The organism is Fenollaria sp., assembly GCF_057222035.1.
Genome location: NZ_JBXXYC010000001.1, coordinates 288,358 through 403,700, shown reverse-complemented (window position 1 = coordinate 403,700; position 115,343 = coordinate 288,358). Strand labels below are relative to the sequence as shown.

Annotated in this window: 108 protein-coding genes, 1 pseudogene and 1 riboswitch (2 of these 110 only partly in view); of the genes and pseudogenes, 63 read left to right on the top strand and 46 right to left on the bottom strand. The window is 32.0% G+C overall.

The annotated features are described in order from the left end of the window. The 40 genes from mfd to AC2UOP_RS01865 all read left to right on the top strand — a co-directional run. A protein-coding gene (mfd, locus tag AC2UOP_RS02060) for a transcription-repair coupling factor (protein WP_484832453.1) crosses the window boundary here: on the top strand, positions 1 to 2,151 show its 3' portion. It extends 1,326 nt beyond the left edge of the window; the window shows 2,151 of its 3,477 coding nt (coding positions 1,327-3,477); its start codon lies off the left edge, out of view; its stop codon occupies positions 2,149 to 2,151. A 72-nt stretch (positions 2,152 to 2,223) separates the two neighbouring features. After that, a complete protein-coding gene (locus tag AC2UOP_RS02055) occupies positions 2,224 to 3,285 on the top strand; it encodes a peptidylprolyl isomerase (RefSeq protein ID WP_070599943.1) in 1,062 nt (353 codons plus the stop codon). Positions 3,286 to 3,308: 23 nt separating this feature from the next. Next, positions 3,309 to 3,950, top strand: coding sequence for a 50S ribosomal protein L25 (locus AC2UOP_RS02050; protein WP_085840124.1), 642 nt, complete (start codon positions 3,309 to 3,311; stop codon positions 3,948 to 3,950). Between the two features lie 152 nt (positions 3,951 to 4,102). Further along, positions 4,103 to 5,233 (top strand): rod shape-determining protein RodA, encoded by a 1,131-nt coding sequence (gene rodA / locus AC2UOP_RS02045; RefSeq protein ID WP_484832452.1) that lies wholly within the window; start codon positions 4,103 to 4,105, stop codon positions 5,231 to 5,233. Beyond that, complete coding sequence (gene queG / locus AC2UOP_RS02040; protein ID WP_484832451.1) at positions 5,230 to 6,126, top strand: tRNA epoxyqueuosine(34) reductase QueG; 897 nt, start codon at positions 5,230 to 5,232, stop codon at positions 6,124 to 6,126. The genes rodA and queG overlap by 4 nt, the downstream gene beginning before the upstream one ends. Before the next feature lie 13 nt (positions 6,127 to 6,139). After that, positions 6,140 to 7,330 (top strand): glycine C-acetyltransferase, encoded by a 1,191-nt coding sequence (locus AC2UOP_RS02035; protein WP_085840127.1) that lies wholly within the window; start codon positions 6,140 to 6,142, stop codon positions 7,328 to 7,330. Beyond that, positions 7,330 to 7,632, top strand: coding sequence for a DUF503 domain-containing protein (locus tag AC2UOP_RS02030; protein WP_019213635.1), 303 nt, complete (start codon positions 7,330 to 7,332; stop codon positions 7,630 to 7,632). Before AC2UOP_RS02035 ends, AC2UOP_RS02030 begins: the two co-directional genes overlap by 1 nt. Then, on the top strand, positions 7,613 to 8,260 hold the full coding sequence (nth, locus tag AC2UOP_RS02025; RefSeq protein WP_480019661.1) for an endonuclease III: 648 nt from the start codon (positions 7,613 to 7,615) through the stop codon (positions 8,258 to 8,260). The genes AC2UOP_RS02030 and nth overlap by 20 nt, the downstream gene beginning before the upstream one ends. Continuing rightward, positions 8,257 to 9,675 (top strand): VanW family protein, encoded by a 1,419-nt coding sequence (locus AC2UOP_RS02020; protein WP_484832450.1) that lies wholly within the window; start codon positions 8,257 to 8,259, stop codon positions 9,673 to 9,675. The genes nth and AC2UOP_RS02020 overlap by 4 nt, the downstream gene beginning before the upstream one ends. Continuing rightward, entirely contained in the window at positions 9,672 to 10,490 is an 819-nt protein-coding gene (locus AC2UOP_RS02015; RefSeq protein WP_484832449.1) for a Cof-type HAD-IIB family hydrolase, read from the top strand. The genes AC2UOP_RS02020 and AC2UOP_RS02015 overlap by 4 nt, the downstream gene beginning before the upstream one ends. A 9-nt stretch (positions 10,491 to 10,499) precedes the next feature. Then, on the top strand, positions 10,500 to 10,967 hold the full coding sequence (locus AC2UOP_RS02010; RefSeq protein ID WP_484832448.1) for a tRNA (cytidine(34)-2'-O)-methyltransferase: 468 nt from the start codon (positions 10,500 to 10,502) through the stop codon (positions 10,965 to 10,967). A 9-nt stretch (positions 10,968 to 10,976) separates the two neighbouring features. Beyond that, complete coding sequence (locus AC2UOP_RS02005; protein ID WP_484832447.1) at positions 10,977 to 12,578, top strand: Na/Pi cotransporter family protein; 1,602 nt, start codon at positions 10,977 to 10,979, stop codon at positions 12,576 to 12,578. A gap of 117 nt (positions 12,579 to 12,695) precedes the next feature. Then, positions 12,696 to 12,794: riboswitch (glycine riboswitch) on the top strand. A gap of 152 nt (positions 12,795 to 12,946) precedes the next feature. Further along, complete coding sequence (gene trxB / locus AC2UOP_RS02000) at positions 12,947 to 13,888, top strand: thioredoxin-disulfide reductase (RefSeq protein ID WP_484832446.1); 942 nt, start codon at positions 12,947 to 12,949, stop codon at positions 13,886 to 13,888. 52 nt (positions 13,889 to 13,940) lie between these two features. Further along, positions 13,941 to 14,255: a thioredoxin TrxA gene (gene trxA, locus AC2UOP_RS01995; RefSeq protein WP_019213627.1), complete on the top strand. Its 315-nt coding sequence runs from the start codon at positions 13,941 to 13,943 to the stop codon at positions 14,253 to 14,255. 56 nt (positions 14,256 to 14,311) lie between these two features. Continuing rightward, entirely contained in the window at positions 14,312 to 15,598 is a 1,287-nt protein-coding gene (locus AC2UOP_RS01990; protein ID WP_484832445.1) for a glycine/sarcosine/betaine reductase component B subunit, read from the top strand. A 47-nt stretch (positions 15,599 to 15,645) separates the two neighbouring features. Then, positions 15,646 to 16,122 (top strand): glycine/sarcosine/betaine reductase complex selenoprotein A, encoded by a 477-nt coding sequence (gene grdA / locus AC2UOP_RS01985; protein WP_083304710.1) that lies wholly within the window; start codon positions 15,646 to 15,648, stop codon positions 16,120 to 16,122. Between the two features lie 34 nt (positions 16,123 to 16,156). Beyond that, on the top strand, positions 16,157 to 17,467 hold the full coding sequence (grdB, locus tag AC2UOP_RS01980; RefSeq protein WP_484832572.1) for a glycine reductase complex selenoprotein B: 1,311 nt from the start codon (positions 16,157 to 16,159) through the stop codon (positions 17,465 to 17,467). 120 nt (positions 17,468 to 17,587) lie between these two features. Then, entirely contained in the window at positions 17,588 to 19,129 is a 1,542-nt protein-coding gene (gene grdC, locus AC2UOP_RS01975) for a glycine/sarcosine/betaine reductase complex component C subunit beta (protein ID WP_085840133.1), read from the top strand. A gap of 10 nt (positions 19,130 to 19,139) precedes the next feature. Further along, the gene (gene grdD, locus AC2UOP_RS01970) at positions 19,140 to 20,321 is read left to right on the top strand and encodes a glycine/sarcosine/betaine reductase complex component C subunit alpha (RefSeq protein WP_484832444.1); all 1,182 of its coding nucleotides are present in this window, start codon (positions 19,140 to 19,142) and stop codon (positions 20,319 to 20,321) included. A gap of 167 nt (positions 20,322 to 20,488) precedes the next feature. After that, the gene (locus AC2UOP_RS01965) at positions 20,489 to 21,157 is read left to right on the top strand and encodes a hypothetical protein (protein WP_484832443.1); all 669 of its coding nucleotides are present in this window, start codon (positions 20,489 to 20,491) and stop codon (positions 21,155 to 21,157) included. Positions 21,158 to 21,226: 69 nt separating this feature from the next. Then, entirely contained in the window at positions 21,227 to 22,150 is a 924-nt protein-coding gene (gene pyrB, locus AC2UOP_RS01960) for an aspartate carbamoyltransferase (RefSeq protein ID WP_484832442.1), read from the top strand. Continuing rightward, positions 22,150 to 22,572 (top strand): aspartate carbamoyltransferase regulatory subunit, encoded by a 423-nt coding sequence (locus AC2UOP_RS01955; RefSeq protein ID WP_070599912.1) that lies wholly within the window; start codon positions 22,150 to 22,152, stop codon positions 22,570 to 22,572. The genes pyrB and AC2UOP_RS01955 overlap by 1 nt, the downstream gene beginning before the upstream one ends. After that, positions 22,556 to 23,440: an orotidine-5'-phosphate decarboxylase gene (gene pyrF, locus AC2UOP_RS01950; RefSeq protein ID WP_484832441.1), complete on the top strand. Its 885-nt coding sequence runs from the start codon at positions 22,556 to 22,558 to the stop codon at positions 23,438 to 23,440. Before AC2UOP_RS01955 ends, pyrF begins: the two co-directional genes overlap by 17 nt. Next, complete coding sequence (locus AC2UOP_RS01945) at positions 23,433 to 24,182, top strand: dihydroorotate dehydrogenase electron transfer subunit (protein ID WP_019213615.1); 750 nt, start codon at positions 23,433 to 23,435, stop codon at positions 24,180 to 24,182. Before pyrF ends, AC2UOP_RS01945 begins: the two co-directional genes overlap by 8 nt. Then, positions 24,175 to 25,077 (top strand): dihydroorotate dehydrogenase, encoded by a 903-nt coding sequence (locus AC2UOP_RS01940; RefSeq protein WP_484832440.1) that lies wholly within the window; start codon positions 24,175 to 24,177, stop codon positions 25,075 to 25,077. Before AC2UOP_RS01945 ends, AC2UOP_RS01940 begins: the two co-directional genes overlap by 8 nt. Further along, on the top strand, positions 25,077 to 26,219 hold the full coding sequence (locus tag AC2UOP_RS01935) for an NAD(P)H-hydrate dehydratase (RefSeq protein ID WP_484832439.1): 1,143 nt from the start codon (positions 25,077 to 25,079) through the stop codon (positions 26,217 to 26,219). The genes AC2UOP_RS01940 and AC2UOP_RS01935 overlap by 1 nt, the downstream gene beginning before the upstream one ends. Next, positions 26,220 to 27,395 (top strand): alanine racemase, encoded by a 1,176-nt coding sequence (gene alr / locus AC2UOP_RS01930; protein WP_484832438.1) that lies wholly within the window; start codon positions 26,220 to 26,222, stop codon positions 27,393 to 27,395. Between the two features lie 82 nt (positions 27,396 to 27,477). Then, on the top strand, positions 27,478 to 27,822 hold the full coding sequence (locus AC2UOP_RS01925; RefSeq protein ID WP_019213611.1) for a type II toxin-antitoxin system PemK/MazF family toxin: 345 nt from the start codon (positions 27,478 to 27,480) through the stop codon (positions 27,820 to 27,822). Positions 27,823 to 27,855: 33 nt separating this feature from the next. Then, positions 27,856 to 29,124, top strand: coding sequence for a nucleotide sugar dehydrogenase (locus tag AC2UOP_RS01920; protein ID WP_484832437.1), 1,269 nt, complete (start codon positions 27,856 to 27,858; stop codon positions 29,122 to 29,124). 46 nt (positions 29,125 to 29,170) lie between these two features. After that, positions 29,171 to 30,355, top strand: a complete 1,185-nt coding sequence (locus AC2UOP_RS01915) for a glycosyltransferase (RefSeq protein ID WP_484832436.1) — start codon at positions 29,171 to 29,173, stop codon at positions 30,353 to 30,355. Beyond that, a complete protein-coding gene (locus AC2UOP_RS01910) occupies positions 30,356 to 30,838 on the top strand; it encodes a DUF4330 family protein (RefSeq protein ID WP_070599893.1) in 483 nt (160 codons plus the stop codon). Further along, the gene (locus tag AC2UOP_RS01905; protein WP_019213606.1) at positions 30,822 to 31,316 is read left to right on the top strand and encodes a DUF4330 domain-containing protein; all 495 of its coding nucleotides are present in this window, start codon (positions 30,822 to 30,824) and stop codon (positions 31,314 to 31,316) included. The genes AC2UOP_RS01910 and AC2UOP_RS01905 overlap by 17 nt, the downstream gene beginning before the upstream one ends. Before the next feature lies 1 nt (position 31,317). After that, entirely contained in the window at positions 31,318 to 32,853 is a 1,536-nt protein-coding gene (locus AC2UOP_RS01900; RefSeq protein ID WP_484832435.1) for an O-antigen ligase family protein, read from the top strand. After that, entirely contained in the window at positions 32,831 to 35,020 is a 2,190-nt protein-coding gene (gene csaB / locus AC2UOP_RS01895) for a polysaccharide pyruvyl transferase CsaB (RefSeq protein WP_484832434.1), read from the top strand. Before AC2UOP_RS01900 ends, csaB begins: the two co-directional genes overlap by 23 nt. Next, complete coding sequence (locus tag AC2UOP_RS01890; RefSeq protein WP_484832433.1) at positions 35,010 to 35,771, top strand: WecB/TagA/CpsF family glycosyltransferase; 762 nt, start codon at positions 35,010 to 35,012, stop codon at positions 35,769 to 35,771. The genes csaB and AC2UOP_RS01890 overlap by 11 nt, the downstream gene beginning before the upstream one ends. Before the next feature lie 14 nt (positions 35,772 to 35,785). Then, entirely contained in the window at positions 35,786 to 37,765 is a 1,980-nt protein-coding gene (gene tkt / locus AC2UOP_RS01885) for a transketolase (protein ID WP_484832432.1), read from the top strand. Positions 37,766 to 37,926: 161 nt separating this feature from the next. Continuing rightward, positions 37,927 to 38,331 (top strand): BlaI/MecI/CopY family transcriptional regulator, encoded by a 405-nt coding sequence (locus tag AC2UOP_RS01880; protein ID WP_070599884.1) that lies wholly within the window; start codon positions 37,927 to 37,929, stop codon positions 38,329 to 38,331. Beyond that, a complete protein-coding gene (locus AC2UOP_RS01875; protein ID WP_484832431.1) occupies positions 38,312 to 39,478 on the top strand; it encodes a M56 family metallopeptidase in 1,167 nt (388 codons plus the stop codon). Before AC2UOP_RS01880 ends, AC2UOP_RS01875 begins: the two co-directional genes overlap by 20 nt. Then, entirely contained in the window at positions 39,448 to 39,684 is a 237-nt protein-coding gene (locus AC2UOP_RS01870; RefSeq protein WP_484832430.1) for a hypothetical protein, read from the top strand. Before AC2UOP_RS01875 ends, AC2UOP_RS01870 begins: the two co-directional genes overlap by 31 nt. A gap of 166 nt (positions 39,685 to 39,850) precedes the next feature. After that, on the top strand, positions 39,851 to 40,345 hold the full coding sequence (locus AC2UOP_RS01865; RefSeq protein WP_484832429.1) for a hypothetical protein: 495 nt from the start codon (positions 39,851 to 39,853) through the stop codon (positions 40,343 to 40,345). Between the two features lie 70 nt (positions 40,346 to 40,415). On the opposite strand, the gene AC2UOP_RS01860 is transcribed toward AC2UOP_RS01865, so the two are convergent. Together AC2UOP_RS01860 and AC2UOP_RS01855 are read right to left on the bottom strand one after the other, a co-directional pair. Then, positions 40,416 to 41,609 (bottom strand): coenzyme F420-0:L-glutamate ligase, encoded by a 1,194-nt coding sequence (locus tag AC2UOP_RS01860; protein WP_484832428.1) that lies wholly within the window; start codon positions 41,607 to 41,609, stop codon positions 40,416 to 40,418. After that, the gene (locus AC2UOP_RS01855; RefSeq protein ID WP_164993638.1) at positions 41,606 to 42,181 is read right to left on the bottom strand and encodes a 5-formyltetrahydrofolate cyclo-ligase; all 576 of its coding nucleotides are present in this window, start codon (positions 42,179 to 42,181) and stop codon (positions 41,606 to 41,608) included. Before AC2UOP_RS01855 ends, AC2UOP_RS01860 begins: the two co-directional genes overlap by 4 nt. 94 nt (positions 42,182 to 42,275) lie before the next feature. Here AC2UOP_RS01855 and ftsE point away from each other — a divergent pair, with 94 nt between their 5' ends. The 15 genes from ftsE to yihA all read left to right on the top strand — a co-directional run bounded on the left by ftsE (position 42,276) and on the right by yihA (position 60,662). Then, complete coding sequence (gene ftsE / locus AC2UOP_RS01850; protein WP_070599874.1) at positions 42,276 to 42,959, top strand: cell division ATP-binding protein FtsE; 684 nt, start codon at positions 42,276 to 42,278, stop codon at positions 42,957 to 42,959. Then, on the top strand, positions 42,949 to 43,848 hold the full coding sequence (gene ftsX / locus AC2UOP_RS01845) for a permease-like cell division protein FtsX (RefSeq protein WP_484832427.1): 900 nt from the start codon (positions 42,949 to 42,951) through the stop codon (positions 43,846 to 43,848). The genes ftsE and ftsX overlap by 11 nt, the downstream gene beginning before the upstream one ends. An 8-nt stretch (positions 43,849 to 43,856) precedes the next feature. After that, on the top strand, positions 43,857 to 44,975 hold the full coding sequence (locus tag AC2UOP_RS01840) for a murein hydrolase activator EnvC family protein (RefSeq protein ID WP_480020442.1): 1,119 nt from the start codon (positions 43,857 to 43,859) through the stop codon (positions 44,973 to 44,975). Positions 44,976 to 44,986: 11 nt separating this feature from the next. Further along, positions 44,987 to 46,219, top strand: coding sequence for a S41 family peptidase (locus tag AC2UOP_RS01835; RefSeq protein ID WP_480020441.1), 1,233 nt, complete (start codon positions 44,987 to 44,989; stop codon positions 46,217 to 46,219). 10 nt (positions 46,220 to 46,229) lie between these two features. Then, positions 46,230 to 46,490, top strand: a complete 261-nt coding sequence (locus AC2UOP_RS01830; RefSeq protein WP_019213594.1) for a YdbC family protein — start codon at positions 46,230 to 46,232, stop codon at positions 46,488 to 46,490. A 9-nt stretch (positions 46,491 to 46,499) separates the two neighbouring features. Next, positions 46,500 to 48,101, top strand: a complete 1,602-nt coding sequence (locus tag AC2UOP_RS01825) for a hypothetical protein (protein ID WP_484832426.1) — start codon at positions 46,500 to 46,502, stop codon at positions 48,099 to 48,101. Beyond that, positions 48,101 to 50,068, top strand: a complete 1,968-nt coding sequence (gene uvrB / locus AC2UOP_RS01820) for an excinuclease ABC subunit UvrB (RefSeq protein WP_484832425.1) — start codon at positions 48,101 to 48,103, stop codon at positions 50,066 to 50,068. The genes AC2UOP_RS01825 and uvrB overlap by 1 nt, the downstream gene beginning before the upstream one ends. After that, the gene (gene uvrA, locus AC2UOP_RS01815; protein ID WP_484832424.1) at positions 50,058 to 52,895 is read left to right on the top strand and encodes an excinuclease ABC subunit UvrA; all 2,838 of its coding nucleotides are present in this window, start codon (positions 50,058 to 50,060) and stop codon (positions 52,893 to 52,895) included. The genes uvrB and uvrA overlap by 11 nt, the downstream gene beginning before the upstream one ends. Before the next feature lie 50 nt (positions 52,896 to 52,945). Then, on the top strand, positions 52,946 to 53,758 hold the full coding sequence (locus tag AC2UOP_RS01810; RefSeq protein ID WP_019213590.1) for a TPM domain-containing protein: 813 nt from the start codon (positions 52,946 to 52,948) through the stop codon (positions 53,756 to 53,758). A gap of 23 nt (positions 53,759 to 53,781) precedes the next feature. Next, on the top strand, positions 53,782 to 54,360 hold the full coding sequence (locus AC2UOP_RS01805; protein WP_019213589.1) for a LemA family protein: 579 nt from the start codon (positions 53,782 to 53,784) through the stop codon (positions 54,358 to 54,360). Between the two features lie 124 nt (positions 54,361 to 54,484). Continuing rightward, positions 54,485 to 55,774 (top strand): trigger factor, encoded by a 1,290-nt coding sequence (tig, locus tag AC2UOP_RS01800; protein ID WP_484832423.1) that lies wholly within the window; start codon positions 54,485 to 54,487, stop codon positions 55,772 to 55,774. A gap of 12 nt (positions 55,775 to 55,786) precedes the next feature. After that, the gene (clpP, locus tag AC2UOP_RS01795; RefSeq protein WP_019213587.1) at positions 55,787 to 56,368 is read left to right on the top strand and encodes an ATP-dependent Clp endopeptidase proteolytic subunit ClpP; all 582 of its coding nucleotides are present in this window, start codon (positions 55,787 to 55,789) and stop codon (positions 56,366 to 56,368) included. Positions 56,369 to 56,371: 3 nt separating this feature from the next. Further along, the gene (gene clpX, locus AC2UOP_RS01790) at positions 56,372 to 57,625 is read left to right on the top strand and encodes an ATP-dependent Clp protease ATP-binding subunit ClpX (protein WP_085840156.1); all 1,254 of its coding nucleotides are present in this window, start codon (positions 56,372 to 56,374) and stop codon (positions 57,623 to 57,625) included. 75 nt (positions 57,626 to 57,700) lie between these two features. Continuing rightward, positions 57,701 to 60,085, top strand: coding sequence for an endopeptidase La (lon, locus tag AC2UOP_RS01785; protein WP_085840157.1), 2,385 nt, complete (start codon positions 57,701 to 57,703; stop codon positions 60,083 to 60,085). Then, positions 60,078 to 60,662 (top strand): ribosome biogenesis GTP-binding protein YihA/YsxC, encoded by a 585-nt coding sequence (yihA, locus tag AC2UOP_RS01780; RefSeq protein WP_019213584.1) that lies wholly within the window; start codon positions 60,078 to 60,080, stop codon positions 60,660 to 60,662. The genes lon and yihA overlap by 8 nt, the downstream gene beginning before the upstream one ends. Positions 60,663 to 60,788: 126 nt before the next feature. On the opposite strand, the gene rd is transcribed toward yihA, so the two are convergent. After that, positions 60,789 to 60,947 (bottom strand): rubredoxin, encoded by a 159-nt coding sequence (rd, locus tag AC2UOP_RS01775; protein ID WP_249242100.1) that lies wholly within the window; start codon positions 60,945 to 60,947, stop codon positions 60,789 to 60,791. A gap of 110 nt (positions 60,948 to 61,057) precedes the next feature. Between rd and AC2UOP_RS01770 the strand changes: the two genes are divergently transcribed. From AC2UOP_RS01770 to AC2UOP_RS01750, 5 genes are all read left to right on the top strand, one after another. Beyond that, positions 61,058 to 61,453 (top strand): ATP-binding protein, encoded by a 396-nt coding sequence (locus AC2UOP_RS01770; RefSeq protein WP_085840159.1) that lies wholly within the window; start codon positions 61,058 to 61,060, stop codon positions 61,451 to 61,453. A gap of 60 nt (positions 61,454 to 61,513) precedes the next feature. Continuing rightward, positions 61,514 to 63,340, top strand: a complete 1,827-nt coding sequence (gene typA, locus AC2UOP_RS01765; protein ID WP_484832422.1) for a translational GTPase TypA — start codon at positions 61,514 to 61,516, stop codon at positions 63,338 to 63,340. Between the two features lie 11 nt (positions 63,341 to 63,351). Beyond that, positions 63,352 to 64,779 (top strand): cardiolipin synthase, encoded by a 1,428-nt coding sequence (gene cls, locus AC2UOP_RS01760; protein WP_106017794.1) that lies wholly within the window; start codon positions 63,352 to 63,354, stop codon positions 64,777 to 64,779. Positions 64,780 to 64,933: 154 nt separating this feature from the next. Continuing rightward, a complete protein-coding gene (gene rny / locus AC2UOP_RS01755) occupies positions 64,934 to 66,484 on the top strand; it encodes a ribonuclease Y (RefSeq protein ID WP_484832421.1) in 1,551 nt (516 codons plus the stop codon). A 243-nt stretch (positions 66,485 to 66,727) separates the two neighbouring features. After that, entirely contained in the window at positions 66,728 to 67,702 is a 975-nt protein-coding gene (locus AC2UOP_RS01750) for a tyrosine recombinase XerC (RefSeq protein WP_484832420.1), read from the top strand. A gap of 35 nt (positions 67,703 to 67,737) precedes the next feature. Here the strand turns inward: AC2UOP_RS01750 and AC2UOP_RS01745 are convergent, their stop codons facing one another. The 41 genes and pseudogenes from AC2UOP_RS01745 to AC2UOP_RS01545 form a co-directional block, all read right to left on the bottom strand. Next, positions 67,738 to 69,012 (bottom strand): methionine gamma-lyase family protein, encoded by a 1,275-nt coding sequence (locus AC2UOP_RS01745; protein WP_484832419.1) that lies wholly within the window; start codon positions 69,010 to 69,012, stop codon positions 67,738 to 67,740. Then, a complete protein-coding gene (miaA, locus tag AC2UOP_RS01740; RefSeq protein WP_484832418.1) occupies positions 69,005 to 69,958 on the bottom strand; it encodes a tRNA (adenosine(37)-N6)-dimethylallyltransferase MiaA in 954 nt (317 codons plus the stop codon). Before miaA ends, AC2UOP_RS01745 begins: the two co-directional genes overlap by 8 nt. Next, a complete protein-coding gene (gene mutL / locus AC2UOP_RS01735; protein WP_484832417.1) occupies positions 69,955 to 71,907 on the bottom strand; it encodes a DNA mismatch repair endonuclease MutL in 1,953 nt (650 codons plus the stop codon). Before mutL ends, miaA begins: the two co-directional genes overlap by 4 nt. Continuing rightward, complete coding sequence (mutS, locus tag AC2UOP_RS01730; protein WP_484832416.1) at positions 71,908 to 74,448, bottom strand: DNA mismatch repair protein MutS; 2,541 nt, start codon at positions 74,446 to 74,448, stop codon at positions 71,908 to 71,910. Then, a complete protein-coding gene (gene miaB / locus AC2UOP_RS01725) occupies positions 74,435 to 75,793 on the bottom strand; it encodes a tRNA (N6-isopentenyl adenosine(37)-C2)-methylthiotransferase MiaB (protein ID WP_484832571.1) in 1,359 nt (452 codons plus the stop codon). The genes mutS and miaB overlap by 14 nt, the downstream gene beginning before the upstream one ends. Before the next feature lie 81 nt (positions 75,794 to 75,874). After that, positions 75,875 to 77,989, bottom strand: a complete 2,115-nt coding sequence (locus AC2UOP_RS01720; protein ID WP_484832415.1) for a bifunctional 4-hydroxy-3-methylbut-2-enyl diphosphate reductase/30S ribosomal protein S1 — start codon at positions 77,987 to 77,989, stop codon at positions 75,875 to 75,877. Beyond that, the gene (locus AC2UOP_RS01715) at positions 77,989 to 78,537 is read right to left on the bottom strand and encodes a lysophospholipid acyltransferase family protein (RefSeq protein WP_484832414.1); all 549 of its coding nucleotides are present in this window, start codon (positions 78,535 to 78,537) and stop codon (positions 77,989 to 77,991) included. The genes AC2UOP_RS01720 and AC2UOP_RS01715 overlap by 1 nt, the downstream gene beginning before the upstream one ends. Next, positions 78,537 to 79,196 (bottom strand): (d)CMP kinase, encoded by a 660-nt coding sequence (cmk, locus tag AC2UOP_RS01710; RefSeq protein ID WP_480021301.1) that lies wholly within the window; start codon positions 79,194 to 79,196, stop codon positions 78,537 to 78,539. Before cmk ends, AC2UOP_RS01715 begins: the two co-directional genes overlap by 1 nt. An 18-nt stretch (positions 79,197 to 79,214) precedes the next feature. Then, positions 79,215 to 79,535: pseudogene (locus AC2UOP_RS01705) on the bottom strand (chorismate mutase); the annotation flags it as partial. Between the two features lie 8 nt (positions 79,536 to 79,543). Next, a complete protein-coding gene (locus AC2UOP_RS01700; protein WP_484832413.1) occupies positions 79,544 to 80,776 on the bottom strand; it encodes a BaiN/RdsA family NAD(P)/FAD-dependent oxidoreductase in 1,233 nt (410 codons plus the stop codon). Further along, positions 80,777 to 81,643: a MurR/RpiR family transcriptional regulator gene (locus AC2UOP_RS01695; protein ID WP_164993642.1), complete on the bottom strand. Its 867-nt coding sequence runs from the start codon at positions 81,641 to 81,643 to the stop codon at positions 80,777 to 80,779. It lies immediately after the preceding gene. Further along, entirely contained in the window at positions 81,621 to 82,214 is a 594-nt protein-coding gene (gene mnmM / locus AC2UOP_RS01690; RefSeq protein ID WP_484832412.1) for a tRNA 5-(aminomethyl)-2-thiouridylate-methyltransferase MnmM, read from the bottom strand. Before mnmM ends, AC2UOP_RS01695 begins: the two co-directional genes overlap by 23 nt. Next, positions 82,211 to 82,918 (bottom strand): pseudouridine synthase, encoded by a 708-nt coding sequence (locus AC2UOP_RS01685; protein WP_484832411.1) that lies wholly within the window; start codon positions 82,916 to 82,918, stop codon positions 82,211 to 82,213. The genes mnmM and AC2UOP_RS01685 overlap by 4 nt, the downstream gene beginning before the upstream one ends. After that, complete coding sequence (gene scpB / locus AC2UOP_RS01680; protein WP_484832410.1) at positions 82,905 to 83,453, bottom strand: SMC-Scp complex subunit ScpB; 549 nt, start codon at positions 83,451 to 83,453, stop codon at positions 82,905 to 82,907. Before scpB ends, AC2UOP_RS01685 begins: the two co-directional genes overlap by 14 nt. Beyond that, on the bottom strand, positions 83,446 to 84,159 hold the full coding sequence (locus AC2UOP_RS01675; protein WP_484832409.1) for a segregation and condensation protein A: 714 nt from the start codon (positions 84,157 to 84,159) through the stop codon (positions 83,446 to 83,448). The genes scpB and AC2UOP_RS01675 overlap by 8 nt, the downstream gene beginning before the upstream one ends. Beyond that, positions 84,159 to 84,761 (bottom strand): site-2 protease family protein, encoded by a 603-nt coding sequence (locus AC2UOP_RS01670; RefSeq protein WP_070599814.1) that lies wholly within the window; start codon positions 84,759 to 84,761, stop codon positions 84,159 to 84,161. Before AC2UOP_RS01670 ends, AC2UOP_RS01675 begins: the two co-directional genes overlap by 1 nt. Next, positions 84,761 to 86,062, bottom strand: coding sequence for a thymidine phosphorylase (locus tag AC2UOP_RS01665; RefSeq protein WP_484832408.1), 1,302 nt, complete (start codon positions 86,060 to 86,062; stop codon positions 84,761 to 84,763). The genes AC2UOP_RS01670 and AC2UOP_RS01665 overlap by 1 nt, the downstream gene beginning before the upstream one ends. After that, positions 86,049 to 86,603 carry an NUDIX hydrolase gene (locus AC2UOP_RS01660; protein ID WP_484832407.1) on the bottom strand — a complete coding sequence of 185 codons (555 nt, stop codon included), beginning with the start codon at positions 86,601 to 86,603 and terminating at the stop codon, positions 86,049 to 86,051. Before AC2UOP_RS01660 ends, AC2UOP_RS01665 begins: the two co-directional genes overlap by 14 nt. A 1-nt stretch (position 86,604) precedes the next feature. Further along, positions 86,605 to 88,272 carry a DNA repair protein RecN gene (recN, locus tag AC2UOP_RS01655; protein ID WP_484832406.1) on the bottom strand — a complete coding sequence of 556 codons (1,668 nt, stop codon included), beginning with the start codon at positions 88,270 to 88,272 and terminating at the stop codon, positions 86,605 to 86,607. Between the two features lie 4 nt (positions 88,273 to 88,276). Beyond that, entirely contained in the window at positions 88,277 to 89,059 is a 783-nt protein-coding gene (locus tag AC2UOP_RS01650) for a TlyA family RNA methyltransferase (RefSeq protein ID WP_484832405.1), read from the bottom strand. A gap of 1 nt (position 89,060) precedes the next feature. Beyond that, positions 89,061 to 89,669, bottom strand: coding sequence for a hypothetical protein (locus AC2UOP_RS01645; RefSeq protein WP_085840176.1), 609 nt, complete (start codon positions 89,667 to 89,669; stop codon positions 89,061 to 89,063). A 680-nt stretch (positions 89,670 to 90,349) separates the two neighbouring features. Further along, positions 90,350 to 94,603 carry a PolC-type DNA polymerase III gene (locus AC2UOP_RS01640; protein WP_484832404.1) on the bottom strand — a complete coding sequence of 1,418 codons (4,254 nt, stop codon included), beginning with the start codon at positions 94,601 to 94,603 and terminating at the stop codon, positions 90,350 to 90,352. 4 nt (positions 94,604 to 94,607) lie between these two features. Continuing rightward, positions 94,608 to 95,657 (bottom strand): flavodoxin-dependent (E)-4-hydroxy-3-methylbut-2-enyl-diphosphate synthase, encoded by a 1,050-nt coding sequence (gene ispG / locus AC2UOP_RS01635; protein WP_484832570.1) that lies wholly within the window; start codon positions 95,655 to 95,657, stop codon positions 94,608 to 94,610. Further along, positions 95,657 to 96,676 carry a M50 family metallopeptidase gene (locus tag AC2UOP_RS01630; protein ID WP_484832403.1) on the bottom strand — a complete coding sequence of 340 codons (1,020 nt, stop codon included), beginning with the start codon at positions 96,674 to 96,676 and terminating at the stop codon, positions 95,657 to 95,659. Before AC2UOP_RS01630 ends, ispG begins: the two co-directional genes overlap by 1 nt. A gap of 13 nt (positions 96,677 to 96,689) precedes the next feature. After that, the gene (locus tag AC2UOP_RS01625) at positions 96,690 to 97,454 is read right to left on the bottom strand and encodes a phosphatidate cytidylyltransferase (protein ID WP_480019415.1); all 765 of its coding nucleotides are present in this window, start codon (positions 97,452 to 97,454) and stop codon (positions 96,690 to 96,692) included. After that, a complete protein-coding gene (gene uppS, locus AC2UOP_RS01620) occupies positions 97,454 to 98,131 on the bottom strand; it encodes an undecaprenyl pyrophosphate synthase (protein WP_484832402.1) in 678 nt (225 codons plus the stop codon). Before uppS ends, AC2UOP_RS01625 begins: the two co-directional genes overlap by 1 nt. Before the next feature lie 48 nt (positions 98,132 to 98,179). Then, positions 98,180 to 98,737, bottom strand: coding sequence for a ribosome recycling factor (gene frr, locus AC2UOP_RS01615; protein ID WP_019213551.1), 558 nt, complete (start codon positions 98,735 to 98,737; stop codon positions 98,180 to 98,182). Position 98,738: 1 nt separating this feature from the next. Then, positions 98,739 to 99,446: a UMP kinase gene (pyrH, locus tag AC2UOP_RS01610; RefSeq protein WP_484832401.1), complete on the bottom strand. Its 708-nt coding sequence runs from the start codon at positions 99,444 to 99,446 to the stop codon at positions 98,739 to 98,741. Between the two features lie 3 nt (positions 99,447 to 99,449). Further along, complete coding sequence (gene tsf, locus AC2UOP_RS01605; RefSeq protein ID WP_019213549.1) at positions 99,450 to 100,097, bottom strand: translation elongation factor Ts; 648 nt, start codon at positions 100,095 to 100,097, stop codon at positions 99,450 to 99,452. A gap of 9 nt (positions 100,098 to 100,106) precedes the next feature. Then, entirely contained in the window at positions 100,107 to 100,850 is a 744-nt protein-coding gene (gene rpsB / locus AC2UOP_RS01600; RefSeq protein WP_019213548.1) for a 30S ribosomal protein S2, read from the bottom strand. A 260-nt stretch (positions 100,851 to 101,110) separates the two neighbouring features. Then, positions 101,111 to 101,587 carry a PTS sugar transporter subunit IIA gene (locus AC2UOP_RS01595; RefSeq protein ID WP_484832400.1) on the bottom strand — a complete coding sequence of 159 codons (477 nt, stop codon included), beginning with the start codon at positions 101,585 to 101,587 and terminating at the stop codon, positions 101,111 to 101,113. A 1-nt stretch (position 101,588) separates the two neighbouring features. Then, positions 101,589 to 103,052 (bottom strand): citrate lyase subunit alpha, encoded by a 1,464-nt coding sequence (citF, locus tag AC2UOP_RS01590; protein ID WP_484832399.1) that lies wholly within the window; start codon positions 103,050 to 103,052, stop codon positions 101,589 to 101,591. Beyond that, entirely contained in the window at positions 103,039 to 103,908 is an 870-nt protein-coding gene (locus tag AC2UOP_RS01585) for an HpcH/HpaI aldolase/citrate lyase family protein (RefSeq protein ID WP_484832398.1), read from the bottom strand. The genes citF and AC2UOP_RS01585 overlap by 14 nt, the downstream gene beginning before the upstream one ends. Then, entirely contained in the window at positions 103,898 to 104,179 is a 282-nt protein-coding gene (gene citD / locus AC2UOP_RS01580; protein ID WP_484832397.1) for a citrate lyase acyl carrier protein, read from the bottom strand. Before citD ends, AC2UOP_RS01585 begins: the two co-directional genes overlap by 11 nt. Beyond that, a complete protein-coding gene (locus tag AC2UOP_RS01575; protein ID WP_019213543.1) occupies positions 104,158 to 104,724 on the bottom strand; it encodes a Fe-S-containing hydro-lyase in 567 nt (188 codons plus the stop codon). Before AC2UOP_RS01575 ends, citD begins: the two co-directional genes overlap by 22 nt. 13 nt (positions 104,725 to 104,737) lie before the next feature. Further along, the gene (locus AC2UOP_RS01570; protein WP_019213542.1) at positions 104,738 to 105,577 is read right to left on the bottom strand and encodes a fumarate hydratase; all 840 of its coding nucleotides are present in this window, start codon (positions 105,575 to 105,577) and stop codon (positions 104,738 to 104,740) included. Between the two features lie 66 nt (positions 105,578 to 105,643). Next, positions 105,644 to 106,882: a methylaspartate ammonia-lyase gene (locus tag AC2UOP_RS01565; RefSeq protein WP_085840186.1), complete on the bottom strand. Its 1,239-nt coding sequence runs from the start codon at positions 106,880 to 106,882 to the stop codon at positions 105,644 to 105,646. 25 nt (positions 106,883 to 106,907) lie between these two features. Further along, the gene (locus AC2UOP_RS01560; protein WP_019213540.1) at positions 106,908 to 108,362 is read right to left on the bottom strand and encodes a methylaspartate mutase subunit E; all 1,455 of its coding nucleotides are present in this window, start codon (positions 108,360 to 108,362) and stop codon (positions 106,908 to 106,910) included. 9 nt (positions 108,363 to 108,371) lie between these two features. Continuing rightward, positions 108,372 to 109,751: a methylaspartate mutase accessory protein GlmL gene (gene glmL, locus AC2UOP_RS01555; RefSeq protein WP_019213539.1), complete on the bottom strand. Its 1,380-nt coding sequence runs from the start codon at positions 109,749 to 109,751 to the stop codon at positions 108,372 to 108,374. Continuing rightward, a complete protein-coding gene (glmS, locus tag AC2UOP_RS01550) occupies positions 109,752 to 110,174 on the bottom strand; it encodes a methylaspartate mutase subunit S (protein WP_019213538.1) in 423 nt (140 codons plus the stop codon). It lies immediately after the preceding gene. Between the two features lie 218 nt (positions 110,175 to 110,392). Beyond that, positions 110,393 to 111,130 carry a copper homeostasis protein CutC gene (locus AC2UOP_RS01545; RefSeq protein WP_484832396.1) on the bottom strand — a complete coding sequence of 246 codons (738 nt, stop codon included), beginning with the start codon at positions 111,128 to 111,130 and terminating at the stop codon, positions 110,393 to 110,395. Between the two features lie 134 nt (positions 111,131 to 111,264). On the opposite strand from AC2UOP_RS01545, the gene AC2UOP_RS01540 reads away from it, so the two are divergent. Further along, positions 111,265 to 112,164: an alpha/beta fold hydrolase gene (locus tag AC2UOP_RS01540; RefSeq protein WP_484832395.1), complete on the top strand. Its 900-nt coding sequence runs from the start codon at positions 111,265 to 111,267 to the stop codon at positions 112,162 to 112,164. A 17-nt stretch (positions 112,165 to 112,181) separates the two neighbouring features. Here the strand turns inward: AC2UOP_RS01540 and AC2UOP_RS01535 are convergent, their stop codons facing one another. Both AC2UOP_RS01535 and AC2UOP_RS01530 read right to left on the bottom strand, forming a co-directional pair. Beyond that, positions 112,182 to 113,291, bottom strand: coding sequence for a SpoIIE family protein phosphatase (locus AC2UOP_RS01535; RefSeq protein ID WP_484832394.1), 1,110 nt, complete (start codon positions 113,289 to 113,291; stop codon positions 112,182 to 112,184). Between the two features lie 11 nt (positions 113,292 to 113,302). After that, a complete protein-coding gene (locus AC2UOP_RS01530; RefSeq protein ID WP_484832393.1) occupies positions 113,303 to 114,427 on the bottom strand; it encodes a THUMP domain-containing class I SAM-dependent RNA methyltransferase in 1,125 nt (374 codons plus the stop codon). A 129-nt stretch (positions 114,428 to 114,556) separates the two neighbouring features. On the opposite strand from AC2UOP_RS01530, the gene AC2UOP_RS01525 reads away from it, so the two are divergent. Both AC2UOP_RS01525 and tyrS read left to right on the top strand, forming a co-directional pair. After that, complete coding sequence (locus tag AC2UOP_RS01525) at positions 114,557 to 114,910, top strand: class II SORL domain-containing protein (protein ID WP_070599769.1); 354 nt, start codon at positions 114,557 to 114,559, stop codon at positions 114,908 to 114,910. Between the two features lie 118 nt (positions 114,911 to 115,028). After that, a protein-coding gene (gene tyrS, locus AC2UOP_RS01520; protein WP_085840193.1) for a tyrosine--tRNA ligase crosses the window boundary here: on the top strand, positions 115,029 to 115,343 show its 5' portion. Its footprint extends 906 nt past the window's final position; the window shows 315 of its 1,221 coding nt (coding positions 1-315); it begins with the start codon at positions 115,029 to 115,031; its stop codon lies off the right edge, out of view.

Here is a 115,343-nt window from a genome sequence, read left to right as displayed (position 1 = left end):
TTATCAAATCAACTCTTATTAAGAAATGATTCATCTACTAGAGGTTTTGTATTTAGTGAAAATAAATTTATAGTTTTATCTGAAAATGATATTTATGGCTCGCAAAAAGAAAAACTTAGAAAGAAAAAATCTTCAAAGAAGCTTGATATTTCAGATATATCCGAAGGAACATATATAGTTCATGAAGACCATGGTGTAGGTATATATAAGGGCATAGTTAAGCTAGAAGTTCTTGGCGTAAAAAAAGACTTCTTATATATACAGTATAAGGGCGAGGACAAACTTTATGTACCAATCGCTCAGATGGATAGGATACAGAAGTTTTCTGATAAAGATAGCAAAGACGTTAAGATAAATAAATTATCTACAAATGACTGGATCAAGCAAAAATCAAAATCAAAGAAGGCTATTGAAAAGATGGCTGAAGATTTAGTTGAGCTATACGCAATAAGAAAAGAAAAAGAGGGCTATGCCTTTTCAAAAGATACTGCTTGGCAAAGAGACTTTGAAGAGTCTTTCCCATATGAAGAGACGAAGGGACAGCTCGAAGCAATTATCGATATAAAAAGAGATATGGAGTCAAATAAGCCCATGGATAGGCTTTTATGCGGGGACGTTGGTTTTGGCAAGACTGAAGTAGCCCTTAGAGCAGCGTTTAAAGCTATTATGGACGGTAAGCAAGTTGCATTCTTATGTCCAACAACTATACTTTGTCAGCAGCATTATGAGACAATTATTGAGAGATTTAATAAATATCCAATCCGTTCGGCCATGATGTCTCGCTTTAGAACAAGTAAAGAGCAAAAGCAAACAGCTGAAGAACTTAAAACACATAGCATAGACATAGTCGTTGGAACACATAGATTATTATCAGATGATGTTAGATTTAAAGATTTAGGCTTATTAATCATAGACGAAGAACAAAGATTTGGTGTTAGAGATAAAGAAAAAATTAAAAAACTTAAGGAAAATGTTGATGTTTTATCACTTTCAGCTACACCAATACCTAGAACCATGCACATGGCTTTGTCAGGCATAAGAAGTATGTCTGTTATAGAGGAAGCGCCTCAAGATAGATATCCTATACAAACCTATGTATTGGAGTATAATAAGAGTCTAGTTAGAGACGCGATACTTAAAGAGATGGATAGAGACGGTCAAGTGTTTTTTGTCTTTAATAATGTTGAGAACATTGAAAAAATGTATAATGAATTACAAAATTTAGTTCCTGAAGCAAGAATTGCCATCGGTCACGGACAAATGACTGAGTCAAAACTTGAAAAAGTTATGATGGATTTTATGTATCATAAATATGACGTTTTGCTATCGACAACCATAATCGAGACAGGTTTAGACATACCAAACGCAAATACAATTATTGTTTATAACTCAGAAAATATGGGTCTAAGCCAGCTTTACCAGTTAAGAGGAAGAGTAGGCAGAATGAATAGAATTGCTTACGGCTATTTCACTTATAAAGAAAATAAAGTTCTTACTGAAACACAAGAAGAGAGATTAAAGGCAATAAAAGAGTTTACTGAGCTTGGCAGTGGATATAAAATTGCTATGCGTGATTTGCAAATTAGAGGCGCAGGTAATTTATTGGGAACGTCTCAACACGGCCACATTGCTGCGATCGGTTATGATTTATATATCAAATATTTAAATCTTGCTATAAAGAAGCTTAGAGGCTATGAGGTTAAAGAAGATATTGATACAAGAGTTGACATCACCGTTGATGCTTATATACCAGATGATTTTGCTCCTGACGAATACATTAAGATGGATCTATATAAAAAGATAGCTGCAGTTGAAAACGAAGAGATGAAGAGCGAGCTTATAGATGAAATCGTTGACAGATTTGCCGATATACCTAAATCAATAGTTAATCTAATCGATATAAGCGAGATTAGATCCATGGCAAAAGAATTTTCGATAACATCAATTAATGAGGTCGGTGGCGATTTTAGGATAGAATTTTTAAACGATAAAGTTATCAATCCTCAATGGATAGCTGATATATATAAGAAATATAAGAACAGACTTTATATAAACAAGAGATATATGAATGTTATAAGAATATCTATAGAGGGCGAAAACAAGATAAAACTCATAAAAGATATATTAATTTTATTTAAAATGAGTAAATAGATAAAAAAAGCTTGAAAATTTATTTAAAAAGATATATAATAATCCTATGAGTAAAAATTAAGGGGAGATATGATGAAGAAAAACATTAAAATTATTTTGCTTGTTTTAACTGTGATGTCAATCTTATTTGCTACATCTTGTAAAAAAGCAGATGAAGATGCAGTAGCAACAGTTAACGGAAAAGCAATAAGTGAAAAAGATTTCACAGAAAACTATAAAGTATATGAACGTATGTATAAGCAACAACTTGGAGAAGAAGCGCTAAAGAAAACTGATAAAGACGGTGTTTCTTTTAAGAATAAGCTTAAAGATAATATACTTGAAAAACTTATAGTTGATGAACTTATTAATCAAGAAATCGATAAGAAGAAGATTGCTATCGAAGATGAAGAAGTAAACAAGTTATATGAACAAACAATCAAGGATATGGGCGGTAAAGAACAATACGAACAATTCTTGAAACAACAAAATATAACAGATGATTTCATTAAAGATAGTATCAAAAAAGATTATAAGCAACAAAAACTAGAAGAATCTTTTTATAAGGACAATAAGATTACTGATGAAGAAATCAAAGAATTCTATGATTCTAACAAGGATAAGCTTATAAAGTATAGCTTAAGCCAAATCATGGCGGACAATGAAGATGACGCTAAAAAGCTTTACGATAGACTTCAAGCTGGTGAAGATTTTGCTGAACTAGCTAAGAAAGAATCAAGCGATACTTACTCAGCATCAAATGGTGGTAAGATGGGCGAAGTTCAAGCATCATCAATGCCAGAAGAGTTCTTAAATGCAGTTAGCTCAACTGAAATCGGTTCTTACTCAAAAGTATTTAAGAGTGATATGGGATATCACATAGTAAAAGTTGAAGATAAAAAAGATCAACTTGAAGATTTAAAAGCTGAGATAGAACAAACATTAAAAACTCAAAAATTTGTTGAATACATGAAAGAACTTAGAGCAAATGCAGACGTTAAGAAGATGGATTTACCAGAAATTAAAGATGACGATGTAAAGACAGACGATGAAGCAAAAGATGCTGATAACAAAGACGCTGATACTAAAGACGACAGCAAAGACACTGAAACAAAAGATGACAGTGAAGCTGAAGACAAATCAGATAATAAATAAGTAATAAATTTAAGGAGGATATTATGGCTGAATACAAATTAAAAGCACAAAAGCGTGAAGCTGTAGGAAAAAATAAAGTTGATAAAATTAGACAAAATGAACAATTACCAGCAGCAATTTTCCAAAAAGGAAAAGAATCAGAACACATTACTATCAATGATCTAGAATTCAAAATGTTATACCAAAAAGCAGGTATGACAAGTATCATAGATCTTGACATCGATGGAGCTGTTAGACCAGCTATTATTAAGGAAATTCAAAGACACCCATTCAAAAATCAAATTCTACATGTTGGTTTCCAAGGAATTAACATGGACGAAAAGATTAAGATCGAAGTTCCAGTTGAATTACTTAACAGAGATGAAATCAGAAAACAACCATCTGTATTAAATCAACAACTTGATACTATCGAAGTTCTTGTATTACCAAGCAACATTCCAGATAGCTTCTCAATTGATGTTCAAAACATGGAATATGATGACTCATTTACAGTTAAGGATATAGTTGGTGACAACAAAGATGTTGAAGTACTTATAGATCTAGATGAAGTTGTATGTTCATTATCAGCACCAAGAGAAGAAAAAGAAGAAGAAGCAGTTGAAACTTCAGCAGCTGATGTACCTGTAGTAGGTAAAGAAGAAAAAGAAGAAGCAGACAACGAATAATATTGTTTATATGGCCTTGCCGCTCGTTAAGAGTAGCGAGGCTTTTTATTTTGTGTAAAATTATTTAATTAAAAATTAAATTATAATCAGTATACTTCTTGACTTAGAGAAATATTTATTTTATAATAAATATGTATGCAAAGGAGAAAAATATGATTAAAAAACCTAAGTTAAGAATAGATATAATTTTAGTAATGTCAATACTGGCGCTACTTGCTTTTGGCACCATCATGGTATATTCAACTACACTATCATTTGCAAAGCCAGTACAAAACGGCTTAATGAAAACACATTTTTTGTCTTTAGCATTAGGACTAGTTGTGATGTTTACTTTGATGATAATCGATTACAATATATGGGGCAAGCTATACCTTTTTATATATGCTGGATGCATCTTATTATTAGTGGCAACACTTATATTTGGAAAAACTGTTCACGATGCGAAAAGCTGGATACAAATAGGATCTAGATTTTCATTTCAGCCATCAGAGTTTGTAAAGGTAGGTTTAATAATATCACTTGCAAAGTACATAGATAAAAATATAGAAAATTTAAATAATCCATTTGTTTTGCTTAAAATACTTGCATTTGCATTCTTACCAGTATTTTTGATTCTTTTACAACCAGATTTTGGTACAGCAATTGTATATGTATTTTTCATTTTCATAATGATATTTTCACAAGGAATTTCTTTAAAATATGTTATGTACGCTATAGGTTTAGGAATTTTATCGATACCAGCATTATGGTTTTCAATGAACCAATATCAAAAGAACAGAATATATGACTTTCTTGATCCAACAAGAGATGCTATGGGCTCAGGTAGACAAGTTATTCAAGGCAAAATCGCACTAGGCTCAGGCAAACTTTTTGGCAGAGGTTTATTTAAGGGTACACAAAATTTATATAAATACGTTCCAGAAAAACATACTGACTCAATCTTTGCTATAGTAGGTGAGGAAACTGGCTTTTTAGGTGGAGCGATAATGATACTTTTATATTACACCATGTTAAGAAGAATGCTTATTATAGCTAAGAGTTCTGACAATGTTTTTGGTTCCGCAATGGTATCAGGATTTTTAGGTATGTTTTTATTTCATATAGTGCAAAATATAGGTATGATACTAGGAATTTTACCAGTTACAGGAATTCCTCTACCATTTATAAGCTATGCAGGAACTTTCCAATTAACAGGCCTTGCGTGTATAGGTCTAGTTCTTTCTGTTAATTATAATAGAGGGGCAAAAAGATTTACTGACGATAGTTTTGAATTATTAAAATGATTATAAAACACAGTGAACTTGATAAATTAATAAAAAAATACAGCGTTGATGCATTTAGGATTACCGATGCATCAAGATTAGATTTGCTTGGAGATGCATCAAATGAATTTACTAAGTACAATAAGGAAGAAAGATTAAATCCAAAAACTCTTTTTCCGAATGCTAAAAGTATAATTGTTTTTGGTTTAAGTTATAATTATAAAAAAGCTAAGAGAAAAGAAGGATCTTATTTATTATCAAGGTCATCTTATGGATATGACTATCATAAAATTTTCAAGGAAAAGCTTGATAAAATTGATAAAGAATTATTTTTAGATGAGAAAAGTGAAAGTCATGTCTTTGTTGACACGGGTCCTTTGATTGAAAGACTTCTTGCAAAAAAATCAGGCTTAGGATTTTTAGGTAAAAACACCTGCATTATTAATCCAAATTTGGGCTCTTTTATCTTTATTGGGTATATAATAAGTAATGAGCCTAGTGATTTTTATGATGAAAGTCTAAAAATTGATTGCGGCACATGTGATATATGTGAGAGAGCTTGTCCAAATAGAGCACTTTGCGGCTATAAGATGCAGATGACAAAGTGTTTATCGTATATCACTCAAAAAAAGGGCGACTTAAGTGAATTTGAAAAGAAAAATATAAAGACTTACATATATGGCTGTGACATTTGCCAGGAAGTTTGCCCTTACAATAAAAATGCCAAAAAAGTTTATCATGAAGAGTTTCATGAATCAGATAACTATGGACTTGTATATAAAGATGACTTTAACTTAAGCAATAGAGAATTTAAAGAAAAATATAAAGCTATGGCAGCCTTATGGAGAGGCAAAAAAATTCTCGAAAGAAATGCAAATATTATAGATAATAATAAAAATGATATAGTCAAATGAAAGGAAGGGTATTATGTCAAATGTACACGAATTAGGATTTTTAAAAGACAAAATCCAAGAGTTAAAAGATCAAGGAGTTTATAGAAAATTACCTATATTAAGCTCACCTGATGACGCTGAAATTATTTTAAATGGTAAGAAGGTAATAAACTTATCATCAAACAACTACTTAGGTTTTGCTAATAACCCTAGAATTAAAAAAGCTTCTATCGCAATGGTAGAAAAATACGGAGCAGGCTCAGGAGCTGTTAGAACCATAGTTGGTAACATGGATATCCATGAAGAACTTGAAAAAGTTTTAGCAGAGTTCAAAAGAGAAGAAAGAGCATTCATCTATCAATCAGGATTCAACTGTAACGCAGGTACAATCCAAGCGGTAACTGAAAAAGGCGACTTAATCATCTCTGATGAATTAAACCACGCTTCAATCATCGACGGCTCAAGACTTTCTAAAGCAGATAGAGCAATATTTAAACACTCTGATATGGATAGCTTGGAAGATGTTTTAAAAGAAAAGAGAAAAGATTATAGAAACGTTCTTATTATAACTGACGGTGTTTTCTCAATGGATGGAGATATAGCTAAGCTTCCTGACATCGTTGATTTAGCTGAAAAATACGAATGTATGACTTACGTTGACGACGCTCACGGATCAGGAGTTCTTGGAGAAAATGGTAGAGGTACAGTTGACCACTTCCATTTACACGGAAGAGTTGATTTCTCAATCGGTACTTTATCAAAAGCTATTGGCTGTATCGGTGGTTATGTAGCTGGCTCAGAAACTATGTATGAATGGCTTATCCATAGAGCAAGACCAGTATTATTCTCAACAAGCTTAACACCAGCATCAGTTGGAGCTATAACTGAAGCTATCAAGATGCTAATGGAAAGCAGTGAATATACTGATAAACTTTGGGATAACGCTAGATATTTCAAGGAAAAACTAGGCAAGCTTGGCTTTAATACTGGTCACAGCGAAACACCTATCACTCCAGTTATTATTGGCGAAGAAGCAAAAGCTATGGAATTCTCAAGAAAATTACTTGAAAACGGAGTATTCGTTTCAGCTATAGTATTCCCAACAGTACCAAGAGGAACTGGTAGAGTAAGATGCATGGTTACAGCAGCTCATACAAAAGAACAACTTGATGAAGCATGCAGAATATTTGAAAAAGTAGGAAAGGAAATGAACATTTTACAATAATGTTCGTTACGAATATGCTTATCAGCATAACTATATATGATGCTTTGAGCTTAAAAGATAAACGCATGGTTGTTAAATCCATCGTAGAAAGAATAAGGTCAAGGTTTAACGTCTCTGTTTGTGAAGCTGCAGACAATGATAAGTGGCAGGTAAGTGATTTAGGATTTTCCTTCGTTTCAAATGAAAGTAAATATAACGAGAAAACTATCGAGAAAATTATAAACTTTATCGATAATGACGATAGGGTTGAAATTACAAACATAGATAAAGAGATGTATAGTTATGAAAAAAGTATTAAATAAAAAAGAAGTAAATACAGTTTTGGACATACTGCGTCAGGATTATCCCGACGCAGGTCCTGAGCTGCATTTTAGAAATGAATTTGAGCTTTTGATAGCAACGATATTATCAGCTCAAACAACAGATAAGCAAGTCAATAAGGTTACTGATGTGATGTTTCAAATCATGCCAGAACCAGTTGATTACATAGAAAGACCTCTTTCTGAAATTGAAGATATGGTCAAGTCCATAGGCTTTTTCAGAAATAAGGCAAAAAACATACAAAAGACTTGCGATATATTAGTACATAAATACGATAGCCAGGTGCCAAAAACGTTTGAAGAGCTAGTAGAATTACCAGGAGTAGGAAGAAAAACTGCCAATGTAGTATTATCAAATGCTTTTGGCGAACAAAGGATAGCTGTTGACACTCATGTATTTAGAGTTTCAAACAGAATTGGTTTAGTTCATGAAGATAATGTATTGGATACTGAAAAAGCACTTATGAAAAAGCTTCCAAAGGACACTTGGTCACTTGCTCATCATCTTTTGATATTTCATGGAAGAAGAGTATGCAAGGCACAAAGACCATTGTGCTTGGAATGCGATTTGAGCGAGATTTGTTTATATAGAAGGGGAATGGATAAATGAAAAAAGGATTAGCAATATTTATAGTCCTAATATTAATTTTAGGCGGAGGATATTTTGGATACACAAAATATAAAGAGCTTAAAAGGATAGAAGCTATGGAAGAAGCACTACAAGGAGATAATATTTACTCAGGCATCACCATTGATGGAATTGATGTTGGAGGACTTTCAAAAGAAGATGCAAAAGAAAAAATTCTTACAGCAAAAGCGAGTGAATTAGAAGGAAAAAATATCAACGTAACTGTTGAAGACAAAAATTATAACTTTGAGTTAAAAAATCTAGATCATAAGATGGACGTTGATAAAGCAATTAACGAAGCATACGATTATGCAAGAGAAGGAGAGCTAGAAGAAAGATATAATAAATTTGAAGCACTTAAAGAAAATCCACTAAATATTAATATCGATAAAGAAATTGATTACTCACATGTTGATGAATTTGTATCTAAAATTGCTAGCGAAACTAATTCAGACGCAGTAAACGCAGAATTTAGCGTGAGTAATGGCAAAATAACTTCTACTGAGAGTAAAGAAGGAAAAAAATTAAATTCAGAAAAATTAAAAAATGATATAATTGATGCTATAAACAATAGTAAAGAAACAGTTACTGCAAGTGTTGAGACTATTGAACCAGAGAAAAAACATTCTGAGTTAGAGAAAATCAATGGACTTATAGGCTCATTTACAACAGATATCAGTACTAGCTCAAATGAGAGAAAGACAAATATAAGAGTATCATCAGATACTGTTTCAAAGAAATTATTGCTTCCTGGAGAATCTTTCAATTTTAATAATGCTATAGGAGACGTAACTGCAGCAAAAGGTTATAAAAATGCGCATGTATTAAAGGGCGGAGAATATGAGGATGGCCTAGGAGGAGGTATGTGTCAAACTTCAACAACACTATATAACGCTCTTATAAGAGCTGGAGTTAAAATCATTGAAAGACACCCTCATTCAAGAGCAGCTGCTTATGTACCAAAGGGACAAGATTGTGCAGTTTGGAGAGGAACAAAGAATTTAAGATTTAAAAATGATTTTGATTTTCCTATATATATAGACTCAAGTGTGACAAAAAACAAAGTAACATTTTATGTATATGGAGACAAAACTAAAAAAGATTACGATATAAGCTTCAAATCAGAGATAGTTGAAGTAATTAAATCTGAAACCATTGAAAAAGTTGATACTAGCCTTAAACCAGGAGAGAGAGTAGTTGATTTCAAGGGTTATGATGGATATAGAGTAGTAACTAATAAAATTATTACTAAAGATGGAAAAGTTATTTCAAATAAACAATTTACGAAAAACTATTATCCAAAGAGAGATACAATAGTTAGAGTTTCTGAAAAATCTGCAGATATTGATAGCTCTGGCCAAGATAGTGGGAATAACGATGCGGTGATTTTGCCATGATAGATATAAAAATACTTGCCTTCGACATGGATGGCACCTTATTAAATAGTGAAAAAATGGTGAGTAGAGGCACATCACTGGAGCTTGAAAGATTAAGTAATAATGGAGTTGAAATAGTTCTCTCAAGCGGTAGACTTTATAAATCAATCGAAGCTTATGCACACATATTGCCATTTAAAACTTCAATAGTAGCCACAAATGGAAGTGTGGTCACAGACTATGAAGGCAGAAGGGTTTATGAAAAACCAATCGATACAGATGCTTTTATAAAAGTTGTTGACTTATTATATGATTATAAGATGAACTTTCATTTTTACGGAGTGAATGAGTTTTATAGGCTTAAGGGAACTACATCACTAAACACATACTCAAGAGTACCTAAAAATATAAAAGATACTATAGATATAATTGAATATAATAACATAAAAGAAATTAAAGAGTCATGCGAGAACAATTCTTATTTTAAAGTATTACTAGTAGAAGAAGATAAAAAATATATTGAAGAAGTAAGACAAGAGCTAAGCAAAATTGACAAGATTAAAATATCAAGTTCTTGGACTAATAATATTGAAATTGTTCCAGAAGGTGTAAATAAAGCTAGATCATTAAAATATCTGTGTAAAAACTTAGGACTAGATCTAGATAATTTAATGTCCTTTGGAGACAACAATAATGACATAGAAATGATAGAAGAATCGAAAGTTGGTGTTGCTATGAGTAATGCTACTAACGAGTTAAAACAAAAAGCAGATTTCATAACTGATTATGACAATGATCATGACGGCATAATGAAATTCTTAAAACAATATTTCTAGGAGGAACTCATGGCGATCAATATAGTTTTACATGAACCAGAGATACCGCATAACACGGGAGCGATAGCGAGAACTTGCGTTTTAACAAACTCAAGATTGCATCTGATTAAGCCGTTTGGCTTTGATTTAGACGACAAACATTTAAAAAGAGCTGGTCTTGATTATTGGAAGTATCTAGATCTTACAATATATGAAGATTTAGACGATTTTTTCGAAAAGAATAAAGATATAAATTTTTATTTGGCAACCACAAAGACCAATAATATTTATTCTGATATTAAATTTAAAGATGGCGACTTTATTTTCTTTGGTAAAGAAACAGCTGGTTTACCAGAGGATTTGATTAAAAAATATAGCGAAAGAGCAATAAGAATACCAATGATTAAAGATTTAAAAAGATCGTTAAACCTGGCAAACTCTTGTACGGTTATATTGTATGAAGCATTAAGACAGCTTGATTTTATGAATCTAATATAGGTGATGAAGATGGATTATTTATTAGGACTTATGGGCGGTCTTGGTTTATTCCTATACGGAATGAGCCTTATGGGAGACGGACTTCAAAAGGCAGCAGGAAACAAATTAAAAAATATTATTGGCGCTTTAACTAAAAATACCTTCATGGGTATATTAGTTGGTACTGTAGTAACAATGATTATACAAAGCTCATCAGCTACTACAGTTATGGTTGTCGGCTTTGTAAACGCAGGACTTATGAACCTATATCAAGCAGTTGGAATCATCTTTGGAGCAAATATTGGTACAACAATCACAGGCCAAATGCTAGCTCTAAATATTTCTAGATACGCACCAATAGCGATATTTATCGGTGTTTTATTATTTATGCTTGGTAAAAAGAAAAGAATAAAAAGTTATGCAGAAATTGTTTTAGGACTTGGCATACTATTCTTTGGTATGGCAGCTATGGGCGATGCGATGAGGCCATTAGGAGAAAGCGCAGTTTATGCTAATTTAATGGCAAAATTAACTAATCCGTGGTTAGGACTTTTAGTCGGTCTTGTAATGACGACAATACTTCAATCATCATCAGCTGCGCAAGCAATAATACTTGCACTTGCATCACAAAACATTATTAATATGCACATAGCTTTCCCAATATTATTTGGACAAAACATAGGAACGACAACAACAGCACTTATTTCAAGTATTGGCGCAAGTAGAACAGCAAAGCAAGCGGCATTTATTCACTTTATTTTTAATGTGTTTGGCTCCATAGTATTTTTACTTTTCTTAAAGAATCCAATAGAAGCTTATGTAGTCAATACTTTTAGTTCAGCTACAACACAAATCGCTATGGCACATACATTCTTTAACGTGATAAATGTACTTTGGATGATGCCATTTGCTAAAGTTTTGGTTAAGATTGCGCAAAAACTTATACCAGAAAGTGACAATAAAGAAGACAAGCACGCTATACACCTAGACTATCGTATATTAACTACACCAGGTTTAGCCATAGGAACAGTTGTGGACGAACTAACAAGAATGAATGATTTAGTTTTACAAAATATAGAAGATTCAAGAAATTTGTTAATTAACAAAAAGATTGAACTTATGGAAGTTATTTATGATAGGGAAGATCTGATAAATAGCTTACAAAAAGAAATTATAGATTATTTAGTAAAAGTATCAACATCAGGACTATCTAAAGAGCAACATGAAACAGTTGACGATTTGTTCTTTATAGTAAATGATATTGAAAGAGCGGGAGATCATGTTAAAAATATAACTCAACTAAGTGAAGAAAGAATAAATATGGATATACATTTTACAGGCGAGGGCAAAAAAGAACTTAACGAAATGTATGATTTAACTGTAAAAGTATTTACACTTACAATGGAAGCCTATAGGTCTATGTCTGAAGATATGGCGTATGATATAGTTGAAGTAGAAAAGAATATAGACGTATGCGAAAAAGAATTTAGAGAGAAACACTTTAGAAGACTTATGTCAAACGAATGCGAAGAAGAGCAAGGCATTATATTCTTAGATACAATATCGAACCTTGAAAGAATAGGTGACCATGCAGACAATATCGCAGGATATGTATTAAAACATTTTGAATAAATTATAAAACTATAGAATAATAGCAAAGATTTTTTAATTCAGATATAAAAAAATAAAATACAGAAAAGCTTGCAATTTTATACTATTTGTAGTATAATATAGTTAGTAAAGAACTGGACGACAGATGCGGGAGAGAACGTATGTCACCGAAGGGTAAAGAATTTGAGCTCACTACTCTAATTCAAAAGTCTCAGGTAAAAGAACCGTATTTTGACAGTACTCTGGAAAGCTTTTAGCACCGATGGAGCAATCTTGTTTAAGAGAATCTCACAGGTTATAGACAGAGAACAAGAGTGGCTTGTTTTCTGTTTTTTAATTTACGGACAATTTGTTAATAAACAATATGTAGTATAAGGAGGAATATCATAATGTATGATGTAATTATTATTGGAGGAGGCCCTGCAGGACTTGCAGCTGGCTTATACGCTTCAAGAGCAAGACTTAAAACTCTTATCCTAGAAAAGGAAAAAGCAGGCGGACAAATAGTTATAACTGATGAAGTTGCTAACTATCCTGGTTCAGTTGAAGAAGCTTCAGGCCCAAGCCTAATTAAGAGAATGAAAGATCAAGTAGACAGCTTTGGCGCAGAATTCGTTATAGACACAGTTGAAAAACTAGAACTTAACGATAAAGTTAAAAAAGTTGTTTGCAAAGACAAAACTTATGAAGGCAAAACTGTTATAGTTGCTACAGGCGCTACACCAAGAAAGATTGGTTGCCCAGGCGAACAAGAATTCACAGGCAGAGGCGTAAGCTACTGTGCAACTTGCGACGCTAACTTCTTTGAAGACATGGAAGTTTATGTTGTTGGTGGTGGAGACTCAGCTTTCGAAGAAGCAATGTATCTATCTAAATTTGCTAGAAAAGTTACACTTGTTTACAGAAAAGGTAAAGATGAAGCACGTGCAGCTGAAAGTATTAAGGAAAAAGCATACAAGAATCCAAAACTTGACTATATCTGGAACGCAACAGTTGTAGAAGTAAAAGGTGATGGTATTCTAACAAGCATAGTACTTGAAGATACTAAGACAAAAGAAAGAAGAGAAATATTTGCTGACGAAAACGACGGAACATTTGGTTTATTCGTATTCGTAGGATATACTCCAAAGAACGATATTGTTGAAGGCATCCTTGATATGGAAGGCGGATACATTGTAACAGATGAAAATATGCACACAAATATACCTGGAGTATTTGCAGCTGGAGATAATAGGAAAAAACAATTAAGACAAGTTGTAACTGCAACAGCTGATGGTGCTATAGCAGCTACACAAGCTGAAAAGTATATTAACGAGCACTTTGCAGACTAATAGTCTGAAGTATAAATTAAAGAATTTAAAGAAATTTTAAGGAGGAATCGTAATGTTAGAAGTAACAAAGGACAATTTCGAACAAGAAGTTAAACAAGCTGAAGGATATGTATTAGTGGATTTCTGGGGACCTACATGTGAACCATGCAAGGCTTTAATGCCACACATCCACGCTATGGAAGATGAATTCAAAAACGTTAAGTTCACTTCATTCGATATTTCAAAAGGAAGAAGATTAGCAATTGGCGAAAAAGTTATGGGTTTACCAGTAATTGCTATCTATAAAGATGGTTCTCAAGTTGATTCAAGAGTTAAAGAAGACGCTACTAAAGAATCAGTTAGAGAAATGTTAGAAAAATATAACTAAAGTTTATTTACTATTATATAGTTAAATATATTTAAAATTTTAAGGGAGGTGAGATTATGCGTCTAGAAATAGGCAACGTGCTTATTAAAGATGTTCAATTCGGCCAAGAGACAAAGGTAGAAAATGGAGTTCTATATGTAAATAAAGAAGACATCATCAACCTTTGCAAGGAAGATGAACACATTAAATCTGTAGACGTAGAAATCGCTAGACCGGGAGAAAGTGTTAGAATCACACCGGTTAAAGATGTTGTTGAACCAAGAGTTAAAGTTGAAGGACCTGGCGGAGTATTCCCTGGAATTCTTTCAAAAGTTGATGTAGTTGGTTCAGGTAAAACAAACGTTCTTAAAGGTTGTGCAGTAATGACAACAGGTAAAATTGTTGGTTTCCAAGAAGGTATTGTCGACATGACAGGCCCAGGTGCTCAATATACACCATTCTCAAAAACTAACAACATCGTTGTTATTGCTGAACCAATTGATGGTTTAAAGCAACACGAACATGAAAAAGCTCTAAGATATTGTGGATTCAAGACTGCAGCTTACTTAGCAGAAGCAGCAAGAAACTTGACTCCAGATGAAACAGAAGTTTATGAAACATTACCTTTAATGGAAGGTGCTGAAAAGTTCAAAGGACTTCCAAGAGTTGCATATGTTCAAATGCTACAATCTCAAGGACTTCTACATGACACATACGTTTATGGTGTCGATGCAAAACAAATAGTTCCTACAATTTTATACCCAACTGAAGTTTTTGACGGAGCTATAATCAGTGGTAACTGCGTATCATCATGCGATAAGAACCCATCTTATGTACACATGAACAACCCAGTTGTTAAAGAATTGTACAAAGAACACGGTAAAACTATCAACTTTGTTGGTATGATTATCACTAACGAAAACGTTTATCTTGCAGATAAGGAAAGAAGCTCAAACTGGACTGCTAAATTAACTAGATATCTAGATCTTGATGGAGCTGTTGTTTCACAAGAAGGTTTTGGTAACCCAGATACAGACTTAATCATGAACTGCAAGAAGATCGAAGGTCAAGGCGTTAAGACTGTAATCATTACAGACGAATACGCTGGTAGAGACGGTGCTTCTCAATCATTAGCGGACGCTGATAAGGCTGCAGATGCAGTTATTACTGGCGGTAACGCAAATGAATTAATTGAACTACCTAAGATGGACAAAGTTATAGGTCGCCCTGAATTTATCGATACAATCGCAGGTGGATTTGACGGTTCATTAAAGGCTGATGGTTCAGTAACAGTTGAAATCCAAGCTATAACAGGAGCTACTTCTGAAGTAGGTTTCGGATATTTAACAGCAAGAGGCAAATAATTAATTAAAAATTTTAAAATTACAAATTAGGAAAGGAGAGTTTTTGAATGTCAATATTTAATGAAAATTCAAAAGTTGTTATAATTGGCGACAGAGACGGTATTCCTGGTCCTGCTATGGAAGAGTGTGTAAAGACAACTCCAGCAGAAGTTGTATTCTCAGCTACTGAGTGTTTTGTCTGAACAGCTGCAGGCGCTATGGACCTAGAAAACCAAAACAGAGTAAAAGAAGCCGTAGATAAATACGGTGCAGAAAACATCATAGTTTTACTTGGTGGAGGAGAAGCTGAAACAGCAGGCTTAGCAGCTGAAACTGTTACAGCAGGTGACCCTACATGGGCTGGTCCTTTAGCCGGAGTCTCGTTGGGACTTAAGGTATACCATGCATTAGAACCTGAATTTAAGGAAAGTGTAGATGCAGGTGTTTATGACGAACAAATAGGCATGATGGAAATGGTATTAGACGTTGACGCTATTACTAGTGAAATCAAAAATATCAGAGATGAGTACACTCAATATAAATAGTGCCCAAAAATTTTAGTAAAAGGGGGGAAATATGATGAGTAAATTAAAAGTAGTTCATTATATTAACCAATTCTTTGCCGGTGTTGGTGGAGAAGAAAAAGCTGATATAAAACCTTACGTTGAAGAAAAGGTTATGGGTCCTGGTATGGCTTTAAATGGCCAATTCAAAGGAGAAGCTGAAATTGTTGCAACTATAGTATGTGGTGACTCATATTTCGGAGAAAACATAGAAGAAGCAAAAGCAGCTATACTAGAAATGGTTAAAAAATATGAACCGGATCTATTCATCGCAGGACCTGCATTTAACGCAGGAAGATACGGTGTAGCTTGCGCTACAATTACTGACGCAGTACAAAATGAACTTGGAATTCCAGCAGTAACTGGTATGTACGTTGAAAACCCAGGTGCTGATATGTTCAAGAAATCAGTATATATAGTAAGCACAAAGAACAGTGCAGCTGGTATGGTTGACGCTGTTCAACACATGGCTCCATTAGCTCTTAAATTAGCTAAGAAAGAAAAGATCGGTACTCCAGCAGAAGAAGGATACATCGAAAGAGGAGTAAGATACAATCTATTCGTAGAAGAAATAGGAGCAAAAAGAGCTGTTGACATGATGCTTAAGAAGTTAAAAGGCGAAGAATATGTTACAGAATATCCAATGCCTAACTTCGACAGAGTTGATCCAAATCCAGCTATAAAAGATATGGCTCACGCAACTATCGCTTTAGTTACATCTGGCGGTATTTGTGCAAAAGGAAACCCAGATCACATCGAAGCATCATCAGCTTCTAAATACGGAAGATATGACATTACAGGTGTAGACGCATTCACAAGTGAAAATGCTCAAACAGCACACGGTGGATATGACCCTGTATATGCAAACGAAGATCCAAACAGAGTTTTACCTCTTGATATCATGAGAGAATTTGAAAAAGAAGGTAAAATTGGTAAGTTATACAATGCATATTTCACAACAGTTGGTAACGGTACTGCCGTTGCAAATGCTAAGAAATTTGCATCAGAATTCTCAAAAGAATTAGTTGAAAACCATGTTGATGGAGTTATATTAACTAGTACATGAGGTACTTGTACACGTTGCGGTGCAACAATGGTAAAAGAAATTGAACGTGCAGGAATCCCTGTAGTTCACATGTGTACAGTAGTTCCAATTTCATTAACAGTAGGTGCTAACAGAATAGTTCCTACAATAGCTATTCCACATCCTCTTGGAGATCCAAAACTTGATCATGATGAAGAAGTTTCTCTAAGAAGAAAATTAGTTGAAAAAGCATTACATGCTTTAGAAACTGAAGTTGATGGACAAACTGTTTTCGATAAATAATTATTTTAGATAATTATAATTCGCCCTTTCAATTAAGGGCGAAGTACATAATTAGTTTATGTCATAGTATTGCTATGTTATAGATAATTCATAATAAAAAAATATTACGGAGGTGTATGGATGAATTATTCAGTATTAAAGGGTGCAGCTTATGTATTGTTACAAGCACCTGATATGGTAATCCACAATGGAACTACACAAACAACAGAAAGAACTCTACATCCAGATTCAGAGTATCTAAAGGCAGTTCCAAAACATTTAAGAAGTTTCGAAGACTGTGTTAACTATTTACCTAACCAAATTTATATAGGTAATGAAGTTCCTGAAAAATTAAGAGAAGTACCTGAGCCATGGCATGAACACTTACTATCTGGCGCAGACAGACACGGTGTTAAAGGTGAAATTCTTCCACAATCTGAACTTATAGGTATGATGAAAGTTGCAGATGTTTTTGAGTTAGTTTTCTTAACTTCAGAATTTACTGATCAAGTTAGAAAAGAATTCGAAGAACATCCGCTAATCAATGATGAATTAATTGCTAGATTAGGAAAAGGTACTGAATTAGCAGAAATTGAAGGCTTAATCAATGATCACGGTGCTGAAGCAATCATGAACGAAGACAAAATTGTTGGTTGCGTAAAGAGAGCGCATGATGTTGACCAAAACTTATCTGCTCACGTAATGTTTGAAAACTTAGTAGTTAAAGCATCAGGTATATTTGCTGCTTTAAACTGTATAGAAAAGAACCACATAGACCCTGCATCAATTGAATATGTGATTGAATGTTCAGAAGAAGCATGTGGCGATATGAATCAAAGAGGTGGCGGTAACTTTGCTAAATCTATAGCAGAATTAACTGGTTTAGTTAACGCATCAGGTTCAGACGTAAGAGGTTTCTGTGCTGCACCAACTCACTCTTTAATTTCTGCTGCTTCTTTAGTACAAGCTGGAACATTTAAGAATGTAATGGTAGTAGCTGGTGGTTCTAGTGCTAAACTTGGCATGAACGGAAGAGACCATGTTAAGAAGGAAATGCCAATAATCGAAGACTGTGTTGCAGGATTTGCATTTGTTGTTTCTCAAAATGATGGAGAACATCCAATAATAAGAACTGATATTGTCGGCAGACATACAGTTGGTACTGGTTCATCACCACAAGCAGTTATCACTTCTTTAGTTACAAATCCACTAACAAAAGCTGGATTAAAAATCATAGATGTAGATAAATATTCAGTAGAAATGCAAAATCCAGATATAACAAGACCAGCTGGAGCAGGTGACGTTCCTGAAGCTAACTTTAAGATGATAGGAGCTTTAGCTGTAAAGAATGGCGAAATCGAAAGAACTGCACTTCCTGATTTTATCGTTGAACATGGTATGAAAGGTTGGGCTCCAACTCAAGGCCATATACCTTCAGGAGCACCTTATCTTGGATTTGTTATAGATGATATCAAGAGCGGAGCAGTAAAAAGAGCTATGATTGTTGGTAAGGGAAGCTTATTCTTAGGTAGAATGACAAACCTATTCGACGGTGTATCTATAGTAATCGAAAAGAACCCAGGAAAGGTTAGCGAAGAAGGTGCAGCATCTGAAGAAACTATTAAGAAATATGTTGCAGATGCAATGAGAGATTTCGCTAAATCATTCACTGAAGAAAATTAGAGGTGACGATATGTCAGACAACATTAAGAAAATGATTGGACAAGTTTTTAATGACATCGCAGATGGATTAGAAACTGGTTCATTCGGTAAAAAAGTACGTGTTGGCTTAACAAGTTTTGGTAGCGAACATGGTACTGAAAACTTAGTTAAAGCTGCAGAACTTGCTCAATCTAGAGATTCTTCAATAGAAGTTGTTCTTATCGGTCCTAAAGCAGAAACAAATTTAACTCAATATGAAGTTTCTGATGAAGATCAAGGATATAAGAAGATGGAAGAACTACTAGATGCTGGAGAGATAGATGCATGCGTTACTATGCATTACAATTTCCCAATCGGAGTATCAACTGTTGGTAGAGCAGTAACTCCTGGATTTGGTAAAGAAATGCTTATAGCAACAACTACAGGAACATCTTCTGCACACAGAGTAGAAGCAATGGTTCTTAATGGTATCTATGGCTTAATAGTAGCTAAAGCATTAGGTAATCAAGATCCAAGTCTTGGTATACTAAATGTTGACGGAGCTAGACAAGTTGAAAGAGCTTTTAAACAATTAAACGATAACGGATTTAATATAAAATTTGCTGAGTCACACAGAGCTGATGGCGGAGATGTAATGAGAGGAAACGACTTATTACAAGCTTCATGCGACGTTGTAGTTAATGACTCACTAACAGGTAACATCCTTATGAAGATGTTCTCATCATTCACAACAGGTGGATCATATGAAGCTAATGGTTTTGGATATGGACCTGGTATTGGCGAAGGATTTGATAGAACTATCCTTATAGTTTCTAGAGCATCAGGAGTTCCTGTTGTAGCTAACGCTTTAACATATGCTGCAGGCCTTGTTAAAGGTAATTTACACAAGGTAGCTAAGAAGACTTTTGAAGCAGCTAATGCAGCTGGCTTAAAAGATGTTTTAGCATCATTAAATAAAGCAAATGAAAAGAAAGATGACGGACCAAAGGAAGCTGTTGCAGCCCCACCAAAGGAAGTTGTTGAAGAAGCTATTGCTGGTATCGATATACTAGAACTAGAAGATTCAGTACAAGCACTTTGGAAAGAAGGCATCTATGCTGAAAGCGGTATGGGTTGTACAGGACCAGTTATCATGGTAAGTGCGAAGAACCTTGATAAAGCTAAAGAAGTTTTAACAAAAGCTGGATATATAACAAGTGATGCAAATTGCTAATAAAATGAGGCGCAAGCCTCATTTTTTTATGCAAAAATTTTATGATAATTATGTGATTAATTTAGTTTATTGAAAATATTGCAAAAAATATATATGTTTTAGCATAAATATATTATAAAAGGTATGAAAAACTTATGATTTAATGGTATAATATACTTGGTGATACTATGGAAAAAAATAAACAATACTTTAATGAATATATTATGGACCTAAGATCTATTATAGAATTATCAAGTTTTTCTTTAATGATACTTAATTTTATTTTGCTACCTGTATCTAAGGTACATAGGCTTGATATAGCTTTAAGCGTATCATTAATTTTTTATTACTTAATCATAAGACCAAGAGTTAAGGACACACAAACATTTTATGTCTTTAGAATTATAGCTAGCAACGCAACTAGAAGAGCTTTTTTGCACTTTATCATAATTCGCTTACTAGTTAAAAGAAGTCTTGATGTTTATACTAATCATTATTTTATTAAATATACTATAATTATGACGATTATATTTATAATGTATATAATTATTCTTGCATATATCAGCAATGCTAAATTAGCTAAGAAAGAAAAGTTTTTTAAGAATTTCAAATACAATGATAAATTATTAATTGAAAATTATACGCTTGAAAATTTCGAGAGCTTTAAATATTATAATAATTTAAGTGCTCTTTATTCTGATGATAATACTAATAGTGAACTTATTGATATGAGGTATAATTATCTTATGTCAATACTTTCCAAGCAAGAAGATGATGAAGAACTAGAGAAAATTAGACTTGATATCATTAAAAAGATTGACGAAGCATACAAGTTTATAAAATTTGAAAAAAAGTAAAAAAAGTTCTTGACTTTTAATTTTATTAGTAGTATGATTATAAAGATAAAAAAATATAGGGAGGATATTATGCTTAAGGGAAGAAATTATATTGATCCGGAAGATCTAAGCCTAGAGGAGCTAGATGAGCTATTTGATCTAGGTAAAGAAATTGTAAAAAATGAAAAGGATTTTATTCACGTTTGTGACGGTAAAATCCTAGCTACTCTATTCTATGAGCCCAGCACGAGAACCAGATTTTCATTTGAAGCCGCTATGTTAAGATTAGGCGGAGGTGTTATTGGTTTTTCGGAGCCGGGCTCTAGTTCTGTAGCAAAGGGCGAAACACTAGCAGATACATTAAGAACTGTTAGCTGCTACTCAGACATCATTGCTATGAGACATCCAAAGGAAGGTGCTCCTCAATATGGACACAGCGCATCTACAGTACCACTAATTAATGCAGGCGATGGCGGACATCAACATCCAACTCAAACACTTACAGACCTATTTACAATACTAAGCGCTAAAGGCAAATTTGATGGTATGACTATAGGTTTATGCGGTGACTTAAAGTTTGGTAGAACAGTTCACTCACTAATCAAGGCAATGTCTAGATATAGTAATAACAAGTTTGTACTTATATCACCAGATGAATTAAAAGTTCCAAACTACATCAAAGAACAAGTTCTTGATAAAAAATCTATACCATATACAGAAGTAGAAAGACTTGAAGATGTAATTGATGACCTAGACGTACTATACATGACTCGTGTGCAAAAGGAAAGATTCTTCAATGAAGCTGACTATGTAAGATTAAAAGACAGCTACGTACTTGATCTTGAAAAACTTAAAAATGCTAAGAAAGATTTAGCAATTCTTCATCCACTACCAAGAGTTAATGAGATAGCAGTTGAAGTTGACGACGATCCAAGAGCTTGGTATTTTAGACAAGTAAAGAACGGTATGTATATAAGAATGGCACTTATAGCAAAGTTATTGGGGGTTAAATAATGTTAAGTATTAATAGTATTTCAAAGGGAATAGTTATAGACCACATACAAGCTGGACATGGCATACAAATATTTGAATATCTTAATCTTAGAGAAGCTGATTATACTGTAGCTTTAATCATGAACGCTCACAGCGAAAAGATGGGCAGAAAAGATATGATTAAGATAGAAAATGAAATAGACCTAGATTTATCTGCACTAGGCTTTATAGATCCAAACATCACAGTAAATGTTATCAAAGATGAAAAGATTGAAAGAAAGATTAATCTAACTCTTCCAGAACTTGTTGAAGGCGTTATAAAATGCAAGAATCCTCGTTGTATAACATCTGTTGAAAGAAATATACCACATAAGTTTGTCTTAGTTGATAAAGAAAAAGGCAAATACAAATGTGCATACTGTGATCATGTTTATGGCGAATAATATGATTATAGATAGATTATTTGAAGAAGTTCAAAAATTGGGCCCAATCTGTGTCGGTTTAGACACAGATTTGTCCTATATTCCAGAACATTTAAATAGTATAGAAAGTATTGCAGATAGAGTATTTAAGTTTAATAAAGATATAATCGACTCAACAGAGGATTTAGTCGCTGTTTATAAACTTCAAATTGCATACTATGAAGCACTAGGTGTTGAAGGACTTATGGCATACAAAAAAACTCTTGAGTATCTAAGAGGAAAAAATAAATTAAGCATAGGTGACATCAAAAGATCTGACATTGCTAAGACTGCTGAAATGTATGCAAAAGCACACTTTGAAGGAGATTTTGAAGCAGATTTTATCACTCTTTCACCATTTATGGGATATGACAGTATAAAACCATATCTAAGTTATTTGGAAAGTGGAGAAAAAGGAATATTTGTTTTACTAAGAACTTCAAATCCTGGCGCTTTAGATATAGAATACCTTGAAAGTAAAGGCGAAACATTGTATAATATAATAGGAGACAATCTTGATAAGATTGCTGAAAAATACATTGGTGACTACGGATACTCATCTCTAGGTTTCGTTGTTGGTGATAATATCATGGACAGCGGCGAGCAAGATGATATAAGAAAGAGATTCCCAAGAACATTTTTCTTAATTCCAGGTTATGGCGCTCAAGGCGGAAAGGCTTCAACTGTTAGAAAATTACTAAATGAGCTTAACGGCGGAGTTGTAAACTCATCTAGAGGAATAATAACAAGTCATATTAAGCACAAAGATGAAGCTGATTATGATGATAAAAATTATACAAAATATATTAGAGAAGCTGTTTTAAAGATGAAGGAGGATATTTGTGGCTAGAAATGCATACAAAGAGGGTACGATATTAGAAAATAATCACATTATTGATAATATCTACGTTTTAAAAGTTAGTGGACCGTTTGAAGGTGCACCTGGACAATTTTATATGATTAAATCTTGGCAAGGAACAGACCCTCTTCTAGCTAGACCTATAAGCATCTATGATATAGATGAGGATGGCAATATCTATCTACTTATAGCAAATGTTGGCAGAGGAACAGATATTATGATGAAGCTTAAAAAAGGCGATAAATTATATCTTCTTGGACCACTTGGAAATAAGTTTCCTCTACCTAATAAAGATGAAAAAATAGCTTTAGTTGGTGGCTCTGTTGGCATAGCGCCTCTAAAGTACCTTGCTAGATCTATACAAAATATTACTAAAAATATAGATTATTATGCTGGTTTTAGAGATAATCCATATCTTATTGAAGATTTCGAAGAATATGTTGAAAACACATACATATCTACTGAAAGCGGAAAAGTTGGCTATAAAGGCTACATCATAGACATAATTGAGAGTGAAAAATATGATAAGATTTATACATGCGGACCATTCCCAATGATGAAGGCTTTATTATTAAAGGCTCACAATAGAAATAAAGTCTTAGTTAGCATGGAATCAAGAATGGCGTGTGGTGTTGGTACATGTAGAGGATGCAGTATAAAGACTAAGGTTGGTATGAGACGCGTTTGTAAGGACGGTCCAATATTTGGAGGAGGTGTGTTTTTAATTGACTGATTTAAGAGTTAAAATAGCTGATATTGAATTTAAAAACCCACTTATAGCTGCGAGCGGTACCTTTGGTTTTGGTAAAGAGTATGAAGAATACTACGATATCTCAAAACTAGGTGGCGTCTCAACTAAAGGACTTACACTTAACCCAAAAGACGGAAATGAAGGCGTTAGACTTTTTGAAACACCAAGTGGCCTTATGAATAGCATCGGCTTAGAAAATCCAGGCATACAAGCTTTTATAGATAAGGAACTAGATTTTTTACTATCAAAAGATCTTATCACACTTGTAAACATTGGCGGCAATAACATAGAAGATTATCTAGAAGCAGTTAGTTTAATATCTGAAACAGAGGCTCAAATGATAGAGCTTAATATTTCATGCCCAAATGTTAAAAGCGGTGGAATGGCTTTTGGTATAAAAACATGCGTTGCAAAAGATGTGGTTAAAAAAGTTAGAGACATAACAGATAAACCACTTATAGTAAAACTTTCACCAAATGCTAACGATATAGTCGAGATGGCTAAAGCTTGCGAAGAAGTCGGCGCAGATGCACTAAGCCTTGTTAACACATTTAACGCTATGGCTATAGATATAGACAGACGCAAAACTGTTTTTAATAACAAAACTGCAGGTTTATCGGGTCCAGCAATCAAGCCTATAGCTTTAAGAATGACATATGAAGTGGCAAAAGCCGTTAATATACCAGTTATTGGCATGGGAGGCATCAGAAATTACACAGATGTCATCGAATTCATCATGGCTGGCGCAAGTGCAGTTCAAGTAGGAACTATGAACTTTACTGAGCCTATGATTATGGCAAATATGGTAGAAGATTTAGAAAAATACATGAACGATAATAAGATAGAAAGTTTTGAAGAGATTAGAGGAATAATTTAATGAGTATAGGCGTAGATATACTTGAAATATCTAAAATTAGAAAATTAATGAAAAATGAAAAGTTTTTGAATCGCTTCTTTAGTGATGCAGAGATAAGCTATATAGAATCATCAGCTAAGGCTGATGAAACTTGTGCTGGAATTTTTGCGGCTAAAGAAGCTATTATTAAGGCTTTGAACGGTAATTTAGCTGGCTTACAATATAAAGATATCTCTATAGAGAGAAAAAACGATGTACCATTTGCTTATGTGAATGGTATAAATTTTTTTGTCTCAATATCACACGACGGTGGCTATGCCATAAGCGTTGCAGGTACTGACGAAAATACTTATAAAATAAATATTGATGATGAATTTAAAATATTTAAAAAGAGGAATGATTTTACACATAAAGGCGATTACGGGAAGCTTGCCATATTTGCTGGTTCTTTGTCTATGACTGGAGCGCCTTATTTTGCGTCGCTCGCTGCGATGAGGACTGGCTGCGGTCTATCTTATTTATACATTGATAAGGATATACAAGATATACTTAGCGTGAAGCTTTCTGAAACAATAATTAGAACTAATGATAATTATGATTTAGCTGATATGGACGCTGTGCTTTTTGGACCAGCGTGGTCATTCTTTGATGATAGAGATAAAATTTATAAAGATATAATTGCTTCAAATAAAAAACTTGTGATCGATGCAGATGGTCTTCATTATTTAAAGAAGTATGCAGATAAATTAGCTTATAGAGCTGTTATCACACCGCATTTTGCTGAGCTAGCAAGACTATTAGACGTTGACATAGAAAAAATTATAAAAGATCCTAAAAAATATGCGCGAATCGCTAGTGATAAATACGAAGTGGTGGTAGTTTTAAAAGGTCACAATACTATTGTCATGGATAAAGATATTGAATACATAAATAATACAGGAAATCCTGGAATGGCGACAGCAGGTTCTGGTGATGTACTATCTGGAATTATAGCATCGCTTATTGCTCAAGGCTTTAAAGTCTTTGACGCAGCAAAGTTCGGAGTATATCTACATGGCTTAGCAGGGGATCTTGCAAAAGAAAAATACACAGAATATTCTTTAATAGCAAGTGATATAATCGAGTTTATACCCAAGGCTATTAAGTTGATGGAGGTAAAATAAATGAATGGCAATAGAGCCGCTTGGCTTGAAATTAATTTAAACAATCTTGAGTACAATATCAATTCTATTAAAAAAGCTATCAAACCTGAAACGAAGATTATGCCAGTTATTAAGGCTGATGCTTATGGTCATGGAGCTGTAGCTCTTGCAAAATTTATGGAAGGCTTAGGTATTGACAGATTTGTTGTATCCGTTGCAAGCGAGGCTATGGAACTTAGAAAAGCAGGCATTGAAGAGGATATACTTATGCTTAACTACTTAGAGGATAATTATTTAGAAGAAGTAGTTAAATATAATTTAACGAGCGCCATATTTAGCTATGAAAAGGCAAAAAAACTTAGTGATGAAGCTATAAGACAAAACAAAGTGGCTAAGATACATATCGCTTTAGATACTGGTATGTCAAGGATTGGCTTTCAAGCAGATGAAGTCCACAGAGCAAAGTCTGTAGAAGATATTTTAAAGATTTCAAAACTTGAAAATATCGATATAGAAGGTATATTTACACATTTTGCTAATGCTGACATAAAAGACAAGACTTTAACAGAAAAGCAATATGATAACTATAAAAAAACTGTATCCATGCTCGAAGATTCTGGACTTAAAATAAGGATAAAACACGTTTCTAACTCAGCATCCATCATGGATTTAAAAGAATTAAACCTTGATTATGTTAGAGCAGGCATAATTCTTTATGGTTACTACCCATCGGATGAAGTTATAAAAGAAAATTTACCTTTAAAAAAATTAATGCAATTAAAAGCATGCATATCAAACGTTAAAGAGATAAAAGCAGGAGAAGGTGTTAGCTACACTTTTTCTTTCATTGCTGATAAAAAGACTAAAGTTGCTACTATTCCAGTAGGTTACGCAGATGGAGTAAGAAGACTTTTACAAAACAAGCTAAAGGTTTTATACAAAGATAAACTTTTAAACAGCATTGGAAACATTTGTATGGATCAATTTATGGTTGATGCTACAGGAACAGATGCTAAAATTGCTGATATAGTAACCATCATAGGTGACGGTACTAACAAGGCTATGACTTATGATGATATTGCTAAAATTGAGGGCACTATTAATTATGAAGTGCTAACAGATATGAAAGATAGAATTTCTAGAAAATATTATTATAATGATAAAGAAATAAGCTCACATAATTATAAAGATATATAGCTTAAACTGGTAAAGTTATTGACTTATAAGCGATTTTAAATTATAATATAATTGTCTTACTTATCAGAAAGGATGTGAGAATATGATAAAAAGAGGTGATATTATATATGCAGATTTATCACCTGTCATAGGCTCTGAACAAGGTGGTGTGAGGCCAGTCATTGTTATTCAAAACGATGTAGGTAACAAGTATTCACCAACCATCATAGTAGCTGCAATTACAAGTCAACTTAACAAATCTAAATTACCGACCCATATAGAAATAGATGGACCGGAATTTGGCTTGCCTAAAGATAGTGTTATTTTACTTGAGCAGATCAGAACTATTGATAAGAAAAGATTGAGAGAAAAAATTGGAACCGTAACCGACAAGCTGATGGCTAAGGTTGATGCCGGTTTAAAGATAAGTTTAGCGTTAAATAAATAATTTTATTTTACATATAAATTATAGGAGGATAAAATGAGTATTAAAACCATTTCCGTATTAGGATTAGGATATATTGGCTTACCAACAGCCACAATATTAAGTGATCATTTCAAAGTATTTGGATATGATTCAATAAAAGAAAAAATCGAAAAGATTAAGAATGGAACTTTAGAGATTGATGAACCAGGTCTTAAAGAAATTTTAGACAAAGCTCTAGAAGAGGGTAAGATAGAGGTTTCAGATAGAATTCATGAAGCTGATATGTATATCATCTGTGTTGGAACACCTTTTAATGAAGACAAGAGCTGCGATTTAAAATATATTAAGGATGCATGTCACGATGTTTTAAAAGTTCTTAAGAAAGGCGATACAGTTGTCTTAGAATCAACATCTCCACCACGTACTACAGAAGATGTTGTTAAGCCTATACTTGAAAAGTCTGGCTTAAAAGTGTCTGAAGACATATATTTAGCTCACAGCCCTGAAAGAGTTATTCCAGGAAATATTTTATATGAGCTTAAAAATAACCATAGAGTAGTGGGTGGCGTTGACAAAAAATCTGCTGAAATCGTTAGAGATGTATATAAGACATTTGTTGACGCAGAAGTATTTACAACAGATGCAACTACAGCTGAAGTATGTAAATTACTTGAAAACACATTTAGAGATGTAAATATTGCTCTTGCAAATGAAATGCTTAAGATATGTGATACACTAGGTGTAAATGTATGGGAACTAATTGAATTAGCTAATAAACATCCAAGAGTAAATGTTCATACACCTGGACCAGGAGTTGGTGGACATTGTATTTCAGTAGATCCATGGTTCTTGGTAACAGCGGATAAAGAAAATTCGAAACTAATTCATCAAGCAAGAGATATAAATGACTCTATGCCTAAATTTACAGCCGATAAGATAAAGAAGATAGTTGAAAAAGGCTCTAAGATAGCTATACTTGGCTCATCATTTAAGCCAAATATTGATGACTTTAGAGAAAGTCCAATAACTCATCTTATTGCTTTACTAAATGATGATTATAATGTAGCTGTTTATGATCCATTCAAAAACGATCAAATACTTGAATTTAATGAACTTTATGGTGATATTAGAGAAGTAATTACAGGTGCAGATTTATTGGTTTTAGGAGTAAATCATAGTCAATTCCAACTTCTTGACTATAAAGAAATAAAGAAAGTTATGAATAAAAAGAATATTTTTGACACAAGAAACTTTATTGATAGAGAAAAAGTTGAAGAACTAGGATTTAATTATTATTTATTGGGTAGTGGAGAACTTGAGTAAGATATTATTTATTGCAAATCAATTCCCGCCAATAGGTGGAAGTGGTGTGCAAAGAAGTTTAAAATTTGTAAAGTATCTATCAAGGCTTGGCAATGAAGTCTTAGTCGTATCAAAAGACGCTAGCAAAGACTTAAAAGATGACAGCTTATTAAATGATGTTCCTGAAAATGTGAGAGTCATCAGACTTAAGGCACATGACATTAACAATAGCGGTCTTATTAAAAAAGTCTATGCTAAGTTTTTTGCGCTTCCAGATGCTGAAGTTTTTTGGTATAAATTTAATAAAAAAGAGATTGAAAAGATAGCTCTAGAATTTAATCCAGATGTTATATACACCACTAGCTACCCTTATTCAGCACATTTATTTGGATTATATCTAAAAGAGAAATTTCCTAAGATGAAGTGGATAGTCGACTATAGAGATGAGTGGACGAATAATCCATTTCATCTAGATAGCTTTTCATCAAGAATAAAGATGAAATTATCAAAAAAGACTGAGCTTGAAATAAATTCTAAATGCGATTATTTTATTACAAATACTAGATTTATGCTTGATAACTTTGTAGCTGATTTGCCTGAGCTTAAGGGCAAGTCCACATATATACCCAATGGTTACGATGAAGAAGACTTTTTAGGCATATATCCAAAAGAAAAGAGCGATAAATTTACCTTTATTCACACAGGTGCTTTATATGGAAGAAGGAATTTGCATGAATTTTTATCAGCATTGAAAGAGCTTATTGATGAAGGAAAAATTGATAAGAGCGATATTAGGATAAATATAGCTGGCAATGTAAAAGACTCTCAGATAGAAGAGTATAAAAAGACTTATAATTTAGAAAAAGAAATTAATTATTTATCTTATCTAGCTCATGAAGAATCAATAAGAAAACTTCTTGAGGCAGACGTACTTTTGCTTTTAATAGGTAAGGGCAAAGGTTCTGAGAATTTTTATACAGGAAAAGTTTTTGAATATCTAAGAGCTTATAAAAATATTTTAGCCATAGTTCCAAAGCACGGAGCAGCAGGAGAGCTTATAGAAGAGACAAAGACGGGTATAGTCGCTGAGCCGGGTGAGACTAGAGAGATTAAAAACGCTATAATGAAGCTATATGAAAACTATAAGAGTGAGAATAATTATTATGGCTATAAAGAGCTTATCAAAAAATATTCAAGAGAGGCACAAGCAGAAGAGCTTAATAACATTATAAACAAAATTTTGGAGGAATAAATGAAGAAGAAATTCAAGATAAATATATTTGATATATTTATTATATTAATCTTGTTATTACTTGCATTTTTACTTATAAACAGAAAAAACATTAAGTCTAGCATAGGTAAAGAAGCAAAAAGAACAGTTATAATCACAGCAGAAGCTAAAGATAATATTACCAGAGATTCAATCAAAGATTTAAAGCCAGGAGACAAATTATTCGCTCAAGAAACATTTCAAGACGGAGAAATTATTAGCGTTGATATTCAAGCTAAAAAGAACGAATTGGTAAAGACTAATGGCGATATAATCGTTGTTGATGACGCAGAATTTGTTAACCCTATAGTTAAGATTAAGGCAAATGTTAACTATACAGGACCATACATGTCTTTAGGCGGACAAGAGATAAAAGCAGGCGTTGATATGTACGTTAAAACAAAAGACCATGCATATCTTGGCTATATAACAAATGTGGAGGAAGTAGATGAAAATAATAGATAATAAATTAAGATTATTTGGCAAAATAAGTTTATTAGATATACTAGCAGTATTGATTGTAATAGGCTTAGTTTTCTTTGCTTCACTTAAACTAATGAGAAAAGATGTAGCTGATATAACTTTAGGTAAAACTACTGAAAAGTATGAGGCAACACTTTATTTATATGAAAATAAAGGCAATACTGATTGCATAAGAATTGGCGATCAACTAGGAGAGATGAAAAATCACTTTGACATCTTTGTTAAAGATGTCAAGAGAGAAGACTACTACGTAAACACAGTTGATAACAATGGTGAGATTAAAAAAGTGATTGATCCACTTAAGGAAAAAACTGTAGTTACTATAGAAGGTAATTTTTCTAATGTAAGCAATTCACTTAAATTTGGCAAGCAAGAGCTAAGACTTGGCTCAACAATATTCTTAGAGTCTGACAACTACAGACTTAGCGCTCTTATAGCTGATAGAAAGAAAGTTGATTAAGATGGAAAAACTATTCAAAGAGAGTTTTTTATATAGATTATATGTCTATATACTTTCTCTACTTAGATCAAGCTTTCTATTTGACTATACTAAGCCTCAATACAAACAAAGGACTTATAGTGACAGTCTAAAGGGAAGCTTTTTATATAAGTTGTTAAATAAGATTGATGCAAGGATGTCTGTATTTTATAAAAAACTTAACAAGGTTTATAGAGATAGCTTTATTCATGTTTTAGTAGATAAATTTAATAATTCATTTCATGAGTCAATCATTTACAAGGGCTTTATTAAGCTAACAGGTGTAAAATACTTTGGCTTTATTTTTGTCTTAGTAATAGTTTTTTATATATTCACTGACTACATTATCAGAAAAATTCCTGGACTTAGCTCATTTGCAAACTATTGGGATGAATTCTATTTCTTATTTATGATTTTTTATCTAGCAATGAGAAGGATGAACTCAAATGGCAGCATTAAGTATAATTTCACTCCATTTGGTTTTGTTCTAGCTATATATTTTATTCTAGGAATAATACATGTACTTGTAGTTCAACCAAACACTAAGATAGCTATAGAAGGCTTTAGAGCAATGTTTCAACATGTTTTGTGGTACTACATTTTTGCGCAATTCTTCACAAGCGAAGATATTGTCAAGACTGTGTCAAAATTTATATCACATGGCGGATTTTTACTTGGTCTTCATGCCATATATCAATTTATATTTAAAGTGAAAATGCCAGGCAATTGGATAGACTCAAGCGAATCGATAAAGGTAAGAGCCTTTTCTATAGTTGGTTCGCCTAATATACTTGGTGTTATATTTGTATTAATTTTACCATTGGTAATATCATTATTTTTAATTGAAAAGAATAAAAAGCTTAAAGCAGTATATTTTATCGAGACTATGGTAATGCTTTTAGGTTTGTTATTAACATACTCAAGAGGAGCATGGATAGCTTTTGCACTAGCTATGCTTGTATTCATTTTATTTACAAACGTTAGAGTATTAACTCCATTTGTGATACTTGGATCTTTATTTATAGTCTCAGGAAATTCATTATCAACAAGACTTTTATATATGCTTACACCCGAATATATGTTTAAATCAGCTAGTGGAGGCAGAATCTATAGATGGACTATAGGTTTAAAAGTTTGGTCAAAGCATAAATTTTGGGGCGTTGGCCTTGGTAGATATGGCGGAGCAGTTGCTATAAACAATGATTTATCACCATTCTACTTAGATAATTATTATTTGAAGACCTTGGTTGAAACAGGTTACTACGGCGTATGCGCAATTGGCTTTATGATACTTGGATTTTTAATATCTACATTAAAAGTTGTATTTACTCAAAAGAATTTAGATAACAAAATATTAGCATGCGGACTATTTTGCGGTGCATTAGGTGTTTTAATACAAAATTCAGTAGAAAATATTTTTGAGTTCCCAGCTATGATTATATATTTTGTTATGTATGCAGCACTAATCATGGGATTAAGAAACAAAGGAATTGATTATGAAAGTACTTCATCTAATTAGTGGCGGAGATACTGGCGGAGCCAAGACTCACATCATAAATTTACTTTGCGGTTTAAAAGATAAAGTTGATGTAAAATTAGTTTGCTTTATCAAAGGACCTTTTGCTGACGATTTAAAAAAGCATGGCATAGATGTCGAAGTAATCGAGCAAAGAAGCAGATTTGATTTTTCTGTTGTAAATAAACTTAAGGACCTCATCGAGAGTGAAAATTTTGAGATAGTTCACTCACATGGAGCCAGAGCTAATCTTATAAGCTACTTTTTAAAGAAAAAAGTAGATGCTAAGTTCATAACTACTGTTCACAGCGATTATTTATTAGATTTTAAAGATAATTTTTATAAAAATATAGTTTTTACCGATCTTAATAAATTTGCCTTAAAAAGATTTGACAATTACATAGCAGTTTCCGATAGTTTTAAGGACATGCTAGTAAGTAGAGGATTTGATAAGGATAAGATATTTACTATATACAATGGTATATTTTTAGAAGATAAAATAATAAAAGATAAAGAAAGCTATTTAATAGAGAAAAATATTGATTACAAGAATAAGTTTATAGTTGGTATACTAGCTAGACTTGACAAAGTTAAAGACCATGAAACATTTCTAAGAGCGGCAAAAGAAGTGATTGATATAGATAAATCTGTCATATTTTTACTTGCAGGCGATGGTCAAGATAAAGAGCATTTATTAAGCTTAAGAAAAGATTTAGGCTTAGAGCAAAATGTTTATTTCTTAGGCAACGAGACTCATCCATATGATTTTCTGAATGCGATTGATATAAACGTTTTATGCAGCTTAAGTGAATCATTTCCTTATGTCATAATGGAGAGTGGCTCACTTAAAAAAGCTACTATAGCGTCAAGAGTTGGCGGCATACCTAAGATAATTTTAGATGGCGAAACAGGAAAGCTATTTGAAAAGCAAGATTATAAGGCGCTTGCTGCAGATATACTTGAGCTAAAAAATAAAGCTGATGAGCGTAAAAAACTTGGTGAAAATTTATATACTAGAATCATTGATAATTTCACTCATATAAAGATGGCTGAGAAGCACGTAGAAATTTATAAGAAGATTTTAGCAAAGCATGTCATTATGTCAGGCTACTTTGGTTTTTCAAACTCAGGCGATGACGCTATATTAAAGTCAATACTTGAGTCTTTTAAAGCCTTGGATCCAAGTCTAAATATAAAAGTACTGTCAAAGGATCCAAGTCTAACTGAGAAGGAATATGGTGTTCCAGCTGTTGATAGATTTAAGCTCTTTGATGTAATTAAGAGCATTAAAGCGTCTGACATGCTTATAAGCGGCGGCGGAAGCCTCTTACAAGACAAGACAAGTTCCAGATCAATTTGGTACTATTTATTAATAATGAAGCTTGCTAAGCACTATAAGAAAAAAGTTTTTGTTTATTCGAATGGTGTTGGACCGATAAATAAAAAATTCAACAGAAATTTCACAAGAAGAGTACTTAACAAAGTTGATTATATCACGCTCAGAGATATTGATTCATATAATTTCATTAAATCAATTGGTGTCAACAATCAAAATGTAAAAGTTTTATCAGATCCAGTCTTTAATCTAAAAGAGGCAAGTGATGAAAGCATTCGTGAGAAATTTGATATAAATAAAGATACAGTTTTAGTCTCTGTTAGGTCATGGATGAATGACGAAAAACTTATAGATGAGCTAGTTAAATTTTTAAATTATCTTATTGATCAAGGAAAAAATATTGTTTTCATGCCAATGCAGATGCCAAGAGATACGACTATCTCAGAAAAAATTGCAGCAAATTTAAAATCAAGCAAGATAATCGATGAAAAATATCCAGTTGAAATACTTATGAATCTTATGAAAAACGCTGATTTTATCGTTGCTATGAGACTACACGCTATGATATATGCAATTCATCAAAACTTGCCATTTATAGGCCTTTCTTATGATCCAAAGACTGAGACGCTTCTAAAAGATTTTGATGAGAGCATAAATATTGACGTAGATGGTATTAATTATGATGATTTAACTAAAGCTTATGAATACATTAGTAATAATAGAAAAGATTTTATAAATATATTAAGTTCTATTAATGAAGAAAATAAGAAAAAGGCAATAGAAGCAAGCAAGCTTGCACTAGAACTTTTAAAGGATGATGCTTATGGACATTAAAATTTTAGGTGTAAGAATAAATAATATTGATATGTCAGAAACCATTGCGAAGATTAATGAATTTTTTGATAATGATAAACTTAATTATATTTACACACCAAATCCAGAGATAGTTATGAGAGCTGGAAGAGATGATGAATTTAAAGAAATAATTAACTCAGCATCACTAAATTTATGTGATGGAATTGGTCTAATGATAGCATCAAAATTAAAGAAAAAGCCGCTCAAATCAAGAGTTACAGGCTATGACACGTCTATCAAGATATTGGAGTTAATGAATGAAAAATGCCTCTCGCTGTTTTTGTTAGGCGCTAAGCCTGGCATAGCTGAGAAAGCTATAGAGAAGATTAATCATGATTATCCAAACATAGTCGTAGCAGGCTATAATAACGGATATTTCAAAGGCAGTCACAATGGCAATGCATCTTGCGATGAAGAAGAAGCTTTGATAAAAAAGATAAATGATTCAAAGGCGGACGCCATCTTTGTAGGCATGGGAGCGGGCTATCAAGAAAAATTTATCTATTATAATAAAGATAAAATTAAATCAAGGCTTGCAATTGCTAATGGCGGGGTAATAGACGTATTAGCTGGCAATGTCAAGATAGCGCCAGCTTTTATAAGAAAGATAGGTATGGAATGGCTGTATAGACTCATAAAGGAACCAAAACGATTTAAAAGACAACTGGACATACCAAGATTTTTAATGAAGATAATTTTTACAAAAAATGCAGTAGAGTATATAAATTGAAATAGGAGGTTAATATGGACATTAAACAAAAGGCAATAAATACTATTAGGGTATTATCGGCGGAAGCTATTGAAAAAGCTAATTCAGGCCATCCTGGTTTGCCACTAGGAGCAGCGCCAATGGCATTTACATTATTTAATGAGCACTTAAAGCACAATCCAAAGAATCCTGATTGGATAAACAGAGACAGATTCATCTTATCTGCAGGACATGGATCAATGCTTCTATACTCATTACTTAATTTATATGGATATGGACTAAAGATTGAAGATTTAGAAAATTTCAGACAATTTGACTCACTTACACCAGGTCACCCTGAGTATATGCATACAAAGGGCGTTGAAGCAAGTACTGGACCACTAGGACAAGGTATTGCTATGGGTGTCGGTATGGCTATAGCTGAAAAACATTTAGCAGCTTTATTCAATAAAGATGACAATAAACTTATTGACCACATGACTTATATACTTTGCGGCGATGGCTGCTTACAAGAAGGTATTTCAAATGAAGCATCATCTTTAGCTGGAACACTTAAGCTAAATAAATTAGTTGTTTTATATGACTCAAACAACATTACTATTGAAGGCGATACAAAATTTGCTTTCACTGAAAATGTTAGAGCAAGATATGAAGCACTTGGCTGGAACACTCTATACGTTGAAGATGGTAATGATATCGAGGCTATATCCAAGGCTATAGCTGAAGCAAAAAAAAGCACTGATAAACCAACATTAATTGAAATTAAGACTAAGATTGGTTATGGCGCTACTGGCAAAGAAGGAAGCGCTGACGCTCACGGAGCACCTTTAGGAGCTGAATCACTAGCTGCACTTAGAAAAAATCTTTCATATGAAGAAGAAGGCTTCAATGTGAGCAAAGACGTTCTTGACTATATGAAAGAAAAGAGCGTAGAGCTAGAAAAATATGAAGAAGATTGGTACAAAAAATTAGAAGCATACAAAGCTAAATACAAAGCAGATTATGACAAGCTTATGAGCTTCTACGATAAAGAAGTAAGTGAAGAAGTATTAAAGGCTTGCACTGATATAGAACTAAAAGATGATGCATCAAGAAGCTCATCAGGCAAGGTTCTTAACAAGGTAAGTAACGTCTTAGAAAATCTTATGGGCGGATCAGCTGACCTAGGTCCATCAAATAAATCAGTTATGAATGATGAAAAATTCTTCTCAAGCGAATGTCCAGAAGGAAGAAACATACACTTCGGTATCAGAGAGCACGCAATGGGAGCCATTGTTAACGGAATTTTACTTCATGGCGGATTAAGATCTTATGCAGCAACATTCTTAGTTTTCTCAGATTATATGAAGCCATCAATAAGACTTGCATCACTAATGAATTTACCTGCAATATATATATTAACTCATGACAGCATAGGTGTTGGCGAAGACGGACCAACTCATCAACCTATAGAGCACTTAGCAATGCTTAGAAGCATACCAAACATCAATGTAATTAGACCTGCTGACTCAAGAGAAGTTTGCTACGCTTGGCAAGCAGCTTTAATGAGCAAAAAAACACCAACATGCTTGATACTTTCAAGACAAGGACTAAAACTTCTTGATAATTCATCAGAAGAAGCATTGAAGGGCGCTTATATAGTTCATAAAGAAGCAAAGGATGCAATTGACGCTATAATCATAGCTACAGGATCAGAAGTAGCTTTGTCAATAGAGGCTGCAAAAGATTTAGAAGCAAAAGGTAAGTCAATAAGAGTTGTTAGTATGCCATCACAAGAAATATTCTTAAATCAAGACAAAGAATATATCGAAAAGATACTTCCATCAAATGTTAAAGCTAGAGTATCAGTAGAAGCACTTTCAACAATGCCTTGGGGCAGATTTGTTGGCCTAGAAGGTACTGCAATTGGTATCGATAGATTTGGTTCATCAGCACCAGGAAAAGTCTTATTTGAAAAATACGGAATTACTAAAGAACATGTTAAAGAAGAAGTTATTAAGCTTATAGAAAAATAATCAAAATTATAAAACCCTCTTTACTCATTACGAGTAGAGAGGGTATTTTTATGCGTAAAAACAATTAATAATTAATAGAAAGTACTTGACTTTTCTTATGAAATATGATATATTCAATGTGAAAATATTAAAATAAATGAAAATGAAATAGGAGGTACAATATGGATTTATCAAATGGTGAATTACAAGTTATGGAGCTTCTATGGCAAGGAGATGTTTTAGATGAGAACGGAGAAATACAAGCTTTAGAATTGTCCAAAATTTTAAAAGAGAAATATGGAATTAGTAAAACTTCTGCCTATACATTTATAGGTAGGCTCATTGAAAAGGGGGTCTTAGATAGGCGTTATCCAAAATATACGATTAGTGTTATTATGTCACGCGAAGAAGCTTTACTTAGCAAGCAAAAAGAAGCGTTTCAAAAATTATTTAAAGGATCTCTTGTAAATATGTGTAAAACATTCTTGAGCACAGAAAAAGTTTCAGAAGAAGAACTTACAGAAATGAAAAACTTATTAGATAATTTTGAAGTAGAGGACAGTAAAGGTGATAGTAGACATATATAATGAATATGCTTTGCTTAAAAGTTTTAAAAGTTTACTGCTTATAATATTAATATTACTTGTGAGAAAATATTTAAACAAAAATGCTTTTAAATCAGCAAGTATTATTTTATGGGCGCTCTTATTTGCATACTTGATATGCCCATATCAAATTTTAATTAAAATTGAAGAATTTAACGCCAATTGCATATTTAATTTTATATTATACATCTTAAGTTATATAGACTCAATTTTAAGGCTAGTATCAAAAAAAGTAAGTTATGTTTTATATCCGAGAAACCGCTATATAGTAACACTGATTATTTTGTGCTATGTGCTATATAAATATATAAAATTTGATAAAATTATGAAGGACTCAAAAATAATACATGACAATAAGAGCATAGATTATATAAAGTCTTTTAAATTAAGAAGGACAGTCAGTATTTATATAAATAATAATTTAAAAACTCCAGTGACGTATGGCTTATTGAAGCCTAAAATAATTCTCCAGTCATATATATTAGAAGATGAAGGATTATTAAAGTATGTAATGATGCATGAGCTAACACATATAAAAAGATTTCATATTTTATTTAATCATATAGTAAATCTTGTAGCTTGTGTATTCTGGTGTAATCCACTACTTATTATTAGTTTGAAATATCTTGAGCAAGATATTGAAATCTATACAGACAAAGAGGTAATTTCAAGATTGGGAGATACTATAGAATCAAGAAAAGAGTACTGTAAGTCAATGTTTCAGCTTATGAGCAATTCTGTTAAAAGAGATGAGGTATCTTTAAAATTAAATCCAAATTTAGAAAGGATGATAATAATGAAAAATTATAAAAAAACAATACTAGGCACATTTATTTTCGCTTTAACATTTCTTTTTAGCATACCAGTTTTTGCTAGTGTAGTTAAATTAGAGAAAGATAGAATAGAAGTTATTGGAACAGAAGTAGAGTTTCAAAGTGTTGACAATTCTGATGGAAGAATTCAAATCATAAGTGAAGAAGAATTTAATAAACTAAAACTAAAAGATATATATGCACCTCAACTAAGATTTATAGATATGAGTGAGATCAAGACAATTAATGAATATGATAAATTAACCTATAAATTCGATACAGGTTTATGGACTGGAAGCAAAATGATGGATTTATAATAAAATTATTAGATTTAAAGCCTATTTCTAAAATTGAATATTTTATAGTTATAGAAGAAGATAGTCATAAAATCTATGATAACAAATTTTCTTCAGATAAGATACTAAAGATAAAAGCAAATTCAGGTAGTAAATATAGAATTTATATATTTAATCTTAATAATTGGAAATTAACTGGGGATATAAACATAAATGCTTATAAATAATAGTTTTATATATTGTTAATATTAAAACAATTATAATTTTATAATGCTAGCTATAATTATAATTGTTTAAATAATATAAAACTATAGTGATATGGGGGTGCATGACTGATAATTAATTATATTATATAAAATTTATGATTGGATTGTTAACAAAAGGAGGATTATTATGAACAAGAAAAAAATATTATTATTAACAACAATACTAATTTTTACACTTTCATTATTTGCTTGCAATAGGGATGTATCAAATAATGATAATGGGGACTCTAAGGAAAGTGTAGTTAAAACTTATAAATTCCTTAAAGTAAATGAAACAGAGATAGAAGCACAAGAAGTTATACTTTTAAATTACTTCTTAGAAGAAGATAAGAAAGAACTAGAAAGGTTAGAAATACCTGAAGATGAATATCCAGGTGGTTTTTATTATAAGGAATTAGACAATAAGGAGACTCTTAAAGCTGATGAAAATACAAAAGTAACGATTATTGATGTTGAGGAAAAGTACTCCAAAGATACAAAGGGCGATAGAAAATATACTTTTGAAAGCTTTAAAGATTTTGCTTCCTTGTTTAAAACAAACGAGGATTTAGCAAATAGAATTTATATTGTTGAAACAAAAGATGGTAAAGTAATAAAAGCAGAGGAGAAACTTACAAATTAGTTTTCACTCAATACGATTGGAAAACATTATTAAGGCGATTAGAATTATCTCTAATCGCCTTTAAAATTTATTATTCTTCTGAGAAATTATCAAAGTAACCCTTTATATATACAATAGGCGTGCCTTTATCACCACTACCGCTTGTTAAATCACATAGTGAGCCAATAAGGTCTGTTAATTGTCTTGGTGTTGTTCCTTGTGATTCCATTGAACCAACTAAGTTATTTCCTTTATTATGAATTTTTTCTTTTATAGCTTCTTCTAGCTTTTCGCCTTTAAGTCCAGCAAAACTATTGTCAGCGATATATTTTAGTTTTATTTCGTTTGGCGTACCTTTTAAGCCATCAGTAAAGGCAGGGGATACAACTGGGTCAGCTAGTTCCCATATCTTACCAACTGGATCTTTGAAAGCACCATCACCATAAACAAGAACTTCAATCTTTTTGCCAGTTTTTTCTAGAATTTTATCTTGAATAGCGTAAACGATTTTTTCGCAATCCCTTGGGAATAGTTTTATCTTGTTTTCAGTAGATTTGTTTGAACCAAGTATACCATATTTTTCATTATATCCAGATCCATTGACAGGTGCATTTAAAATTTCTGATAAACAGAAAATCTTTTCAGCACCAGCATTTTTAAGTTTTTCTTTAGTTCTAATGCGAGTGTGTATGCTACATACTAAGATATTTTTAGTGTATTTTAGTATGTTTCTTTCATTATTGCCAAATAACATAACAGCTTCTGCGCCTGTTTCTTCAATTATTTCCTTGTAGTATTCTATATAGTCAACATTAGTAAATATGTGCTTTGTATCAGGAAAGCATTTTTTGAATTCTTTTTCTTCAACTATCTCGCCGTAAGGGTTGATGTCAAAGTTATCAAGCTCATCTGGGTCGCAAAGGTGATTACCAACCTCATCATGAGGGTAGCTTAATAAAACATATACTTTTTTAAAAGCTCTAGCAATACCTTTTAAGCAAATTGCAAATCTGTTTCTACTCATAATAGGGTGTATTAGAGCAACTTCGTCACAGTTAAATTTATTTTTAAGATCATTAGTTATATCATCAATTGTAGCATAGTTATTCATTGACTTAGCAACTATTGACTCAGTTAAACCAACAACATCCCTGTCATCGATTTTAAAGTTACCAGCTTCACTAGCTTTTAATATAGTATCAACAGCGATGTCTACAATATTATCTTCTGCTGTAATTATAGGGCATCTCAAACCCATTACATTTGTACCAATATATCTTTTCATAATACTCTCCTTTGGAAATTTCTAATTTTTCTATCTGTTATAAGAACAGGAACCTTCATATCGAATCTACTAATAACAACTCTATATACATAAAGCTCTTCAAAATTTATAGCAACGATCTTAGTTCTTTTATCAAGAGAAGCTAGGAATCTGTCGTAGTAACCGCCGCCATAGCCCATCCTAAAGCCTCTGTGATCAAAGGCAACACCAGGAACTATAACTAAGTCGAGTTTTTTTCTATCGAAATTTTCTTTCTTCTCTGGTTCTAGTATACCATAAGTCGATGGTTTTAATTCATCAAAATTTGTAATTTCTTGTAAAAAAAGGCTTCTATCTTCTTTTATTGAAATAGGTAAGATAATTCTCTTGCCGCTTCTAAGCGCTGTCTTTATAAAGTCATGAGTATTAACTTCAGTGCCAAAGCTTGCGAAAGCCATGATATTAGTAGCGTTTTTATATTCATGAGTCGCCATCAATTTATCAATAATTATCTTTGATTTATTAATTCTATCTGTTTCGGAGATATTGTTTCTTATCTCTAAGAGCTGAGATCTTAGTGTTTTCTTATTCAAAGAAATTCCCCCTTTATTTTTTATCTGTTTTGTATTATAATATATATGTATATTTTACCACAAAATGAATATAAATGACAAGAGGTGTTATTTTTTGATTAGATTAGAAAACGTTAGTAAAAAGTATGGCGAAGTCCTTGCTCTAAACGATATAAACTTACATATAAAACCGGGTGAGTTTGTATTTTTAATAGGACCATCTGGAGCAGGTAAGTCAACTTTAACTAAATTAATATTAAAAGAGATTAGGCCCACAAGCGGCAAGATATATTTAAATAACGAAGATATTACAGATGTTAGCAATAGAAAGATACCTTATATCAGAAGATATATAGGCGTTGTTTTTCAAGATTTTAGACTTTTGCCTAATAAAACTGTTTATGAGAACGTAGCCTTTGCTATGGAAATCATTGGCAAGAAGCCTAGAGAGATTAGAAGAAGTGTGCCAATTATACTAAGCATGGTTGGTTTAAGTGACAAAGCAAAATCTTATCCTCATCAGTTATCTGGAGGAGAGTGTCAAAGAACAGCCATTGCCAGAGCCTTGGTTAATAAACCTGATGTCATCATCGCAGATGAACCAACAGGTAACCTTGACTCAGATACTGCATGGGAGATAATGAATCTATTGCAAGACATTAACAATAGAGGCACAACCATAGTCATGGCAACACATGCTAAAAACATAGTTGACGAGATGAAGAAAAGAGTAATCACTTTAAACCACGGAAGCGTTGTTAGTGATATGTATGAAGGTGGGTATTACTGTGAAATCTAGAGAATTGATAAATATTATAAAAGATGGTTTTAAAGGGATAGCAAGACACTTTAGCATGGCTTTTGCATCGATAATATCAATATTGTCGGTTTTATTAATACTTTCAACTGTATTAATAATAGTTTTAAGTGTAAATAAAGTTGTTGGCGATACTAAAGAAAAGATAAATGAAGTTAAGGTATTCTTACTAGATGGCGTTGACGATGCGGGAATTAAGGAACTTGAAGGCAAGATTAAGGATATAGACGGGGTAAAAAACGTAAAATTTATATCAAAAGATGAAGGCCTTGAAAGTATGTTTGAACAATGGGAGAACAAAAGCTATTTATTGGAGGAATACAAAGAAGATAATCCACTTCCAAATGCTTTTAAAGTTAATGTTGAAGATATAGAAAAGACAAACGATGTTGCAGCTAATATAAAGCTCATACCAGGTGTTGAGGATGTAAGATTCTTATCTGAGGAAGTAGTTCATCTACTTAAAATATCTAAGTATATGCAAATAGGTGGCTTTGGTTTGATTGTAGCTTTGATATTTATATCAATATTTTTAATATCAAATACTATAAAATTATCAATTAGTTCAAGAAAGAAAGAAATCGAGATAATGAAATATGTTGGGGCTACAAATAGCTACATTACAGGCCCTTATGTTTTTGAAGGTATATTGATTGGCCTTATTGCAGCTGTACTAGCTATAATGGTAGTGAAATTTGGCTACTCATACATCTACGAATACATTGTAGTTTCAAATAGCAGCCTACTAAACGAGGCAATTGTAAGCCCGGATAGTATATTAGATGACTTCAGCATAATATTTATTACATTAGCTGTAGGTATTGGTATGCTTGGCAGCATTGGTTCATTGAAGAAGTTATTGAAAGTATAGGTGATTTTTTGTTTAATAGAAAGAGATTTATTATTGTTTTATTGATTATAGTTCTAAGCTTTCAAAGTGTTTTTGCAGCAGGAAAGCTAAAGAACAAAAAGAAAAATATTGACAAGAAGATAAAAGATACTAAAACTGAGATTAATATAAAACAAAAAGAGTCTACAAGCGTATATAACACCATATTAAAATTTGGCAACAATATATCAATACTTAATACTAGCATTGTTAATCTTAATACTGCCATAATTGATACCGACAAAAAGATAGCTCAAAAAAGTTCTGAGCTTGAAGATGCTAAAGAAAGATTAAAAGAAAATGATTCTTTATTCAGAAAAAGACTTAGAAGCATGTATATGAACAGTGACGATAACTATGTTACAGTACTTCTTTCATCAAAATCTTTAGATGATTATTTGTCCAAGAAAAACATGGTTCAAAAGATGGCTAAGAGGGATAAGAAGCTTATAGAGAGCATAGAAGGCGAAGTTGACAACATTGTCAAGATAAAAACTACATTAGAAAATCTAAAAACGACTCAAGTTCAAAATAAAAATAAATTATCAAGTCAAAAAGATGAAGTTTCAAAATTAAAGATAGAACAAGAAAAACAATTTACTATATTAAAAAATGATATAGAAAAAGCCAAGAAGAGTCTTGCAAAATTAGAAAGAGATTCTAGAAATCTTAGTGCACAAATACTTAAACTTCAATCAAGTACTAAGAAATTTGTAGGAGGTAAACTTGGATGGCCACTACCAGGTTATACAAGAATCAGTTCTGGCTATGGCTATAGAACACATCCTATACTTAATATAAGAAGATTACACTCGGGTATAGATATACCTGCACCTACTGGAACAAATATTGTTGCTGCAGCAAGCGGTACAGTTATCTTTGCAGGTAAGTATGGCGGATATGGCAACTTAATCTTAGTTGACCACGGCGGAAAGATAGTTACAGGTTATGCGCATTGCTCAAGACTTTTAAAAAGCAAAGGAGCAAAAGTTACTAAGGGTCAAGCGATAGCAAAAGTTGGATCAACTGGATTTTCAACAGGAGCGCACTTGCACTTTGAAGTAAGAAAGAACGGTAATTTCACAAACCCTATTAATTGGGTTAGATAATGGAGGATACAATGAAATTAAAAAAGATACTAATAACGATATTGGTCTTAGCATTATTTTTAACTAGCAATGTTATTTCATATAACCTTGGTAATTCTAGCCAAAAACTTGCTGATAAGAAGATTATTGCAAAAAAAGATGATAATGAGAAGTCAAGTAAAAAAATTAATGATGAATACGTATTAGAAAGAATAAATGAAGTAAAGCGTATGATAGATAAAAACTACTATAAGAAAGCTGATGATTACGACGTTCTTATAGGTATGCTAAAAGGAGCTGTAAACAGCTTAAAAGATCCATACTCATACTATATGACTGAAGATGAATACAAAAAATTCAACGAAGAGACTGATGGCGAGTTTGCTGGACTTGGCATATACGTAAGTGGATCCATAGATGACAACTTAATCACAGTTGTTGCTCCAATGAAAGGCACTCCAGCAGATAGAGCAGGATTAAAAACTGATGATAAGATTATAAAGATTAATGGAAAAGATTTTACTGCTGATAAGATGGATGATGCTGTTAAGATTATGAGAGGTAAACCTGGTGAAAAGGTTAAAATAACAGTACTTAGAAGAGATGAGAATGGCAAAGCTAAATTTATTGATTTTGAAATAGTTAGAGAAATAATAAAAGTACAAACTGTCTCATCAAAGCTTTTAAAAGATAATATTGGCTATATAAGTATATCTGGTTTTGATACACCAACATATAATGATTTTGACAAGCAATACAAAGAGCTTAAAAAACAAGGCATGAAAAAACTTATACTTGATTTAAGAAACAATCCAGGAGGACTATTAACAACATCAACACAAGTAGTTAACACTTTTCTTGATGGCGGACTAATAATGTACACACTTGATAAGCAAAACAACAAGGAAACAATAAACGCAACTAAGGGCGCAGATGATATCAAGATAGTTGTTCTTGTCAACAAAGGCTCTGCATCAGCTTCAGAAATAGTTGCTGGGGCACTTAAAGACAGAAAGAGAGCTACTATAATCGGTACACAAACTTTTGGTAAAGGCATAGTTCAAACAGTTTTCAACATGCCGGATGGAGAAGGCTTAAAGCTAACAACAAGTGCATATTACACACCTAGTGGAGTTAATATACATGGCAAGGGTATAGCTCCAGATATTAAAGTAGAATTAAATAAAGAAGTAAAAACTATATCTATAGATAATCTTGCAAAAGATAATCAAATACAAAAAGCTATAGAAATATTAAATAAATAGGAGAGTTAAAATGGCAAAAGATTTTGAATACGAAATACTAGAACAATTAGGAGAATTTTCTAACAATGGTAGAGGCATGGTTAAAGAAGTGAATGTTATTTCATGGAACGGTGCTGACGGCAAGGTTGACATAAGAAACTGGAAAGAAGATCACAGCAGGATGGGAAAGGGCATATCCCTAACACACGCTGAAGCAAGAAAATTAAGAGACTTATTAAATGATATAGACTTAGGCTCAGATGATGAGTCTAGCGAAGACGAAGAAATATAAATTAATTAGATGAGAAAAAATATATCTTTATTAATTATATTTATCTCAATAATTTTATTAAGCGCTTGTTCAAACGGTCCACTATTTATCAAGGACAACGACAAGCGCTATGGCTTTGATGACATTGATTCTCCTATAGAAGAAGGAGAAGAGATTGAATTAAGTGAAAATAAAGAGCTTGCTTTTGTACTTAGAAAAATCAATTATTTAAAAGAAATTGATGTGCAAAATGACAGGGTGGAAATTGATAAAAACGATACTTCATTATTAAGCATGGTAATTAAGCCATGCTTAACTGATGATATAGAGGTTTCTTCTGTGGTTTATAAAAGTGGTAAGTTTCATATTACGCTTTCTTCCAAGAAAAGCTCTAAGAATGTTTGTGCACCATATATAAGCATTAAACTTCTTAAAAAGCTTCCACAAGACATTGAAGCGGATGACTTTGTTATTGACAAAGAAAATATTAAAACTATAGATATAAAATACACTAAGGATAATGCAATAAATTTTGTTAAGCAAAAGTATAATTTAATTACGAACCTACCAGATTCAGCGGAATTAGTTTATATGGATAAACCTATTTGGCAAATAAAGTATAAGTTTGTCTATGATAAGAGTGATTATGAGCATCCAATAAAAAATATTAGAATAGATTTTGATGCCAATGAAGGTAAAGTATTAGCTATAAATGAAGACGACATATCAAAATTTATTGACAATGGCAATATTTTCGCGCTTAACACAGAAAAGGTGATTTATTACAACAAAAAATCTAACGAAACAAATAATATATATATCTATAGCACTAAAAAACAAAAATCTAAGAAAATTTTATCTTTTGATGGTTCAATCAAATCTATTTACAAAAATAATAAGAGCGACGACATAATTATAAATTATAAAGATACTTCATCAGATTTACGTAGTGTGGTTTATTTTGCTAGCAAAGATGAATATAAGTTTATTGAATATAAAAACGATGTAAATGTCATTGATGCAAGCTTTAAGAGCGAGAGCTCTTTATTACTTATTAGCAAAGCTGAAGCAAATATAACAAAGCTATATGACTTTGATATTAATGACGATAATTATCTAGAATTGTTTAGTGCTGAAGATAATATCATAAAAGCTTCGTACATCAACGGTTATTATGTATATTTATCAAAGTATGATGTAAATCAAATGCTATACATCACTAAAGATTTTGAGGATTATGACTTTATTGACGAGGTAGAAAATTATTATTACGCTGATGATAATTCTTTTGTTTATAGAAGTGACAATAAAGTTGAAGGCATAAGCCTATATACTTATAATTTAAGCGAAAGATTTTACAAGATGATAATTAACGGTGATTATTCATACATTAAAAAAATTAATGATGACTATATTTTAGCAAAAAAAGATATAAATCACGAGTCTTATGATTTAATATTGCACAAATTGGATAATAATCTTAAAGAGGAAGTCATTTTTGAAAACGTGGACAATTTAAATTTATATTTAACAAATGATTTAAAGAAATTATTTAAGAGCACTAAGGTTATAGATAAGAACTATACAAAGAGGATAATTTATGAGATAGATATTAGCAAGGGTGATATATAGTGAAATTCAATCTAAAATCAGAATATATTCCTACTGGTGATCAGCCAAAAGCGATAGAGTCACTAGCTGATGGAATAAAAAAAGGATATAAGGATCAAGTTTTGCTGGGCGTAACAGGCTCCGGCAAAACTTTTACTATGGCAAATATAATTAAAGAAACACAAAGACCAGCTTTAGTCATTGCACATAATAAGACTCTTGCATATCAGTTATACAGTGAGTTTAAAGAGTTTTTTCCTGATAACTCAGTTGAATTTTTTATAAGTTATTATGATTATTATCAACCAGAGGCTTATGTGGCGGCAACTGATACCTATATCGCTAAGGATAGTCAGATCAATGATGATATAGATGAGTTAAGACACTCTGCAACAGCTGCTTTATTTGAAAGAAAAGATGTAATCATTGTTGCGTCCGTTTCATGTATATATGGTCTTGGTGACCCTATTGATTACGAAAAACTAATGGTATCACTCAGACCTGAGATGCAAATTTCCAGAGACGATGTAATTAAAAAATTAATTAGTATACAATACGTTAGAAATGACATAAATTTTATCAGAGGTACATTTAGAGTTAGGGGAGATATACTTGATATATTCCCAGCATCAGAAAAGACTAATGCATTTAGAATTGAGTTTTTTGGCGATGAGATTGACAAAATTCTTGAAATAGATTCATTAACTGGAGAGGTTATAGGTACTAGAGTGCATGTATCAATATTCCCAGCGTCTCACTATGCGACAACAGATGATAAAGTTAAAAAAGCTATTGAAAGCATTAAGTTTGAGCTTGATGATAGACTTAAGTGGCTTCATGAGCATGGCAAGCTTGTTGAGGAACAAAGGCTAAAAGAGAGAACTAATTATGATTTGGAAATGCTTAATGAAATTGGGTTTTGTTCAGGTATAGAAAATTATTCAAGACACTTATCACAAAGACAGCCTGGATCAAGGCCATATACCTTGATAGACTATTTTCCAAAAGATTTTATAACTTTTATAGATGAGTCACATGTAAGTGTGCCACAAATCAGAGCGATGTACGAGGGAGACAGATCAAGAAAAACTTCTCTAGTTGATTATGGTTTTAGACTACCGAGCGCACTTGACAATAGACCTCTTAAATTCACTGAGTTTGAATCTATGATGAATCAGGTTATATATGTTAGTGCAACGCCTGCTCAATATGAGCTAGAGAGGTCGAAAAATACAGTAGAACAAGTTATTAGGCCAACTGGATTACTTGATCCACTTATAGAAGTAAGGCCAACTAAGGGTCAAATTGATGATTTAATAAAAGAAATTAGAATTAGAGCTAAAAAAGATGAAAGAGTTTTAATCACAACACTTACTAAGAAGATGGCTGAGGACTTAACTAAGTATCTTGATCAATTAGGAATCAATGTTACTTATATGCACTCAGACGTCACAGCAATTGACAGAATGCAGATTATAAAGGATCTTAGAGAAAAGAAATTTGACTGCCTAGTCGGAATAAACCTTCTTAGAGAAGGACTGGATTTGCCAGAAGTATCTTTAGTAGCTATACTTGACGCGGACAAAGAAGGCTTCCTACGTAGTGAAACGTCTTTAGTTCAAACTGCAGGAAGAACTGCGAGAAACTCAAACGGATTAGTTATTATGTACGCTGATACTATAACTAAGTCTATGGAGAATGCTATTAATGAAACATCTAGAAGAAGAAAGATACAGATGAAATACAATGAAGATAATAATATAACGCCTATGACTATTAAAAAATCCATTAGAGATGTTATTGAAGTAACTAAGGCAATGGATGAGGGCGAAAAATATACTTACAGCGCTAAAGGAGTTCAAGATAAGATAAAGAAACTTAGGACAAAGATGAATAAGGCGGCTAAGGATTTAAATTTTGAAGAAGCTGCTAAATATAGAGATATGATTGAAGAATTGAAGAAGGAGGAGCTATTCATTGGAGAATAAAATAGTTATTAGAGGTGCCAATGAAAACAATTTAAAAAACTTAGATATTGATATACCAAGAAATAAATTTGTGGTTATAACTGGACTTTCTGGCTCAGGTAAGTCGTCACTTGCTTTTGATACAATATACGCTGAAGGTCAAAGAAGATATGTAGAGAGCCTTTCTAGTTATGCTAGAATGTTTTTAGGTAATACTACAAAACCAAATGTTGAGTTTATAAGCGGACTTAGCCCATCTATATCAATAGACCAAAAAACTACTAGTAACAATCCAAGATCAACTGTAGGAACAGTTACAGAAGTTTATGATTACCTAAGACTTTTATATGCTAGAATTGGCCAAATATATTGCCCAAGCTGTGGCAAAAAAATTACATCACAAACAATTGATCAAATTGCTGATATTATCATGAGCCATAAAGAAGGACAAAAGATTTATGTTTTAGCGCCAATCGTTAGAGGACAAAAGGGTCAGCACAAAAAAGTTCTTGAGCAAATTCAAAAAGATGGTTTTGTTAGATATATCTTAGATGGTGAAATGCATGATATTACAGATAAAGTTGAGATTGACAAGAATAAGAAACATGATATAGACATAGTTATAGACAGACTTGTAATTAAAGATGGTATTTTATCGAGACTTACAGGCTCGCTTGAGACTGCAGTACATTATTCTAATGGACTTGTTAAGATAAATTATTTAGATTTATATGAAAAATCTTATTCAACAAAGTATGCTTGTATTGACTGCGGCTTATCATTCGATGAGCTATCTACAAGATTATTTTCATTCAACAGTCCCTTTGGTATGTGCGAGAGATGTAACGGTCTAGGATATTTTAGAAGTATTGACAAGGACTTAGTTATACCAGACTATTCACTTTCACTTGAAGAAGGGGTTATAGAACCATTTAAAAATTCAAAGAAGGGCACTTATTATTATAAAATATTTAAATTTATTTTAGATAAATATGATTTTAAAGAGGACGAGCCATTTACTAAGGCACCTAAGAAGATGATAGATGATATACTAAATGGTACTGATTATAATGTAAGATTTAAGTATGACTCGTTATTTACCAAGACTTCTAAGGAATTTAACAAAAAATGGCCAGGAGTTTTATCCGTGATGATGGATAGACTTACAAATTCTATGTCTCAAGCAATTAGAGATAATACTGAAGAGTACGTAGAAGAGATTGAATGCCCTGAATGTCACGGTGCAAGACTTAAAAAGGAAGCGCTTGCTGTTAGAGTGGGCGATTTAAATATTTATGAATTTACTCAATTAAGTATAAAAGATGAGCTTGATTATATAAATAATTTAAAACTAAATAAAACAGAAGAAAAAATTGCTGAACAAATATTAATCGAGATAAAAAAGAGATTATCTTTTTTAATAACTGTAGGACTTGATTATTTAAATTTATCAAGAATGGCAAAAACGTTATCAGGTGGTGAGGCACAGAGAATTAGACTGGCTACACAGATAGGCTCAGCGCTAGTTGGCGTTATATACGTTTTAGATGAGCCATCCATAGGTTTACATCAAAGAGACAATTTAAAGCTGATACAAGCTCTTAGAGAGCTAACTGATGCAGGCAATACTTTACTTGTAGTAGAGCATGACGAAGAAATAATGCACCATTGTGACGAAATCATAGATATTGGTCCAGGAGCAGGTATACATGGTGGTCATCTTGTTGTTCAAGGCAATATCAATAAGGTAATGAAATGTAAAAAGTCTATCACAGGTGATTACTTATCCGGAAGAAAGAAAATTCCTCTAAAGGATGAGTATAGAAAGACTGATAAAGATAATGTTTTGAAAGTAATAGGTGCAAGTGAGAATAATCTTAAAAACATAGATGTAGAAGTGCCTTTGAGCGAGTTTGTAACAGTAACAGGTGTTTCTGGCTCGGGCAAATCAACACTTGTTAATGAAATTATTTATAAATCACTAGCACAAAAGATTAATAAATCAAAATACAAACCTGGCAAGAGAAAAGCTGTTGAAGGCATTGAAAATATTGATAAGGTCGTAGTTATTGACCAAAGCCCAATAGGCAGAACGCCAAGATCAAATCCGGCGACATATACTGGCACTTTTGATCTTATCAGAGATGTCTTTGCCATGACACAAGAAGCAAAGATGAGAGGCTACCAAAAGGGAAGATTTTCTTTTAACGTAAAGGGCGGTCGCTGCGAGGCATGCAAAGGCGATGGTATACTTAAGGTTGAAATGCACTTTTTGCCCGATGTTTATGTGCCATGCGAGGTATGTAAAGGTAAAAGATATAATAGAGAGACGCTTGAAGTTAAGTTTAAAGATAAAACTATAGCCGATGTACTTGATATGACTGTTGAGGAAGGACTAAAGTTTTTTGAAAATCAACCGCGTATAGCAAAAAAATTGCAAACGCTTTACGATGTAGGCCTTGGATATATAAAGATAGGTCAAAGCTCAACAGAATTATCAGGCGGTGAAGCACAAAGAGTTAAACTTGCGACAGAACTTTCTAAAAAATCAACTGGTAGAACTATATATATACTTGACGAACCAACTACAGGACTTCACTCACATGACGTTTCTAAACTTATAAAGGTATTAAATACACTTGTTGATCAAAATAATTCGGTTTTAGTAATTGAACATAATCTTGATGTTATAAAGCAATCAGACTACATCATAGACCTTGGTCCTGAAGGTGGAGACATGGGTGGAACTATCGTTGCCACTGGAACACCAATTGAAGTAGCTAAAAATAAAAATTCTTACACAGGAAAATTTTTGAAAGAAATATTTGAAAAAGAAGGAAAGCTTTAATTAGATTAAAAGCAAGACGTTTCGGGTATATTTTATATACGGAGGTATTTATGAAAAAGAGCTTTCTTAAAAAATTTATAATAATATTTATAGTTCAAATACTTTTCTTAGGAGTTTTCAATGCGAAAGCTATGTCTAAACCTGACAATGGCTTTGTCTTAGACGAAGCGAATGTTATTTCACAGGAAACTATTAGCTATATAAATGAAACTAATAGAAAGATGAAAGATTATGGCAGCCAGGTCGCTGTACTAACTGTTAAGGACTTAGGTGGCAAAGACATAGAATCATTTTCTAATAAAGTTTTTAGAGAATGGGGTGTAGGTGATAAGAAAAAGAACAACGGAGTACTTCTTGTAATTAGTTTAAATGATAGAAAAATAAGGATAGAAGTTGGTTATGGACTAGAAGGCGCGATTAATGATGCTAAAGCAGGAAGAATTATAAGAAATGTAATTAGACCAAATTTTCAAGCTAAAGAATATGACAAGGGCATCAGAGATGCTTTTGATAGCATTATTTATTACATTGGCGAAGAATATAACGTAAAGATTCAGGATATAGATCCTAATGAATTAGGACTTGAAGATGATTTTTCAATAAGCCTACCTATGATAATACTAATAATTTTTATTTTTTTAATACTCTCATCTAGACTTAATAGATATAGATACTTACATGGCAGAAGAGGAAGAATGTATAGACGAGGACGCAGAAATATATTTTTCGATGATGATGATCCATTCGGCGGCTTCTTCGGAGGCTCTGGTGGTTCAGGCGGATTTGGTGGCTTCGGCGGATCAGGTGGTGGCAGCTTTGGCGGCGGATCATCTGGCGGTGGCGGAGCATCTGGATCTTGGTAAAATTTAGATAAAGGAGAATAATTATGGAAGAAAAAAGACAAAGAAGAGGTAGATTTTCACCACTTTTAATTATACTAGGAATAGTAATTGCATTAGGTGGTTTGGTAGCATCTAAGTACAATGGCTTAGTTAGAAAACAAGAAGATGTTAACAAAACTTGGGCAGAAGTTCAAACACAATATCAAAGAAGAGCAGACCTTATACCAAACTTAGTTGAAACAGTAAAGGGTTATGCAAAGCATGAAGAAGAAACACTTGAAAATATTGCTAAACTTAGAAGTGGATACACAGATGCAAAAACACCTGAAGATTATGAAAAACTTGATACAGAACTTGCAAAAAACATTAACATAGTTGTAGAAAATTATCCAGATTTAAAAGCTAATGAAAATTTCTTAAGCTTACAAGATGAATTAGCAGGAACTGAAAATAGGATAGCAGTTGCAAGACGTGACTTTAATAATGAAGCAACTGAGTTTAATAAATCAGTTAGGACTTTCCCTAACAATATCTTTGCATCGATGCTAGGCTTTGATAAATTTAAAACATTTGAAGCTCAAGCAGGAGCAGAGAACGCACCAAGCGTTGATTTTGGTAAATAATTTAATTAAAAGTCAAACTTTAATCGCGTTTGGCTTTTTCTTGTGTATTATGTAAAATATTTATTTACTTATAGTGATTTTAGTGATATAATAACAACATAAGTAATTTTAAGGAGTGAATTAAGTGAAAGTTAATTTTGACAAAAAAGAAAAAAATAAAGTTTACTTCAATGTAGACGTAGATTGGAAAGAATTTGAGCCTAAGATAGACGAGGCTTATAAGAAGATGAGATCTAAATTCAATATTCCTGGATTTAGAAAAGGCAAAGTGCCTAAGATGATTATTGAACAAAACTATGGTGTTCAAGTATTTTATGATGAAGCTATAAACATAATGCTTCAAGACATCTATCCAAAGGCATTAGAAGAATTAGATTTAAAAGTTGTTGATCAACCAGATGTTGATGTAAAAGACTTTAAAGAAAATGAAAAAATCAATTTAACTTTTGAAGTAGAAGTAGTTCCTGAGTTTGAATTACCAAACTTTGAAGAAATGGAAGTTGAAGACGTTAAAGAAGAATTCGATAAAGAAGTAGTAACAAATGAAATCGAAAGATTAAGAAATGAAAATGCTAGATACACTATTGTTGAAGATAGAAAAACTAAAAAAGACGATATTGTTAAGCTTGATTTCAAAGGATATGTTAATAATGAAGCATTCCAAGGCGGAGAAGCTAAGGATTACGAACTAGAAATTGGTTCTAACTCATTTATTCCAGGATTTGAAGATCAATTAATTGATAGAGCTATAGGCGAAGAATTTGATGTAAATGTTAAATTCCCTGAAGAATATCATGCTGAAGATTTAAAAGGCAAAGACGCTAAGTTTATTTGCAAGATAAATGAAATCAAGGTTAAAGAATTACCTGAACTTGATGATAACTTTGCTTCAGACGTTTCTGAATTTGATACATTAAAAGAATTCAAAGCTGACCTTAGAAAGAAATTAAAAGCTCAATTCAATGAAATGGTTGATACTCAAAGAGAAAACAAGGTTCTAGATAAAGTTATCGAAGAAACAAAATTTGACGTTCCAAACAGAATGATTGAAGATGAAGTTGAAAATGAGCTTAGAAATTTCCAATACAGATTACAAGCTCAAGGACTTAACTACGATGATTACAAGAAATATACTGGCAAAACAGATGACGAGATTAAAGATACATTCAAAGAGCCAGCTGAAAAGAGAGTTAAACTTGGTTTAATACTTGAAAAATACGCAAAAGACAATAAGATAAAAGCCACTAAGAGAGATTATGACAAAGAATTGGATAAATTAGCAGAAATGTACAAAGCTGAAGATAAAGAAGAATTTAAAAAATCAATGAGCGAAGGCTCTTTAGAATTTTTAGATAGAGGCATATTAAACTCAAAATCAATAGACGATATAAAGAAAAAAGTAAAATTTATTTAATGAGGTGATAAAATGGCATTAATTCCTATGGTTGTAGAACAAAGTTCCAGAGGAGAAAGGTCATATGATATCTACTCAAGGCTTTTAAAAGAAAGAATTATTTTCTTGTCAGGCGAAATACACAATGAGATGGCTGACCTTATAGTTGCTCAGCTATTATTCCTTGAAGCAGAAGACCCTGATAAAGATATACAAATCTATATAAATTCACCAGGAGGCTCAGTATCAGCTGGATTTGCCATATATGATACAATGCAATATATAAAACCCGATGTATCAACTATATGCGTTGGCTTAGCAGCATCTATGGGTGCATTCTTATTAGCAGCAGGCGCTAAAGGCAAGAGATATGCCTTACCAAACGCAGATATTATGATTCATCAGCCACTTGGTGGAACACAAGGACAAGCTGAAGATATTCGTATTCAAGCTGAAAAGATTCTTGAAATAAGAAAGAGAATTAATAAGATTTTGTCAGAAAAAACTGGTCAAGATATTGATATTATCAACAGAGATACTGACAGAGACTATTACTTAAATGCTGAAGAAGCAGTTAAATACGGTCTAATAGATAAAGTTATGGAGAAACATTAATAGATGTCTAAATATGATGAAATAAGATGTTCCTTTTGTGGTAAGACTCAAAATGAAGTCAAAAGATTAATTTCTGGACCAAATGTATATATCTGTGATGAATGTATAAACGTTTGCATGGATATTTTGGAAGAAGATCACTTATTAAATGAAGATACTTTTGATTTTGAAGATATGGTTTTACCAACACCAATGGAGATAAAAAAGTCTTTGGATGATTATGTTATCGGACAAGATGACGCTAAGAAGACTTTATCCGTTGCTGTTTATAACCATTACAAGAGAATTACAAAGGATACTGTAGATAAAGATGTAGAGATAAAGAAAAGTAATATATTACTACTTGGTCCAACAGGAAGCGGTAAAACACTTCTTGCTGAGACATTAGCAAGAATACTTAACGTTCCATTCGCTATATGCGATGCAACTACTCTTACTGAAGCAGGATACGTTGGAGAAGATGTCGAAAACATCATACTTAAGCTTATTCAAAACGCAAATTATGATATAGATAGAGCTGAAAGAGGCATTATCTATGTTGATGAGATTGATAAGATTGCTAAGAAGAGTGAAAACGTTTCCATTACAAGAGATGTTAGTGGTGAAGGCGTTCAACAAGCACTTCTAAAAATTTTAGAAGGAACTATTGCCAATGTTCCACCACAAGGCGGAAGAAAGCATCCTCAAGAAGAGTTTATTCAAGTTGATACAAGCAATATACTTTTTATAGTTGGAGGAGCCTTCCAAGGTCTTGACGATATCATTGCCAAGAGAACCAATAAAAAATCTTACGGTTTTGGATCAGAAATTTTTGACAAATCAAAACAAAAATCTGAAGCTTTAAAACATGTTGAAAGCGAAGATTTAATGAAATTTGGTCTAATTCCAGAGCTTATTGGTAGACTTCCTGTAACTGTCTCACTTAATGAGCTCAAAGAAGATGATTTGGTTAAGATACTTAGGGAGCCAAAGAACGCTCTTATCAAGCAATATCAAGAGCTTATAAGGATGGACGGCGCTGAACTTGAATTCACTGACGATGCAGTTAGAAGGATAGCTCAAAAAGCTATTGAAATGAAGACTGGTGCAAGAGGACTAAGGAGCATTATCGAAAAAGTAATGCTTGATATAATGTATGAACTTCCATCTAAAAAGTACAATGGAACTTTAAAAATTGATGCTTCTATTATAGATGGAAAGAAAAAATTAACTTATCCAAACGAGGATAAAGGAAAAGAAGAAAAAATTGTTTCATAGATAAAGCAGACTGCTTATTTGAAGCTTAATAAGGCCGGACATAATTGTTTCGGCCTTTTATTAAAGGAGAAAGATATGGATAATTATGAAGAAATAATCGATAATTTTTCATTTGATGATGACTATGGAGAAGATGGAATCAAGGCTCCCATAGTCTCTATAGAGAACTTAAATCTAGTTAGTAATAACTTTTACAGTGTAAATTTAGATAATGAAGACTTGGTAAATTCTATTGCTAAAGCGTCTAAGACTAATGGCATCTTTGCTGTTTATCAACTAAAAGCAAACAGAAAGACTATATCTAGTACTAAGTCTGTCTACGAAATTGGCGTACTTGCTGAGATTGAATCCATAGTTCCAAATAATAAATATATGAAGATGAACTTCAGAACTCTTTCTAAGGTTTATTTAAGTGATGTTTTTAAGAGCGATGGCATTGTTTATGGTCATCTTATTAAATTAAATGATGAGAATGACTATTCATTTGACAATCCTGAAAATATTACATATTCTGGAGTTGTTAAAAGTGCTCTTGACAAGTTAAATGCCTTGATTATGGAGAATCAATCAAGTAAAGACAGGATAGAGCCAAATACTGTAGATTATAATGTATTTTTGGATAGTATATTCTCAAGACTTGATATTGACAAAAAAATTACTCAAGAATATATCAATGCTAACGATAAAAAAGAAAGAACTAAGATAGTTATTGATACTATAAATAAATCCATAGTTACTATAGAAGTATTAAAAACACTGCAAGATAAAACTAAAGATGCTATGGACAAAAATCAAAAAGATTACATCCTTCATGAACAATTAAAAATTATTAAAAATGAACTAAATGCTGATAAATCAGGAGCTAAAAATATTTTCGATGTTTATAGAAACGATATCAAAAAGCTAAAAGCTCCAAAAGAAGTTGAGGAAAAGGCTTTCAAGGAGATAGAAAAGCTCGAGCAAACACCACTTACATCGCCCGATTATCCTTCAACACTTCAATATATTGAGCTAATTAAGGATCTTCCTTGGAACACTAGAACTAAGGATACAAAAGATTTAAAACTAGCTAAGGAAATCCTTGACAGAGATCACTATGGCTTAAAAGATGTTAAGGACAGGATACTTGAGTATCTTGCAATACTTAATAATAAGAAGGCTATAAAGGGATCAATTATATGTTTTGTTGGTCCTCCAGGAGTAGGAAAGACTTCTATTGCTAATTCAATTGCAAATGCTACGAATAGAAATTTTGTAAGAATGTCACTTGGCGGTATTAAAGATGAAGCGGATATAAGAGGACATATGAGAACTTATGTTGGATCTATGCCAGGAAGAATAATTTCTTTAATGAAGAAGGCTAAGTCAAAGAACCCAGTATTTTTATTTGATGAAATTGATAAGATTGGCCAAGACTTTAGAGGAGATCCATCAAGCGCCTTACTAGAAGTGCTTGACAGCTCGCAAAATAGTGATTTTACTGATAGATACTTAGAGCTTCCTTATGACTTATCAGAAGTTTTATTCATTACAACAGCAAATTCATTAGATACTATACCAGAAGCCTTACTAGATAGACTTGAAATTATAAGGATAGAAGGCTATACTGACGAAGAAAAACTTAATATAGCTAAAAAATATCTAGTACCAAAATCTTTAGAAAATGCTGGACTAAATAAAGATGCAATAAAATTTGAAGATGAAGCACTTTATAGACTTATCGATAATTACACAAGAGAGTCTGGTGTGAGAGAGCTTGAAAGAAAAGTTCAATCTATAATAAGAAAATTAGTTTATAAAAAATATATGGAAGATGATTTAATCAAAAAAGTTGATGTAAAAACTGTTGATAAATTATTAGAAGGACCAATATTTGAATATAACTTAGTTGATAAAAAGGATAGTGTTGGTAAAGCTGTGGGTCTTGCTTGGACTAGAGTAGGCGGAGATACAATAAATGTAGAGGCGCAATTAATGCCAGGCGATGGCAAATTAAATATAACTGGTAATCTAGGAAAAGTTATGCAAGAATCTTGTCAATTAGCTATTAGCTACTTAAAGGCGAATTACGAATATTATAATATTGATAAGAAAAAGTTTAAAGACTTTGATATACATGTCCACGTACCAGAAGGAGCCATACCAAAGGATGGACCAAGCGCTGGTATAACAATAACTACAGCGATATTATCTGCACTTACAGATCAAAAGATAAACAGATATTTTGCCATGACAGGCGAAATTACACTTTTAGGAAACGTTCTTGCAATTGGCGGTTTAAAAGAAAAAGCTCTTGCAGCAAAGAGAATGAAGATCAAAGATCTTATACTTCCAATGGAAAATAAAAAGGACTTTGAAAAACTTCCAAAAAATATTAAAGAAAGCCTAAATGTACACTACGTTAATAATTTTAAAGAGCTTAGTAAAATTATATTTATAGATGGTGATAAAGATGCTTAAGATTAATGAACCATTCCTAGAGAGGATGGCTGTTGATGAGAAAAGTTATCCAAAAGATGGACTTAAAGAAATCGTTTTAGTTGGCAGAAGTAATGTTGGAAAGAGCTCATTTATAAATGCACTTACGAACAGAAAAAAACTTGCATATACATCATCTTCACCAGGAAAGACTAGAACAATAAACTTTTATAATATTGATAATATGTTTAGAATTGTTGACCTTCCCGGATATGGTTATGCTAAGATATCGATGAGCGAAAGAGAAAAGTGGAAGAAAATTATCGAAGAGTACCTTGTTAAGTCACAAAATATTGCTTTAATCTGTCAAATAATTGATGTTAGGCATGAGCCAACAAAATTAGATTTGATGATGTATGATTATATTCAATCAACAGGTACTGACTATCTCATCATTGCTAATAAGCTTGATAAACTAAAATCATCACAGATATTAAAACAAATTAGCATTATTAAGAAATCTTTAATTAATCTTGAAAAGGATAGCTTAATACCATTCTCCTCACAAGATAAAAGGGGAGTAAAAGAAGTTTTAAATAAATTTGAGGAAATAATCTAATAATTAAGGCGATCGTATTGATCGTCTTTATTTATTACGCAAAAAGGTCAAGCAATAATGCCTGACCTTTTTATGTACTAGGTACATATTGATAAAAACCGAATCGTTTCAGCTTTTAAATTTTAGTTACATTTTAGTAAACATGTCTTTACCAACACCGCAAACTGGGCATACCCAATCATCAGGGATGTCTTCGAAAGCTGTTCCTGGAGCTATACCTCCGTCTGGATCACCAACTTCAGGATCATAAACGTAACCGCATGCATCGCATTCGTATTTGTCCATAATGCTACCTCCTTCCTTTCGAGATATTTATACCCAAAAGATATTATTTCTAACAATATGTTATTAATTTATTTTAGCGGGTATAAATAGACTAGTAGAGGAATGATATAATGTATAAATTTTATGGAACGGTATCTTCAAACATTGAGAGTGTTGAAGTATTTGTTGATAGGATAGTAGAAAATCTATATGAATATCTGCCTAATGAAATGATTTTTAACATTAGGCTTGTTCTTAATGAACTTTTGTTAAATTCTGCCTCACATGGCAATCAATACAGCAAGGACAAGAAGGTTAAACTATACATATCAATAGATAATGAGACTATCAAATTAAGAGTAGAGGATGAGGGCGCTGGCACTTTAAGTATTTGTTCAAACAAAGAAGTTTGTAATCTTGGAGGAAGAGGTCTTAAGATAGTTGAGGCTTTGACGGATAAAGTGGCTAGACTCGACCATGGAATAAAGTGCACTATTTTTTCAAGCTTTCTTGATCATAGGAGCTAAAATACTTGTAATTATTATAAAAAAGTATTATAATAAAAGGTAGTGTTTAGGAGGAATAATATGTTAAGAGAAGATTTAAGAAATATAGCAATCATAGCTCACGTTGACCATGGCAAAACAACCCTAGTCGACCAAATGCTTAGACAATCAGGTACATTTAGAGAAAATCAAGTTGTACAAGACAGAGTTATGGACTCTGGCGACCTTGAAAAAGAGCGTGGAATTACTATACTTTCAAAAAATACAGCCGTTATACATAACGGTAAAAAGATAAATATCATAGATACACCAGGCCATGCTGACTTCGGAGGAGAAGTAGAGAGAGTTTTAAAGATGGTTAATGGTGTTGTTTTAGTTGTTGATGCTTTTGAAGGACCTATGCCACAAACAAAATTTGTATTAAAGAAGGCATTCGAACTTAATTTACCTGTTATAGTTTGTATAAACAAAATAGATAGACCAGAAGCTAGACCAGTTGAAGTTGTTGATGAGGTTTTAGATTTATTTATAGAATTAGGCGCTGAAGACGAAGCACTTGAAGCACCATTTATCTTTGCATCAGCTAAAAAAGGGTATGCTACAAATCAAGTTACTATAGAAAAAGATAATATGGATGATTTATTCGATGCAATTATTGAGCATATACCAGCTCCTGAATCCAATGAAGAAGAGCCACTACAATTACTTATATCTACTATCGATTACAATGACTATGTAGGTAGAATCGGTATAGGTAAAATTGAAAGAGGTACTATTAAAAACGGTGCTGAGGCTGTCTTAGTTAATAAGCTTCATCCAGAAATGAAAAGAAAAGTTAAGATAGGTAAATTATATGAGTTCATTGGTCTTGATAAGGTTGAAACAAATGAGCAAAAGGGCGGGGCAATAGTTGCCGTTACTGGTATTGAAGACATATCTATAGGCGACACTATAGCTGATCCTGAATGTCCAGAAGCTCTTGACTTTGTTAAAATCTCTGAGCCAACCATCTCTATGAACTTCATAGTAAATGATTCACCATTTGCAGGAAGAGAAGGTAAATACGTAACATCAAGACAAATAAAAGCAAGACTTGAAAAAGAATTACAATCAAATGTATCTTTAAGAGTTGAAGAAACTGATTCGACTGATGCATTTAAGGTATCAGGAAGAGGGGAGCTTCACTTATCAGTTTTAGTTGAAACAATGAGAAGAGAAGAATATGAGCTTCAATTATCAAAACCACAAGTATTATTTAAAACTGATGAGAACGGCAAAAAACTTGAGCCAATGGAAAAAGTTACTGTAGACGTATCTGAAGAATTTGTTGGAGCAGTTATAGATAAATTATCAAGAAGAAAAGCTGAATTACAAGAGATGAAAGAAAACTCAGCTGGTTACTCAAGACTTATATTTAAAATGCCTGCAAGAGGCTTAATTGGATATAGAAGCGAGTTTATGACTGATACACACGGTGAAGGCATTATTAACTCAATCTTTTTGGGATATGAGCCATACAAGGGAGAGATACCTACAAGAACAACTGGCTCACTTATTGCTTTTGAAACTGGTGTAGCATCAAGCTATGGACTAAATATAGCTCAAGGAAGAGGCATACTATTCATTGGACCACAAACTGAAGTTTATGAAGGCATGGTAGTTGGAGAAAATCCAAAGGGCCTTGATATAGAAGTTAACGTTACTAAGAAAAAACAAATGACAAATACAAGAGCTGCAGGCTCAGATGATGCAATCAGACTTAGCCCTCCAAGAATACTATCACTTGAAGAAGCACTTGAATTTATTGAAGATGACGAACTTATTGAAGTAACACCAAAGTCTATAAGAATAAGAAAGAAAATTTTGGATACAAATAAGAGATATAAATCAAAGAATAACAAGAAATAGGAGAAATTACATTGGATATATCAAAACATGTTTTAATAGGTTATATATTAAACTTGCTTTTAGGCTTGTTCATAGTTTTTAAGGAAAGAAAGAATATAAAGTCAACTTGGTTGTGGTTAATGATACTACTATACTTGCAATTTGTTGGCTTTATACTTTATATGTTCTTTGGACTTAATTATAGAAAGAGAAAAACTTTTGACGAAAAGATGATGCTTGATCAGAAAGAGAAAAGAATTGTTGAAAATCAAAAGAAATTTTTTGCGCTTACAAAGTCTGAGGATTTAAATTCAGATCAAAAAGAGCTTATAAATTTGTGCCTATCAACATGCGATGCTACTTTTACTGATTATAATGATGTAAAATTTTATTTCGATGGAAAAGATAAATTTAAAGATTTATTCGAAGACGTAATTAAGGCTCAAGAGTATATTTATATAGAATATTACATTTTTAAGACAGATAAATTAGGAAGAAAGTTTATCAATCTTCTAAATCAAAAGCTTAAAGAAGGGGTAGAAGTTAGAATCTTAGTTGATGCTGTTGGATCAAGAAGCATTAGAAAGAAGTATTTTAGAGAATTTAAGAAGCTTGGAGGACAGATTGACTCATTCTTTCCATTGTTCTTCTCTAAATTTACAACAAGATTTAACTATAGAAATCATAGAAAGATAGTTATAATAGATGGTAAAATCGCATATAGTGGCGGTTTTAACGTTGGCAATGAATATATAAGCAAAAGTAAAAAATTTGGTTTCTGGAGAGATACTCATTTTAGGCTAACAGGGGATATAGTTGAAGAGTATTTAAGAAGGTTTAACTTTGATTATAGATTTGCAACTGGAATTAAAGCTGACGGAGAATATTATAAAGACCATGATGAGAAGACTTTAAACAGTATGCAGCTTGTAACGTCAGGACCAGACTCAATGTTTGAAAACATAAAGAACGTTTATCTAAAAATGATAAGTACTGCAAAAACTAGACTTTGGATACAAAGTCCATACTTTATACCAGATGATTCTATATTTGAGGCGATAAGGATAGCTGCTTTATCAGGTGTTGATGTTAGAATAATGATACCAAATAAACCTGATCACATCTTTGTTTATTGGGCAACACTCAGTCATGTAGGACAGCTATTAGAAGATAACATCAAGGTATATCAATATGAAAACGGTTTTTTACATTCTAAGCAAGTTATAAAAGATGATGATATATGTACAGTTGGAACAGCTAATTTTGATATTAGAAGTTTTTCACTAAATTTTGAAGCTAATCTAGTATTCTATGATCAAAATACAAATAAACTACTTAGCGAACAGTTTTTGAAAGATATTGAAAAATCATCTGTATTAACACTTGAAAAGTATAATAAGAGAAGTAGAATCGTTAGAATAAAGGAATCAATATCAAGATTATTATCACCAGGACTATAATTTATAGTCCTTTTTTATTGTATAAATACTAATTAAACTATAAAAAATATCTATGTTTATCATATAAAACCTTGCTTAAATAAAGAATATGTGGTATAATAACTTTAAGCGTGATGCTTAAAACCAATAAAATTTAATAGGAGGTGTTTTAAGTTTGGATAAGTTTTTATCAGGCGAAGTATTGATTGCAGCTCTTCTTGCAATAGTAGTCGGAGCTATCATAGGATATATACTTAGAAAGATTATAGGCGAAAAGAAGATTAAAAGCGCTGAAATTGAATCAAGTAGAATTATCGAAGAAGCAAAGACAAAGGCAAGTCAAGATGCAAAAGAAAAGATACTATCCGCTAAAGAAGAAATTCACAAACTAAGAAATGACCTCGACAAAGAAGCAAAAGAAAAAGAAATCGAACTGAAAAAATCGGAAAAAAGATTGATCAACAAAGAAGAAAATCTTGATAAGAGAACACAATCTTATGAAAAGAAAGAAGAACAACTAAAAAACAAGATGAACTCATTAAGCAAGAAGGAAGAAGAAGTTGAACAATTAATTGAAGAAAGAAGAAAAGAAGTTGAGCGCGTTTCTAAAATGACTACTCAAGAGGCTAAAGACATAATCTTGGATGAAGTTAAGAAAGAAATGACTCACGAGTGTGCTGCTTATATTAGGCAAGCAACTTACGATGCAAAAGAAGAAGCACAAAAGAATGCTAGAGAAATCATAGCAGATGCTATTCAAAAGAACGCTTCAGACTATGTAACTGAAGTTAGTGTCAATGTTGTTAATCTACCAAATGATGAGATGAAGGGAAGAATCATCGGTAGAGAAGGTAGAAATATAAGAACACTAGAAACTTTAACCGGAGTAGATCTAATTATAGACGATACACCGGAAGCAGTAGTATTATCAAGTTTTGACCCAATTAGAAGAGAGATTTGCAAAATTGCTTTGGAAAAACTTATAGCTGACGGAAGAATTCATCCAGCTAGGATTGAAGAGATGGTCAACAAAGCTAAGGTCGAGGTAGAGACAGTTATAAAAGAAGAAGGAGAAAGAGCCGTTATCGAAGCTGGTGTACGTAACTTACATCCTGAACTAGTAAAACTATTAGGTAGACTTAAATTTAGAACAAGTTATGGTCAAAATGTTCTAGAACATTCTATAGAAGTTGCTAAAATATCAGCAACTATTGCAGAAGAGCTAGGAGCAGATATAAGACTTGCTAGAAGAGGAGGTTTACTTCATGACATCGGTAAATCCATTGACCAACAAATGGAAGGAAGTCATGTTGAAATAGGTGTAAATGCTTGCAAGAGATATAAGGAAAACAAAGAAGTTCTAAACATTATCGGTTCACACCATGGCGATGAAGAACCAACAACAGTCGAAGCTGTTATAGTTCAAGCCGCAGATGCAATATCCGCTGCAAGACCAGGTGCTAGAAGAGAAACCTTAGAATCATACATCAAGAGACTAGAAACACTAGAAGGTATAGCAAACTCATTCGAAGGTATCGAAAAATCTTATGCTATACAAGCTGGTAGAGAAATTAGGATAATGGTTAAACCTGAAGTTATAGATGAAGATAAAATGCTTTTAATGAGCCGCGATATTGCTAAACAAATTGAAGAAAATTTGGAATATCCAGGTCAAATAAAAGTTACTGTCATTAGAGAAACAAGAAGTACTGATTACGCTAAATAGTATTTAAATAAAATGTGTAGATGAAATGTCTACACATTTTTTGTTTGTATATAAAAATTGTTTGTGTATATAGTAAATGATAAATTATAAAATTTGTATTAAAAGTAAATATCTATAATTATAAAATTTGATAAAAAAGCTTTGACATTTATAAGAAAGGGTGGTATAATAGAAATAAATAAAATGTCGCTAAATATAAATTTAGTGACATAAATACACAATATCGAAAGGGGCTCCAAATATATGGCAATTACAAAAAAAAATGATCCTAACTATATAAAAGACTTTTTAGGATATTTAAAATCAGTCAAAGGTTTATCCGTTAATACTATCCAAAGTTATTATTACGACTTAAAATCTTTTCTTCACTTTGTCGCTATTCGTCTAGAAATTTTAGATCAAAACGATGAATATTATTATACATCTGTCACTATTGATGATATTAAAAGGCTTCAAATTAATGACCTATATGCTTTTATATCCTATGTTGATGAAGATCTTGATAATACTAATTATGGTAAATATAGAAAAGCTGCTGTAGTTCATGCTCTATACGCTTACCTAATGAAGGTTAATCTAATTGATAATAACGTTGCTAATGAGTTAGAAATGCCTAAGATTGATCAGCGTCTACCTATATATTTAACACTAAATCAATGCGAAACGCTACTAAATACCATTATGAAGAATGAAAATAATGAAATGCGTAATCGTGATTATGCTATAATTATGTTATTTTTAAACTGCGGCTTGCGTATATCTGAGCTTACTAGCCTAAATTTAGACTCTATTAATGAGAATAGATACATCAATGTCGTTGGTAAAGGCAATAAAGAAAGACAATTATACTTAAATGATGCTACCTTTAGTGCAATAAAGGATTACATTGAATTGAGACCAAAAGATGTGAAAGAAAGCGATAAACACGCCCTTTTCATCTCTCAAAAGAAGGTTCGTATGTCAAATCGTGCTGTTCAGTACATGTTTGATAAGTATTTACTAGAGACTGGTCTTGATAAAAATAAGTTTACTGTGCACAAATTAAGACATACTGCCGCTACCCTTATGTACAAGTACGGCTCGGTTGATATAAGGTCTCTCCAAGAGATTCTTGGCCACACATCAGTTGCCACAACACAGATATATACACATCTTGACAATAGCACTCTTAAAAAATCAATTGAAAACAATCCACTAGCTAATAGAAAAAAGTATTAGATTTGCTCTAATACTTTTATTTTTCACATATTATATTATAATGATATCTTCCCTGCGTCTACTAGGTCTTGTAAGGCTATCATAAGACCTAATTTACCTTGTTCTAAGGACATTGATCCTTGGAAATATGCTATATATGGCTCTCTTATAGGACCATCAGCAGATATCTCTATGGATGAGCCATCTATAAAGCTACCTGATGCCATAATTATTTTGTTCTCATAGCCTGGCATATCCCAAGGCTCTGGTGTTAAGAATGAGTCAACGCAAGCTGCTTTTTGTATTGATTTACAGAACTTTATAAGTATATCTGGGTCTTTGAATTTTATTGCGCAAACTATATCTGATTTGTGCTCGTTATATTCTGGTGTGCATTCAAAGCCAAGTTTTGTAAATACATATGAGAATAAGCTTTGTGTTTTAAGAGCCTCGCATACTACTCTTGGCGACATATATAAGCCTTGAAGCGTTGTTCTAAGCGTGCCGTAAGATAAGCCAAGCTCTTTACCAAGTCCTGGTGCATATAAGCGGTCTGCAGCTAGCTCAATAAGGTCCTTTCTTCCAACCAGATATCCGCCACCTAAACTTATGCCGGCACCAAGATTTTTAAGAAGTGATCCTGCTATGATGTCCGCACCAATATCTGTTGGTTCAATACTATCTGTAAATTCACCGTAACAATTATCATACATGATGACAATGTCTGGATGCTTATCTTTAAACTTAAGCATATCATTCTTTATTGCGTGAAGATTGATCGCCTTTCTAAATTCATATCCAATTGACCTTTGCACAACAATTGCTTTGGTGTTTTTTGTAATTTTCGATTCTAAGGCCTCAAAATCGATCGTAGCGCCTTTTAGTTCCACTTGGCTATACATTATACCTTTTTTTATTAAAGAGTCCCTTAAATCTCCAACTAAGCCTATACTTTTTTGTATAGTGTCATAAGGAGCTCCAGTAACGTATATAAATTCATCTCCGTGGTTAAGAACCGACGAAAGCATTATATATATAGCGTGAGTACCAGAAACTATAGAAGTTCTTACTAAAGCATCCTCAGCATTAAAGATGTCTTTGAATATTTCTTCAATTTTATCTCTACCGATGTCACCATAACCGTAGCCAGTAGCAAAATAAAAGTCTGATGCAGCCAAATTATTTTTTTGCATAGCATGTATAACTTTTATTTGATTGATCTCTTTATTCTTTTCATATTCTTTATATGTTTCATTTAAATTATCAGAAGCATCATTAACTAAATTTATGACAGCATCAGATAAATCGTATTTTTTGTAAATATTATTCATTCTTCCACCTTTTTTTAATGTCATTGTATATTGTTTGGACTGTTTGGTCTACATCGTCAAAGTTCATATCAATAAAATTGGCTTCACTTTCACGTCTAAACCATGTCAATTGTCTTTTTGCGTAATTTCTTGATTTTTGTTTAATCAGTTCAACAGCTCTTTCATAAGTAATTTCTCCTTGCAAATAGCTTATAAGTTCTTTATATCCAATAGCTAAAAGAGCTCTATTTGAAGCGATTTCATCCGGGTTCATGTCTTTTATAATGCTTTTGACTTCATTTAAAAGTCCAGCTTCAAGCATTCTGTTGACTCTTTTATTTATTCTATCGTATAAAAGCTCTCTATCTGTTTGAAGTATATAGATAAGCTTATCGTACTCATCATTGTGCTCTCTGAAATTTTTATTTTCTTCACTGTATTTATTGCCGCTCTTATATATAACTTCCAAAGCTCTAATTATTCTAAAAGTATCGTTTATACTAAGCTTTTCAGCGCATTCTGGATCTAGCTCTTTTAATTTATTATATAAATATTCCTTGCCATATTTATTTGCATCATTATTTAATTTTTCTCTAAGTTCTTTATCTTCAGCTTCACTGCTAAAATCAAGCTTATATAATAAAGAATTAATATATAGACCAGTTCCACCTATAATTATAGGGATTGTGCCTCGTTTATTCATATCACTAATAAGCTTTTTTGCCTTTTTTTGATAGTCGTAGACTGAGAAATCATCATGAATGCTGACTTCATCTATCATGTGATGTTTTACACCAGACATCTCATCATCAGTTACTTTTGCAGTACCTATGCTCATTTCTTTATATATCTGCATAGAGTCAGATGAAATTATCTCAGCATTTTCAAGTTTTTTAGCAAGCTCAACAGCGACCTTTGATTTACCAATACCAGTTGGTCCTGAAATAACTATAATTTTTTCTTTCATCCTTGTATCCTAAAAAACATCTTTTCAATCATATTCTTCTTTAGTATAACCATACTTGGTCTACCATGCGGACAAGTTGTTGGATATTTACACTTTTTAAGGTCTTCAATAAGCTTGTCTATCTCAATATTTGATATCTTATCTCCAGCCTTGATTGCGTTTTTACAAGCATATTTCATAATTTTTTCAACTTTATAGTCATAGATGTTAGTTTTTTCGTTATCAAGTATACCAATTATATCCTTAATTAAGTCTAAGCTATAATTACCACCAAATATTATAGGCATGCTTCTAACAACAACGTTATGATCAGGATATATATCTATAGTAAAACCAAACTTATTAAGTAGAGCCATATTTTCTTTTATTGTTTCTTCTTCATTAACAGTTAGCTTTACAGGAGATACGCCTTCTATGAACTGTGAATTTACTTTGGAATTCTTAAATTTTTCAGTGAATTCTTCGTATAGTATTCTCTCATGAGCAGCATGTTGATCAATCATAACAACGAAGTCGTTATTGTAGTCATAAAGCAGTATAAAAGTATTGAACAAAACGCCTTCTATCTTATACGCGTCAAGTATATTGATATCGTCCATAAGTATTTTATTATTATCTTCTTTAGCTTCATCATCAAATATTAAAAACTCTTCATAATTTTGTTTAGATTCTTTAATATTATTATTTCTATCTTGCAATAAATTTATGTCATTTATGAACTCTTCATCATCAAAAACTGGTATATCTGCATTATTTTCATTTAAATTATTTATTTCACTCTCAGTAAATTCATCATCATATATTTTATCATTAGATTTAGCATAATTTGTATTATCTATATCATTAATATCCTCTTCATAAGTAATTTTTACTGTATCATCACTTTTTTCTTCATCTTTTTCCACTATATTTAGCTTAGTCTCCTCTTCCCTTTCATCTTTTTTATCTGAAAAGGCAATTTTAAGCTCAACATCATTATTTATTATGCGTTTTAGATTTGAGTTTAATAAGACTAGTAGCTCATCCATATCTTGTATCTTAACTTCAGTCTTAGCTGGATGTATGTTAACATCAAGCATACTTGGGTCTATATCTATAAATAAGAAAAAGACTGGAAATCTATTAAGTGGTATAGTAGATTTATACGCTTCGTTTATTACTTTATTAATAGTTTCATTCCTAACAGTTCTATTGTTTATATATAAAAGCTGATTCTTTTTATTGCTTCTATATAGAAGATTATTTGAAATATATCCTCTAATTTTAAATTTATCGCTACTAATATTAACTTCTTTCATATTAATAGCTGTATCATATCCATAAAGACTGTTAATCCTTTCGTATAAGCTTTGATTACTAAATAAATCAAAGATGACCTTATCATTATTCATATATTTAAAGCCAATAGCTGGATTTGCTATAGCAAGCTTATAAAGAAGATCATTTATAAGGTTTGATTCATAAGTATCTTTCTTCAAAAACTTCTTTCTTGCAGGAATATTATAGAAAATATCTTCGACAATGATCGATGTGCCTTTATTGGTGGATATATTTTCTATCCTTTTATTGCCATTAAAAAAGCTTATTTTAGAGCCAATCTCTTCTTCTTCAGTCTTACTTATCAAGCTAACATTGCTTATAGCCTTGATGCTCGCCAAAGCTTCGCCTCTAAAGCCCATAGTGTGTATCCTATACAAATCATCAACATTTTCGATTTTGCTTGTAGAGTGCTTAATAAAGGCAAGATTAACATCTTCTCTGTTTATACCGCTGCCATTGTCAGATATTGATATTTTTCTTTTTCCGCCATCATATATCTTGATAATTATATTTGTAGCGCCAGCATCTATTGAATTTTCAACAAGTTCTTTGACAACTGAGACTGGTCTTTCTATAACCTCGCCAGCAGCTATCTTATCAACAGTTTCTTTTGATAATACTTTTATCATCTAATCACCTATTTTTTTTGCTTTTTCAATTATCTTATTTAACTCGTTTAGAGCATCCATTGGAGTCATTGAATTTATGTTTATAGCCTTGATTGAATCTACATAAGATCTGTATTTGTATTCATCTAAGCTAATATTTGTACTTTCTTTCTCTTTTTTTCTAACACTTAGGTCTTGGTATTCAAGTCTATCCATCATCTCTTGAGCGCTTGAAATAACGTCATCATTGATACCGCTAAGCTTTGCTACATATATACCGTAGCTTTTATCTTGCGCTTCATTCTTTATCTTTCTTAAGAATATTAAATCTTCACCATCTTCTAATATATCCATAGATATTTGCTCTACATTTTTAAAGCCTTCAGTTAAATGAGGTATTTCGTGGTAATGAGTACTGAAAATTGTTTTAGCCTTGATTTTCTTAGATATATACTCAAGTATTGCAAAGGCTATGGATAAGCCATCGTTAGTACTTGTTCCTCTACCAACTTCATCTAAAACGATGAAACTATCTTTTGTAGCAAATTTTAATATTTCATTTACTTCTTTCATCTCAACCATAAATGTCGAATTGCCTCTTGATATATCATCTGAAGCGCCTATCCTAGTAAATATCCTATCTACAATAGGTAGTTTTGCTTCACTCGCTGGAACGAAGCTTCCTATTTGATTTAGATATAAAGATATTGCAATCTGCCTCATATAAGTCGATTTACCGCTCATATTTGGCCCTGTGATGACTTTTATATACTTATTGGTATCAAAGTATGCATCGTTCTCTATAAAGGCTGTATCTTTGAGATTCTTCTCAATTACAGGATGTCTTGAATTTTTTAGTACAAGATTGTCATCAGATATACTTGCTCTTACATATTTATTTTTTCTTGCAATATATGCAAGATTAACTATAAAATCAAGATAAGCAATTTTTTCACTTAAATTTTTTATTCTAGATAAGCTATCTAATAATTTATTCTTTATATCATTAAATAACTCTTTTTCAAGCGATTCAAATTTATCTTTCGCTGTAAGTATCTCTGTTTCAAGCGCCTTAAGCTCTTCGGTAATAAATCTTTCACTATTAACAAGAGTAGCTCTCTTAATAAAGTAGTCTGGAACCATATTTAAATTTGATTTAGTTACTTCGTAGAAATATCCAAGAATTTTATTGTATTTTATCTTAAGATTTTTAATTTTAGTATTTTTTCTATCTTTATCCTCAAGTAAAAGTATTTCCTTTAAAGAATCATTTTGAAGGCTTCTGTATTTATCAAGCTCTGAGTTGTAATTAAGCTTAATTATATAGTCACTATCCATAGAATCTATAGCGATATCTATAAGCTTAACTATGTCATCTAAGGCAATAAATTTAAAATTATTTCGAATATTTTCATCTTTTATAAGCGCTACAGCATTTTCAGAATATATAATGTAGTCTTTAAGCCTTAGCATATCCTGTTTTGTAACAGTCATCTCATTGATTCTGTTAGAAATTCTGTCTACGTCACGAATATTTTTAAGATAATTTCTAATACCAGTCATTTCTATTTCATTTTTATAAAAATACTCTACTAAATCAAGTCTTTCGTTTATGTCACTAGCGTTAATAAGTGGCTTAAGCATAGCATTTTTGAGATATCTAAGACCCATAGCCGTTTTGGTATCATTAAGTATATCAAATAAAGTTTTTGACTTAGTATTGTATGATGAATCTATCTCAAGATTTAGTCTAGTTTGATCATCTAGAATCATGGTTTTAACATCATCATTGATATTTTCAAATTTAAAATGCTTCAAATCATTTTTTTGAGTATATTCAAGATAAGATATAAGATAATATATAGCTATTACCTTTCTATAATCATTTTTCTTAAGATTTATATTGTGATTTTCTTTTAAGATAGATATGATATCATCAAGATTATTATCAATCTTATAAGTCTTTACATATTCTAGTGACTTTTTGCCGAAATACTTAATAAGGTTTTCAAGTTCTGGATAATCATCATTAATAAAAACTTCGGCAACATTATACTTGAATATACTGTCAACTATGTCATAAACGCTGCTCTTGATCTTATAATCATTAGCATCGATATCACCTGTTAAATAATCACATTTAACTATGGATGCTCCCATATCGTCAATATAAAGGAAAATTATATATTTATTAAGTTCTTCTCCGCTTGAAGAAGTACCTGGCGTAACTATCTTAACAATATCTCTTTTGACAAGGCCTTGAGCTAGTCTTGGGTCCTCAACTTGATCAACTATAACAACTTTTTTACTCATTTGACCAAGTTTATTGATATAAAAATCAACTGCCTTAGCTGGCACACCGCACATAGGAGCTCTCTCATCTAGTCCGCAGTCGCGTCCTGTTAAGACTAAATCAAGCATTTCACTCGCTTCAATTGCGTCGTCAAAAAACATTTCAAAGAAATCTCCAATCCTATACATAACTATAGCATCTTGATTCTTTTCCTTAAGTTCTACATACTCCCTCATCATAGGAGATAATTTGTCTTTATCTATCTTCAACTTTCTCACCATTCAAAGAAAATGATTTTACATCATTTATTTTTACTTTAACAATATTGCCAATGTCTTCCTCATTAGCTTTAAAGTTAACTAATTTAAACTCTTCAGATCTACCTGAGTAGAAATTGTCATCTTTTGAAGAAGTTCCTTCTACTAACACATTTAGTGTTTTGCCTAAATATTTTTTATTTTTTTCTAAGCTAATATCGTTTTGCACTTCAATAAGTCTTTGTAGTCTTGCATTTTTAATATCATCAGGAACTTGATTTTTCATCTTAGCAGCAATAGTACCAGGTCTAGTTGAGTATATAAAAGTAAATGCTTGATCATAGCCTACCCTTTTAATTAAATCAATAGTATCTTCAAAATCAGCATCACTTTCATCAGGAAATCCAACGATGATGTCTGTCGATAAAGCTATATCTCTTTTTAGAGACTTTATCATATCAATTTTTTCTAAATAATCTTCTCTAGTATACTTCCTATTCATAAGCTTAAGTATTCTATCAGAGCCTGATTGCACAGGTATATGCAAAAATGGCATTAACTTATCTATCTCATCAAAAGCATATATAAGTTCTTTAGATATATCCTTAGGATGTGATGTCATGAATCTGATTCTTTCAAGCCCATCTATATCAGCAATTTTATATATAAGTTCAGCAAAAGAAATTTGAGGGTCTAAAGTTTTTCCATAAGAGTTAACATTTTGTCCAAGTAGAGTCACTTCTTTAACACCACTATTAACAAGATGCTTGACTTCAGCGATTATATCTTTTGCGTCTCTTGATACCTCCCTGCCTCTTGTGTATGGTACAATGCAATATGTACAAAAATTATCGCAACCATACATAATATTGACATAAGATTTGAAATTATATTTTCTATTTTGGCCAATTGTTTCTCTTGTCTTTAGATTAATGGAATCAATGTTAACAACTTGTTTTTTAGTAGATAGATGCTCTTCAAGCAAATCTTCTAATATGGCAATGGAATTAGTTCCAAATATAATATCTACATGCTTGAACTTATCTTCTAAAAACTGTCTCGATGAGTCGATTTCCATAACACAGCCGCAAACCATGATAATCTTTTCTAAACTTTTAGCTTCCATTGTATGCTTTAAATCGCCAAGATTACCTATAAGTTTATTTTCAGCGTTTTGTCTGACAGCACAGGTATTGAATATGACTATATCAGCATCCTCCATATTGTTAGTCTCTACAAAACCTTCTTTAGATAAAATCCAGCTTATGGATTCGCTGTCGCGTTCATTCATTTGGCAGCCATAAGTTCTAATCATAAAACTTGGTGATTTATTGTATTTATTTTGATAATCATTTATATATTTTGATATACTTTTCAATATTTGTCTAACTCCTAACTAATTAAAGGCACGCCTAGGCGTGCCTTTAAAAATCAATTATTATTGTTCTTCAGATTCAGAATTTTCTATTGCATTTTTAAATAATGCACCCATATCTTCAGATAGATCATCTTCTTGTACAGGTAATTCTTTTGCTTCAGCTTCCTTTACTTCGTGTTTTTCTTCAACTTCGTGTTTTTCTTCTTCATGAACTTCTTCAGCTACTGGAGCTTCTTCTTCATGTTCTTCTTGAACTGGTTCTTCAAGTCTTCTCTTAGATACACTTACCTTTTTGTCGTCATGAATTTCTGTAATCATAACATCGAAGCGATCGCCAACTTTTAATACGTCCTTTGGATCATTAACTCTCTTATGAGAAATTTGTGAAACGTGTAGTAAAGCGTCTACGCCTTCCATGATTCTAACGAAAGCACCATATGTTTCAATATTAACAACTTCAACTTCAACAACATCACCTACATGGTATTTTTCAGTAAATACTGACCATGGTTCAGGTACTGTTTGTTTTAATCCAAGTGAAATTCTGTTCTTTTCTTTATCTACTGATAAAACTTTAACTTCAATTTCTTGGCCTTGTTTTAAAACATCCTTAGGATTTCTAATTCTGCCCCAAGTAAGGTCTGTGATGTGAACTAAGCCATCAACTCCGCCTAGGTCTATAAAAGCACCATAATCAACGATTCTTGCTACAGTTCCTTTGATTATTTCGCCTTCTTTAATATTTTCCCAAGCTTCTTCTCTCTTCTTGTCAAGCTCTTGTTTTTCAACAGCTTTTCTTGAGAATACTAATCTTCTCTTATTTATATCAACGTCAATAATTACGACGTCTAAAGTTTGTCCAACAAATTCTTCAAGATTTTCTTTATATCTAACTGATACTAATGAAGCTGGTATAAATCCTTGAATTCCTTCATAGCTAACAATCAAACCACCCTTAGTAAGTGATTTAACTTTTACAGAAACTATTTCGTTTCTGTCTTTAACTTCTTCAATCTTGTCCCAAACTTCCATTTCTTTCAATTTCTTAGTTGATAGAACAACATTGCCTTCACCGTCGTCAATCTTAACTACATAAACTTTGATCTTATCACCTTGTTTATATAGATCCTTTGGATTAACGTCTTCTTCAGCTAGGTCTTCTTTTTTAATAATACCGTCGCTTCTGAAGTTGATGTTTACACTAACATCGTTGTCAGTTACATAAAGAACTTCGCCTTCAATGATTTCGCCTCTTGATATTCTCTTGAAAGAATCATCAATTGCTTTTATCATTTCATCTTTTTTTGTTTCTTTAGCATCCTCCTTTTTCATTGTTTCTTCGTGGTTTAAATTTTCCATTACTTTAATTGCCTCCTTAATTATATCATCAGGCGCAGAAGCACCTGCTGTAATACCAATTTTATAATCTGGTTTTATTAAATTCATGTCCAGCTCATGAATATTTTCAAGTAAATAAGTTTTTGGGTTTATATTCTTTGAGATTTCATATAGCTTTTTAGCGTTTGAGCTAAAATTTGATCCAAAGACCAAAACTACATCTACTTTCTTTGCAAGCTCTCTAACTGCGTTTTGTCTGTTTTCAGTAGCATTGCATATAGTGTTAAATACAAGAACATCCTCATTATGCTCCTTTATGTATTTAGACATCTGATCAAATTTATCATAAATAAATGTTGATTGAGCAAAAACTGCAAGATGATTTAAGCCAATAATATCTTTTGCTTCATCAAAATCTTTAATTACTATTACCTTTGATTTTGAATGAGATACTATAGCTTTTACTTCTGGATGTTCTTTATCACCAGCTATAATAATATTATAACCTATATTTGAATATTTTTCCACTAATTCGTGAATATTTTTTACTTTTATACAAGTTGTATCACAAATATTTTTATGGTTTTCTTCTAAAAACTTAGTATTTTCAACTGTTTCACCATGTGCGCGTATGATAATATTATTTGAAAAAATTTTTTTATAATCATCAATTTGTTTAAGTCCTAGACGATTAAACTCATCAATCACAGTTTTATTGTGTACTAAATCACCAACAATTTCTGCTTCTTTATGTTTTTCCAAGAAATCATTAGCTTTTTTCACGGCTAAACGAACGCCAGAACAAAAACCATAATATTTTGCTAAATATATCTTCATTATAATGACAATATCCTTTTCATTAAGTTTTCAGAGAAATCTCCTTCCAATTGTTCGAATTCATCTACATTAATTATTTCTCCAAAAGTAATTTGTACTTTAGAAAAAAGTTTATAGTTTGTTTCAATATGGCATGGAATTATATTTGTGCCAGTTCTTTTAGCAATTAAGTGTATTCCCTCTTTTGCTTTTGCGGTACCATCAACATTTCTTGTGCCTTCTGGAAAGAAAATTAAATTATTACCATTCTTAAGTGTTCTCATAACATCTTTTATTGCTTTGATATCCGCTTTTTCTCTGTCAACTTTTATAGCGTTTGACTTAGTAAGCACAAATCTCATAAATGGATTTTCATAAAGCTCTTTTTTTGCAAAGAAAGCCACATTGGTTCCAAGATTCATAGCTAAAAATATTGGGTCCCAATTTGATCTATGATTACCAGCCAATATAAAATTATTTTCTTGATTCAAATTTTCTTTACCTTTAATATCAAATCTAAAGCACAAGTGTCCGATTATTATACCGATAAATCTAATTATTTTATACATTATTTATCTCCATTAATATACGATAGCATCAATTCTACTGTTTCTTCAATATTCTTATCATCTGTGTTAACCTCAATAGCATCACTTGCTTTTACTAATGGGTCTACTTCTCTATGTGAGTCATAGTCATCTCTACGAATTAAATCGTTCTTTATATCTTCAAAATTAACTTCTAATCCTTTTTCTATATATTCTTTATATCTTCTTTTTGCTCTAACATCAGCTGAGGCAGTTAAAAAGAATTTATAATTAGCATCCTTTAAAACAACTGTACCAATGTCACGTCCATCCATAATTACAGATGATTTTGAAGCAATCTCTTTTTGAAGGCTAACTAATCTTTTTCTTACGTCTCTATATTGACAAACATAAGAAACATTTTTATCAATTAGCTCATTTCTAATTTTATCGTCAACACAAAGTCCATCGAGAAAGATGTGATTTTCAAAATAATCTATTTTTGTCTTATCAGCTATAGCCACAACATCTTCTTCTGATTTAGGATCAATATTATTATTTAGAACCTTCAATGTTAAAGCTCTATACATTGAGCCTGTGTCTACATAGTTTATTTTAAGTTTTTGTGCTAATAACTTTGCTATAGTGCTCTTGCCAGCACTAGTTGGTCCGTCTATTGCGATTTTAATATTATTGTCCATGTATTTATCCTTTCTTAAAGATTTTGTTTTGCCTAAATAAATATCGGTTTTATTTATATCATCGTTATAAAATACAGTAGTTCTTATAACACCTTGCATTTGGCCTTCTACAAGCATTTCGTTTAAACATATAAGTGCTGTATCATTAAGACCAATATATCTCGCTGCAAGTGCTGGATATGCCTTATCAATATCTTGAGTCGCTGTAAATAATATACATTTTATTTCTTTTTTATCTAATTTATTTACTCTTATTATTTCCTCTAATAAAATTTTGCTTTGATTAATTATTGAACTCGCTGTATTTTGAGCATCTACTGCTCCTCTAATCGCTATCATACTCTCACCTACTCAATGTTCATGGCTGCTTGATATGCTGTTGAAAACGCTATCTGTAAATTATATCCACCTGTTAAAGCGTCTATATCCAAGACTTCTCCTACTATGTAGAGATTTTTTACTAATTTTGATTCCATAGTCTTTGGGTCAATCTCTTTTACATTTACACCGCCAGCTGTAATTATTGCTTCATCTATATCTCTTAATGAATCATATCTTAAATCGAAGTGCTTTAAATTGTTGATAATAGCTGCTCTCTCAGACTTAGTTATATCACATGCTTTTTTATAATAGTCTATATTTATTGATTTTAAAAACATATTAATTAATTTTTTTGGCAATAGATTTTCTAATACTTTTCCAATGGATTTTAAATGTTCTTCTTCAAAAAGTAAAAGTAATTTATTATCTAATTGATCCTCACTCAATGCAGGTTTTAAATCTAAGATGAGTTTATAAGCTTCATTTGTACTCATATAAGATGAAGCACTAAGAATTATTGGACCAGATATGCCAAAGTGTGTGAAAAGCATTTCACCAAACTCTTTAAAAATTTTTTTCTTTTTTTGATTTATAACACTTACTTCTACATTTCTAAGAGATAGTCCCATAAGTTCAAGTCTGTCATCTTTATCTAGACTTGTATTCATCGCAACTAAAGATGCCTTGACAGGCTTTATGCTATGGCCAAATTTTTGAGCTAATTTATATCCATCTCCACTAGAGCCAGTTATTTTGTAGCTCATACCACCACAAGCTATTACAAGATTTCTTGCGTAATCCGCTCCAGAGCTAGTAATAATTTTAAAAATATCTTCGTTTTTATCTATATCTTTAACTATTGTTTCATTTTTAAATTTTATATTTAAATCTTTTATGAGCTTTTTAAACATTTCTATGATTTCCATAGCATCATCAGACTGAGGAAAAACACGATTGCCTCTTTCAACTTTAGTCTTTATGCCATTGTCATTAAAAAATTTAATTAGATCAATTGCTGAATAATTATTTAAAGAACTATACATAAATTTTGAATTGTGAACAATATTATTAAGTATATTCTCATTATCAGAGTAATTGCATATATTGCATCTACCTTTTCCTGTTATTCTAAGCTTTCTACCTGGATATTTATTCTTATCATATAAAATAACTTTCTTACCATTCTTAGCACAATGTACAGCAGTAAAAAGACCTGCAGCTCCTGCACCGATTACGGCTACATCATATATATTATTCATTTATTTATCTTCATAAGGATCAAAATCATATATGTCATAAGACTTATAAATCCTTTCCATTTCTGTTAAATAATCTTGAGTTGACTCTAAGTTTTTAAAGCTTAATCCAGCTATGATTATGTTTATAAGCGATAGTGGAGCGACGAATGAATCTATGAATAGAATTATATCGTTTTTTGCAACCAAAACTAAATCGCTGTTTTTTGCAATAGTTGTATTTGTATTGTCTGTTAGAGAAATAACCTTACTTCCCTTTGATTTAGCGTATTTAAGAATGCTTACTGATTTTTTAGAGTATCTTGGATAGCTAATGCAAAAGAATGTATCTTCTTCGTTCATGTGTAACATATTCTCATAAACTATATCGTCATCTGAATTAATTATGATAGCGTCTTTACCCATTAATTTTAAGTAGAAGCAGAAATAATTTGCTAAGAAAGATGATGTTCTTAAGCCAAGAACGAAAATTTTTCTGCTTTTATTTAAAATATCTATGCCTTCATAAAGTTTTTCTTTATCAAGATCAGTTTTTAATCTTTTTACGTCGTGCGCATCAGTTGTTAAGCATGATTCAACGAGTTCATCCATGGTTTTTATTTGTCTTAGCTTAATTCTGTCTATATTAGAAAGACTTATTTTAGCCAGTTCATGAATATCGTCTTTAAGCTCTTTGTATCCGTCATAACCAAGTAATGTAGCAAATCTTACTACGGTTGATTCACTTAAACCAAGCTCTACAGCAAGTTTTTGAGCAGTTTGAAAGGTTGATTTGTGAAAATTATTAAGAATGTAGTCAGCAATTAACCTCTGCCCTTTACTAAATTGTTTTTTATTTTGCTCAATTCTATAGATTAAATTTTTCTCCATCATCCTCACTCCTCTTCTCTAAAATATATGTTTTACATGGTTTATTCTTTTGATTGATAAACTCTAGTTTAATAACATTAAAAATTTTTTGATCTAAACTATTTAAAAAATCATAAATCTTAATATCTTCTACACTTCCTTCTTCATGACCTGGATATGTAGTTATCATAATAATTGCTCCAAAACTTAGCTTTTCTAATAGTAATTCTATTGATTTTATTGTGCTTTTTGAATTGGTGACAAGCTTTTTATCAGCTCCAGGTAGATAACCTAAATTATATATTGCAAAATCAATATCTTCATGTATATCTGATAAATCATCATGACTTTTGTTAAGATAGATACAGTTCTTATATGCGTATGAATCTAATAAAGATTTTGTGTTTTCTATAGCCTTGATTTGAACATCGTAAAGATATAAGTTTTTATAATTTGGAGCATTTTGCAATACTCTTAGGCTGTCATGACCATTGCCACAAGTCATATCTACTAGTATCTTTTTATCTTTCAAAAAAGTTTTTAATATATAATCAATAAAATGATTAGTGTTATCTAAGAATTTATATTTCATCTAAATGATTCAACTTCTTCCCTTGATAATTTTCTAAATTCTCCAACCTTTAGTGGTCCTAGCTCTAAATTACCAATTTTAACTCTTTTTAACATAAGTACTTTATATCCTAATACTTTAAACATATTTCTAACTTGATGATTTCTACCCTCGCATATTGATATAGATACTAAGGAGCTCTCATCATAAACATTAAGCACCTTTACAATGCTTGGCGCGGTTTTAACCCCATCAAGATATACACCAGTTCTTAGCTTATTAAGATCATTTTTATTAGGCGCTTTATCAAGTTTGGCGATATATTCTTTATATATTTCATGCTTTGGATGCATAATTCCATTAGACCACTCGCCATCGTTTGTTAAAAGCAATAAACCAGTTGTATTTGCATCAAGTCTTCCAACAGGATATATTCTCTTTTTTATCTTATAGTCATATAGATCTGAAATTATTTTCTTTGCATATTTGTCTTTTAATGTAGTCACGTAACCTAACGGTTTATTTAGAGCTATGTATATCTTTCTGTCTTTATCAATGCTAATTATATCACCATTTAATTTAACTATATCATTTTCAGGATCGACAAAACATGGCATTTTCTCAACCACTTTATTATTAACTGTTACTTTCTTTTTTTCTATAAGTTCGTCTGCTCTTCTGCGAGATACTTCTGCGTTTTCAGCTATAAACTTATTTAATCTCACTTTCTCCATTATCTTGCCTTTCTATATCAATTTCCATGTTTATATTTGGAAGCTCAGATAAATCTTCTATGCCAAAGCTTCTTAAGAAAATATCTGTAGTTCCATAAAGTATAGGTTTACCTGGTGTATCAAGTCTTCCCGCTTCTTCTATAAGTCCTCTATCAAGTAATGTATTTACAGGACCGTCAGACTTAACTGATCTAATCTTTTCTATCTCCATCTTAGTTACAGGCTGTTTATATGCGATGATAGATAGCGTTTCGATAGATGCATTACTTAGATTATTTTTTGTTTTATCAATAAGTAATTTTTTTACATAATCAAAATATATGTCTCTGCTAATAAGCTGATATGTGCTATTCATTCGAATTATTTTTAATCCATCATTACTTGAGTCCATATCATTTCTTAATTGTTCTATCATAGTTTCTGCTTCATCAAGCTCTATTTCACATATCTCACTAATTACTTTTATATCAAGTGGATCTCCCCATGCAAATAAAAGCGCTTTAATAATTTGTTTTATATTATTCATTAGTATCACCCATGTATGTGAAGTTTATATCTGAGAATGTTTCTTCTTGTTCATAGTTAATCACTTTGTTTTGAATAAGTTCTAGTACACTTATAAATAATGTGATTACATAAGCTACGTCAACAATTTCTGGAATAAATTCACTTAATTTTAATTTTTTGTTCTTTTTAAACCTTTTAATTATATCGTGCGTCATTTTTTTAACACCGTATTTTTCTCTACGTATACTGTTTGGCTCTTGTTTTATAATTGTTCTTTTGTTGGTAAGCAGCTCCACAAGCACCTTTGATAAGTTTTCTAAATCAAAGTTTAAATCTAAAACTTCTTCTTTCTCATCGATCTCATCCATAGGTTTGAACACAAAATTATTTGATTCTTCGTACATAGAGTTTAAATATAAAGACACATCCTTATATATTTTATACTCTAAAATATTTTTGCTTAGTTCAAGTCTAGGATCTTCTTCTACGTTATCTTTTTCAACTGGTATAAGCATCTTAGACTTTATCTCAAGAAGTCTTGAAGCCATTACAAGAAAATCGCTACTCATCTCTACATCAATCTCATCAGATGTATTGATATAGTCAAGAAACTTTTCTGTTATTTCATTTATTGGTATATCAAAGATGTCCATCTTCTCTTTATCTATTAATTCCAATAAAACATCAAAAGGACCTTTGTAGTTACTTATTTCTACATTATACATTATACTATCTTCCCTATTAAATTAATCATAAAATTAACCATTGGTACCAGAATTTTATCAAGTGTACTACTCATTATTAATAAGAGCAATATTATATATCCATATCTTTCGTATTTAATTAAGTAATATTCATATTTTAATGGTAAAAATGAAAATAGTATCTTTGAACCATCTAATGGAGGTATTGGAATAAGATTAAACACACCTAAAATTATATTGAACCAGAAAATATTTAGTAATAATTCTTGCATAAACTCATTTAAATGTATATGCTTCAATATAATTACAGAGATGATTGCCAAGATAAAATTTGTTAATACACCAGCTATAGCAACAAAAAATGTACCCTTTTTTCTATCTCTAAAATTATTTGGGTTTATCATAACTGGTTTTGCCCACCCAAATTTGAAAAATATTAAACAAATAGTTCCTATAGGGTCTAGATGATGTAGTGGGTTCAGTGAAAGTCTACCATCATTTTTAGCAGTTTCATCACCGCATAGATATGCAGCAAAGCCGTGTGCCATTTCATGAGGAATTATAGCTACAAGAACAGCTATTGACCTTATAATAAATTCATGAAAATTTATATTATCTAGCATTATTTAATCACCTCTAAAATGTGAGTATCATTTATTGAGCTATCTGCATATACTACACTTTCTTTTAATTTCTTTATTTGTATTGGACATAGCTCTTTATTTGATCTTATAGTAAATAGCAAATCACCTTTATCAATTTTGTCTCCAATATTCTTTTCGTTTATCAATCCTACTGTGTAATCAATATTATCCTCTTTTTTTAGTCTTCCTGCGCCAAGCTCATTAAGCGTTTTGGCAATATCTTTTAGCTTATATGAACTTAAATATCCACTAGAATCAGCTAAAATTTCAGTTTCATATTTAGCTTTATCAAATTTATTTATATCTTCAATATAGGATATGTCTCCGCCTTGATTGTGAACAAACTTTAAGAACATTTCAAAAGCGTCGCCACTATCTAAAACATTTTTAATTTTCTCTTTGACAAAAGAATATTCTACGTTTTCTATATTAAGAATTAATTCATAAACAATATGATTTATCTCGTCGCACAAGTCATCATAATCTTTGTAATTGCCTTTTAAAAAGTCGATTACTTCAATAATTTCTAGGTTATTGCCAACTCTTTTACCAAGAGGCTTATTCATTGAGCTTATTATAAAAGTAGTTTTTCTTTGGAAAGCCTTTGATATAGCTAGCATTGCTTTGCAAAGCTCTCTAGCTTTGTTAATATTTTCCATAAAAGCGCCGCTACCGCATTTAACATCGATTACTAAGGAGTCATTTCTAAAGCTAAATTTTTTACTAAGTATCGATGAAGCTATCAAGGGTATTGAGTCAACACTTGCGCATACATCTCTAAGGGCGTAAAGAATTTTATCGGCTTTAGCTATATTTTCTGATTGACTTATTATAAAAAAGCCTAAATCATTAGCAGTTTTTTTAATCCATTCATCACTTTGATTAACTTTAAAACCTGGTATCGATTCAAGTTTATCTAAAGTACCTCCAGTAAAACCTAGGCTTCTGCCACTCATTTTTAAAAATTTATATCCCATAGAAGCAAGTATTGGACCAAGTATTAGGCTTACTTTATCTCCTACACCTCCAGTTGAGTGCTTATCGAGTATAGCTGAGTCAATACCTTTAAAATCTACATATTCACCATTGCCTATTATTGCCTTAGTTAAATAATATGTCTCTTCATCGTTAAGTCCATTCAAAAAAATTGCCATAAGTAGACTAGATGTTTGATAGTCAGCAATGGATTCATCTAATATACCCCTGATAAAAAAGTCAATTTCGTTTTTATTTAATAATTTTTTATCTCTTTTCTTTTCAATTATGTTAATTATGTTCATTTTTATTTTTTAAATAATCATAAGCATAGTTAATAGCAATGATTGAGCTTGCGTTTTGAACTTCTCCGTATAAAATCTTTTTTCTTAGTTCTTCTATCTCAATCTCTTCTACTTCTAAAAATTCTCCATCATCAAGGTGTTGCTCTGTTTTTACTAAATCTTCTGCCAAAAATAAATCAATTTTTTCATCAGAATATCCAGGTGATGTGTAAAACTCCATGATATATTTTGGGTTTTCGCATAAATAACCTGTTTCTTCCTCAAGCTCTCTAGTGGCAGCTTGTACAGGCGTTTCTTGAACTTCAACAAGACCAGCAGGTACTTCTAATAAAGTTTTTTCAACTGCCTTTCTGTATTGTCTAACCATTAAAAGCTTAGTTCCTTTTATTGCAATAATTACAACAGCAGGTTTATGCTCAATTATTTCTCTTTTAGAATATTTTTTATTAGGCATTTCAATAGTATCAATACGCAAACTTAGTATTTTGCCTTGATAAATCTTTTCGCTTTTTAACGTTGTTTCTACTTCAATATTTTCCATTCTATTCCTCACTTTTTAATAATTCTTTAGCATTTTTTATAGCTATATCACTAATTTTACCTGAGCTTAATAGCCTTGCTAGCTCTAAAACTCTTCCATCATAGTCAAGCCTACGAACATGGCTTATGGTAGCTTCGTTCTCATTAGCTTTTTCCACTAGATAATGTTCTTTTGCCTTAGCTAAAATTTGTGGCAAATGTGATATAGATATTATCTGGTATTTATTTGATAATTCTTTTAATTTATTTGCAAGGCAGCTTGCTGTGTAGCCGCTAAGTCCTGCATCTATCTCATCAAAGATGATAGTGTCAATATTGTCAAAATCAGCTCCTAAATTTTTTATGGCAAGCATTAGTCTTGACATTTCACCGCCAGATATAATTTCGCTGATAGGCTTAACAGATTGGCCTTTATTTGCGCTCATAAGTATTTCTACTTCGTCATAGCCATAATCTTTCATGGCCTTCTTTGTCTCGACCGATATCTCGACCTGAATATTATTCATATTTAGTGTTTTTAATTCATCTTCTAGCATCTTTGAAATCTTTTTCGCTAGTGCTTTTCTTTTCGTGCTTAATTCATTTGCTTTTATGTCAAATGCTTTTTTATAATCAATTAAAGATTTCTCTAAATTTTCTCGTTCTATCTCAATATTTTTTATTTCTTTAAGTTTTTTGTCCAAGTCTTCCCTATATAGATTAATATCTGAAATTGTGTTGCCATATTTATATTTAATCTTGCTTATCTCATAAATTCTTTTATTTAACTCATATAGTCTTTCTTGATCATAATCAATTGAATCAGAAAAGTAATTTATCTCTTCATTTATATCTTTTATAAGTTCTTGATAATCCATGAGTTTTTCGTACCAAGATGCAGCATCTTTTGAGTACTCTTTTAAATCATCTACAAGGTTACTTGCATCTGATAGTAAGGCGTCAACGCTATAGTTTTCACTTTCTCTTAAAATTTGATTTATCTTATAAGATGTTTTCTTTATCTCCTCACTAGAGTTAAGCCTCTTTATTTCGGCCTCTAGCTCTTCGTCTTCACCTTCCAAAATTTCAGCTTTATCGATCTCATTTTTTTGAAATTCAATAAAGTCTATCTGATTATCAATCTCTTTTTGATTACTTGGAAGCTCTTTTAAACGCTTATTTGTTTTATCTATTTTATTATATAAATCCTCAATTTCGCTAAGTAAAGATTTATATTCATTATCTCCAAAATAATCGAGTATATATATGTGTTCATTTTTGTCTAATAGAGTAAATTGCTCTTTTTGTCCTAATATGTTAATGCTAATATTACTTATTTCACTCAAATCTTTAAGCGTTATGCTCACATCATTAATATAATTCTCACTTGATTTATCCCTATATATAGTTCTTTTTAAAATAATAGGACTTTTTAGTTTTGTATTCATAATTTGATTAATTTTGCTTAATTTTTTATTATCTAAATCAATATGAGCTTCAATACTTGAAAATTCTTTACCATCTCTAATTTGATTTTTGCTCGCTTTTGCACCAAGCACAACAGCTAAGGCGTCAACAATGATGGATTTACCACTACCAGTTTCACCTGATATAGCGGAAAAACCATTGTCAAAATCAAGATCTAATGAATCAATTATAGCAAAATCTTTAATATATAATTTTTTAAGCATATATTCACCTACTTAAAGAATCTTTTACTAATTTTTTAATATCAATATTTCTTGCAATGTCTTTTCTTGTAAATAATGCAAGGTACTCAATATTACCTTCCCCGCCTTCTATAGGCGATTTGCATATATCATTTAAATAAAGGCCTTTTGCATGAAAAGATAATATTACTTTATTTATTGCATCTATATGTAATTTAGCATCATTAAATATGCCATTTTTTCTCTTTATTTTGCCTGATTCAAATTGTGGCTTAATTAAAACTACAAGTTTACTTTTTTCATTTACAAGCAAATTAAAAGCATCAGCTAATAATGTTAATGATATAAAACTTAAATCTGATGTAATTATATCAAAATCTTCATTAAAAGTATCCTCTTTAATGTTTCTTGCATCAAAAGATTCAATAGATATAACTTTTTCATTCTCTTTTAAAGATGGATGAAGTTGATCTTTGCCAACATCTACAGCATATACTAGATGTGCCCCATTCTTTACTAAAACGTCTGTGAAGCCACCTGTTGATGCTCCTATATCTATACATGTCTTATCATTAATATCTAATTTAAATGCATCTATTGCCTTAATTAGCTTAAGTGAACCTCTTGATACATATCTTGTTATATCATTATCTGTATTTATTGCTACAATATCATTTTCATCAACATCATAACTTGGGCTAAGAATAATTTTGCCATTGACATAAACAAATGAACCAAGAATTAACTTTTTAGCTTTGGTCCTACTATCAATATCTTTAAATTCGTTTAAATACTTATCTAATCTCATATTATTTATTCTTTTTAAAAATATTTCTAAATTTTAAAATTATCTTTGAAATAAAAAATATTATTTCTCTATATTTATTTATTGCAACGGATTTACCTAAAGATTTGCCTCCGACTGTAAAACCAGCGACTGATGCTGTAATTAAAGTACCTATAAGAGCTATGTTTATATCGTTAAATTTATCATAAATTTTGCTAAGAAGACTCGCACCTAAGGCACCTGAGATAATTCCAGCCATGTCACCGATTACGTCATTGCAAAAGCTTGATACCTTATCAGCATTTTTAATTAAATCAATAGCTACTTTTCCCTCTTGTATGCGGTTTGCAGCCATTGAATGGAATAGTTTTTGATCTGCACTAGTTACGCTCACGCCTATAATATCAAATATTATACCAATAAGTATAACGGAAAGAAGCATAATAACACCGACGAAAATATTTACGTCTTTAAGTAAATGGTCTAGTAAAAACGATAAGGCGACAGACATAATAAATGTAAACATGGTTATGAGCATTGTCCACCTATAATCTGTTTTAGACGTTTTGCTTTTTTTATTTTTTTCTATTTTATTTATACTTTTTTCTTTATATTTATTTTTTAGTTTCAAAATATTCTCCTATATAAATTTAGGCTTATTATATATTACCTAATTTGATAATATTAAAAACATTAATTTACAATAAAAGCTGATAGTTACCTATCAGCTATAGTGGCAACTAAAAAAGTAAATCTTACGGCTTAGGTCCAGTTGGTTTTCCCTTACTAAGGCTATATGTCACCAATCATAGCGGTTTCCCATTAATTTAGTAATTATACTGTTGCCAAATATAATACTGGATTGCCACTTAGTCCGCACTGTAATCCCTTTTTAGTCATCTTACGATTTAGTCTAGAAGTTTTCCCAAACAGTATTTTATATCCTTAGCCTCTTTTGCAATTTAGGTTTCGATAACTTTTTTTATTGTTCTCTGGCCACAAGTTCAATAAAAAGACCTTATCATCCGCACTAGACCACTCAAGGCAAGCTACACTATTTATAAAAAATAGGTCTACATAAGATAAATCTTACGCCTCCGCGACAGCAGGGTCAACGCCTACATGCCGTTGTAGATCGCCCCATCTGTCTTACTCTCAAAGAATGCCCATGACTGGGCGTCACAAGCACAAATCAAGAACTTCATCGATACGCTCTTTGGCGGATTTTTAGCCCCGCCTTCATGATATAGAATACTGACTAGAATACTACACCACTAATTTGATTATACTATAATAGTGGTATTTTGTCAATTAAAATAAGCTTATCTGGTTGGTTTCATGCATATCTTTAAAAAAGTTTATAGATTTTAAATATGCAATTACTGTGCTGTTGACCTGAGTCCTTTTTTGAAAGTCCTCAATTGAGTTAAACTCTTTAAGTTCTCTCTCTCTAATTATGTTATTAGCTGGATCTTTACCAAGTCCAGCAATTACTGTAAATGGAGGAATGATTTCACCATCAATAACAGTAAATTTTGTTGCTAGAGATTTATCTAAATCTATTGGCGCAATACTTATATTTCTAAGCTGCATTTCTTTGACTACTTCTGCTAAAGATAACAGATCTTCATCTTTTTTCTTTGCTTGTGGGTTTTGAGAAATTTCTCTCATCAACGCATCTAAATTATCAATTTTTTGAACAAGAGCGTCATAATCAAAATCATTTATCTTTTGAGTAAAATATGTTGCGTAGAATGCGGCTGGATAATAAATTTTGTACCAAGCAAGTCTGTAGCTCATCATAACATAGGCAGCAGCGTGCGCTTTTGGAAATAGATATGAAATTTTATGACAGCTATCTAGGTACCACTCTGGTAGTGGATACTTCTTTATTTCATCTTCATAATTTACAATTATAGTTTCATTATCAACAATTTTCTTTTGTATTAATGGTTTACCTTTTCTAACAAACTCCATTATTTTAAATGCTGTAGATTTATCCATGCCTGCATCAATTAATTGGTTCATGATGTCATCTCTAGTAGAAATAACTTCTGACATAGGTACATTCATCTCATTTACAAGTTTTTCTGCGTTACTATTCCAAACGTTTGTTCCATGTGAAAGACCACTTATTCTAACAAGATCTGAGAATGTTTTTGGTTTTGTATCTTTAAGCATGCCTCTAACAAAGTTTGTACCAAATTCTGGTATAGCTATGGTTCCTACGCCAAATTTTAAATCATCTTTATCAATACCTAAAGCCTCAGTTGATGAAAATATTGACAATGTTTTTTCATCATCAAATGGTATATCTTCAATTTTGGTATTAGTTAGGTCTTCAAGATTCTTTATAATGTTAGGAACATCATGACCAAGAAGGTCAAGCTTAAGTATTTTACCGCTTATGGAGTGATAATCGAAATGCGTTGTAATTATATCTGTTCCCATGTCATCAGCTGGTTTTTGAACTGGAGTAAAATCTAGTATGCTCTTATTTTTAGGAACTACCATTACCCCGCCAGCGTGTTGGCCAGTTGTTCTCTTTGAGCCTTTTATTCTTTTACTTAAAAACATAGCGTGCAAATATGAAATATTTTTATTTTTCTTCTCAAGATAATCCAAGATACAAGCAGCAGCAGTCTTATCAGCTAGAGTGCCAATGGTTCCAGCTCTGAATACAAAATTTTCACCGAATATCTTTTCTGTATTTTTATGTGCTGTCAATTGATAATCGCCCGCAAAGTTTAGGTCTATATCTGGTTCCTTATCTCCATTAAAACCTAAAAATACTTCGAATGGTATCTTTTGTCCGTCTCTATTCATTTCATGTGAACATATTGGACAATTTTTACGAGGAAGGTCAAAGCCTGAATCATATTTTGGATCATCGACAAATTCGCTGTGTTTACAATTTGGGCACACATAGTGAGGTATAAGTGGATTAACCTCAGTTATATCGCTCATAGTAGCTGCAAATGATGAGCCGACAGAGCCTCTTGAACCAACAACGTAGCCATCGGTATTTGATTGTAAAATAAGTTTTCTTGCTATGATGTATAAAACCGCATAACCATTGCCAATTATTGAATCAAGCTCTTTATCAAGCCTCTTTTTAACTATCTCTGGAAGTGGATCTCCATATATGCTTGTAGCTTTATTATAGCAGCAGTCTCTAAGGTCTTTATCTGAATTTTCAATAAATGGCGGGAAGGTATCTTTAGGAATTGGCCTTATATTTTCAAATTTTTCTGCAAATGCTAAAGTATTATCAATAACAATTTCTTTTGTTTCCTCTTCGCTTAAGTAAGGAAAACTATTTAATAATTCCTTTGTAGTTTTAAAATAATGATCTGTGTTATTACATTCTTTTCTGCTTCCTACAAAATTTTTTCTGTTAAAGACTAAAATTGATCTATAGACACTATCACTTTGATCAATATAATAAACATCGCCATTAGCAAGTACTGGAACATTTACTTCTTTTGCTGCATTATATAGCCTTCTATTAATATTTTTAATTGAATCCATTTCGTGAAGGCTCTCATCTTCGATTAAATAAAGATATTGGTCCATTGGTTGAAGCTCGACAAAGTCATAGTATCTAATCATTTCTTTAAGTTTATCGATCTCTTCACATCTAATTAATGCGTTGTATATAGGGCCGTTGTAAGAGCCTCCTCCTATTAAAAGGCCTTCTCTGTTTTCATCTATTTGACTTTTATAAACGATTGGCTGTCTATTGTAATTATCAATATGAGATAGAGAAATCAGTCTATATAAATTTTTTAAACCTGTTAAATTTGTAGCAAATATTGAAATATTGTGAACATTATAATAATTTTGTGATTTTATTTTTGACATATCGTCAAGATTATTGCAATTTTGTTCTTTTAATAAATCTAAAAGCTTTAAGAACACAAAACCTGTAGCTGTTGCGTCATCTATTGCTCTATGATGATTTTCTAGATTGATATTAAATAGAGCTGTTAATGTATCTAGTCTATGCTTTTTCAAATCTGGCAATAAATATCTAGAAAGTTCAAGTGTATCTATATATTCATAATCAAATTTGATTCCTTTTCTGTGCATAGAGCTTTTAATAAAAGAAATATCGAATTCAGCGTTATGAGCGACTAAGACTGAATCTTTACAAAAGTCTATAAAATTTTCTAATATTTCATCAAATGATGGGCAGCCAGCTACAGTAGCATCATCAATTGTAGTTAATTCTGTAATTCTATACGGTATATGAAAACCTGGATCAGTAAATTCTGAGAAATTATCTATAACTTTGCCATCTTTTATCTTCACTGCACCCATTTCTATAACTCTATCGTCAGTTGCTGAAAAGCCTGTAGTTTCTACGTCAAAAACAACAAAGGTGTTTTTGTTATCGCCTTTGTAATTGTTTACTAAAGTTTTTGTATCGTCAAATAAATTCGCTTCTACACCATATAAAGGTTTAATACCTGTTTCTATAGCTGCATCCATAATTTCTGGATAGCTTTGAACAACATTTTTGTCCATGAAGCCGAGCGAATCATAGCCTCTCTTTTTTGCTTCTTTAAAATATTCTTTGGCTGATATAAAGCCTTCTTGACTTGACATCTTAGTGTGTAGTCCTATTTCTACTCTCTTTATATCTTCTGTTTCTTCATCTGTTTTTTCTTCACTAATTATTTCATAGCTGTAAATCTTTATGCTCATGATATTTTGGAAAAGATTAACATTGCCGCAAAGGTATAATTTAACTCCGTTATCTATATCATATTCATAATCATATTTTCCTTCTTTATTTTTTCTTATGAATTTACTAACTCTGATAGCCTCTTCACCGTCATCTACAGCAAATTTAACCAAGGCATAATCATCTCTGTCAACAAACTCATAAGCAAAGACTTCTCCTTGTATTGTAATAAAGTCCATATCAGAAGTGATATCTTTTATCTTGATGCATTTATTTTTATCAATTTCTTTTTTCTTTCTGAAAAATGATTTTTTATCGCCGTTTTCAGCACTTGCTTCGCTTTTTTTCTTTTCTTCTTTAACAATTTTAAAGCTTTCACTTATTTGTTCAGCGTTATTTTTTAATTGATCAATAAATTCTTCTTTATTGATAACAATTTCTTTGCATTTAGTCTTTATAGCCTTATTTTCAAAGCTTGCGCACAAAGATCTCATCAGTTCAAGGAAAGGATTTGCATTGAAGCTATCTAGTATTAGCTGATTATCAAGTGTAAATGTATATGATACATCATCTTCTTCATAGCTTAATGCTTTTTCATCGATATCAGTAAATTCATTTCTTATTGAATTGAAATATTCACTGCACTTTGTATATTGTATTGCATTAATATTTACATCTGATAAAGAGAATTTTAAAAAAGTAGACTTAATTAATTCATCTACTTTTGGAGCTAGACTTTGCTCTTTCAAATTATAATAATAAGTTATTTTAAGTGTCTTTTCATTAAGAACAGGACTTTCAAAAAATATCTTATCATCATCTGAAAGAAAATCTATATTTATATTCAGTTCTTCAGGTTTAAATAATTTTATCATTGCTTCACATTCTTTCGATTTCTTTTAACAATTCTTCAACTACTTCATTTCTATCAAGTTTTTTAATAACCTTACCCCTTTTAAATAGATAAGCGTATTCTTTGCTCATGCTGATCCCGATATCAGCATTTTTTGCTTCACCTGGTCCATTAACAGGACATCCCATAACTGCTACTGTGATATCTTTTTTTATATTTGCTAGTAAAGGTTCAAGCTCTTCTACTATAGGTATGATATTTATCTTAGTTCTAGCGCATGTTGGACAAGAAACAAGGTTCACAGAGTCTTTGCGTATGCCTAAAGCGTTTAAAATCTTCTTAGCGGCGATAACTTCTTCTAGTGGGTCTGATGTTAGAGAAACACGTATTGTGTCCCCTATACCATCTTTTAAAAGCGTTCCTATGGCTATAGATGATTTAACTATACCAACAGATGGCGATCCAGCTTCTGTTAGTCCCAAATGTAGAGGATAATCGCACATTGATGAAAACATTCTATTTGCATCTATGCAAGTATTTACATCGGATGACTTTATAGATACTTTTATATTATAAAAATCAAGCTTATTAAGCATCTCAACTTGCTCAAGTGCGCCATAAACAAGTGACTCTTTATTAACGCCATTATATTTATCTAATATTTTTTTAGAAATAGATCCTGAATTTGCCCCTACTCTTATAGGTAAATTCTTATCTTTGCAGATGTCTACTATTTCTCTAAGCTCTGAGCTTGAATTAAGATTGCCAGGATTTATTCTTATGCAGTCGTAACCTTCTCTTGCTGCCATTAGAGCAAGTTTATAATCAAATTGTATATCAGCTATCACTGGCACATGAATTTTTTTCTTAATTTCTTTTATAGCCTTAGCATCTTCTTCGTCATTAACAGCCATCCTTATTATATCTAGGCCATTTTCTTCCATCTTTATAGTTTGTTTGACTGTGTTTTCAACGTCTTTCGTATCAGTATTTGTCATTGATTGTATAGTTATAGAAGCATCGCCACCTATAGCTACATCACGAACAAAAATTTTTCTAGTTTTTTTTCTTTCTATCATCTAATCAATCCTCTGATGTCATTATAAGTTACAAATAAGAATAAAAGTATTAGTATTGAAAAACCTACTATATTTACTATATATTCAACTTTTTTATTCGGTTTAATTCCTGTTATCATTTCAAATAATATAAAAACTGCTTTACCGCCATCTAGCGCTGGGAATGGTAATAGATTAAAGAAAGCAAGGTTTATGCTTATTAGTCCCAATAAAAACATAACTGAGCTGAAGCCAACTTTAGCTGCACTTGCTATAGTTTTAATTATGACAACGGGTCCTGAAACTTCATTTTTCTTAACATTTCCTTTAAAAGCTCTGCCTAAAAAATCAAACATTGATCTAAAGGCGTATCTACATGTATTGATGCTCTCTTTAAAAGCGCCAAAAAAGTCATAACGCACCTTAGGCATTATGCCAATCTTTTTATATTCGATTGTTTTACCGTTATCCTCTATAGTTGCTAGCTCTGGTTTTATTTCTACGTTTATAAGCTTTCCATCTCTTTTCAAAGTAAGTGTATCACTCTCATTTTTAGAATTAATTATCATATTTCTTAATTCTAAAAATAATAATGGCTTTTTACCATTATATGAAATTATCTCATCATTTTCTTGTATACCGGCAATATATGCTGGAGAATTAGCTTCAATTTTATCAATACTTAAGTCAGTGAAGCCACTTTGCATATTCACAATAAGAAAAGCCACTACCGCTAACAGCATATTCATAAAAGCTCCTGCTAATATAACTACAAGCCTCTTATATGCTTTAGCGTTATCAAAACTTCTTTCGTCAGCGCTGTCTTCATCCTCACCTTCCATGGCACAGTAACCGCCAAGAGGAAAAATTCTAAGTGAATAAAGAGTCTCACCTTTTTGTTTCTTTAATATAGCTTGACCCATGCCAACAGCAAACTCGTTGACCTTGATGCCAGCCCACTTAGCCATAATAAAATGACCAAACTCGTGAATAGTTACTAAAGTTAAAAATACTAAAAATGCTACTATTATACTCATAAATCATTGCTCCTTAAAAAAAACAGATTATTACAAAGGGGCATACCAATAAAATGCTATCAAATCTATCCATTATGCCTCCATGTCCTGGGAATATGTATCCGTAGTCCTTAATATTATAATATCTCTTAAGCTTAGAGAAAATTAAATCACCAAATTGGGCAACTATAGGTGCTAAAATTAAACCAATTATATAATAAGGATTGCTTTTTAAATTAAAATAGCTAATATAAAGATATGTTATAGCTAGACTTGTTATGTACGAGCCAACAGAACCCTCAATTGTTTTATTAGGGCTGATTCTTTCTATTAGTTTATGTTTACCAAAGAGTGAGCCAAATACATAAGCAAATATATCGCTTGATGTAGATATTAAAAATACAAGTATAAGTTTAGTTCTATCTGCAATATTATAAAACATTGTAAATGGCATAATTATAAAACATGTAGTGAAAATTAAGCTAATAAAGCTTCTAGACGAAAATTCTTTATCCAAAACACTTATTATTGAAAATAATATAAGCATCAAAACAAAAATATGCATATTTGGCATAAATGATGTGTATATATTAATGTATAGGATGAGATTTAGCATAATAGCTAGAATACATGTAAGTTTTTTCCTTGAGTCTGTCATCATGTGCAAAACTTCATATGAAGCTAACGAAGCAAATAAAAAGATGGCAAATCTATAGATATGATTCATATCATAGATTACAAGGCCTAGTAGTAAAAGCACCACTACTGTTGTTATTAGTCTTTTATAAAAGCTCTTCATTATATTCCTCCGTATCTTCTATGTCTTCTGGCAAAATTTTCTAATGCTTCAGCAAAATCTTCTCTATGAAAGTCTGGCCAAAGTTTATCTGTAAAATAAAGTTCACTATAAGCTGATTGCATAAGTAAAAAGTTTGATAGTCTTTCTTCCCCACTCGTTCTGATTATTAAATCAGGATCTGGTATATATGAGTTATAAAAATATTCTTTAAGATCTTCGTAAGAATTAATTTCTCTTCCATCTTTTTGAGCAAGATTTATAGCTCTAATAATTTCATCTCTCGAACCATAATTTAAGCAGATATTTAGAATAAGTCCTGTGTTTTTTGAAGTTCTCTCTATGGCTCCATCAATAACTTTTTTTGATTCAGGATATATCTCATCTAAATCACCAGATACAACTATTTTAACGTTGTTTCTATCAAGTTCATCTATTTGGCTATTGATATAAATAATTATTAGCTTCATCAAAAAAGATACTTCTTCTTTTGGTCTTTTCCAGTTTTCTTTAGAAAAGGCATATAAAGTAAGATATTTAATACCTGCATCTGAGGCATACCTTACATTTTCTATAACTCTGTTCATACCTTCTTTGTGGCCATAAGTTCTTGGCATATTTCTCTTTTTTGCCCATCTACCATTGCCATCCATAATTATTGCTACGTGATTTGGAATCATAACTATCTCCTTGTAAATAACCCCCCTATAAAGAGGGGGGTTAATATTTTACACTTCCATTAATTCTGCTTGTTTATCTTTTGTGATTGCATCAATCTTTTCAGTGTATTTATCAGTTAATTTTTGTGCATCATCTTCAAATGTCTTTCTGTCATCTTCACTGATATCTCCATCTTTTTCAGCCTTTTTAATAGAATCCATTAGGTCTCTTCTTAGATTTCTTATAATAATCTTAGTATCTTCACCTTTTTTAGAAACTATCTTAGTTAATTCTTTACGTCTATCCTCTGTTAATTGAGGGAACGGTAAACGAATTAGCTTGCCATCGTTTGATGGAGTGATGCCTAAGTCTGATTTTTGAATTTCTTTTTCAATTTCAGGTATTGTAGATGCATCATACGGTTGAATAACAAGTAATCTTGCTTCAGGTGCTGAAACGTTTGCAAGCTGTTGCAATGGAGTCATAACACCATAATAGCTAACCATAAGTTTATCAAGTAATGCTGGGTTAGCTCTACCAGCTCTTACTGAATTAAGATCTTCTTTAAAAACTTCTATTGTTTTATTCATCTTCGGTTCATATTCTTGACTAAATCTATCAGGCATATTAATCCTCCTTTACAATAGTTCCTATCTTTTCACCTTCAACAACCCTTACAATATTATCCGGATTATCTATACCAAATACTACAAGAGGTATATTATTATCCATACATAAAGATGTTGCAGTTGCATCCATAATTTTTAAATTCTTACTTAGTATATCAAGATAAGATAGTTTTTCAAACTTTTTAGCATCTTTATTTTGTTTTGGATCGCTGTCATAGATACCATCTACACCTTTCTTAGCTAATAGTATAGCCTCTGCATTGATTTCAGCAGCTCTAAGCGCAGCTGTCGTATCAGTTGAAAAATAAGGGTTTCCAGTTCCTGCAGCAAATATGACAACCATCTTCTTTTCTAGTTGTCTAATTGCTCTTCTTCTTATATATGGCTCGGCAACAGCTCTCATCTCGATAGATGTTTGTACTCTTGTTAGTACATCCATCTTCTCAAGTGCGTCTTGAAGCGCAAGTGCATTCATGACAGTGCCTAGCATGCCCATATAGTCAGATGTTGCTCTTTGTATATTTAATGAGTCTCTTCCTCTCCAGAAGTTTCCTCCGCCTACAACTATACCGACTTCAACACCCATTTCAGTGATAGTCTTTACTCTTTTAGCGATTGACTTAATAACTTCATTATCAATACCAGTCTTAGCGCTTCCAGCTAAAGCTTCACCACTTAATTTTAAAACGATCCTTTTAAAAGCCATAAATTATTGACCCATTTGTTTTGCTACTTCAGCAGCAAAATCTTCTTCTCTCTTTTCTAAGCCTTCGCCAACTTCATATCTAACGAAACGTCTAATCTTGATGTTTTCACCAATCTTAGCGATTTTATTTTTTAATAAATCATTTACAGTTATGCTTGGATCTTTGATGAATGGTTGATCTAATAAGCATACTCTTTCATAGAATTTATGCATTCTACCTTCAACCATCTTTTCAGCGATATTTTGAGGTTTTCCTTCGTTTATAGCTTGTTGAATAAGAACTTCTTTTTCTTTATCAATAGCTTCTTGAGGAACATCTTCTTCGCATAAATATTCAGGGTTTGATGCAGCTACTTGCATAGCTATATCTTTTACAAATTCTTTGAATTCATCTGTCTTAGCCACGAAGTCAGTTTCTGAGTTAACTTCAACTAAAACACCAATTCTTCCTGAGTGAATATAAGAAGCAACTAAGCCTTCAGACGCAATTCTTGAAGCTTTCTTTTCAGCTGAAGCTAATCCTTTTTCTCTTAAAAGATCTATAGCTTTATCGATGTCGCCATCTGTTTCAACTAAAACCTTCTTGCAGTCCATCATGCCTGCTCCAGTTTTTTCTCTTAATTCCTTAATTAATTGTGCACTTATAGCCATATTTACCTCCTAGTTTTCTTCGTTATTTATTTCTTCTTTTTCTTCTACTTTTTCTTCAGAATGCTCTTGTTTACCTTGTTTTCCTTCGATAACAGCATTTGCTAGAGTTTCAGTTATTAACTTAACCGCTCTGATAGCGTCATCGTTACCAGGGATAGCTATATCAACTTCATCTGGATCGCAGTTAGTATCAACTAAACCAACAACTGGTATACCAAGAATTTTAGCTTCGTTTATAGCAATCTTTTCTTTCTTAGGGTCTACTACAAATATTAATTGTGGCATTCCGTCCATATCTTTGATACCATTTAGATATCTAGCTAATTTTTCTCTTTCAGCTCTGATAGTAGCTACTTCTTTCTTAGGTAAAACGCTTAAAGAACCGTCTTCTTCCATCTTGTTGTACTCTTCAAGTTTTTTAATTCTACCCTTGATAGTGTTGTAGTTAGTAAGCATACCGCCTAACCATCTTTGGTTAACGTAATACATATCGCATCTTTTAGCTTCTGATTCGATAGCTTCTTGAGCTTGTTTCTTTGTTCCTACGAATAGAACCTTTCCGCCTTCTTCAACAACATCCTTGATCAATTTGTAAGCTTGTTCAACTTGATCAACTGTTTTTTGTAGGTCGATGATATAGATTCCGTTTCTTTCTGTGAAAATGAATCTAGCCATCTTAGGGTTCCATCTTCTAGTTTGGTGTCCGAAATGAACACCTGCTTCTAATAAGTCTTTCATTGCAATTACTGCCATGTCTTTCTACCTCCAAGTTTTTTTCTTTACACTTCATTCACCTGCCGCCTTAACTAAAGTTTAGCACCTGAGGCGTACATCGTGAAGTGTGCATATTTTTACTAATCAATTATAACATATAAGTTTATAAATTACAAGCATTTTCTATTTATAAAAGATATTTTCTTTTTGTTAAAAAATAAAATAGATGTTAGTCATATATAGATTAACATCTAAAATAAAAAGCGAGACATATATGCCTCGCTCAAATTATTTTATATTTATAAATTTATTTTAACTGCTAAATCTTGATTAGCAACGACGTCCTTTTTATCACTTTTATCAAGAGATTTAACTTGATCCATATTTGTAATTACTATAGGTGTAGTAGTTTCTTTACCTTTAGATTTGATATAATCAATATCAAACTCTATAAGTTTTTGACCTTTTTTAACATGGTCGCCTTCATTGACAAAGCCTTTGAAGCCTTCACCATTAAGCTCAACTGTATCCATACCTATATGAACAAGTATTTCAACATCTTTTGCTTTTAGGCCAATAGCGTGAAGCGTATGAAACAATTGAACGACTTCGCAATCAAATGGTGCATATAAAACGCCTTCCTTTGGTTCGATTGCTATGCCATCGCCAAGAATTTTTTGTGAAAATACTTGATCTTTTACTTCTGTTATATCTATAAGCTTTCCAGTAATTGGAGAGTATAGATCTAGTTCTTTTTTCTTTGAAAATAGTCCCATATTACACCTCATGAATTTCGTCTAATATAGATCCGTCTCTATATTCACTATATCCGATAATTCTATCTTTCTTTTTTATTTCTTTTGGTTCGCCCATAAAATTATCTGCAATAGCTTTTAGTTCTTGGATTGTCATAACATTTAAACCGTTTTCTTTAAACTTTTCTATTAAGTCTTGTCTTAATGGATTAACTGCTATACCTCTTTCAGTTACAAGTACGTCTATTGTTGTGCCTGGTGTGGCAATTACATCTACTCTATTTTTAATAACTGGTAGTCTTGATGAGAATAGTTTTGAAACAATAATTGACATCTTTGCTCCAGCTGCTGTGTCTTGATGTCCGCCTGATCCGCCCATTAGCACTCCATCAGCCCCCGTTATAACATTGACATTAAAATCAAGGTCAATTTCAGTAGCGCCTAATATAACTACATCAAGGTTATCAACAACTGCTGAAACTTCTGGGTTGCCATATTCAGAGCCGCTCATTCTTAAGTGATTAGCATTCTTTTTAATGGATTCAATTGCTTTAAGGTCAAAGCATTGTACATCATAAAGTGATGTGAATAATCCTTCTTCAAGCATATCTGTTAAATATCCAGTTATACCGCCACTTGCAAATGATCCTTTGATATTTTCTTTAATCATGTAATCTCTTAAAAAGTCAGTAACGGCAAGTGAAATTCCACCCGCGCCACTTTGATAGCTAAAACCGTCTTTAAGTAAACCAGACGCTTTCATAACCTTAAGTGTATCTTTGGCAATCTTTAATCCTACTGGGTCTTTAGTAACTTTTGTAGTACCGGACACAATACCATTCTTATCGCCTATGCTATCAACTTTTAAGATATAATCAACATAATCTTCAGTAATATCGCTTGGATAATTAGGATAATCTACTATTGTATCTGTAATGGCAATTTTCTTTTTAGCGTAAATCGCATCTGCTATAGCGTATCCCATAGATCCGCAAGACGCTTCGCCATTAACTCCAGAGATATTTCCCATAGGGTCACAAGATGGTGCTGCGATAAAAGCGTAATCAATCACAACGTCTTTATCAATTATACTTCTAGCTCTTCCGCCATGTGATTGCATTAATATTTTGCCTTTTAATTTTCCTTTTGAAATAGCTTTTGCTAAATCACCAGATATATATGAAGTAATTATATTTGTTATAGTGCCATCTTCAAGCAAAGGAATAAGTTCTTTATGAACTGGGAATAAAGATGAAGCAACTAGAGTAATATCTTTGATGCCTCTTCTTTGAAGCTCAAGCATCATCATATTTAATACTGCATCACCATTTCTTAAGTGATGGTGTGAAGAAACTGTTATACCATCTTTCAAATCAAGTTTATCGAATAAATCTTTTATATTTTCATAAACTTTACTTGGCTTTGCTTCTTTTTTAGGATAATCTTTTTTATCTAATATTTTAATATCATCATTATAAAAGCTCATCATATTCCTCCTTATAATTGCCAGACATCTTTAATGTATTTATTGCTCTTAAAATTATAGGTCTGTCAACCATCTTACCATCAAGCGAGAATGCTCCAAGGCCTTTTTCTTTAGCGTCTTTAAGAGCTTCCATAACCCTGATTGCGTGATTAACATCCTCTTTGCTTGGAGAGAATATTTCGTTAACTGGGTCAACGTGTCTTGGCGATATTAGTGCTTTACCTGTCATACCCATGGCTTTAGCTTTCTTAGTATCCATAATTAAGCCTTCGATATCATCTGTATCTGTCCAAGGAGTGTCAACTGCTTGAAGGCCAAGTGATTTTGCGCATGAAACTATCCTCATTCTTGAGTATTTAATTTCATCTGATTCTTTTGTTCTTTTTGCTCCTAAGTCTAAAGTTAAATCTTCTGCTCCTAATAATACGCCTTTAACTCTTTTTGATTTTGCAAGGATATTTCTTGCATCTTCAACGCCTTGAGATGTTTCAATTAAGCAAAATATATCATATTTTTGATTATTTTCATCTAAATATTTTGAAAGTGCTTCAACTGATTCTTGAGATGCTTTAGCAAGCATGATTCCATCAAAATTTAAGCCTTTAAGTGCATCTAAGTCCTTATAAAAATAATCAGTATCAAGAGGATTAACTCTTACATATATATCTGAGCCGCCTTTATCTTCAGATTTAAATGTTTTTAAATATTCTTTAACAAGCTCTCTTGCAGCGTCTTTCTGAGGTAATGATACTGCATCTTCTAAGTCTATAATAATAGCATCTGCACCTAATATGTCAGACGATTGAAGCATGCCTGGATTATTGCCTGGCATAAATAACATTGTTCTATAGTTCATTTTGACTCCTTTCGATTGCAGTTCTCATTCTTGCTCTGATAGTAAAGTCTAATGCACCTTTATCGTCAATAACGATGTTTGCCTTAGTAACTCCTTCATCTTCAATAACTTCGTTAACAGCCTTCAAAATCATATCACCGTATTGTTCTTTAACTACAGAGTTCAATGTGATATCGAGTTTATCTGAAGGCTCTATCATTATCATCAAATCGTTTGATTCAAGCGAGCCAGCCTTAGCAGCCTTGCTAATTACTCGTTCTTTTCTTTCCATTCTAAATACTCCTTCTTACCTTCTATATATAAATCTTTACCAGTAGGGTCAACTATAACTGTTGCTGGAAATTTTTCTACAGTTATTTCTCTTAAAGCTTCAGCACCTAAATCTTCATAAGCAATAATCTTAGCAGTTTTTATCCTATCTGCGATTATTGCAGCAGCTCCGCCTATAGCGGCGAAATAACAAGCGCCGTGCTCAACGATTTTAGCCTTAACATTGTCATCTCTCTTGCCTTTACCTATCATACCCATAACGCCAGCGTCCATCATTTGTGGAGCGTATGGATCCATTCTATAGCTTGTTGTAGGTCCTGCTGAGCCTATGACTCTACCTGGCTTTGCTGGTGATGGCCCAACATAGTATATACAAGCTCCTTTTGGATCAAACGGTAATTCTTTTCCTTCGTTAAGTAGTTCTACTAATCTTTTATGAGCAGCGTCTCTAGCTGTATATATAGTTCCTGTAATTAATACGTTGTCCCCTGCTTTTAAATTTTTAAGTGTTTCTCTTGTAAATGGTGTTTTAATTTCTATAGCCATAGTAATATCCCCCTTATAATGAAATAACTTTATGTCTAGCAGCGTGACATTGAATGTTAACAGCTACTGGCAAGCCAGCTATGTGGGTTGGATGAGTGTTTATAAATACTCTTAGAGCAGTTGTTTTGCCGCCAAAACCTTGAGGTCCTATACCTAATTCATTAATCTTTTCAAGTAATTCTTTCTCAAGATCAGCATAGAATGGGTCTTTATTATAATCATCAATATCTCTCATAAGAGATTTTTTTGCCATAATACATGATTTTTCAAAGTCTCCACCAATACCAACACCTACAACTATCGGTGGACATGGGTTTGGTCCAGCAGTTTCAACTGTTTCTAGAATAAATTTCTTAACACCTTCAAGTCCATCAGCAGGTTTAAGCATCTTTTGTTTAGACATATTTTCTGAGCCAAAGCCTTTAGCCGCAAATGATATTTCAAATACATCTCCTTCAACTATTTCATAATGAATGATAGCTGGAGTGTTATCCTTTGTATTTACTCTGTCAATTGGATCTTTAACTACAGATTTTCTTAGGTAACCATCAGTATACGCTTCTCTTACTGCTTGGTTTATAGCATCATTTATAGATCCATCAACATGAACATCTTGACCAATCTTAACAAAGCAAATAACCATACCTGTATCTTGACACATAGGAACGCTATCTCTTTGTGCTAAATTGTCATTATCTATAATAGTTGAAATTGTTTCTTTAGCAAGAGGCCACTTTTCTTTATCTCTTAGTTCAACTAGTCTATCCATTACATCTCTTGGCAATACTGAAGCTATCTCCAAAAGTCCTTCTTTCAATTTTTTAGTGATATCACTACTTTTTATTTCTCTCAAAATTTTACCCCCTATGTATAATATGAAAGTAGCAATAAAATTATTGCTACTTTCAATGAAAAATTATTATCTGTTATTAACTAGTGCTACTACTCTGTTCATTTCGTTATTAACGATCATGATACCTTCGTCAACACCCATACCTGGTTTAGCTAATTGTTGGTCAGCTCCTGTAGCCATAGAAATATTTACTAAAACTTCAGCAGATCTGTTAGTTTCGTTGCAAGTACCACCGCAGTATGCGCCTACGTGGTGATCTTTACAGTATTTAACAGCTTCAATAGTGTTATTGATACCGCCTAAGTCTGGAGTCTTGATTTGAATCATGTGTCCAGCTCCATTATCAACGAAGTAAACAACATCTTCATAAGTGTTGCACCATTCGTCAGCAACTAATTCTACATTAATCTTTTCATCATCAAGCTTCTTAGTTAAGTCTCTAAGAACTTCCATTTGTCTAGTTCTTTCACCCATATCCATAGGTCCTTCAATTCTTAGCTTGAATGGTTTAGCTGCTTCTTCTAGAGTCTTTAGGTATTCAGCCATCTTATCAACATCGTTATTGAATGCATCACCTATAGTTCCATAAACGTCGATGTGGAAAATTGGGTTATATGATTCATTATGTCTATGTTCAAGAATTCTATTTCTTAACCAAACAACATATTCTCTTAAAAGTTCACCGTTTTTACCAGTTTTTTCTTCAACGTTATTGAATAGACCGTGTGGTAAAACGTCAGCTTCTTTTATAATCATTTTATCTGCGTTTAGATATCTATCGTCACCTGATTGAGCAAAGATAGGTACTCTCTTAATTTCAACGCCAGTGTTGTATTCTTTTTTAACTACTTCTGCCATAGTTACCTTGTTAGTTTTAGCAACTGCATCAAGTAAAGCTTGTGTAATACCATATCTTATAGCTGTATGAAGTCTCTTGCCATCAACATGCATGTGATCAAATTCTTCAGCCATTTCCTTGAAAGTAGTTATTTCTCTACCTTCTAGCTTAGGTGCTATGTTTTTATTGATAAATTCAATAAAATCTTCTGCTAAGAAAAGTGGGTCTCTTCCACCTGCTCCTGAGTATTGAACTGCTGCGCAGTCGCCTAGTGCAACTTGTCCGTCATCAAGAACTAACATAACTGAGATTGCTTCACCAGCTTGTCTTATTGCTTTAAATCCTGGTGTAACTGGATCTCCTAAATAGAACATTCCATCATGTTTTGCACCTAATTTGATAGCCTTTTGGTCATCAAAGTAAAAACCTGTCTTACCTGCTGAACAGATAACTTTTTTGATTTTCATAATCGCATCTCCTTTAATATATTAATTATTTTTTTGGTCTACCAATTAATCTACCGAAGCCAACAGCAAATATATCGTCAGTTGTCATGTCAAAGCTTACTGGACGTCCTTCAAATTTTGCTCTTTCTTCAAGTTTTTCTCTATTGATATCAAGTATATCTTTTGTGAATGGTAAATTGCCTGTAAATAAATATCTAACAGCACCGTTATTATCTCTTGCTGGCATCATCTTACCTGCATTGTATTTTGATGGAGCAAATGGTACGTCCATAACTCCTTGTGCAAAGCCTTCTACAGTACCAACTGCTAAGTCACCCTTACCTAATTCGAATAATTTTTCTATGATACATCTTGTTTCAGCTTTAATTAATTCGATTTCAGCTCTTAATTCTTTTCCTTCTGGAAGCAATTGTCCTTCAGTCATGTTTAGGACCATCTTAGTAGCTCTGATACCTTCTGCGTTTGCTTCCTTAGTAGGAATACCAATAGCTTCGTGTGGTGTCTTAACAATAACTTTTGTAGCTCCTGCTAATGAACCAGTCGCTGCACCCCAAGAAATAACTCCAAATGCCTTGGCTTCGTCTTGAGGGAAGCCTCCCATCCATTGGTGGAAAACTGTTGTTATCAATACATCATCATATCCAAATTTCTTTAAGTATTCATTTACTTGTTCTTCAAGTGATCTAATAGCAGCAACGTCTTGAATTAAGTTACCGCATTGACCGTAACCAACTGTTATATTCTTAACGCCTTGTTCAGCTGCAAGTAATGCTTCAACTATAGCAACAGCGTTTGATGTTGATGGTGGGCAAAGTGTACCAGTTAATGGTCCGAATGGCTCTCTGTTGATATGAACACCATTTTCTTCATAAAAGCCAACTAATCTATCGCAATATTGCCAATCATGTAAACATCTATCTATTGGTACTGATTTTGCATAAGGTACGTTATAGCTTATAGCGCCGCCTTCATTTGAAGTATATCCACCTGCATGAATTATTTCAGATAATAATCTTGAGTCTGGTGTACCGTGTCTTGCTTGAAGCGGTTTAGAAACTGCATTATAAACCATTCTACAGCCTTTAACGCCGTGATTAACTGCTGGGAATCCGTTTAATAATGATCTTCCTGCTTTTAATGATTCTTTAATACCAACTTCACATTCATCGTATCTATTTTGTCTTGTATATGAGTCTATTGTTGATGGAAGTAAATCTGCTCCTCCTTGATCTGTTAAAAATGTTAACAATTCAATGTGAGCATCGATTAGTGCAACACCTGCTCTTGGTTGAGCAAGAGTTTTTCCTTCTCTTTTTGCTTTTGCCATTACATCAGCAAAATTCTTTTCTTCAGGAATTTTTTTCAAAAAGTCAATTGCTTCTTGTGAATCAACTTCAGCTCCTGTGGGCCATTGTTTAAGAACTTTTTCGCGCTCCGTGAAAAATTCTTCATCAGTCCATCTTTTATTTTGTACTTTCATAGCTTCCCCCTATATAACTATATATTTCTTCATCATTCTAACTGCCATGTTTTTGTCAACCATAGTTAATAGACCCATTGCAGATAGAATATATCTTTTATCTACTGAAAATTCAGGATATCTTGGTTTTAATGAGTTTAAATCTTCGTTGTCATATAAACCAGCTTTTAATATTTCTTGTGGATGTTCTGAATTTACAAGTATTCCTCCAGTGCCTATCATTAGGTGAAGCTCTGTTAAATCTTTACCTATTTGTTGATACATTGTTCCTAGAGGTGAATATACTGCTTCTACATAGCCGCAGTGCCTTTTCATTGATATATCGACACAAATCTTTGCCATCATTTCATCGAATTTTATTTCTTTTTCATCCGTGAAAACTAAATCAGTATGATTGTATCTCTTTTTAAATTCATCTTCTACATCATACTCACTAACATCTAAGTACTTCTTGATCATTCTTAATCCAGATGCTTCATATACGCTTTCAGATGAATATCTCATTCCTAAGTCGCCCTCAACAGTTCTCTTTGAAAGTGGTTCTTCCAAACCTCTGTAGATTACTCCTGGTTTAGAAGGTGCTCCATCGGCTATTGAGTGAATATCTGTTGTTGCTCCACCTATGTCAACTACGACTAAGTCACCAACGCCATCTTCATCAGGTGTGCCTAAGCTAAGCGCTTCTGCAGCCTTTAAAACGGCTTGTGGTGTTGGCATTAGTATGCCTGAAATATCATCTTCGATGTGAGTCATGCCTTTGGCTTTAGTGATTCTTTCCATAAATATATCTCTGATTGTTTCTCTGGCAGGATTAACGTTGATTTCATTTAGTTTTGGCATAACATTTTCAGTAAGTCTATACTCAACTTTATCTTTAAACACTTTTTCGATATCATCGTAGCTACTTTTGTTGCCAGCAACTACAACTGGCTTTGTAATGCCAAAATCAGCTATCATTTGTGCGTTGTGAAGAATTACTTCAGTGTTGCCTCCATCTGTTCCGCCTGCTAATAGAATCATATCAGCATTAGAATCTCTAAGCTCTTCAGCTTCATGATTGTTCATCTTATATGAATATGTCTTAATAACTCTAGCTCCTGCTCCTAAGGCTGCTCTCTTTGCTGCTTCTGCAGTTAAATCTGGCACTAAGCCAATAGCTGCTATCTTTAAGCCTCCAGCTGCAGATGAACATGCAAGTTTCTTGATTATGTCAATTTCCCCTGTTACTTGTGACATTAATTCCTTATAAGCGTTGTGATATCCTTCAGCTACATCAGTTTCAACTGTTGTGTAGCTTTTTGCTGTTGCAATTATTTCTTCTTTTTCGATATCTATTAGAGTTAATTTTGTAAATGTGCTTCCAAAATCAATAAAAAGATATGCTTTCATTTAATTAATTCCTAAGTCTTTTTTCATGTCTGCTATTGTAATTTCAGGACTTGTTCCTGGTGGATAAACCCTGTTAAAGCCCATATCTTTAAATCTTGGCTCAACTTCTTCCCACTTTTGCTTACCAACAACGATGTTGCCGCCAACATATAGTGGAATGTCTTTAAGACCTGCTTCATCGCACGCTTCTCTCATGCCCTTGCAGTCAATTTCTCCTTGGCCATATAGAGATGATACACAGATAAGGTCAGCATTAGTTTCAACTGCTGCGTTGATGAAGTCTTCTTGAGGTGATAAAACACCAATGTTAACTACATTAAATCCAGCGTTTGTAAAAGCATGGTCCAATATAGTTAAACCAACTGCGTGACAATCTGATCCGATTACCCCTAGGACGATTGTCTTACCATTTTTTTCTTTCATAGTACTCCTCCTATTCAAATAGTATACTCATTTTATCATAAGTACAGAGATTTTTAAAGAGTAAAAACTCATTTTGAAGGCCTTAAAATCGTCAATGAATAAAAATAATGTTACTTTTCAAAATATGTCATTAAGGTAATAAAAATATGAATATTTTTAATATTTTTGCAATTTTGAAAATATTACTTGCAAAATAAAATATTAAATTTTTGTCATATTTATCTAAATGCTTTTATTACCCTATTTAAATATTCTTCATCTGCTAAATAATATGTTCCTTCTTCTTCGTTTGGATTAGTTCCAAAGAAAAGTTTTTTATTTGCAAGTGTTGATTTGTCAATACAAGCCTTATTTGATGATATGTGAAGCTGATTTACTAATAAATTTTCTTTTATAAAATCAATATTATTCTCCCTTACTCCACCAGTAATAAATTCAAGCTTATCATGATACTTTTCATGCAATTCATTTATTATTTTATATGTGTCAGTGATTTTGTTATCTCCGCCCTTTGTTAATACGCGCTTAAATCCCATATCTATAAGTTTTTTACAATTGCCATCTAGGTCTGGATCTATATCAAAGGCTCTATGAAAAACATTGTCCATGCCTTCGCAGTACTTTAGTAGATATTCATTTGCTTTCATATTGATATTTCCATCGTCATTTAAGCATCCAAAAACAAAGCCTTGTACACCTAATTCTTTTAGAGCTATGATATCTTCTTTCATTACATCAAGGTCATATTTCGAGTATGAAAAGCCAGCTTGTCTTGGTCTTATCATGGCAACGAAAGGTATTTCTAATTCATTAAGTACTTTTTTACATAAGCCATACGATGGTGTTATTCCGCCTAAAACAGTTGATGCGATTAATTCAACTCTATCGGCTCCCGCTCTTTGCGCTATAAGTGTTGATTCAAATGAATCAGAACAAATTTCTAGAGTATATTTCATAATTATCCCTCCAATTTGATTATATTACTTGTATTATATCATAAATTGTCGTATAATATGATAATTATTGATTATTAGAAATAAATATAGTATAATATCTGAAAGGGGAAGTAATAAATTTAAAGGTGAGGTATATGGAAAAGAATTATTTAGAATTTACAGCAAAGGACAAGAAGAAAATTAAGTATTTAGAATGGAAAGCTGAAAACCCTGAATTTTGTGTAGAGATTGTTCATGGCATGCACGACCATGCTATGAGATATGATGAGTTTGCTAGATTTTTACAAGCTAATGGCATTTCGTCATACGCTCTTGATCTAAGAGGTCACGGAATGACAGCCGCTGACAAAGAGCACTTAGGTTTAGCTCCTGAAAATAATGCTTGGATGAAGATGGTCGACGATATTGACGTACTTAGTTCAATCATTAAAAAAGAAAATCCAGATAAAAAGATTGCTCTTCTTGGTCACTCTATGGGCTCAATACTTGCAAGGACTTATGCTTATAAATATGGCGATCAAATTGACAAGATGATACTTCTATCTAGCGTTAAAACGCCAGTATTTTTAAATCAATTGTTTAAGGTATTTTTAAAAGTTGTTATCGCCAAGGAAGGCTATGACGCCAAAAATAATTCACTTAATCAAAAATCATTTGACTTTTTAGGTAAAAGTGTTGGAGAAAATATTTTAACATCTGATCCTGTAGAAGCAGAAAAGTTCTTAAATGATGAATATTGTATGCTTAAGTATAGTAACGGTTTTTTCCAAATGCTTATTCACGGTGTTGATAAAGCTTGTAGTAGAGATAATCTTGACTATATTCCAAAGAATTTACCTATATATTTATTCTCTGGAAAAAAAGATTTACTATCAAATTTCGAACAAGGTATTAAACAAATATATGGCCTATTTAGAAGTATTGGTATAGAAAATTTAGAACTAATCGAATACGATGATTTAAAACACGACCTACTTCACGAAATAAATAAAGAAAAAGTTTTTCGAGACATATTAAAAGCTCTTCTTGCTTAAGAAGAGCTTTTGCTTTTTTATTTCATTTTATCAATATCTACTAAAAGCATAGCGAAATCATCTCTTTGATCACCAAATGAGTATTGAAGCACGGCTATGTCTATCGCCTTAAGAAGTTTATTTGGTTTACTTAGTATTGTTTTTATAAGTCTATCTAATCCAAATTCTTCTCCGTGTACGTTTTTGCTCTCGACTATACCATCTGTATATAAGAATAATTTATCACCTGCTCTTAGAGCAGTTTTTTTAACTTCATAGTTGTTTCCTAAATCAACGCTTAAAATAGGCCTACCCTTTGCTTCTAAGACAGATATCTTATTATCATTAAATATTATAGGCATTGAATTATGGCCAGCGTTAGCATAAACAAATTCTTCAGTTTTTGCGTAATAAACTCCATAAAATAGTGTGATGTATCTATCGCTTTGCAAATTTAATTCCAAAAATTTATCACTAATATATTTTAGAGCTAGTTCTGGCTCATAATTATCTTTATTTAAATTTCTTACAGTTTGTCTTATAAACATAGTAAGCATTGAAGCAGCAATACCATGACCAGCAACATCCGCAATATAAATTACATAAGTGTCCTTCTCTACCTCAAATATATCAAACATATCGCCAGAGAGTGTTTCAGTCGCTTCATATAAGTAATCTATAGAGATGTTTTTATACTTTGCTTTAACAGGAAGTATACTCTTTTGAATTCTTTTAGTAATTTCCATGTCGTGAAAAACATTTTCATTGCTTTGAATAAGTTGAAGTTCAAGAACCCTTTCTCTAGTTACATCTCTAAATACTTCAACTATGGCAATGGGGTTCATCTTGTCGTCATATATTGGCGAGCATTTCACCTGATAATAATTTTCACCAATATTTAGCTCCTTTTGTATTATTTCATTCTTTTCAATAGCGCTAGCAGTTTCACTGGTATCAAGCTTTAAAAAATCATCTAAATCGTCTGTATTGCTACCAGTTGGATCATAGCCTACAGCATCTTTGAGAGCTTGATTTGCGTAAAGAATCTTGCCATTAATATTAACTACCTTAACCCAATCAGCCATGGCATCAAGGACTTCAACTGAAAGTATTTTATCTAAAATTTCATCTTTTCTTTCTAGTTCCACAGTATCAACTCCTATTTGTCCGGCTTTTTGCCATAAAATTGGTAATAATAAGTTTTTAAACTTCCGTTGTAAAGCTTTCTGTTCTTGTCAGCCTTTCTCGCAAAATCCCTCTCTATCTGTTCATAAGATGTTAAAACATATATGGACCATGTATCTAAGTTTTTAATCTTCTTACCAAAATCAGTATAAAGAGACCTTAGATTATCTTCTTCAAGACGCTTGCCATAAGGCGGATTAGTAATCATTACACCATAATTATTTTTAATATCTACATCTCTAAAATCTTTTACAAAAAATCGTATGTCGTCACTTAAGCCAAGATTTTCAAGATTGTGTTTTGCTATGGCAATGGATTTGTGTGAGATATCACTCGCATCGATGTAAACCTTTGATTTGTAATCAATTTTTTCCATCGCTTCCATCCTAGCTTTTTTATATAAATCACTGTTTAAAAATTTAAAGTTCATGCTATCAAAATCTCTATCAAGTCCAGGAGCTATGTTTCTTGCAATAAGAAGTGCTTCTATAGGTATGGTTCCTGAACCGCAAAATGGATCAAAGAAAGGTCTATCCTTTTTATAAAAAGATAATTTTACAAGTGCTGCCGCTATAGTCTCCTTTAGCGGAGCGACTACTTGTTTATCTCTATATCCTCTCTTGTGGAGACTATCCCCCGATGTATCAAGAGTTATACTTGCAATATCATTTAAAAGAGATATTTCAAGTCTGTGTCTATGTGATGATTTTGAGAATCTACTTATATCATGCTTCATTTGAAGTTTTTTAATAATAGCCTTCTCAGTAATTCTTTGACAGTCAGATATTGAGAATAGTTTTGATTTATGAGATCTACCCTCAACAATAAAATTAGAATCGTCATCTAAAATATCGTTCCATGGAAGTTCATATATGCCATCAAAAAGCTCTTCAAAGCTCTCAGCCTTGAAGCTCTTTAAGTTTATAAGTACCCTGTCAGCACATCTAAGATTAATGTTTGCTCTTGCTATATCAATCGCATCACCATTAAAATAGATATGACCATTATCAGTCTTAGTTACTTCTAAACCTAAATCATTAAGTTCTCTCTTTACTATGGCCTCAAGGCCAAATGAACTTGTTGCAATTAATTCGTACATAATATCACTTCCCACATAATTATAACACATATTAGCTTATTAAACAATGAATATATTTTGAATAATTTTAAATAAGTGTGTATTAAAAATAATCTTTGGGTATATATGTTTCACAAGGGGGTTGATAAAATGAAATTATCAGAATTAATTAAAAGCGCTGACTGGAAGAGCGAAAAACACGTTCCAGTTATACACGTTGCAAAGGAAGCAGACGATATAAAGGTTTGCGTAAGCGTTGGAGATGAGATTGCTCATCCAAATACACTTGAACACCACATAGCATGGATGAAGTTATTCTTCGTTCCAGAAGGAAAACAAATTCCAGTTGAAGTAGCTAGCTATGTTGCATCAGCTCACGGAGAATCAGATCTATTTACAGAACCTTCTATGAGCGTTAAATTAAAAGCAAACGCTAAGGGCACTCTACTTGCACTAAGCTATTGCAATATCCATGGTTTATGGGAAAACACAGAAGAAATTTAATTTGACTTTTAAAGGATGGGATTATTGCCCATCTTTTTTCATGTCTTTTTTCATGCTTTTAGATTGACAAATTATTTATAAATATGTTATAATCAAGGCAATTTAAAGGAGTGATTATATGAACGTTTTTGACGTATTAAAAGAAAGAGGTTACATAGATAACTGTAATTACGAAAATGAATTAAGAGAATTATTAGATAAAGAGAAGATAACATTCTATACTGGCTATGATGCAACTGCAAACTCACTAACTATAGGTCACTACATTACTCTTATGGTTATGAAACACTTACAAGCAGCTGGTCACAGAGCTATCTGCCTTACTGGTGGCGCTACAACTATGATTGGTGACCCATCTGGTAAGCAAGATATGAGAAAACTTCTTACAGAAGAAACTATCAATGAAAACGCTAGAATCTTCGTTGAACAATTA

Coding starts and splice junctions, on each gene's coding strand:
- AC2UOP_RS02055 (WP_070599943.1), top strand. CDS start 2,224: ATGAAGAAAAACATTAAAATTATTTTGCTTGTTTTAACTGTGATGTCA.
- AC2UOP_RS02050 (WP_085840124.1), top strand. CDS start 3,309: ATGGCTGAATACAAATTAAAAGCACAAAAGCGTGAAGCTGTAGGAAAA.
- rodA (WP_484832452.1), top strand. CDS start 4,103: ATGATTAAAAAACCTAAGTTAAGAATAGATATAATTTTAGTAATGTCA.
- queG (WP_484832451.1), top strand. CDS start 5,230: ATGATTATAAAACACAGTGAACTTGATAAATTAATAAAAAAATACAGC.
- AC2UOP_RS02035 (WP_085840127.1), top strand. CDS start 6,140: ATGTCAAATGTACACGAATTAGGATTTTTAAAAGACAAAATCCAAGAG.
- AC2UOP_RS02030 (WP_019213635.1), top strand. CDS start 7,330: ATGTTCGTTACGAATATGCTTATCAGCATAACTATATATGATGCTTTG.
- nth (WP_480019661.1), top strand. CDS start 7,613: ATGAAAAAAGTATTAAATAAAAAAGAAGTAAATACAGTTTTGGACATA.
- AC2UOP_RS02020 (WP_484832450.1), top strand. CDS start 8,257: ATGAAAAAAGGATTAGCAATATTTATAGTCCTAATATTAATTTTAGGC.
- AC2UOP_RS02015 (WP_484832449.1), top strand. CDS start 9,672: ATGATAGATATAAAAATACTTGCCTTCGACATGGATGGCACCTTATTA.
- AC2UOP_RS02010 (WP_484832448.1), top strand. CDS start 10,500: ATGGCGATCAATATAGTTTTACATGAACCAGAGATACCGCATAACACG.
- AC2UOP_RS02005 (WP_484832447.1), top strand. CDS start 10,977: ATGGATTATTTATTAGGACTTATGGGCGGTCTTGGTTTATTCCTATAC.
- trxB (WP_484832446.1), top strand. CDS start 12,947: ATGTATGATGTAATTATTATTGGAGGAGGCCCTGCAGGACTTGCAGCT.
- trxA (WP_019213627.1), top strand. CDS start 13,941: ATGTTAGAAGTAACAAAGGACAATTTCGAACAAGAAGTTAAACAAGCT.
- AC2UOP_RS01990 (WP_484832445.1), top strand. CDS start 14,312: ATGCGTCTAGAAATAGGCAACGTGCTTATTAAAGATGTTCAATTCGGC.
- grdC (WP_085840133.1), top strand. CDS start 17,588: ATGAATTATTCAGTATTAAAGGGTGCAGCTTATGTATTGTTACAAGCA.
- grdD (WP_484832444.1), top strand. CDS start 19,140: ATGTCAGACAACATTAAGAAAATGATTGGACAAGTTTTTAATGACATC.
- AC2UOP_RS01965 (WP_484832443.1), top strand. CDS start 20,489: ATGGAAAAAAATAAACAATACTTTAATGAATATATTATGGACCTAAGA.
- pyrB (WP_484832442.1), top strand. CDS start 21,227: ATGCTTAAGGGAAGAAATTATATTGATCCGGAAGATCTAAGCCTAGAG.
- AC2UOP_RS01955 (WP_070599912.1), top strand. CDS start 22,150: ATGTTAAGTATTAATAGTATTTCAAAGGGAATAGTTATAGACCACATA.
- pyrF (WP_484832441.1), top strand. CDS start 22,556: ATGTTTATGGCGAATAATATGATTATAGATAGATTATTTGAAGAAGTT.
- AC2UOP_RS01935 (WP_484832439.1), top strand. CDS start 25,077: ATGAGTATAGGCGTAGATATACTTGAAATATCTAAAATTAGAAAATTA.
- alr (WP_484832438.1), top strand. CDS start 26,220: ATGAATGGCAATAGAGCCGCTTGGCTTGAAATTAATTTAAACAATCTT.
- AC2UOP_RS01925 (WP_019213611.1), top strand. CDS start 27,478: ATGATAAAAAGAGGTGATATTATATATGCAGATTTATCACCTGTCATA.
- AC2UOP_RS01920 (WP_484832437.1), top strand. CDS start 27,856: ATGAGTATTAAAACCATTTCCGTATTAGGATTAGGATATATTGGCTTA.
- AC2UOP_RS01910 (WP_070599893.1), top strand. CDS start 30,356: ATGAAGAAGAAATTCAAGATAAATATATTTGATATATTTATTATATTA.
- AC2UOP_RS01905 (WP_019213606.1), top strand. CDS start 30,822: ATGAAAATAATAGATAATAAATTAAGATTATTTGGCAAAATAAGTTTA.
- AC2UOP_RS01900 (WP_484832435.1), top strand. CDS start 31,318: ATGGAAAAACTATTCAAAGAGAGTTTTTTATATAGATTATATGTCTAT.
- csaB (WP_484832434.1), top strand. CDS start 32,831: ATGAAAGTACTTCATCTAATTAGTGGCGGAGATACTGGCGGAGCCAAG.
- AC2UOP_RS01890 (WP_484832433.1), top strand. CDS start 35,010: ATGGACATTAAAATTTTAGGTGTAAGAATAAATAATATTGATATGTCA.
- tkt (WP_484832432.1), top strand. CDS start 35,786: ATGGACATTAAACAAAAGGCAATAAATACTATTAGGGTATTATCGGCG.
- AC2UOP_RS01880 (WP_070599884.1), top strand. CDS start 37,927: ATGGATTTATCAAATGGTGAATTACAAGTTATGGAGCTTCTATGGCAA.
- AC2UOP_RS01870 (WP_484832430.1), top strand. CDS start 39,448: ATGGACTGGAAGCAAAATGATGGATTTATAATAAAATTATTAGATTTA.
- AC2UOP_RS01865 (WP_484832429.1), top strand. CDS start 39,851: ATGAACAAGAAAAAAATATTATTATTAACAACAATACTAATTTTTACA.
- AC2UOP_RS01860 (WP_484832428.1), bottom strand. CDS start 41,609: ATGAAAAGATATATTGGTACAAATGTAATGGGTTTGAGATGCCCTATA.
- AC2UOP_RS01835 (WP_480020441.1), top strand. CDS start 44,987: ATGAAATTAAAAAAGATACTAATAACGATATTGGTCTTAGCATTATTT.
- AC2UOP_RS01830 (WP_019213594.1), top strand. CDS start 46,230: ATGGCAAAAGATTTTGAATACGAAATACTAGAACAATTAGGAGAATTT.
- AC2UOP_RS01825 (WP_484832426.1), top strand. CDS start 46,500: ATGAGAAAAAATATATCTTTATTAATTATATTTATCTCAATAATTTTA.
- AC2UOP_RS01810 (WP_019213590.1), top strand. CDS start 52,946: ATGAAAAAGAGCTTTCTTAAAAAATTTATAATAATATTTATAGTTCAA.
- AC2UOP_RS01805 (WP_019213589.1), top strand. CDS start 53,782: ATGGAAGAAAAAAGACAAAGAAGAGGTAGATTTTCACCACTTTTAATT.
- clpP (WP_019213587.1), top strand. CDS start 55,787: ATGGCATTAATTCCTATGGTTGTAGAACAAAGTTCCAGAGGAGAAAGG.
- clpX (WP_085840156.1), top strand. CDS start 56,372: ATGTCTAAATATGATGAAATAAGATGTTCCTTTTGTGGTAAGACTCAA.
- lon (WP_085840157.1), top strand. CDS start 57,701: ATGGATAATTATGAAGAAATAATCGATAATTTTTCATTTGATGATGAC.
- yihA (WP_019213584.1), top strand. CDS start 60,078: ATGCTTAAGATTAATGAACCATTCCTAGAGAGGATGGCTGTTGATGAG.
- rd (WP_249242100.1), bottom strand. CDS start 60,947: ATGGACAAATACGAATGCGATGCATGCGGTTACGTTTATGATCCTGAA.
- AC2UOP_RS01770 (WP_085840159.1), top strand. CDS start 61,058: ATGTATAAATTTTATGGAACGGTATCTTCAAACATTGAGAGTGTTGAA.
- typA (WP_484832422.1), top strand. CDS start 61,514: ATGTTAAGAGAAGATTTAAGAAATATAGCAATCATAGCTCACGTTGAC.
- AC2UOP_RS01750 (WP_484832420.1), top strand. CDS start 66,728: ATGGCAATTACAAAAAAAAATGATCCTAACTATATAAAAGACTTTTTA.
- AC2UOP_RS01745 (WP_484832419.1), bottom strand. CDS start 69,012: ATGAATAATATTTACAAAAAATACGATTTATCTGATGCTGTCATAAAT.
- miaA (WP_484832418.1), bottom strand. CDS start 69,958: ATGAAAGAAAAAATTATAGTTATTTCAGGACCAACTGGTATTGGTAAA.
- mutL (WP_484832417.1), bottom strand. CDS start 71,907: ATGATAAAAGTATTATCAAAAGAAACTGTTGATAAGATAGCTGCTGGC.
- AC2UOP_RS01720 (WP_484832415.1), bottom strand. CDS start 77,989: ATGAAGATATATTTAGCAAAATATTATGGTTTTTGTTCTGGCGTTCGT.
- AC2UOP_RS01715 (WP_484832414.1), bottom strand. CDS start 78,537: ATGTATAAAATAATTAGATTTATCGGTATAATAATCGGACACTTGTGC.
- cmk (WP_480021301.1), bottom strand. CDS start 79,196: ATGGACAATAATATTAAAATCGCAATAGACGGACCAACTAGTGCTGGC.
- AC2UOP_RS01700 (WP_484832413.1), bottom strand. CDS start 80,776: ATGAATAATATATATGATGTAGCCGTAATCGGTGCAGGAGCTGCAGGT.
- AC2UOP_RS01695 (WP_164993642.1), bottom strand. CDS start 81,643: ATGGAGAAAAATTTAATCTATAGAATTGAGCAAAATAAAAAACAATTT.
- mnmM (WP_484832412.1), bottom strand. CDS start 82,214: ATGAAATATAAATTCTTAGATAACACTAATCATTTTATTGATTATATA.
- scpB (WP_484832410.1), bottom strand. CDS start 83,453: ATGAATAATATAAAACAAATTATTAAAGCGCTTTTATTTGCATGGGGA.
- AC2UOP_RS01675 (WP_484832409.1), bottom strand. CDS start 84,159: ATGTATAATGTAGAAATAAGTAACTACAAAGGTCCTTTTGATGTTTTA.
- AC2UOP_RS01670 (WP_070599814.1), bottom strand. CDS start 84,761: ATGCTAGATAATATAAATTTTCATGAATTTATTATAAGGTCAATAGCT.
- AC2UOP_RS01665 (WP_484832408.1), bottom strand. CDS start 86,062: ATGAACATAATTAACATAATTGAAAAGAAAAGAGATAAAAAATTATTA.
- AC2UOP_RS01660 (WP_484832407.1), bottom strand. CDS start 86,603: ATGGAAAATATTGAAGTAGAAACAACGTTAAAAAGCGAAAAGATTTAT.
- recN (WP_484832406.1), bottom strand. CDS start 88,272: ATGCTTAAAAAATTATATATTAAAGATTTTGCTATAATTGATTCATTA.
- AC2UOP_RS01650 (WP_484832405.1), bottom strand. CDS start 89,059: ATGAGATTAGATAAGTATTTAAACGAATTTAAAGATATTGATAGTAGG.
- AC2UOP_RS01640 (WP_484832404.1), bottom strand. CDS start 94,603: ATGATAAAATTATTTAAACCTGAAGAACTGAATATAAATATAGATTTT.
- AC2UOP_RS01630 (WP_484832403.1), bottom strand. CDS start 96,676: ATGAGTATAATAGTAGCATTTTTAGTATTTTTAACTTTAGTAACTATT.
- AC2UOP_RS01625 (WP_480019415.1), bottom strand. CDS start 97,454: ATGAAGAGCTTTTATAAAAGACTAATAACAACAGTAGTGGTGCTTTTA.
- uppS (WP_484832402.1), bottom strand. CDS start 98,131: ATGATTCCAAATCACGTAGCAATAATTATGGATGGCAATGGTAGATGG.
- frr (WP_019213551.1), bottom strand. CDS start 98,737: ATGCCTGATAGATTTAGTCAAGAATATGAACCGAAGATGAATAAAACA.
- pyrH (WP_484832401.1), bottom strand. CDS start 99,446: ATGGCTTTTAAAAGGATCGTTTTAAAATTAAGTGGTGAAGCTTTAGCT.
- tsf (WP_019213549.1), bottom strand. CDS start 100,097: ATGGCTATAAGTGCACAATTAATTAAGGAATTAAGAGAAAAAACTGGA.
- rpsB (WP_019213548.1), bottom strand. CDS start 100,850: ATGGCAGTAATTGCAATGAAAGACTTATTAGAAGCAGGTGTTCATTTC.
- AC2UOP_RS01595 (WP_484832400.1), bottom strand. CDS start 101,587: ATGGGACTATTTTCAAAGAAAAAAGAACTAGATCTATACTCTCCAATT.
- citF (WP_484832399.1), bottom strand. CDS start 103,052: ATGAGCTTTTATAATGATGATATTAAAATATTAGATAAAAAAGATTAT.
- AC2UOP_RS01585 (WP_484832398.1), bottom strand. CDS start 103,908: ATGAACTATAGAACAATGTTATTTATGCCAGGCAATAATCCAGGCATG.
- citD (WP_484832397.1), bottom strand. CDS start 104,179: ATGGAAAGAAAAGAACGAGTAATTAGCAAGGCTGCTAAGGCTGGCTCG.
- AC2UOP_RS01575 (WP_019213543.1), bottom strand. CDS start 104,724: ATGGCTATAGAAATTAAAACACCATTTACAAGAGAAACACTTAAAAAT.
- AC2UOP_RS01565 (WP_085840186.1), bottom strand. CDS start 106,882: ATGAAAATCAAAAAAGTTATCTGTTCAGCAGGTAAGACAGGTTTTTAC.
- AC2UOP_RS01560 (WP_019213540.1), bottom strand. CDS start 108,362: ATGAAAGTACAAAATAAAAGATGGACTGATGAAGAATTTTTCACGGAG.
- glmL (WP_019213539.1), bottom strand. CDS start 109,751: ATGAAAGCATATCTTTTTATTGATTTTGGAAGCACATTTACAAAATTA.
- glmS (WP_019213538.1), bottom strand. CDS start 110,174: ATGAAAGAAAAAAATGGTAAGACAATCGTCCTAGGGGTAATCGGATCA.
- AC2UOP_RS01545 (WP_484832396.1), bottom strand. CDS start 111,130: ATGAAATATACTCTAGAAATTTGTTCTGATTCATTTGAATCAACACTT.
- AC2UOP_RS01540 (WP_484832395.1), top strand. CDS start 111,265: ATGGAAAAGAATTATTTAGAATTTACAGCAAAGGACAAGAAGAAAATT.
- AC2UOP_RS01530 (WP_484832393.1), bottom strand. CDS start 114,427: ATGTACGAATTAATTGCAACAAGTTCATTTGGCCTTGAGGCCATAGTA.
- AC2UOP_RS01525 (WP_070599769.1), top strand. CDS start 114,557: ATGAAATTATCAGAATTAATTAAAAGCGCTGACTGGAAGAGCGAAAAA.